This is a genomic window from Rhodococcus sp. IEGM 1406 (assembly GCF_030056745.1).
In the GTDB taxonomy this organism is placed as follows: domain Bacteria; phylum Actinomycetota; class Actinomycetes; order Mycobacteriales; family Mycobacteriaceae; genus Rhodococcus_F; species Rhodococcus_F erythropolis.
Genome location: NZ_JASHKO010000004.1, coordinates 115,344 through 230,686, shown reverse-complemented (window position 1 = coordinate 230,686; position 115,343 = coordinate 115,344). Strand labels below are relative to the sequence as shown.

General features: G+C 62.2%; 96 protein-coding genes and 1 pseudogene (2 of these 97 cut by a window edge). 52 read left to right on the top strand and 45 right to left on the bottom strand.

The window, feature by feature from the left end; genetic code table 11:
• On the top strand, nucleotides 1–963 hold the 3' portion of the coding sequence (locus tag QM596_RS19880; protein ID WP_019748863.1) for a DNA polymerase IV. 402 nt of this gene lie to the left of the window's left edge; only the last 963 of its 1,365 coding nucleotides appear in the window; its start codon lies off the left edge, out of view; its stop codon occupies nucleotides 961–963.
• A gap of 116 nt (nucleotides 964–1,079) precedes the next feature.
• Nucleotides 1,080–1,586: a WKL family lipoprotein gene (locus tag QM596_RS19875; protein ID WP_029255549.1), complete on the top strand. Its 507-nt coding sequence runs from the start codon at nucleotides 1,080–1,082 to the stop codon at nucleotides 1,584–1,586.
• Nucleotides 1,587–1,669: 83 nt separating this feature from the next.
• Here the strand turns inward: QM596_RS19875 and gad are convergent, their stop codons facing one another.
• From gad to QM596_RS19860, 3 genes are all read right to left on the bottom strand, one after another.
• Complete coding sequence (gad, locus tag QM596_RS19870) at nucleotides 1,670–3,061, bottom strand: glutamate decarboxylase (RefSeq protein WP_020969851.1); 1,392 nt, start codon at nucleotides 3,059–3,061, stop codon at nucleotides 1,670–1,672.
• A 142-nt stretch (nucleotides 3,062–3,203) separates the two neighbouring features.
• Nucleotides 3,204–3,968, bottom strand: a complete 765-nt coding sequence (locus QM596_RS19865; protein ID WP_020908065.1) for a sensor domain-containing protein — start codon at nucleotides 3,966–3,968, stop codon at nucleotides 3,204–3,206.
• Nucleotides 3,965–4,891: a hypothetical protein gene (locus tag QM596_RS19860; RefSeq protein WP_283309743.1), complete on the bottom strand. Its 927-nt coding sequence runs from the start codon at nucleotides 4,889–4,891 to the stop codon at nucleotides 3,965–3,967. The genes QM596_RS19865 and QM596_RS19860 overlap by 4 nt, the downstream gene beginning before the upstream one ends.
• 68 nt (nucleotides 4,892–4,959) lie before the next feature.
• Between QM596_RS19860 and lspA the strand changes: the two genes are divergently transcribed.
• The 5 genes from lspA (at nucleotide 4,960) to dnaE (ending at nucleotide 11,850) form a co-directional block, all read left to right on the top strand.
• Nucleotides 4,960–5,646, top strand: a complete 687-nt coding sequence (lspA, locus tag QM596_RS19855) for a signal peptidase II (protein WP_021344550.1) — start codon at nucleotides 4,960–4,962, stop codon at nucleotides 5,644–5,646.
• On the top strand, nucleotides 5,643–6,569 hold the full coding sequence (locus QM596_RS19850; protein ID WP_007733161.1) for an RluA family pseudouridine synthase: 927 nt from the start codon (nucleotides 5,643–5,645) through the stop codon (nucleotides 6,567–6,569). Before lspA ends, QM596_RS19850 begins: the two co-directional genes overlap by 4 nt.
• Entirely contained in the window at nucleotides 6,566–7,249 is a 684-nt protein-coding gene (locus QM596_RS19845) for a hypothetical protein (protein ID WP_211917651.1), read from the top strand. Before QM596_RS19850 ends, QM596_RS19845 begins: the two co-directional genes overlap by 4 nt.
• 26 nt (nucleotides 7,250–7,275) lie before the next feature.
• Entirely contained in the window at nucleotides 7,276–8,214 is a 939-nt protein-coding gene (rarD, locus tag QM596_RS19840) for an EamA family transporter RarD (RefSeq protein WP_283309930.1), read from the top strand.
• A gap of 99 nt (nucleotides 8,215–8,313) precedes the next feature.
• Nucleotides 8,314–11,850, top strand: a complete 3,537-nt coding sequence (gene dnaE, locus QM596_RS19835) for a DNA polymerase III subunit alpha (protein WP_003941755.1) — start codon at nucleotides 8,314–8,316, stop codon at nucleotides 11,848–11,850.
• Between the two features lie 95 nt (nucleotides 11,851–11,945).
• On the opposite strand, the gene QM596_RS19830 is transcribed toward dnaE, so the two are convergent.
• Entirely contained in the window at nucleotides 11,946–12,179 is a 234-nt protein-coding gene (locus tag QM596_RS19830; protein WP_047890072.1) for a hypothetical protein, read from the bottom strand.
• A gap of 220 nt (nucleotides 12,180–12,399) precedes the next feature.
• Between QM596_RS19830 and QM596_RS19825 the strand changes: the two genes are divergently transcribed.
• The 3 genes from QM596_RS19825 to ilvA all read left to right on the top strand — a co-directional run bounded on the left by QM596_RS19825 (nucleotide 12,400) and on the right by ilvA (nucleotide 16,161).
• Complete coding sequence (locus QM596_RS19825) at nucleotides 12,400–12,834, top strand: nitroreductase family deazaflavin-dependent oxidoreductase (RefSeq protein ID WP_019748853.1); 435 nt, start codon at nucleotides 12,400–12,402, stop codon at nucleotides 12,832–12,834.
• 116 nt (nucleotides 12,835–12,950) lie between these two features.
• On the top strand, nucleotides 12,951–14,726 hold the full coding sequence (locus tag QM596_RS19820) for a pyruvate dehydrogenase (RefSeq protein ID WP_047890071.1): 1,776 nt from the start codon (nucleotides 12,951–12,953) through the stop codon (nucleotides 14,724–14,726).
• A 79-nt stretch (nucleotides 14,727–14,805) separates the two neighbouring features.
• The gene (gene ilvA, locus QM596_RS19815) at nucleotides 14,806–16,161 is read left to right on the top strand and encodes a threonine ammonia-lyase IlvA (RefSeq protein ID WP_019748851.1); all 1,356 of its coding nucleotides are present in this window, start codon (nucleotides 14,806–14,808) and stop codon (nucleotides 16,159–16,161) included.
• Between the two features lie 13 nt (nucleotides 16,162–16,174).
• Here ilvA and QM596_RS19810 read toward each other — a convergent pair whose 3' ends face one another.
• Nucleotides 16,175–16,696: a TetR/AcrR family transcriptional regulator gene (locus tag QM596_RS19810; protein ID WP_019748850.1), complete on the bottom strand. Its 522-nt coding sequence runs from the start codon at nucleotides 16,694–16,696 to the stop codon at nucleotides 16,175–16,177.
• A 128-nt stretch (nucleotides 16,697–16,824) separates the two neighbouring features.
• Between QM596_RS19810 and QM596_RS19805 the strand changes: the two genes are divergently transcribed.
• Nucleotides 16,825–18,369, top strand: a complete 1,545-nt coding sequence (locus tag QM596_RS19805) for an MFS transporter (protein WP_019748849.1) — start codon at nucleotides 16,825–16,827, stop codon at nucleotides 18,367–18,369.
• Nucleotides 18,370–18,419: 50 nt separating this feature from the next.
• On the opposite strand, the gene treZ is transcribed toward QM596_RS19805, so the two are convergent.
• Nucleotides 18,420–20,141 (bottom strand): malto-oligosyltrehalose trehalohydrolase, encoded by a 1,722-nt coding sequence (gene treZ / locus QM596_RS19800; RefSeq protein ID WP_019748848.1) that lies wholly within the window; start codon nucleotides 20,139–20,141, stop codon nucleotides 18,420–18,422.
• A 69-nt stretch (nucleotides 20,142–20,210) separates the two neighbouring features.
• A complete protein-coding gene (locus tag QM596_RS19795) occupies nucleotides 20,211–21,572 on the bottom strand; it encodes an NAD(P)-binding domain-containing protein (protein ID WP_092763448.1) in 1,362 nt (453 codons plus the stop codon).
• Between the two features lie 95 nt (nucleotides 21,573–21,667).
• Between QM596_RS19795 and QM596_RS19790 the strand changes: the two genes are divergently transcribed.
• From QM596_RS19790 to QM596_RS19775, 4 genes are all read left to right on the top strand, one after another.
• Nucleotides 21,668–22,552, top strand: a complete 885-nt coding sequence (locus QM596_RS19790) for a helix-turn-helix domain-containing GNAT family N-acetyltransferase (RefSeq protein WP_029255542.1) — start codon at nucleotides 21,668–21,670, stop codon at nucleotides 22,550–22,552.
• 64 nt (nucleotides 22,553–22,616) lie between these two features.
• Nucleotides 22,617–23,003 carry an ArsR/SmtB family transcription factor gene (locus QM596_RS19785; RefSeq protein ID WP_021334076.1) on the top strand — a complete coding sequence of 129 codons (387 nt, stop codon included), beginning with the start codon at nucleotides 22,617–22,619 and terminating at the stop codon, nucleotides 23,001–23,003.
• Nucleotides 23,000–24,103 carry an ACR3 family arsenite efflux transporter gene (gene arsB / locus QM596_RS19780; protein WP_283309736.1) on the top strand — a complete coding sequence of 368 codons (1,104 nt, stop codon included), beginning with the start codon at nucleotides 23,000–23,002 and terminating at the stop codon, nucleotides 24,101–24,103. The genes QM596_RS19785 and arsB overlap by 4 nt, the downstream gene beginning before the upstream one ends.
• Nucleotides 24,100–24,513, top strand: a complete 414-nt coding sequence (locus tag QM596_RS19775; protein WP_019748843.1) for an arsenate reductase ArsC — start codon at nucleotides 24,100–24,102, stop codon at nucleotides 24,511–24,513. The genes arsB and QM596_RS19775 overlap by 4 nt, the downstream gene beginning before the upstream one ends.
• A 21-nt stretch (nucleotides 24,514–24,534) precedes the next feature.
• Here QM596_RS19775 and QM596_RS19770 read toward each other — a convergent pair whose 3' ends face one another.
• From QM596_RS19770 to QM596_RS19760, 3 genes are read right to left on the bottom strand one after another with little or no spacing between them, the layout of a single operon-like run.
• Nucleotides 24,535–24,666 (bottom strand): hypothetical protein, encoded by a 132-nt coding sequence (locus QM596_RS19770; RefSeq protein WP_007733137.1) that lies wholly within the window; start codon nucleotides 24,664–24,666, stop codon nucleotides 24,535–24,537.
• A complete protein-coding gene (locus tag QM596_RS19765; protein WP_019748842.1) occupies nucleotides 24,663–25,253 on the bottom strand; it encodes a TetR/AcrR family transcriptional regulator in 591 nt (196 codons plus the stop codon). The genes QM596_RS19770 and QM596_RS19765 overlap by 4 nt, the downstream gene beginning before the upstream one ends.
• A 40-nt stretch (nucleotides 25,254–25,293) precedes the next feature.
• Entirely contained in the window at nucleotides 25,294–27,306 is a 2,013-nt protein-coding gene (locus QM596_RS19760; protein ID WP_029255541.1) for an MFS transporter, read from the bottom strand.
• Nucleotides 27,307–27,484: 178 nt separating this feature from the next.
• Here QM596_RS19760 and QM596_RS19755 point away from each other — a divergent pair, with 178 nt between their 5' ends.
• Genes QM596_RS19755 through QM596_RS19745 form a run of 3 tightly spaced genes read left to right on the top strand, consistent with a single transcriptional unit; the run spans nucleotide 27,485 to nucleotide 28,774 of the window.
• The gene (locus tag QM596_RS19755) at nucleotides 27,485–27,679 is read left to right on the top strand and encodes a DUF1918 domain-containing protein (protein ID WP_003941743.1); all 195 of its coding nucleotides are present in this window, start codon (nucleotides 27,485–27,487) and stop codon (nucleotides 27,677–27,679) included.
• A 57-nt stretch (nucleotides 27,680–27,736) separates the two neighbouring features.
• Entirely contained in the window at nucleotides 27,737–28,360 is a 624-nt protein-coding gene (locus QM596_RS19750) for a TetR/AcrR family transcriptional regulator (protein WP_019748839.1), read from the top strand.
• A 57-nt stretch (nucleotides 28,361–28,417) separates the two neighbouring features.
• Nucleotides 28,418–28,774 carry a PLD nuclease N-terminal domain-containing protein gene (locus tag QM596_RS19745; protein WP_019748838.1) on the top strand — a complete coding sequence of 119 codons (357 nt, stop codon included), beginning with the start codon at nucleotides 28,418–28,420 and terminating at the stop codon, nucleotides 28,772–28,774.
• A 1-nt stretch (nucleotide 28,775) separates the two neighbouring features.
• On the opposite strand, the gene QM596_RS19740 is transcribed toward QM596_RS19745, so the two are convergent.
• Complete coding sequence (locus QM596_RS19740) at nucleotides 28,776–29,666, bottom strand: LysR family transcriptional regulator (protein ID WP_070386480.1); 891 nt, start codon at nucleotides 29,664–29,666, stop codon at nucleotides 28,776–28,778.
• 83 nt (nucleotides 29,667–29,749) lie between these two features.
• Here QM596_RS19740 and QM596_RS19735 point away from each other — a divergent pair, with 83 nt between their 5' ends.
• A complete protein-coding gene (locus QM596_RS19735) occupies nucleotides 29,750–30,634 on the top strand; it encodes an EamA family transporter (RefSeq protein ID WP_283309734.1) in 885 nt (294 codons plus the stop codon).
• Between the two features lie 34 nt (nucleotides 30,635–30,668).
• On the opposite strand, the gene QM596_RS19730 is transcribed toward QM596_RS19735, so the two are convergent.
• Entirely contained in the window at nucleotides 30,669–31,262 is a 594-nt protein-coding gene (locus tag QM596_RS19730) for a TetR/AcrR family transcriptional regulator (RefSeq protein ID WP_019748835.1), read from the bottom strand.
• A gap of 55 nt (nucleotides 31,263–31,317) precedes the next feature.
• Between QM596_RS19730 and QM596_RS19725 the strand changes: the two genes are divergently transcribed.
• Nucleotides 31,318–31,737: a PaaI family thioesterase gene (locus QM596_RS19725; protein WP_021333704.1), complete on the top strand. Its 420-nt coding sequence runs from the start codon at nucleotides 31,318–31,320 to the stop codon at nucleotides 31,735–31,737.
• Between the two features lie 6 nt (nucleotides 31,738–31,743).
• On the opposite strand, the gene QM596_RS19720 is transcribed toward QM596_RS19725, so the two are convergent.
• The 5 genes from QM596_RS19720 to QM596_RS19700 form a co-directional block, all read right to left on the bottom strand.
• Complete coding sequence (locus QM596_RS19720; protein WP_020908050.1) at nucleotides 31,744–32,673, bottom strand: NADP-dependent oxidoreductase; 930 nt, start codon at nucleotides 32,671–32,673, stop codon at nucleotides 31,744–31,746.
• Nucleotides 32,674–32,739: 66 nt separating this feature from the next.
• Nucleotides 32,740–33,552, bottom strand: coding sequence for a mycofactocin-coupled SDR family oxidoreductase (locus tag QM596_RS19715; RefSeq protein WP_021333703.1), 813 nt, complete (start codon nucleotides 33,550–33,552; stop codon nucleotides 32,740–32,742).
• Between the two features lie 94 nt (nucleotides 33,553–33,646).
• Nucleotides 33,647–36,004, bottom strand: coding sequence for a malto-oligosyltrehalose synthase (gene treY / locus QM596_RS19710; RefSeq protein WP_031331647.1), 2,358 nt, complete (start codon nucleotides 36,002–36,004; stop codon nucleotides 33,647–33,649).
• Between the two features lie 13 nt (nucleotides 36,005–36,017).
• On the bottom strand, nucleotides 36,018–38,357 hold the full coding sequence (gene glgX / locus QM596_RS19705; protein ID WP_020908048.1) for a glycogen debranching protein GlgX: 2,340 nt from the start codon (nucleotides 38,355–38,357) through the stop codon (nucleotides 36,018–36,020).
• Between the two features lie 57 nt (nucleotides 38,358–38,414).
• Nucleotides 38,415–39,707 (bottom strand): adenosylmethionine--8-amino-7-oxononanoate transaminase, encoded by a 1,293-nt coding sequence (locus QM596_RS19700; RefSeq protein WP_069146877.1) that lies wholly within the window; start codon nucleotides 39,705–39,707, stop codon nucleotides 38,415–38,417.
• A 38-nt stretch (nucleotides 39,708–39,745) separates the two neighbouring features.
• Here QM596_RS19700 and QM596_RS19695 point away from each other — a divergent pair, with 38 nt between their 5' ends.
• From QM596_RS19695 to QM596_RS19685, 3 genes are all read left to right on the top strand, one after another.
• On the top strand, nucleotides 39,746–40,891 hold the full coding sequence (locus tag QM596_RS19695; RefSeq protein WP_283309729.1) for an 8-amino-7-oxononanoate synthase: 1,146 nt from the start codon (nucleotides 39,746–39,748) through the stop codon (nucleotides 40,889–40,891).
• Nucleotides 40,888–41,571 (top strand): dethiobiotin synthase, encoded by a 684-nt coding sequence (gene bioD / locus QM596_RS19690; RefSeq protein WP_070386474.1) that lies wholly within the window; start codon nucleotides 40,888–40,890, stop codon nucleotides 41,569–41,571. The genes QM596_RS19695 and bioD overlap by 4 nt, the downstream gene beginning before the upstream one ends.
• A gap of 80 nt (nucleotides 41,572–41,651) precedes the next feature.
• Nucleotides 41,652–43,064, top strand: coding sequence for a GGDEF domain-containing protein (locus QM596_RS19685; protein WP_283309728.1), 1,413 nt, complete (start codon nucleotides 41,652–41,654; stop codon nucleotides 43,062–43,064).
• Nucleotides 43,065–43,123: 59 nt separating this feature from the next.
• Here QM596_RS19685 and QM596_RS19680 read toward each other — a convergent pair whose 3' ends face one another.
• The 7 genes from QM596_RS19680 to QM596_RS19650 all read right to left on the bottom strand — a co-directional run bounded on the left by QM596_RS19680 (nucleotide 43,124) and on the right by QM596_RS19650 (nucleotide 50,052).
• Nucleotides 43,124–44,506, bottom strand: coding sequence for a tripartite tricarboxylate transporter permease (locus tag QM596_RS19680; protein WP_003941745.1), 1,383 nt, complete (start codon nucleotides 44,504–44,506; stop codon nucleotides 43,124–43,126).
• Nucleotides 44,503–45,009, bottom strand: coding sequence for a hypothetical protein (locus QM596_RS19675; protein WP_141488847.1), 507 nt, complete (start codon nucleotides 45,007–45,009; stop codon nucleotides 44,503–44,505). The genes QM596_RS19680 and QM596_RS19675 overlap by 4 nt, the downstream gene beginning before the upstream one ends.
• A gap of 61 nt (nucleotides 45,010–45,070) precedes the next feature.
• Nucleotides 45,071–46,039, bottom strand: coding sequence for a hydroxymethylglutaryl-CoA lyase (locus tag QM596_RS19670; protein ID WP_080910802.1), 969 nt, complete (start codon nucleotides 46,037–46,039; stop codon nucleotides 45,071–45,073).
• 5 nt (nucleotides 46,040–46,044) lie between these two features.
• Nucleotides 46,045–47,334: a hydroxymethylglutaryl-CoA reductase, degradative gene (locus tag QM596_RS19665; protein ID WP_283309727.1), complete on the bottom strand. Its 1,290-nt coding sequence runs from the start codon at nucleotides 47,332–47,334 to the stop codon at nucleotides 46,045–46,047.
• A gap of 106 nt (nucleotides 47,335–47,440) precedes the next feature.
• The gene (locus tag QM596_RS19660; protein ID WP_283309726.1) at nucleotides 47,441–49,414 is read right to left on the bottom strand and encodes a helix-turn-helix domain-containing protein; all 1,974 of its coding nucleotides are present in this window, start codon (nucleotides 49,412–49,414) and stop codon (nucleotides 47,441–47,443) included.
• A 10-nt stretch (nucleotides 49,415–49,424) separates the two neighbouring features.
• Entirely contained in the window at nucleotides 49,425–49,940 is a 516-nt protein-coding gene (locus tag QM596_RS19655) for a tail fiber domain-containing protein (RefSeq protein WP_283309725.1), read from the bottom strand.
• The gene (locus QM596_RS19650; protein WP_021333694.1) at nucleotides 49,924–50,052 is read right to left on the bottom strand and encodes a hypothetical protein; all 129 of its coding nucleotides are present in this window, start codon (nucleotides 50,050–50,052) and stop codon (nucleotides 49,924–49,926) included. The genes QM596_RS19655 and QM596_RS19650 overlap by 17 nt, the downstream gene beginning before the upstream one ends.
• A gap of 288 nt (nucleotides 50,053–50,340) precedes the next feature.
• On the opposite strand from QM596_RS19650, the gene QM596_RS19645 reads away from it, so the two are divergent.
• A complete protein-coding gene (locus tag QM596_RS19645; RefSeq protein WP_176450600.1) occupies nucleotides 50,341–50,505 on the top strand; it encodes a hypothetical protein in 165 nt (54 codons plus the stop codon).
• Between the two features lie 5 nt (nucleotides 50,506–50,510).
• Here the strand turns inward: QM596_RS19645 and QM596_RS19640 are convergent, their stop codons facing one another.
• From QM596_RS19640 to QM596_RS19630, 3 genes are all read right to left on the bottom strand, one after another.
• On the bottom strand, nucleotides 50,511–50,885 hold the full coding sequence (locus QM596_RS19640; protein ID WP_019748818.1) for a VOC family protein: 375 nt from the start codon (nucleotides 50,883–50,885) through the stop codon (nucleotides 50,511–50,513).
• 29 nt (nucleotides 50,886–50,914) lie between these two features.
• Complete coding sequence (locus tag QM596_RS19635; RefSeq protein ID WP_283309724.1) at nucleotides 50,915–51,328, bottom strand: VOC family protein; 414 nt, start codon at nucleotides 51,326–51,328, stop codon at nucleotides 50,915–50,917.
• A 101-nt stretch (nucleotides 51,329–51,429) separates the two neighbouring features.
• Entirely contained in the window at nucleotides 51,430–52,002 is a 573-nt protein-coding gene (locus tag QM596_RS19630; protein WP_020908036.1) for a helix-turn-helix domain-containing protein, read from the bottom strand.
• A gap of 64 nt (nucleotides 52,003–52,066) precedes the next feature.
• On the opposite strand from QM596_RS19630, the gene QM596_RS19625 reads away from it, so the two are divergent.
• Nucleotides 52,067–52,762, top strand: a complete 696-nt coding sequence (locus QM596_RS19625) for an AzlC family ABC transporter permease (RefSeq protein ID WP_283309723.1) — start codon at nucleotides 52,067–52,069, stop codon at nucleotides 52,760–52,762.
• The gene (locus QM596_RS19620; protein ID WP_047890052.1) at nucleotides 52,759–53,079 is read left to right on the top strand and encodes an AzlD domain-containing protein; all 321 of its coding nucleotides are present in this window, start codon (nucleotides 52,759–52,761) and stop codon (nucleotides 53,077–53,079) included. Before QM596_RS19625 ends, QM596_RS19620 begins: the two co-directional genes overlap by 4 nt.
• Here QM596_RS19620 and QM596_RS19615 read toward each other — a convergent pair.
• Nucleotides 53,065–53,721 carry a TetR/AcrR family transcriptional regulator C-terminal domain-containing protein gene (locus tag QM596_RS19615; RefSeq protein ID WP_020908033.1) on the bottom strand — a complete coding sequence of 219 codons (657 nt, stop codon included), beginning with the start codon at nucleotides 53,719–53,721 and terminating at the stop codon, nucleotides 53,065–53,067. The genes QM596_RS19620 and QM596_RS19615 overlap by 15 nt on opposite strands.
• A gap of 164 nt (nucleotides 53,722–53,885) precedes the next feature.
• Here QM596_RS19615 and bioB point away from each other — a divergent pair, with 164 nt between their 5' ends.
• From bioB to QM596_RS19600, 3 genes are read left to right on the top strand one after another with little or no spacing between them, the layout of a single operon-like run.
• Complete coding sequence (bioB, locus tag QM596_RS19610; protein ID WP_024487821.1) at nucleotides 53,886–54,899, top strand: biotin synthase BioB; 1,014 nt, start codon at nucleotides 53,886–53,888, stop codon at nucleotides 54,897–54,899.
• A complete protein-coding gene (bsaP, locus tag QM596_RS19605) occupies nucleotides 54,896–55,120 on the top strand; it encodes a biotin synthase auxiliary protein BsaP (protein WP_019748812.1) in 225 nt (74 codons plus the stop codon). The genes bioB and bsaP overlap by 4 nt, the downstream gene beginning before the upstream one ends.
• Before the next feature lie 11 nt (nucleotides 55,121–55,131).
• Complete coding sequence (locus tag QM596_RS19600) at nucleotides 55,132–55,722, top strand: DUF2567 domain-containing protein (protein WP_019748811.1); 591 nt, start codon at nucleotides 55,132–55,134, stop codon at nucleotides 55,720–55,722.
• A gap of 28 nt (nucleotides 55,723–55,750) precedes the next feature.
• Here QM596_RS19600 and QM596_RS19595 read toward each other — a convergent pair whose 3' ends face one another.
• Complete coding sequence (locus QM596_RS19595) at nucleotides 55,751–56,581, bottom strand: SDR family NAD(P)-dependent oxidoreductase (protein WP_046378681.1); 831 nt, start codon at nucleotides 56,579–56,581, stop codon at nucleotides 55,751–55,753.
• Between the two features lie 83 nt (nucleotides 56,582–56,664).
• Between QM596_RS19595 and QM596_RS19590 the strand changes: the two genes are divergently transcribed.
• Together QM596_RS19590 and QM596_RS19585 are read left to right on the top strand one after the other, a co-directional pair.
• On the top strand, nucleotides 56,665–57,267 hold the full coding sequence (locus tag QM596_RS19590; protein WP_046378680.1) for a TetR/AcrR family transcriptional regulator: 603 nt from the start codon (nucleotides 56,665–56,667) through the stop codon (nucleotides 57,265–57,267).
• 110 nt (nucleotides 57,268–57,377) lie between these two features.
• The gene (locus tag QM596_RS19585; RefSeq protein ID WP_047890048.1) at nucleotides 57,378–57,710 is read left to right on the top strand and encodes an SDR family NAD(P)-dependent oxidoreductase; all 333 of its coding nucleotides are present in this window, start codon (nucleotides 57,378–57,380) and stop codon (nucleotides 57,708–57,710) included.
• A gap of 14 nt (nucleotides 57,711–57,724) precedes the next feature.
• Here the strand turns inward: QM596_RS19585 and QM596_RS19580 are convergent, their stop codons facing one another.
• A complete protein-coding gene (locus QM596_RS19580) occupies nucleotides 57,725–58,453 on the bottom strand; it encodes an NUDIX hydrolase (protein WP_007733069.1) in 729 nt (242 codons plus the stop codon).
• A 102-nt stretch (nucleotides 58,454–58,555) separates the two neighbouring features.
• On the opposite strand from QM596_RS19580, the gene nadA reads away from it, so the two are divergent.
• Genes nadA through nadC form a run of 3 tightly spaced genes read left to right on the top strand, consistent with a single transcriptional unit; the run spans nucleotide 58,556 to nucleotide 62,033 of the window.
• On the top strand, nucleotides 58,556–59,593 hold the full coding sequence (nadA, locus tag QM596_RS19575) for a quinolinate synthase NadA (protein ID WP_020908027.1): 1,038 nt from the start codon (nucleotides 58,556–58,558) through the stop codon (nucleotides 59,591–59,593).
• Nucleotides 59,590–61,161 (top strand): L-aspartate oxidase, encoded by a 1,572-nt coding sequence (locus QM596_RS19570; RefSeq protein WP_283309721.1) that lies wholly within the window; start codon nucleotides 59,590–59,592, stop codon nucleotides 61,159–61,161. Before nadA ends, QM596_RS19570 begins: the two co-directional genes overlap by 4 nt.
• Nucleotides 61,161–62,033, top strand: coding sequence for a carboxylating nicotinate-nucleotide diphosphorylase (nadC, locus tag QM596_RS19565; protein ID WP_003941805.1), 873 nt, complete (start codon nucleotides 61,161–61,163; stop codon nucleotides 62,031–62,033). Before QM596_RS19570 ends, nadC begins: the two co-directional genes overlap by 1 nt.
• 6 nt (nucleotides 62,034–62,039) lie before the next feature.
• Here nadC and QM596_RS19560 read toward each other — a convergent pair whose 3' ends face one another.
• Nucleotides 62,040–62,948 carry a LysR family transcriptional regulator gene (locus QM596_RS19560; RefSeq protein ID WP_283309719.1) on the bottom strand — a complete coding sequence of 303 codons (909 nt, stop codon included), beginning with the start codon at nucleotides 62,946–62,948 and terminating at the stop codon, nucleotides 62,040–62,042.
• Between the two features lie 71 nt (nucleotides 62,949–63,019).
• On the opposite strand from QM596_RS19560, the gene QM596_RS19555 reads away from it, so the two are divergent.
• The 6 genes from QM596_RS19555 (at nucleotide 63,020) to QM596_RS19530 (ending at nucleotide 70,383) form a co-directional block, all read left to right on the top strand.
• On the top strand, nucleotides 63,020–63,913 hold the full coding sequence (locus tag QM596_RS19555) for a dihydrodipicolinate synthase family protein (RefSeq protein WP_283309718.1): 894 nt from the start codon (nucleotides 63,020–63,022) through the stop codon (nucleotides 63,911–63,913).
• Nucleotides 63,914–63,961: 48 nt separating this feature from the next.
• On the top strand, nucleotides 63,962–65,263 hold the full coding sequence (locus QM596_RS19550) for an HNH endonuclease signature motif containing protein (RefSeq protein WP_283309717.1): 1,302 nt from the start codon (nucleotides 63,962–63,964) through the stop codon (nucleotides 65,261–65,263).
• 123 nt (nucleotides 65,264–65,386) lie between these two features.
• Nucleotides 65,387–65,899 carry a GNAT family N-acetyltransferase gene (locus tag QM596_RS19545; RefSeq protein ID WP_283309716.1) on the top strand — a complete coding sequence of 171 codons (513 nt, stop codon included), beginning with the start codon at nucleotides 65,387–65,389 and terminating at the stop codon, nucleotides 65,897–65,899.
• A gap of 93 nt (nucleotides 65,900–65,992) precedes the next feature.
• The gene (locus tag QM596_RS19540; protein WP_283309715.1) at nucleotides 65,993–68,017 is read left to right on the top strand and encodes an ArnT family glycosyltransferase; all 2,025 of its coding nucleotides are present in this window, start codon (nucleotides 65,993–65,995) and stop codon (nucleotides 68,015–68,017) included.
• Between the two features lie 34 nt (nucleotides 68,018–68,051).
• Nucleotides 68,052–69,305 carry a hypothetical protein gene (locus tag QM596_RS19535; protein WP_283309714.1) on the top strand — a complete coding sequence of 418 codons (1,254 nt, stop codon included), beginning with the start codon at nucleotides 68,052–68,054 and terminating at the stop codon, nucleotides 69,303–69,305.
• Nucleotides 69,306–69,879: 574 nt separating this feature from the next.
• The gene (locus tag QM596_RS19530) at nucleotides 69,880–70,383 is read left to right on the top strand and encodes a GbsR/MarR family transcriptional regulator (RefSeq protein WP_020908019.1); all 504 of its coding nucleotides are present in this window, start codon (nucleotides 69,880–69,882) and stop codon (nucleotides 70,381–70,383) included.
• Nucleotides 70,384–70,419: 36 nt separating this feature from the next.
• On the opposite strand, the gene QM596_RS19525 is transcribed toward QM596_RS19530, so the two are convergent.
• Both QM596_RS19525 and QM596_RS19520 read right to left on the bottom strand, forming a co-directional pair.
• Nucleotides 70,420–71,451 carry an iron-siderophore ABC transporter substrate-binding protein gene (locus tag QM596_RS19525; protein ID WP_283309713.1) on the bottom strand — a complete coding sequence of 344 codons (1,032 nt, stop codon included), beginning with the start codon at nucleotides 71,449–71,451 and terminating at the stop codon, nucleotides 70,420–70,422.
• A 182-nt stretch (nucleotides 71,452–71,633) separates the two neighbouring features.
• Nucleotides 71,634–73,493, bottom strand: a complete 1,860-nt coding sequence (locus QM596_RS19520) for a DUF4012 domain-containing protein (RefSeq protein ID WP_283309712.1) — start codon at nucleotides 73,491–73,493, stop codon at nucleotides 71,634–71,636.
• A gap of 192 nt (nucleotides 73,494–73,685) precedes the next feature.
• On the opposite strand from QM596_RS19520, the gene QM596_RS19515 reads away from it, so the two are divergent.
• From QM596_RS19515 to QM596_RS19495, 5 genes and pseudogenes are all read left to right on the top strand, one after another.
• Nucleotides 73,686–89,879, top strand: coding sequence for a non-ribosomal peptide synthetase (locus QM596_RS19515; RefSeq protein WP_283309711.1), 16,194 nt, complete (start codon nucleotides 73,686–73,688; stop codon nucleotides 89,877–89,879).
• 553 nt (nucleotides 89,880–90,432) lie between these two features.
• Nucleotides 90,433–90,672 carry a hypothetical protein gene (locus QM596_RS19510; RefSeq protein ID WP_113684146.1) on the top strand — a complete coding sequence of 80 codons (240 nt, stop codon included), beginning with the start codon at nucleotides 90,433–90,435 and terminating at the stop codon, nucleotides 90,670–90,672.
• The gene (locus tag QM596_RS19505; protein WP_162793452.1) at nucleotides 90,669–91,424 is read left to right on the top strand and encodes a hypothetical protein; all 756 of its coding nucleotides are present in this window, start codon (nucleotides 90,669–90,671) and stop codon (nucleotides 91,422–91,424) included. Before QM596_RS19510 ends, QM596_RS19505 begins: the two co-directional genes overlap by 4 nt.
• A gap of 1,161 nt (nucleotides 91,425–92,585) precedes the next feature.
• Nucleotides 92,586–93,659 (top strand): beta-ketoacyl-ACP synthase III, encoded by a 1,074-nt coding sequence (locus QM596_RS19500; RefSeq protein WP_195849595.1) that lies wholly within the window; start codon nucleotides 92,586–92,588, stop codon nucleotides 93,657–93,659.
• Nucleotides 93,660–94,614: 955 nt separating this feature from the next.
• Nucleotides 94,615–94,959, top strand: a pseudogene (locus tag QM596_RS19495) (diiron oxygenase); the annotation flags it as partial.
• Between the two features lie 669 nt (nucleotides 94,960–95,628).
• On the opposite strand, the gene QM596_RS19490 reads toward QM596_RS19495, so the two are convergent.
• From QM596_RS19490 to QM596_RS19455, 8 genes are all read right to left on the bottom strand, one after another.
• The gene (locus tag QM596_RS19490; protein ID WP_113684141.1) at nucleotides 95,629–95,985 is read right to left on the bottom strand and encodes a hypothetical protein; all 357 of its coding nucleotides are present in this window, start codon (nucleotides 95,983–95,985) and stop codon (nucleotides 95,629–95,631) included.
• Nucleotides 95,986–96,713: 728 nt separating this feature from the next.
• Nucleotides 96,714–97,448: an SDR family NAD(P)-dependent oxidoreductase gene (locus QM596_RS19485; protein WP_195849594.1), complete on the bottom strand. Its 735-nt coding sequence runs from the start codon at nucleotides 97,446–97,448 to the stop codon at nucleotides 96,714–96,716.
• Nucleotides 97,449–97,647: 199 nt separating this feature from the next.
• A complete protein-coding gene (locus QM596_RS19480; RefSeq protein ID WP_113684138.1) occupies nucleotides 97,648–98,880 on the bottom strand; it encodes a serine hydrolase domain-containing protein in 1,233 nt (410 codons plus the stop codon).
• A 52-nt stretch (nucleotides 98,881–98,932) separates the two neighbouring features.
• On the bottom strand, nucleotides 98,933–100,258 hold the full coding sequence (locus QM596_RS19475; RefSeq protein WP_113684137.1) for an MFS transporter: 1,326 nt from the start codon (nucleotides 100,256–100,258) through the stop codon (nucleotides 98,933–98,935).
• Nucleotides 100,259–100,428: 170 nt separating this feature from the next.
• Nucleotides 100,429–100,740: a DUF202 domain-containing protein gene (locus QM596_RS19470; RefSeq protein ID WP_113684136.1), complete on the bottom strand. Its 312-nt coding sequence runs from the start codon at nucleotides 100,738–100,740 to the stop codon at nucleotides 100,429–100,431.
• A complete protein-coding gene (locus QM596_RS19465) occupies nucleotides 100,737–101,066 on the bottom strand; it encodes a YidH family protein (RefSeq protein ID WP_230091163.1) in 330 nt (109 codons plus the stop codon). Before QM596_RS19465 ends, QM596_RS19470 begins: the two co-directional genes overlap by 4 nt.
• A 100-nt stretch (nucleotides 101,067–101,166) precedes the next feature.
• Nucleotides 101,167–102,357, bottom strand: a complete 1,191-nt coding sequence (locus tag QM596_RS19460; protein ID WP_113684134.1) for an acyl-CoA dehydrogenase family protein — start codon at nucleotides 102,355–102,357, stop codon at nucleotides 101,167–101,169.
• Nucleotides 102,358–102,369: 12 nt separating this feature from the next.
• A complete protein-coding gene (locus QM596_RS19455; RefSeq protein WP_283309710.1) occupies nucleotides 102,370–103,926 on the bottom strand; it encodes an AMP-binding protein in 1,557 nt (518 codons plus the stop codon).
• 115 nt (nucleotides 103,927–104,041) lie between these two features.
• Between QM596_RS19455 and QM596_RS19450 the strand changes: the two genes are divergently transcribed.
• On the top strand, nucleotides 104,042–104,650 hold the full coding sequence (locus tag QM596_RS19450; RefSeq protein ID WP_113684132.1) for a TetR/AcrR family transcriptional regulator: 609 nt from the start codon (nucleotides 104,042–104,044) through the stop codon (nucleotides 104,648–104,650).
• 1,510 nt (nucleotides 104,651–106,160) lie between these two features.
• Here QM596_RS19450 and QM596_RS29810 read toward each other — a convergent pair.
• Nucleotides 106,161–106,463 carry a peptidase inhibitor family I36 protein gene (locus tag QM596_RS29810; protein WP_378668758.1) on the bottom strand — a complete coding sequence of 101 codons (303 nt, stop codon included), beginning with the start codon at nucleotides 106,461–106,463 and terminating at the stop codon, nucleotides 106,161–106,163.
• Nucleotides 106,464–106,885: 422 nt separating this feature from the next.
• On the opposite strand from QM596_RS29810, the gene QM596_RS19445 reads away from it, so the two are divergent.
• Together QM596_RS19445 and QM596_RS19440 are read left to right on the top strand one after the other, a co-directional pair.
• Entirely contained in the window at nucleotides 106,886–107,281 is a 396-nt protein-coding gene (locus QM596_RS19445; RefSeq protein WP_113684130.1) for an AMIN-like domain-containing (lipo)protein, read from the top strand.
• 339 nt (nucleotides 107,282–107,620) lie between these two features.
• Nucleotides 107,621–108,352, top strand: coding sequence for an IS6 family transposase (locus QM596_RS19440; protein ID WP_283309709.1), 732 nt, complete (start codon nucleotides 107,621–107,623; stop codon nucleotides 108,350–108,352).
• Here the strand turns inward: QM596_RS19440 and QM596_RS19435 are convergent.
• The 3 genes from QM596_RS19435 to QM596_RS19425 are packed head-to-tail and all read right to left on the bottom strand — an operon-like array spanning nucleotide 108,338 to nucleotide 109,714.
• Nucleotides 108,338–108,607, bottom strand: coding sequence for an MBL fold metallo-hydrolase (locus tag QM596_RS19435; protein WP_349307325.1), 270 nt, complete (start codon nucleotides 108,605–108,607; stop codon nucleotides 108,338–108,340). The genes QM596_RS19440 and QM596_RS19435 overlap by 15 nt on opposite strands.
• The gene (locus tag QM596_RS19430; RefSeq protein WP_349307327.1) at nucleotides 108,492–109,001 is read right to left on the bottom strand and encodes a DUF5655 domain-containing protein; all 510 of its coding nucleotides are present in this window, start codon (nucleotides 108,999–109,001) and stop codon (nucleotides 108,492–108,494) included. Before QM596_RS19430 ends, QM596_RS19435 begins: the two co-directional genes overlap by 116 nt.
• A gap of 59 nt (nucleotides 109,002–109,060) precedes the next feature.
• Nucleotides 109,061–109,714, bottom strand: a complete 654-nt coding sequence (locus tag QM596_RS19425) for a GNAT family N-acetyltransferase (protein WP_211917609.1) — start codon at nucleotides 109,712–109,714, stop codon at nucleotides 109,061–109,063.
• 123 nt (nucleotides 109,715–109,837) lie between these two features.
• On the opposite strand from QM596_RS19425, the gene QM596_RS19420 reads away from it, so the two are divergent.
• From QM596_RS19420 to QM596_RS19405, 4 genes are all read left to right on the top strand, one after another.
• Nucleotides 109,838–111,235 (top strand): MFS transporter, encoded by a 1,398-nt coding sequence (locus QM596_RS19420; protein WP_283309706.1) that lies wholly within the window; start codon nucleotides 109,838–109,840, stop codon nucleotides 111,233–111,235.
• Nucleotides 111,232–112,806 carry a pyridoxal phosphate-dependent decarboxylase family protein gene (locus QM596_RS19415; RefSeq protein WP_198538458.1) on the top strand — a complete coding sequence of 525 codons (1,575 nt, stop codon included), beginning with the start codon at nucleotides 111,232–111,234 and terminating at the stop codon, nucleotides 112,804–112,806. The genes QM596_RS19420 and QM596_RS19415 overlap by 4 nt, the downstream gene beginning before the upstream one ends.
• A gap of 144 nt (nucleotides 112,807–112,950) precedes the next feature.
• On the top strand, nucleotides 112,951–114,282 hold the full coding sequence (locus tag QM596_RS19410) for a class I SAM-dependent methyltransferase (RefSeq protein ID WP_151530774.1): 1,332 nt from the start codon (nucleotides 112,951–112,953) through the stop codon (nucleotides 114,280–114,282).
• 20 nt (nucleotides 114,283–114,302) lie between these two features.
• A protein-coding gene (locus tag QM596_RS19405; RefSeq protein ID WP_133727458.1) for a lipase family protein crosses the window boundary here: on the top strand, nucleotides 114,303–115,343 show its 5' portion. 279 nt of this gene lie beyond the right edge of the window; the window shows 1,041 of its 1,320 coding nt (coding positions 1–1,041); the start codon lies at nucleotides 114,303–114,305; its stop codon lies beyond the right edge, outside the window.

Genomic DNA, 115,343 nt, shown 5'->3' with positions numbered 1-115,343 from the left:
GACCTGCGGGCGTTGATCAAAGCCGAGACCGGGTTGGTCGCCTCGATCGGTGCCGGCGCAGGTAAGCAGGTCGCCAAGATCGCGTCGGGACTGGCAAAGCCCGACGGCGTCGCAGTGATTCCTCCCGGGATGCAGCACGAGTTGCTCGATCCTCTTCCGGTGCGAAAGCTGTGGGGGATCGGTCCTGTTGCCGAGGAAAAGCTCAAGCGTCTCGGAATCGAAACCATCGGAGGGTTTGCCCGCACTCCCATAGCGGAGGTGGCGTCGATACTCGGAACCACTGTCGGACCGGGGTTGCATCGGCTCGCGCAGGGGATCGACGATCGGCCGGTCGCCGAGCGTGCCGAATCCAAGCAGATCAGCGCGGAATCCACGTTCGCCGCAGACATCGTCACGATGGCACAATTGCGCGCGGCCGTCGAAAGTAGTGGTCGCGCAGCATTTTCCAGGCTGGAGAAGGACGGAAGAGCAGCTCGCACCGTCGTACTGAAGCTCAAGAAGTCCGATATGAGCATTCTGACGCGATCCGTGACGTTGCCGTTTGCCACCATCGACCGCCAAATCCTTGTCGCGACTGCGCAGAAACAGGTCATCGACCCGCAGGAATTGGGGCCGATTCGCCTCGTCGGTGTGGGATTCGCCGGTTTGTCCACCGTTCGGCAAGGATCACTTTTTCCCGAGTTGGATCAGGATGTTCCCGGCTATCCGGTCGAGACTCTCACGGGCGCCCTCGATGAGGCCGAACTCGACGTTCCGGTGGCCGCACGCGTCCCTCAGCGCTACTGGCACCCTGGTTTGGACGTGAAGCATCCAGAATACGGACACGGTTGGGTGCAAGGCGCCGGGCACGGAGTGGTGACAGTTCGCTTCGAAACCCGTTCCAGCGGAACGGGAATAGCCAAAACCTTCGCCGAATCGGATGAGGTGCTCGAGGTAGCAGATGCGGTCGACAGCCTTCTCTGAGGATGTCCTTAGACTTTTTCCGCTTACCGTTGGGTAATGTTGTCGACGATCCTCGAGCAAGCACGATGTTCGACTGACGCTCGAATGTGAACACCCGAATGGATAGGACTGAGAAGTTGAAGCTTCAGAAGATGACCGTTGCAGCCGTGGCGATCGCAGCAGCCCTGACGATGACCGCTTGTGGCTCGGATGACAAGACCGACTCACCCACCACGACGTCCAAGAGTGCGACGGCCACCACCAGCACCACGGACGTTGCAGCTCCCGAGCTCCCGACGTCTGCTGAGCTCAACGGCAAGGTCGCCCAGGCACTCGACGAGACCGTTCCGGCCGCAGACAAGGTCAACCTCGTCCAGGGCGCCGAGCAGGATCCCGAGCTGATCAACCAGGTCGCCGCTGCCGCCAAGGCTGCCGGCGCGCAGGTCGAGATCCTCGACCCGGTCACCGACACGGGTAGCGAGACGGCCGCAGCTTCGCTGAACATCGTCGTCAACGGCCAGCCGCTGCAGCAGGGTCTGCAGGCTTCGTTCGTCTACGAGGACGGCGTCTGGAAGCTCTCGAAGACCACCGCTTGCCAGATCGTCGGCGTTGCAGGTCTCACCTCGCCTGCTTGCGCTGCTTGATCTCTGCGCAACACCTGAAACACCAGAGTGGCCGTCGACCCCCGAAAGGGAGTCGGCGGCCGCTCTTCATGCAGTGATCGTCGTCAGTGATGGAATCCCTCGGTGACGCGTGGCCGCGGCATCGGGCTGTCGAGTTCGTCGAGGAACGCGGTTTCCTCTTCGATGATGCGCAGCAGATTGGCTGCCAGGTCCATGCTCAGTCCGTTACGAACCACGATGCGCTGCACTGTCAGATCCGAGAGATCGTCCGGCATGGGATAGGCCGGCACCAACCAGCCCTTGCCCCGCAGTCGGTCCGACAGGTCGTACAGCGTCCAGTTGGACGTGTGGCCCTCGGCGAGGCGCCACGCGAAGACCGGGATGTCGGAACCGTCGTTCCACAATTCGAAGGCGTCGAGCTTCCCGATTCCTTCGGCGAGGAATTTCGCCACGTCCTGTGAGGACTGCTGGATCGCGCGATAGCCGTCGTGGCCGAGACGCAGGAACAAGTAGAACTGCAGGATCACCTGAGCGCCGGGCCGCGAGAAGTTCAGCGCGAAGGTCGGCATACTGCCGCCGAGGTAGCTCACCTTGAACACGAGGTCGTCGGGAAGTAGATCCTGCGACCGCCAGACCACCCAGCCGAGGCCGGGATAGACGAGTCCGTACTTGTGCGCCGAGGTGTTGATGGAGTGCACGCGCGGGAGCCGGAAATCCCATTCGAGTTCCGGCTGTAGGAACGGCGCGATCATTGCGCCGGAAGCGCCGTCGACGTGGATGGGAACGTCGAGTCCCGTCTTTTCCTGGATCGCGTCGAGTGCCTTCGAGATTTCCAGGACCGGCTCGTACATCCCGGTGTACGTGACACCCATGATCGCGATTACGCCGATCGTGTTCTCGTCGACGTACTTGTCCAGATCGTGACCGTCGAGGGTCCGGTGTTCCTCGCTGATCGGCACGTAGCGCGCCTCGACGTCCCAGTAGTTGCAGAATTTCTCCCAGCACACCTGGACGGCGGAACTCATGATGAGATTTGGTTTTTCGGTGGACTTCCCCGCGGCTTTTCGTGCGTGCTGCCAGCGTCGTTTCATCGCCAGGCCACCGAGCATGCACGCCTCGGACGAACCGATCGTCGAGGTACCGATTGCGTCCTTGGGGGAGGGCGAGTGCCAGAGGTCGGCAAGGATGCGCCAGCAATAGGTTTCGATCGCGGCGGTCTGTGGATACTCGTCCTTGTCGATCATGTTCTTGTCGAACGACTCGGTATACAGCTTGGTGGCGTGGTCGTCCATCCACGTGCTGACAAACGTCGCGAGATTGAGCCGCGCATTGCCGTCGAGCATCGTTTCGTCGTGGACGATCTGATAGGCGGTCTCGGGAAGCATGCCGTCGGGTTCGAGTGTGTACTTCGATGCAACCGAATCCTCGCCGGGCCTCGAGAAGATCGGATTGACGGCTACGTAATCGGTGTGATCTGACCTTCTGGGTTCCGGCATGAACTCTGGCTCCTCACATCAGTGTGTCGCGTTGGTCTGTTTCGTACCTACTCTCACCGTTCAGTGTGGACGGGCAGTTGTCAAAGGGTCTGTGGTCCCGAATCATTCGCGTAAGGCCGAGACGGGACTAATCCGCTCGTTGTCAGGGCGTTTGTGCGCGCAGGCGATCTGCGGCGGCCGACGCCATCGAGTGCAGAACATCGGGGGCGATCGGACTCGGCGCAGTTGCGGACACCTGGGTCAACGTGGTCCCGACTGCGGCCACGATCGCATCGGCGACCAAGGTGAAACCGCCACTCTCCGTGATGATTCGGAAAGCGAAAGACGCGTCGCCGACGTTCGGGTCCGACGCTCCGCCGACGCGATAGGTGATTGTCGTTCCGTCGGCATCGGTTCCCGAATATTCCGCGCACCCGGCCAGCGTGGTCTGAAGTTTCTCGAAAGCTGCTGCTGCCGCTGCGCCGTCGGCGTACGAAGCAGAGTCCTGATCGATGCTCGTGAAATCGGGGCCGGTGAACATGTCGGAGAGGTCGGCGACGGATCCGGCGGCCTGGGTGGCTATCGGTGCCAGAACCTGAGCGCAGACGGCGGGGTCGGTGCTCGACTTGTCCGCCTCCGAACTCTCCGGCGCCGGTGCGAGGCCGAGGTCGTCGACCGGGTCGGGAACTATGTCGAAGTCCGCAGGTAGTTCGGAGAGGGTGAGCGCGGCTCGCTGCAGCGCATCACGGTCGAGCGGTGCCCCGCTCAGCGGTGCGGCCGGAGCAGCTGTGAACGGCGCCAAGCCGACCTGTGGGGCGGAAACCTGCGTAGTTGTGTCAGCACTAGGAGAGTCGTCCGAGCCGCAACCGGTGACGACGAACAGTGCCGCCGTTGCTGTCAGGCCCAGTGCGAGCGACCGGCGTGTCACGATTCCCACCGAATGCTGTTGGAGATGGTCTGCCGGATCACCGAGGAGCTGTCCGGATCGCCGTACGCCTGGTCGCCGCCGACGGTCATCTGTCCGTCGATCGGCAAGGGGAGTGAGAGGTCGACGGTGAGGTTTCCGGAGCCGGCCATGACGTACTGATCGATGTTCAGCGTTCCGGCGTCACCGGCCAGGTTCCAGACCGGGCTCTGCGGGGTCTGCGATACGTCCACCGCGAGCGAAAGCCGATTGCCCTCCCGCGCGGTGAGCGTGACGGTGGTTGTCTGATCGAGCAGGATTTCACTGCTGACTTGTTGTCGAACCACCCAACCTGCGCCGACACCGACCGGAGCGTCGGGGAGTGCAACGGTCCGGTAGACCGCTTGGCCGAGCGCCTGTTCGATTGCAGCGCGGGCAGCATTGGCCGAGTTGGCGGACGGCTTCAACCGTAGGGCGGTGATGGCGCCCGAATCCGTGACCGACAATCCGGCCGCAGATCCGTCGGCCCCGCTCAGCGCTGCCTGCAGCGTTGCGTCCGGCGAGGTCATCGACGACAGCGTCAGATCCACGACAGCGGTGGGATCGTCAGCGGTCACGTTTGCCGAGAGCGGGATCGTGATCTCCGGCGAAGAGAAATCTTGTGCCGGCTGTTGATCGATCTGCTGACTCACGACCGCCTGGGTGACGAGCGTCGCCGTCTGCGTGGTGCCGACAGGCAAGTTCATGCGCAATACCTCGCGCGGTTCGCTTCCCGCATCGAGTACCTCGACGGTGGCGGCGGTCACCGGAACAGTGACTTCGCTCGGCGACGAGGTAGGTGTGGTGGGAGGTTGATCCGAGTCGCCGCAAGCGGTGAGAACGGTGGTGAGAGCGAGGGCAGCGAGGGCGAACGGAACTCGTCGGCCGGTCGTGGACAGCAGTGGCACGCGCTCCAGGCTAGCCGCAGTTGCAGAGTGCGTGACCCGGTGCGGTGAACATGAGGGATGATGGTTGCGTGAGTACAGACCACCCAGACCGAGATGTCAACGCGGAGGATCAGCCGATTACCGAAATCTCGAAGGCCGACGAGCCCGAAACCGTGAAACCGGAAGCCGTGAAATCGGAAGACGGTGACCTGGCGGTTGCGCCGGTCGCAAAGCCCCGCCGGCTGACCATGCTCATTGCCATCGCCGCCGTCATCCTGCTCTCGGACATTCTCACGAAGGTGTGGGCCGTCGCCGCGGTCAAGCCGGGGCAGCCGATCGAAATCATCGGTGACGTGGTCACATTCACGATGGTGCGCAATCCCGGTGCAGCGTTCTCGATGGCGACGTCGATGACGTGGATCCTCACCCTCGTCGCCATCGGTGTCGTCATCGGTGTGATCAAGATCGGTCGCACGCTCCGATCACCGTGGTGGGCGCTCGGTCTCGGCCTCGTTCTCGGCGGCGCGCTGGGTAACCTCGTCGACCGATTCTTCCGCTCTCCCGGAATCATGCGCGGACATGTGGTGGACTTCGTTTCCGTCGGTTGGTGGCCCGTGTTCAACATCGCGGATTCCGCGATCGTCTGTGGCGCGATCCTGCTCGTCGTACTGACTCTTTTCGGCTTCGAACCCAACGGTGAACGCCTGCGTGATCACAAGGCGGACGACAAGAAGCTCACCGAATCGAAGGCCGCAGCCGAGGGAGAAACCAAGTGAGGGAATCCCGTTCGATGCCCGTGCCCGACGGCCTCGACGCCATGCGGGTCGATGCCGGCCTCGCGCGCCTGCTCGGACTCTCGCGCACCGTGGTCGCGACACTCGCGGAAGAAGGCTCGGTACTCGTCGACGGTGTGGCCGTCGGCAAGTCCGATCGTCTGACCGCAGGATCGTGGCTCGAGGTTGTCCTGCCCGAACCGCCGCGGCCCCTGACCATCGAGGCGACACCGGTCGAGGGGATGGAGATCCTCTACGCCGACGACGACGTCGTTGCAGTCGACAAGCCCGTCGGAGTTGCCGCGCACGCCAGCGTCGGGTGGACGGGACCGACCGTCATCGGCGGACTTGCCGCGGCCGGTTTCCGTATCTCGACGTCCGGTGCCCACGAGCGTCAGGGCATCGTCCACCGTCTGGACGTCGGAACGTCGGGTGTCATGGTGGTTGCCACCTCCGAGCGCGCATACACGTTGCTCAAGCGCGCTTTCAAGCAGCGGACCATCGACAAGCGCTACCACGCTCTCGTGCAGGGACACCCCGACCCGAGCAGCGGAACCATCGACGCCCCCATCGGACGCCACCACGGGAACGACTGGCGGTTCACGGTCACGGCCGATGGCAAGCCCAGCGTCACGCACTACGACACCATCGAGGCGTTCCAGGCAGCGAGTCTGCTGGACGTGCACCTCGAAACCGGTCGCACGCACCAGATCCGTGTCCACTTCTCGGCGTTGCGCCATCCGTGCTGCGGCGACCTGACCTACGGCGCGGACCCCCGACTTGCCGAGAGGCTCGGTCTCGAACGCCAGTGGCTGCACGCAGTCTCGCTCGGCTTCGCCCACCCGGCGGACGGTCGCTGGGTCGAGATCAAGAGCAAGTACCCGAAGGACCTCGAACACGCACTCGAAGTTCTCCGGTCCTCATGACACCGCGCGGGCTTACCCCCGCGCTGGCCGTCGTCGCGGTGGTGGTCGGTGTGGCGGCGGTGGTGGGCGTGGGGTTCGCGAATCCCGTGCTGACCCCGCCGATCACGACGGACACTCTCGGTCCGGACAGTGGGGAAGCTGTGCCGGACTACCTCGACCGAGCGCGAGATTCTGTCGCGTCGGTCGATGGGCCGGTGTGGGCGTTGGTCTCGTTCACGAAGGCACTCACCGTCGACGAGGTCATCACGTCGACCAGCAGTGTTCAGGTGCCGGGCGCTGAGGTCTCGGGCGTTCGCGTGTCCAGGGTCATGTTCCGAGTTCCGATCGAGCGCGTCCAGACGCCGCTCATGTCCGTGCCCGTTCCCGACAACGACGAAGCAGTGCGCAGATCGCCCGGTGTTGCAGCCACGCGACTGATCTCGCTCGGCGGCGACACCGATCGTCAGCAACAGGTGGCGCTCGCGTCGGCGAAGCAATTGTCCGCCGGGTGCACCTGCGCGGTGGGCGTGCTGGTGCGAGCTACTCCCGAAGGACTGGACGCGATTACACGTGAGTCGAATGTCCGTGCAGTGGAAGCGTTGCCGTCCGACGCCTCGCCGTGGTTGGCGGCCGTCCGTCCCTTGCTGCCGGAGTACGTGGACGTCGTTGCTCCCGGCCCCGACGACGGCCCGGTCCCGTGAACTCCGGTTCCGCGAACTCCGGTTCCGTGAACAAGGACGAACGCGCTAGGTCCGGTTCGTCCTCGGGGATCTTCTACGGTGTGGCGGCGTTCCTGTTGTGGGGAACGTTCCCGGCATTCTTCGGACTACTCGACTTCGCCGATCCGGTCGAGATCCTTGCGCACCGAGTGGTGTGGACCCTTCTGTTGATGCTGATCGTGTTGGCCTTTGCCGGCCGCCTCGGATCGCTTCGCGGAATCAGCGCACGCACCTGGCTGCTGGTGACCGCGGCATCAGCGGCGATCGCGGTGAACTGGGGGACGTACATCTATGCCGTGGTGTCAGGCCGCGTCGTGGAGGCGGCCCTCGGGTACTTCATCAACCCGCTGGTCACCGTGCTGCTCGGCGTCGTGATCTTCCGCGAACGATTGCGCCGCGCTCAGATCGCCGCCCTCGTCCTCGCTGCAACGGCAGTTGTCGTGATCACGGTCGACTTCGGAAAACCGCCGATCGTCGCTTTGCTGCTCGCCGGTTCGTTTGCTACCTACGGGCTGGTCAAGAAGGTGGTTCCGCTCGACCCCCGAACCAGTTTGACTGCCGAGGGAGTCGTCGCCGCACCCTTCGCGGTCGGCTACCTCGTGTTTCTCGGCCTGACCGGGGCCGGTGCATTCATCAGCAGCGGCGCCGGACACAGCTTGATGCTGCTTGCCGCCGGCCCGGTCACCGCACTGCCACTGCTCCTGTTCGGCGTCGCCGCTCAGCGAGTTCCGTTGGCGACGATGGGCATGCTGCAGTACCTCACCCCGGCGCTGCAGATGGCGTGGGGTGTGGCCGTCATGCACGAGGACATGCCGGCCTCACGCTGGATCGGCTTCGTTCTGATCTGGGCTGCGCTGGTGATCTTCACGACAGATACCTTCGTCGCCAGTCGACGTTCGCGGCGTTCGATGAGGTCGAGCGTCGAACCTGAGGTTCCGGTCACGTGATCGGAGGCGGCACGCTGCGACTCCACGATGGCGGTCGCCGATCGTGTCGGCAACGCGGCATACACTCGATCTCGCTCCCAGACCTTCAGAGAGGCGCACGTGGCTGACTCGTTCGTACATCTTCACAATCACACCGAGTACTCGATGCTCGACGGTGCGGCCAAGGTCGGCGCCATGTTCGAGGAGGCCGCTCGTCTCGAAATGACCGCTGTCGGCATGACCGACCACGGAAACATGTACGGCGCCAGCCAGTTCTACAACGAGGCCAAGAGTGCCGGCATCAAGCCGATCATCGGCATCGAGGCGTACATCGCACCCGAGTCTCGCTTCAACACCAAACGAGTTCTCTGGGGAGATCGCAGCCAGAAGTCCGACGACGTCTCCGGTAGCGGTGCGTACACGCACATGACGATGGTGGCCGAGAACGCCACGGGGCTCCGAAACCTCTTCAAGCTGTCTTCTCTCGCGTCAATCGAGGGACAGCTCGGCAAGTGGCCTCGCATGGACGAGGAACTCATCGCGGCGCACGCCGAGGGCATCATCGCCACCACGGGCTGCCCGTCCGGTGAGATCCAGACGCGCCTTCGTCTCGGCCACGATCGCGAGGCTCTCGAAGCTGCCGCGAAGTGGCAGGAGATCTGGGGACCGGACAACTTCTTCCTCGAACTGATGGATCACGGTCTCTCGATCGAGCGCCGGGTGCGCGAGGGTCTGCTCGACATCGGCAAGCAACTCGGTATCCCGCCGCTTGCCACCAACGACTGCCACTACGTCACCAAGGACGCCGCCGAGAACCACGAGGCGCTGCTCTGTATCCAGACCGGCAAGACGCTGTCCGACCCCACGCGCTTCAAGTTCGACGGCGACGGCTACTACCTCAAGTCCGCTGCCGAGATGCGCGCCATCTGGGACAACGAAGTACCGGGGGCGTGCGACAACACCGTGGCCATCGGCGAGCGTGTGCAGTCGTACGAGGACGTGTGGGCGTTCCACGACCGCATGCCGATCTTCCCGGTCCCGGAGGGTCACACGCAGCAGACCTTCCTGCGCGCCGAGGTGATGCGCGGACTCGATCGCCGCTTCCCGAGCGGACCTCCGCAGGAGTACCTCGCCCGCGCCGACTACGAGATCGGCGTCATCAACGAAATGGGCTTCCCGGCCTACTTCCTGGTGGTCGGCGACCTGATCAACCACGCCAAGGACGTCGGAATCCGCGTCGGGCCCGGCCGTGGATCGGCTGCCGGTTCGTTGGTGGCCTACGCGATGGGTATCACCAACATCGACCCCATCCCGTACGGGTTGCTGTTCGAGCGATTCCTCAACCCCGAGCGTGTGTCCATGCCCGATATCGATATCGACTTCGATGATCGCCGTCGCGGTGAGATGGTTCGCTACGCGACGGACAAGTGGGGCAACGACAAGGTCGCCCAGGTCATCACCTTCGGCACCATCAAGACCAAGGCTGCCATCAAGGACTCGGCTCGTGTCCAGTTCGGCAAGCCGGGCTTTGCCATCGCCGATCAGATCACCAAGGCGCTCCCGCCGCCCATCATGGCCAAGGACATCTCGGTTTCCGGTATCACCGATCCGAAGCACGAGCGGTACAAGGAGGCAGTCGAGGTTCGAGCGCTCATCGACTCCAGCCCGGACGTCGCGAAGATCTACAAGACCGCGGTGGGTCTGGAAGGGCTGATCCGTAACGCCGGTGTGCACGCCTGCGCGGTCATCATGTCGTCCGAACCGCTCACCGACGCTATCCCGGTGTGGAAGCGCGCCCAGGACGGCGCCATCATCACCGGTTGGGACTACCCATCGTGTGAAGCTATCGGCCTGCTCAAGATGGACTTCCTCGGTCTGCGAAACCTCACGGTTATCGGCGACACGCTCGAGAACATCAAAGCCAACCGCGGCATCGACCTCGACCTCGACACTTTGCCGATGGACGATGCGGCAACATACGAACTGCTCGCCCGCGGCGACACTCTCGGTGTGTTCCAGCTCGACGGCGGCGGTATGCGCGAGTTGCTGAAACTGATGCAGCCCACCGGATTCGGCGACATCGTCGCCGCACTGGCGCTATATCGACCGGGACCGATGGGTGTGGACGCCCACATCTCGTACGCCAAGCGCAAGAACGCCTTGGAAGACGTCAAGCCGATTCACCCCGAGTTGGAGGAGCCGCTCGCGGAGATCCTCTCGGAGACGTACGGCCTGATCATCTACCAGGAGCAGATCATGCAACTGGCGCAGAAGGTGGCCGGTTACACCCTGGGTCAGGCCGACTTGCTGCGTCGCGCCATGGGTAAGAAGAAGCTGTCCGAGCTGGAAAAGGCCTACGCCGGCTTCCGGCAGGGCATGTTGGACAACAACTTCAGCGAAGCCGCCATCAAGGCGCTGTGGGACACGGTCCTTCCCTTCGCCGGGTACGCGTTCAACAAGTCGCACTCCGCCGGCTACGGACTCGTGTCGTACTGGACTGCGTACCTCAAGGCGAACTACCCGGCCGAGTACATGGCAGGTCTGCTGACCTCCGTCGGTGACGACAAGGACAAGTCCGCGATCTACCTCGCAGACTGCCGCAAGTTGGGCATCACAGTTCTCCCACCGGACGTCAACGAGTCACGCGTCGACTTCGCGACGGTCGGCGACGACATCCGTTTCGGTATGGGGTCGGTGCGCAACGTCGGCGCCAACGTCGTTGCCTCGATCATCAAGGCGCGCACCGAGAAATCGAAGTTCACCGATTTCTCCGACTATCTCGGCAAGATCGACGCGATGGCATGCAACAAGAAGGTCACCGAATCTCTCATCAAGGCCGGTGCCTTCGACTCGTTGGGTCACCCGCGCAAGGGCCTGATGTTGGTTCATGCCGACGCCATCGATTCCGTGATGAGCACCAAGAAGGCAGAGGCGATCGGACAGTTCGACCTCTTCGGCGGTGCCGAGGCGGACGAGTCGATCACCTCGGTGTTCGACGTCAAGATTCCTGACGAAGAGTGGGACTCCAAGCATCGCCTGGCGCTCGAACGAGAGATGCTGGGGCTATACGTTTCCGGTCACCCGCTCAACGGCGTCGAGCACATTCTTCGCCAGCAGTCCGACACGTCCATCGCCGCGATACTCGAAGGCGGCGTTCAGGACGGTGCCCAGGTAACTCTCGGCGGCATCATCGCCTCGGTGGACCGCCGGGTCAACAAGAACGGTCTGACCTGGTGCATCGTGCAGCTCGAAGATCTCGTGGGTGGAATCGAGGTGCTGTTCTTCCCACAGGCGTACGCGGTGTACGGAATGGACATCGCCGAGGATGCCATCGTGTTGGTCAAGGCTCGCGTCTCGATCCGAGACGATCGGATGTCGCTGATCGGCAACGACCTTGCGGTGCCTGATATTTCGGCGATCGGGGTCGCACGCCCCCTGTCGGTCTCACTGCCCCTTCGGCAATGCACCAAGGACAAGCTCAGTGCTCTCAAGCAGGTGCTGACGAGGCACCCCGGAACGTCCGACGTCCATGTCCGGCTGATCGGCGGAACCGAGATCAGCTTGTGGAAGGTCGACGACGTCCTTCGGGTCGAACCGTCCTCGGCGCTGATGGGCGACCTGAAGGCATTGCTCGGGCCGAGCTGTCTGACGGTCTGACCGCCGATCGAGCGGATCTGAACCGAACGAAGGGACCTTGCTGCATCAGCAGCAAGGTCCCTTCGTGGTTCGCGGGAGATCGGGGAGTGGGGTGATCAGGTGGTGCGTGAGTAGTACACGCGACGCGCCCACCAGGTGACCACGGCTGCTGTTGCGGCAGTCAGTACGGCTACCTGCATCGACTGGGTGACAGCTCCGGCGACCACGAACAGCACAAAACCGACCGCGAGAGCTTCGATCTTGTACAGCGGCCACCGAGTCCCGGCCAGATCGACGAAATGGTCGGACGCGGGGCGTGATTCGCGAGTGGAGATATCTGCGGTAGTCATCTCGTCCCTTTCTCGGTGCAGTCTGTTCTCGCTGCGGCCTGGTTAGCGATACGGCTGTTCGAAGCTGTGGTTTCAGAGTAACCAGAGATGAGAGTTCGGGCAAGCGAACTTTATTGATCGGCAGCTCACTTAATCGATCAACCAGGGGAGTGTGCCGACGACGGACCTGGTCGGTGTGGTTCGGTGGCCAAGGTGCTCGAGTGGGTGTTCACTGGTACACATGCCAATCACAGGTGAGTACGAACCCAGTCCAGCGTCGTGGGCCGCCGATCAGGTCGCACGCATCGAGAACTCCGGTGGCACCGAGGGAAACGACATGAACGGCATGCCCGTCGTCGTTCTCACGACCGTCGGGGCAAAGTCCGGCAAGGTCAGGAAGACGCCGCTGATGCGCGTCGAGCACGACGGCTCGTATGCCGTTGTGGCTTCGCTCGGTGGCGCTCCGAAGAATCCGGTTTGGTACTACAACGTCAAGGCCGATCCGCACGTCACGCTGCGTGACGCGACGCAGGTCTTCGACCTGGTTGCTCGTGAAGTCACCGGAGACGAGAAGGCGATCTGGTGGGAGCGCGCTGTCGCTGCGTACCCCGACTACGCCGATTATCAGACGAAGACCGATCGTGAGATCCCGGTGTTCGTGCTCGAACCCAAGTAACGCACTGCAGTCCTCACGAAACGGCAGTCCACAAGAAGCACTGCATAAACCACAAGCAAATCGTCACTCGCGGGGGTCGGCGATCCCGACTCCCGTGAGTGTGTCATGGAGGTCTGATGAGTCCGAAAACCGTTGCAGATCAATTGGTTCAGCAGCTCGTTGAGGCGGGTGTCAGTCGGATCTACGGAATTGTCGGTGACAGTCTCAATCCCATCGTCGATGCGGTACGTCGCACCGGTGGTTCCGAAAAGGGCGGAATCGACTGGATACACGTCCGTCATGAGGAAGCAGCTGCGTTTGCGGCCGCAGCGGATGCCCAGATCACCGGAAAACTCGCGGTGTGTGCCGGATCCTGCGGTCCCGGAAACCTTCACCTGATCAACGGCCTGTACGACGCTCATCGTTCGGGCGCCCCGGTCCTCGCGATCGCGTCACACATCCCCAGCGCCCAGATCGGAATGGGCTACTTTCAGGAAACGCATCCCGAGCGGATCTTCATCGAATGTTCGAGTTACACCGAACTCGTCAGCACGGCAGTCCAATCACCTCGCGTGGTGCAGTCGGCGATTCAGCATTCGGTGGCTCGAAACGGCGTCTCGGTGATCGTGCTTCCCGGGGACATCGCCGATTGTCCGGCAGAAGGCACCCCGCCGACGCTCGTCGAAACCCGAAGGCCGACAGTCGTTCCGGATGCCGGTGACGTCAAGGCGTTGGCAGATGTGATCAACGGCTCGCGTAAGGTTGCGATCTTCGCCGGCGCAGGCGTGCGAGACGCACGCGCCGAGGTGTTGGCGCTGGCCGAAACCGTCGGGGCTCCCATCGGGCATTCGCTGCGCGGCAAGGAATGGATCCAGTACGACAACCCGTACGACGTCGGGATGACGGGATTGCTCGGTTACGGTGCGGCGCACGACGGTATCCACGGCGCCGATCTCCTGCTCCTGATCGGTACGGACTTTCCTTACGACCAGTTCTTGCCCGATGACGTTCGTACCGCTCAGATCGACATCGCGGCCGAGCGGTTGGGGCGTCGAACCAGCCTGGACCTGGCGGTGCACGGTGACGTCGCGAGCACCTTGAGCGCACTGATTCCGCAGCTCGATCGAAAGACCGACCGCGGGTTCCTGGAGGATACGCTCGCAAAGCACAACACTCTGATGACCAAAGTGGTTGGTGCGTACACGGATCCGGTCAAGCAGCGCACACCCATTCATCCCGAGTATGCGGCCTCGATCCTCGACGATCTGGCGGCCGACGACGCAATCTTCACCGCCGACACCGGGATGTGCAACGTGTGGACGGCGCGCTATCTCAATCCGAACGGATCGAGACGCTTCATCTCCTCGGCGCTGCACGGATCCATGTCCAATGCGCTCCCACATGCGATGGGTGCGGCATGGTCGAGTCCGGGGCGTCAGGTCATCTCGGTGTCGGGCGACGGTGGATTGTCGATGCTGCTCGGTGAGTTGGTCACCGTCGCGATGTACAAGTTGCCGGTCAAGATCGTGGTGTTCAACAACTCGACGCTCGGAATGGTCAAGCTCGAGATGCTGGTCGACGGCCTTCCGGATTTCGGGGTCGACGTGCCCGCGGTCGACTACGCGGCGGTTGCTGCTGCGCTCGGTATCTTCTCGCGCCGAATCGAGAATCCCGCGGACATCGAAGCGGGCCTACGCGCCGCGCTCGATCACGACGGTCCGGCCTTGGTTGATCTGGTGACCGATCCGCTGGCATTGTCGTTGCCGCCCACCATCACCGGTGGTCAGATGAAGGGCTTCGCTTTGGCGATGTCGAAGATGGTGATGAACGGCGGCGTCGGCGAGGCTGTGCAGATGGCCAAGTCGAACCTGCGGAACGTGCCACGTCCCTCACAGTTGGATCCTCGCGGCTGACCTACCCGCCGCCCTGCCTCGCAGACCATGTGGGGCGGGGTGGTGGGAAGGTTGATCCCCGACGTGCGAAAATGGCGGAGTGTCTAACTCGCCCGATGTCGTAGTAACGAAGTCCACCGTCCCCGCGCTCGACGCGCAGGAGATCGACGCGGCCATCGAGCGAATTCAGCACGTCATTGCGGCGACACCCCTGCAGTACAGCGACCGTCTTTCGGCGTTGACCGGCGCGCACGTGTACCTCAAGCGCGAGGACCTCCAGGGCGTTCGTTCGTACAAGATTCGTGGCGCGTACAACCTGATCGCTCAGCTCAACGAGGCCGAGCGCGCGGCCGGCGTGGTGACTGCCAGTGCCGGTAACCATGCGCAGGGTGTTGCCTTCGCGTGCCGAACGATGCAGATCAAGGGTCGGATCTACGTTCCGGCAAATACCCCCAAGCAGAAGCGTGATCGCATCCGCGCCCACGGTGGAGCGTTTGTCGAACTGTTCATGATCGGTGAGACCTATGACGCCGCCGCTGCTGCGGCCGCGGAGGACGTAGCCGAAACCGGCGCAACCATGGTTCCCCCGTTCGACGACGTGCGCACCGCTGCGGGGCAAGGAACCATCGCAGCGGAGATTCTCACGCAACTGGACGCACCTCTCGACACGATCGTCGTGCCGGTCGGCGGCGGCGGTTGCATCGCGGGCATAGCCACCTATCTGCACGAGCGATCGCCCAAGACGTCGATCGTCGGGATCGAGCCGTCCGGCGCGGCGTCCATGACGGCCGCTCTCGTTGCCGGGGGCCCGGTGACTCTTCCCGACGTCGATCCATTTGTTGACGGGGCAGCGGTCAAGAGGATCGGCGATGTTCCCTACGAGGTCGTCTCACGTCTGGGTGCCGCCGTGGTGTCGCACGCGTCGTTGCCGCTCGTGGCTCGTCAACTTCAGACACGGTCCGGTTCGGGATCGTTTGTCGTCAATCAGATCGACGAGGGCGCTATCTGCACGGCGATGCTCGAGCTGTATCAGAGCGAGGGCATCATCGCCGAACCCGCGGGAGCGCTTTCCGTTGCGGCACTTCAGAATTTGACGTTCGAGCCGGGTTCGACCGTCGTGTGCCTGATTTCTGGTGGCAACAACGACGTCTCCCGTTACGGCGAAATCCTCGAGCGCTCGCTCGTTCACCTCGGGCTCAAGCACTACTTCCTGGTGGACTTTCCGCAGGAACCGGGAGCGCTCCGTCGCTTCCTCTCGGACGTGCTCGGGCCGGACGACGACATCGCGCTGTTCGAGTACGTCAAGCGAAACAATCGCGAGACGGGTGCCGCGTTGGTGGGTATCGAACTCGGTTCCGCCGACGGTTTGGCGGCCTTGCTCGAGCGAATGGAGCGCGCGCCGATGCAGTCCGAGAGGCTCGAGCCGGGAAGCCCGGCGTACCGCTATCTGACGTAAGGGACGCGCCCGGTCAGGGCCGCAGTCGCTCGACCACCTGTCGATGCAATTCGGGATCTGGCTGGGGGAGCCCGAGCATGGCCGCCAAGTACAGACCGTCGCCGACGAGTCGGATGATCTCGGCTTGTATGGGATCGGCGATCTCGGTCTGAAGGCCTTTGTCCCAGCTGCGCATCACGTGGGTAACGGCTTTCTGGATCTCGTCGTGTTGTCCGTCGACTGTTCTCAGTGCCGCGATGATCGACCGGAAGAGTGAGAGTTCTTCGCTTTCGTTCGCATCGGGGATCTGCAGATAGAACTCGGTGACCGTCGTACCGCCAGCTACGGCGTCTTCGAGTTGTTGATCCGAGCGTTCTCCGAGTCTGCGGACCATCGCCGCGAGGAGTGCTTCCTTGCTGGGGAAGTGATAGAGAAGTCCGCCCTTGGAAACCCCGGCTTCGGCGGCAACGCCTTCGAGCGTGACTTGGGCAACGCCGCTGACCAGCAGCAGCTTCTCCAGTGCGTCGAGAATTCGATCGCGAGTGTCGGCAGCCATGTGATGTGACCCTACCCGGAAATAACTTTACCGCTTGGACGGTTCACTGTTACCGTAGACCTACTGTACCGGCTGGACGGTTCAGTGAAATCTTTTCGAAAGAACTCAGAGAAAGTCGCAGGGGAGCAATGTCAGTGTCGGCAGATCAGACGTCTGCAATCAATCCCGACGAGGTTCGGGCGACAAAGCGTGACTGGGCGGGCTTGATAGTCCTTGCCTTTGCTGTGTTGCTCATCGCAGTCGACGGCACGGTGCTCGATCTTGCGCTTCCGTTCATCAGCGCCGACCTCGAGCCGAGCAGCACGCAGTTGCTGTGGATCATCGACGTCTATTCGTTCGTGCTCGCCGGTCTGCTCATCACCATGGGTACGCTCGGTGACCGGATCGGTAGGCGAAAACTGCTCCTGATCGGCGCAGTCGGCTTCGGTCTCGCCTCGATCATCGCCGCTCTTGCTGTCAGTCCCGAGATGCTCATTGCCGCCCGCGTGCTGCAGGGTATTTCCGGTGCAACGCTGATGCCGGCCACCCTCGGTCTGATCCGCACGATCTTCGTCAACCCGCGTCAGCGCACCGAGGCAATCGGTGTCTGGGGCGCGATGGCCGGTGGAGGTACAGCGGCAGGCCCTTTGGTCGGTGGTTGGTTGCTCGAGCACTTCTGGTGGGGTTCGGTCTTCTTGATCAACATCCCGGTCATGATCGCGCTGGTAGTACTCGGCCCGATCCTGATCCCGGAGTCGAAAGACCCCAACCCGGGTCGATTCGACCTCATCAGCGCTGGTCTGTCGATGGCGACCATGTTGCCGTTGGTGTACGCGGTCAAGGAATCCGTGGTGCACGGCGTCAGCATCACGTTGCTGGTGATCGGCCTTGTGGGTCTCGCCGCCGGCTACGTGTTCGTGCGTCGTCAGCGGATGCTGAAGGATCCGATGTTGGATCTGAAACTGTTTGCCAATGCGTCGTTTTCCACCGCCGTCATCACCAACCTGCTCTCGATCTTCGCGCTGGCCGGTGTCCTGTTCTTCGGCTCGCAGTACCTGCAGTTGGTGCTGGGTAACTCGGCGCTCGACGCCGGCCTGCTGATGCTCCCGGGTATGTTGCTCAGCGCATTCACCGCGGTTGCGGCGGCCTGGTTGATTCGCCGGTGGTCGGTGTCTCACGTGCTCAGTGCAGGCCTCGCGGTTGCCGGTATCGGTGCTGCGATGCTGCTCGCCCTCGGGGTGGACAGCGGCCCGTTGATGTTCGTGATCGGCTTCGGTCTGGCCGGTGCAGGTGTCGGTGTCGCACTGACCCTGACGTCGGATCTTGTGGTCAGTTCGGTGGAACCCGAGCGTGCCGGCGCTGCGTCCGCGGTGTCGGAGACTGCGTACGAACTCGGTATCGCGCTCGGTGTGGCGATCCTGGGCAGCGTGGTGATGGCGATCTTCCGCAAGGGAATCGACACGTCCATGCTCGAAGCAGATCAGGCGCACGCTGCGCAGGGCACCCTCGGCGGTGCGCTGCAGGAGGCGACGTACCTACCTGGTGAACTCGGTTCGGTGCTTGCCGATTCCGCGAAGGCGGCGTTTGTCGACGGTATGCACGTTGCCGCCGGTGCAACCGCTTTGGTTCTGTTCGTCAGTGCCGCATTGGTATTGCGGATGCTGCGGAGTACACCAGAGAACGCGAAGCGGTAACGCGTGTAACGGTAGAACGCGAAGCGCTAGCTCCTGCAGAATCCGGGTAGTCAGCTTTCGAGTACGACGAACGAGTGCCCAGGCACGACTGTTGCGGACGCGGTCTCGTCCTGTGTCGGCGGATCCCACCAGAGGATGGGGGTTCCGCCGGCTGGGACCGAGGCCGCGTCCGTTCCCAGATTGCACACGATCTGTAATGCGCCGCGGCGCAGGGTGATCCACTGGTCGTCCTCGTCGTAGTCGACGTGCAGGTGCCCCAGCCAGGGGTCGGTGATCTCGATTCGCTTCTTGCGCAGGGCAAGTAGATCGCGATAGCACGCCAGGACGCGAGCACATGTCTCGTCGGTTCGCTCGTCCCAGTCCAGTTTGGATCGCAGAAATGTCTGTGGATCTTGCGGATCCGGAATGTCGTCGCTGTTCCAGCCGTGTGCCGCGAACTCCGCCTTACGGCCCTTGGCGGTGGCCTCGCCGAGTTCCCGTTCCGGATGCGAGGTGAAGAACTGGAACGGAGTGGTGGCTCCCCATTCTTCGCCCATGAACAGCATCGGCGTGTACGGCGAGAGCAGGACCAGTGCTGCCTTGATTGCCAATTGTCCTGGCGTCAGATAGGCGCTCGGGCGGTCGCCGATCGCTCGGTTGCCGATCTGATCGTGGGTGCACGTGTATGCGAGCAGAGCGCTGGCGGGCTGATGCGTGATGTCGATCGGCCGGCCGTGAACCCGCCCACGGAATGAGGAATACGTTCCGGCGTGGAAGAACCCGCGCCGCAATGTACTTGCAAGGGATTCCAAGGATCCGAAGTCGGCGTAATAACCCTGGCGTTCGCCGGAGACGGCTGTGTGAATGGTGTGGTGGATGTCGTCGTCCCACTGCGCGTCCAAGCCGAACCCGCCGGCCGCTCGTGGCGTGATCAGAGTGGCGTCGTTGAGATCACTTTCGGCAATCAACGTGAGCGGTCGGCCCAGATGGGCCGACAGTGTTTCCGTTCGGACGGCGAGTTCCTCGAGGATGTGCGTTCCGGTGTGATCGACCAACGCGTGGACGGCGTCGAGGCGTAGACCGTCGATGTGGAAATCACGCATCCATCGCAGGGCATTCCCGATGATGTATTCGCGAACCTCGCCCGACTGCGGGCCTCCGATGTTGATCGTTCGGCCCCAGGTGTTCGCTCCATCGGCAATGTAGGGGCCGAACTTTTCGAGGTAGTTGCCCGACGGGCCCAGGTGGTTGTAGACCACGTCCAGGATCACGCCGAGTCCACGTTCGTGGGCTGCATTCACCAAGCGCTGTAACCCGTCCGGGCCACCGTAGATCTCGTGGACCGTGTACCAGAGCACACCGTCGTAGCCCCAGTTGTGAGTTCCGTTGAAACCGTTGACCGGCATGATCTCGACGAACCCGACGCCGAGGTCCACGAGGTGATCGAGACGCTCGATCGCGGCGTCGAAAGTTCCTTCGGGGGTGAACGTTCCGATGTGCAGTTCGTAGACCGACGATCCCGGGAGTTGCCGTCCGGTCCACTGAGAGTCGGTCCAGGACGCCTCGTCGAGCTGGTGCAGTTGGGAGAGAAGGTGCACGCCTTCGGGCTGGCGTGGTGACCGCGGATCCGGGAGTATTTGACCGTCGACGACAAAGCCGTAGCGAGCCTGGTTGTCGCAGTCGACCTCGCCTCGCCACCACCCGTCGTCGGTCCGCTCCATGTCGTGCGTGATGCCATCGACTTCGACCCGGACCGATTCCGGCGTTGGCGCCCAGACCTCGAAAGTATGCACACGATCAGCATGCCTTGTTCGGTCGGATGTGGCAGCCCGGCGGGGTGGATCCGTCGTCATGGACTGTTTCTATCCGCAGGTGTTGCCAGACGGCGCCGATAGCGTGATCAGTTCCGGAGTGGGTGCGCCGCAGCATCCGGCTTCGGTTTCCCCGGTGTCAGCTGCGTCTGCGTCAGCTTCGTCGAAAACACCTGCACCGCCGCAGACTCCGGTCTCCGGAAGGATCAGCTCGACGCGGGCTGCGGCGTCGTGATCGCCGGCGAGTTCGGCGGCGATGCTGCGAACCTGCTCGTAGCCGGTCATCGCCAGGAAGGTGGGTGCCCGGCCGTAGCTTTTCATTCCTGCCAAGTACACGCCTGGCTCCGGATGGCGAAGCTCCTTCGCGCCATGCGGGTACACCGTGCCGCACGAGTGGACGTTCGGGTCGATCAGTGGAGCCAACTCGACCGGTGCTTGTAAGACCGGGTCGAGGCCGAGTCGAATTTCCGAAAGCCAGGAAAGATCGGGGCGGAATCCGGTCAGCGTTATGACGTTGTCCACGTTCTCGATGCGATCACCGGCATCGGAGGCAAGTACGAGTTGTCCCGAAGGGGTTGTTGTCACCTCTGCGGTGCGGAAGCCGGTGACCACTCTCAGTAGTCCGTCCTCGACGGCCTTCTTTGCGCGCAGTCCCAGGGCGCCGCGCGCGGGCAGTTCGTCAGCTTCGCCGCCACCGAACGCTGAGCCGATGTTTCCTCGGCGGACCGCCCAGATGATGCGGGTGCTCGGAGCCTGCTCCGCCAACCCCGACAGCGCAACGATCGCCGTCAGCGCAGAGTGGCCGCTCCCCGCGATGACCGTGTGTTTTCCGGCAAACTGTGCACGCACAGCGGGATCGTCGAGATCAGGAACCCGGTACCTGATCGCAGTGCCCACAGCGCCCTCGCCGAGGGCGGGAAGACCTTCACCGCCGAGCGGGTTGGGAGTACCCCAGGTGCCGGATGCGTCGACAACCGCCTGGGCGAACACGCGGTCCTCGGTTCCGTCACGGCGGCGCAGATGAATCGAGAGGGGTTCGGTATCGCGGCCGGCGTCGACGACCAGGTCACGTCCGCGTCGGGCTACGCCGATCACTTCGGTGTCGAACTGGATGGCGTCGCCGAGTGCTGAGGCGAGTGGCCCGAGGTAGAGGTCGCGCCATTGCCGGCCGGTCGGGTACGTCTCAGCGGCGGGAGAGCGCCATCCATTCTGCTCGAGGAGTCGCTGCGCGGCGGGGGAGACGAGTTCGGACCACCGGGAGAACAGTCGCACGTGATTCCACTCGGAGATCGCAGCACCGGCTGTGCTTCCGCGCTCGAACACAAGGGGTGTCAGTCCGCGCTCGCGCAGATCTGCTGCGGCTGCCAGGCCGATCGGGCCGGCCCCGATCACGACAACGGGTAGGGGATTCATTTCGCACCTTTCATCGACGAGTATCGATCTATGCGGAACTGTATCGACAATCATCAATGTAGGCAACCATCGACAGCTGTCGATATAGTGGTTAGATGACATCGCTGCAGACTCCGACGGTGCGCGTCGGTGATTCGGACCCGGATCAGATTGGTTCTTCCGTCCTCGCGCAGGGCGATGCCGATACCTACGCGCAGTGGTTCGCCTGCCTTGCCGAGCCGATGCGCGTCCGATTGCTTCACCGGGTGGCGAGCGCGGTCGGTGGTATTACCGTCGGAGCGCTCGCCGAAGCGTTGGGGATCGGACAACCGACGGTGTCGCACCACCTGCGCAAGCTCGCCGATGTGGGTTTTCTGACCATGCGTAAGGAGGGGACGAGCACGGTCGTCGCGGTGAATCCGACGTGTTGCGTTGCCTTGCCGCAGGCGGCGGACGTGGTGATGGGAGTCCTTGCTCCGCGTCCTTGCTGTCCGAGTGATCTGCCCGACGATGTCTCTGTCCGGGCCATGATCGACGACGACTGGGATGCGGTTCGCCGTATTTACGGCGAGGGTATCGACACCCGAAATGCCACCTTTGCTACTGAGGTCCCCTCGCGTGAGCATCTCCACGAACGGTGGCTGTCGAAGCATCGGTGGGTCGCGACTATCGAGGGTGTTGTTGTCGGTTGGGCTGCGTTGAGTCCAGTTTCCGAGCGTGACTGCTACCGCGGGGTGGCGGAAAACTCCGTGTACGTCGCGGGCGGAATGCGTGGTCGGGGTGTCGGAAAGGCGTTGTTGCGCAAGCAAGTCATGGCCGCTGATGTCGACGACCTCTGGACACTGCAGACGTCGATATTCCCCGAGAATCGCGCCTCCATCTCGCTGCATCATTCGGCCGGGTTCAGAACTATCGGTCTCCGCGAGAAGATTGCCCAGCTCGACGGTGTGTGGCGTGACACCGTTCTGCTCGAACGACGTGCGGTGACCGCCGAGGGGTGAGTCCGGGATCCGGCCGACCGGGCACTCGATTGCGCGTTGATTCGATATCTGTCAATATCGAAGAATGTCGAATCAAGAGCCACCGGAGTCCGAGGCTTGCTGCACCCCGCTCGTCCGTGAACCGCTGACCGAGGATTGGGCCGGCGACCTGTCGCGGATGTTCAAAGCCCTCGGCGATCCGGTTCGCCTCCGCTTGCTCAGCTTGGTGGCAAGTCACGAGGGTGGTGAAGCCTGCGTCTGCGACATCTCCGACTCGTTCGATCTGTCTCAGCCGACTATCTCGCATCACCTAAAGGTGTTGCGTCAGGCCGGGTTGCTCGACTGTGAACGTCGCGGGACGTGGGTGTACTACTGGGTTATTCCGGCTGCGCTGCAACAGCTTTCCGCCGTTCTACTGGTTGAAGGTACGAGCGTGAGTGTCGCGGACGCGTGCGCAGAGGTCACCGCATGAGCAACACCGCTGCCACCACCGGACACCCCGCAGTCGTCGGAAAACTCTCCACCCTCGACCGCTATCTGGCGGTCTGGATCGGCGTGGCCATGGTCGTCGGCCTGCTGGTTGGACGCTGGATCCCGGGTGTGAACACTGCCCTGGACAAGGTGCAGATCGACGGCATCTCGTTACCGATCGCCCTCGGCCTGCTGATCATGATGTACCCGGTCCTGGCGAAGGTCCGCTACGACCGCCTCGACACAGTCACCGGGGACAAGAAACTCCTCGCCGGCTCCCTGTTCCTGAACTGGGTTCTCGGCCCGGCGCTGATGTTCGCCCTCGCCTGGCTGTTTCTGCCTGACCTGCCGGAATATCGAACCGGTTTGATCATCGTCGGTCTTGCTCGCTGTATCGCGATGGTGATCATCTGGAACGACCTGGCCTGCGGAGACCGCGAAGCCGCCGCGGTGCTGGTCGCCATCAATTCGGTGTTCCAGGTGATCATGTTCGCCGTGCTCGGTTGGTTCTACCTCTCGGTCCTGCCCGGGTGGCTCGGCCTCGAACAGACCACCATCGACACCTCGCCCTGGCAGATCGCGAAATCGGTCCTGATCTTCCTCGGTATCCCGCTGCTGGCAGGTTTTCTGTCCCGCTTCTTCGGCGAACGCGCCAAAGGCCGCGACTGGTACGACACCAAGTTCATCCCCAAGATCAGCCCCTGGGCGCTCTACGGTCTGCTGTTCACCATCGTCGTGCTCTTCTCGATGCAGGGCGAACAGATCACCTCCCAGCCTTGGGATGTCGTCCGGATCGCGTTGCCGCTGCTGGCGTACTTCGCGCTCATGTGGGGCGGAGGCTACATCCTCGGCGCCGCAATCGGATTGGGCTATGAACGCACGACGACCCTGGCGTTCACCGCCGCGGGCAACAACTTCGAACTCGCGATCGCCGTAGCCATCGCCACCTACGGCGCCACCTCGGGGCAAGCTCTTGCCGGTGTTGTCGGCCCGCTGATCGAGGTACCGGTGCTCGTCGGGCTGGTCTATGTCTCCCTTGCTCTACGCAAACGCTTTGCAGTCGAAGAGGTTTCATCCAGTCGAGAAAGAGCGAGGTCATGAGCAAACCATCGGTGTTGTTCGTCTGCGTCCACAATGCCGGCCGATCTCAGATGGCCGCGGGATTCCTGAGCCATCTCGCAGGCGACGCCATCGAGGTCCGTTCCGCCGGATCCGCACCCGCCGAGACCGTCAATTCGGCAGCGGTCGAGGCGATGGCAGAGCGCGGTATCGATATCTCAGCTCGGTCTCCGAAGATCCTCACCGTTGACGCCGTCCAGGATTCGGATGTCGTGATCACGATGGGCTGCGGCGACACGTGCCCGATCTTCCCCGGCAAGAGCTACCGAGACTGGGTTCTCGACGATCCGGCCGGACAGGGCCTCGAAGCGGTTCGCCCGATCCGTGACGAAATCGAGCGTCGCGTTCAAGCCTTGATCGCTGAACTCACCACTGCCGCGAAGTCTCCCTGACCGATCGGGGAATCGACAGGATCATTCGCCCGCGGGCTCGATGTGTTCGGCACCGAGGACCGAGAGTCGGTATTCCTGTGCGTCCTGCTCGGTTTCGAAATCTTTCTCTTCGAGGAGATTTCGATCGGCGTCGAGGTATCGGTAGGTAGTCATTCCTCCACCGTGCCACTGATGTCCGATTCGTGCTCGGATACCGGTTCGATTTCGTCGACGACTGTTTGAATCAGACTTCCGTAGCGCCGGATCAGGTCCTTCGACGACAACGAATCCTCACCGAGGAGTTCGAGCGTCCGCATGCCGGTGGCAAGTCCGAGCAACAGTGAGACGACGACCTGACTGCGAACCAAACCGGGCTCGGTGTCGCCGATGCGTCGCGCGATCCCGTGAACGTATCGTTCCTTGATCTCTGCCCGGGCGGCGTCCGGATCTGGCGCCTCGTGAACGTGTACTGCGAGCATTGCCCACGGATCGGTTTCGTCGGATTCTCTACGAGCGACAAGTTTCTCGACCAGTTGACAGCCGATGTTTCCGGTGGCGTCGGCATTCGGATCCTCGTCCATCGGAGGTGCGGACGGGATCGCAGCCGAATACAACCGAGCTTTGCTGCCGTAGATCTTCATGACCAGGGCAGGGGAGTAACCGGCCGCGACCGCGATGTCCTTGATGGTCGTCGATGCGTAACCTCGTTCCGCGAACAAGGCTTTTGCTGCTGTGAGGATGCTGGCTTCACCGCTGCTCATGCCGCTCGCCTCGGTACCCGATCGCCATGCGTTTGGTTGCTCATACTGTCGTCAACGGCTCGGCATCGACGGGTACGTCGAAGTCGACGACGGTGGACTGCGCGATGACCGCTATCTGACGAGCCAATGTGCCGTGTCCACTCTCGGTCAGCGCGGTCAGGATGTACCGGCCGGATGTCGGGAGTGCGATTCCGTAGTGCCCGGTTCCGTCGGTGACGGTGGATGCGACGAATTCGCCGGTCGGTTTCGTGAGTGTGACGACGGTTCCCGAGGTTGTTCGGCCGTCGACTCCGACCTTGCCGGAGATGGTGAGGCGGTCACCGAGTTCGACGGTGTGCGTCGATTGCGCGCTGTCGAAAGCGATCACCTGCGACCGAGGGGACCAGCCGTCGGCACTCGTCACCACCAAGTACCGTCCGGGCCGGGGTAGTGCGAGGGAGAAGTTGCCCTCGTTGTCGGCGCGACTCCAGTCGATCGGTCGCCCCTCCATATCCATCACGGTGACAACAGCCTGCCGGATCGGTCGGCTGTCGGCTCGGACCACACGACCGGCAACCACAATTTCCGTTTCGGACACGGCGGCGTCGGGAAGCTCGAACCCTTCCGGGGTCACCGGGCGAAGCGCCGTTTCCGGTTTTGCGCCGCGGCGAGGAATGAACGCAGCGGCAGCGGCAGCAGCCACGGCGGCGAGGGCGGCCAGCCAGAAGATGTTCTTGAAGGCGTCGATCGACGGAAGGCCCTCGCCCGGCCCGGACGGGATGACCATCGAGGTGAGCATGGCGGCAACCACTGCGCTGGATGTGGACGTACCGACTGAGCGGAGCAGCGAATTGAGGCCGTTTGCGGACGCGGTTTCGGTGATCGGAACCGATCGCATGATCAGCATCGGCATCGCGGAGTAGGCGATTGCAGTTCCGATGCTGACCACCGCCGCGCTGATGATGATCAGTGCTATCGAGCCGGTCAGGAACACGCGCGCGATGTAGGCGAGCGCGAGCACAGTGCCGCCGACGATCAGGGTGATCTTGGCTCCGAATCGCTTCGTGATGTTCGCGGAGACGGGAGCGAAGAAGACCATCGCGAGGCCTGCCGGAATCATGCACAGTCCGGCCGCCATCACTCCCAGTTCGAAGCCGTAGCCGGAGATCTTCGGCATCTGGAGTTGCTGAGTGGTGGAGAGGTTGTTCGCATACATCGAGAAGCCGACGAGGATCGAGGCGACGTTGGTCAGCAGAACGGGCCGCTTGGCCGACGTTCGCAAGTCGACCATCGGCTGGGTGACCCGGAGTTCGTATGGGAACCACAGTGCGAGCGTCACGATTCCTATGACGAACATGAGCAATGTCAGTTCGCTCGTCCATCCCCAACGAGCCCCCTTGGAGATGGCGAGGAGGATCGCCGTGAGTGCTGTCGAGAGCATGACCGCGCCGAGGAAGTCGAATTTGCCGCGGGTGCGAACACTCGATTCCGGGACGACGGCGGCTACCGCGATGATCAACAGGACGCCCACGATTGCCGAGAGCCAGAAGATGGCGGGCCAGCCTAGATGCTCGAAGATCAACCCGGACAGGGGGAGCCCGAGTGCGCTGCCGATTCCGAGAGTGGCACTCATCAAGGCTGTTGCCGACGCCACCTTCTCCTTGGGCAGTTCGTCGCGCATGATGCTGATTCCGACGGGGATCATCGAGATCGCGAAACCCTGGAGACCACGTCCGATCAGCAGGGCGACAAAGTTGCCGCCGATCGCCGCGACCAGTGATCCGACCACGATCATCGTCATCGAGATCAGCATCATGCGTCGTTTTCCGAACATGTCCGCCAGGCGGGAGACGATCGGAGTGGCGACGGCGCTCGTGAGGAGTGTGACGGTGACGAGCCAGGAGGCGTCGTCAGCGCTGACGCCGAGGATTTTCGGGAAATCGGGCAACAACGGAATGACCATCGTTTGCTGCAGCGCGACCACGGTGCCGGAAAGACAGAGAATTGCGGTGATGAGCCGACTTGAACGGCGAGTGGTCGGAGACGAGTGCAATGCCAAGAGAGGGTCCTTCACGCGGCGGTGGTGAACGGGAATTTACCCATGAGTGAACCACTGTTCACCCCTCGCTGTCACCTTCGGTGAATATGCGATTCCTCACGACGGCAACCTGCCCAGGGTTTCCAAGTCGGTATCGCGGGAACAACGTCAGTGGTTGGTCTGCGCCCGCGCGAGCGGGCAGCGAGGAGGAGTGATGCATGCCGAAGTGGGTGACCGTCTCCATGTCCAGGGGCGCGTGGTTGGGCAGGCGGAGGTAACTGCCGAGGTCCTCGAAGTCCACGGGGAGGACGGAGGGCCGCCCTATTTGGTCAGGTACGACAACGGGCACGAGGCGTTGGTGTTTCCCGGTAGCGACGGCTGGATAGATCACCCCGGAAAAGGCTCCTGAACTGCACGATTCTTTCCATGCATGGCCGTTGCATCGAATGCGGCTAAAGTGTGCGCAATGGAGGGCAGACGCCAGTACCACTCCCGCGTGCGTGAAGCCTCCGCACAGCGAACGCGTGAACTCATTCGTGATGCGGCGACGACCTTGTTTGTCCGAGACGGATACGTCAGTGCCACCGTCAAACAGATTGCCGACTCGGCCGGCGTCGCCAACCGGACGGTGTTCACAGCCTTCCCGGGCGGGAAGCTCGAGATCTTCGAAGCGGCCCTCGCCGCGGCGCTCGATGCCGACGAGGTTCCACTCGGCGCGCCGAACCTGGCCTCGGACCCCGATGACGTTCGCCGGATCGTCTCCCAGATCGTGGCACAGGGCATCGGACTGCTCGAACGTGCCGGCGCTCTGATGATGGTCGCGGTCGAATCGTCAGGTGCGGATGCCGACATGCGGCGACTGTCCGAGGAATCGTCGGATCAGTCGGCCGTCAATGCGATGTCGATAGCCGAGGGTCTGTCCGAGCATGGATTGTTGAGGCCCGAGATTTCGCTCGAGAAAGCCGCGGGCATACTTGCCGCTTTCGTCTCGCCTCAGCTTCATCAGCAATTGCGTCGGGTCAGTGGATGGGATGTCGATGCATACCGAGGATGGCTCGAGTTCAACATTCGCCAGAATCTAATGTACTAATCGGTCTGTTTTCGTTAGCATGGCGAGGGTTTTTTATTCTCGGGAGGAATCGCCAGCGTGCCCTATGCCTTGTTCGGCCTCATCACGATGTTGCTGTGGATTTTCTGCATCGTCGACGCCATCACGAGAGATGACGCCTACATCCAGTACCTACCCAAGGTCGTCTGGATTCTGATCATCATCTTCCTTCCCACCTTGGGGTCCGTTCTGTGGCTGGTGGTCGGGCGCGGACAGAACGCGCCCCGCGGTTACGTCGGCCCAACCGGTTACGGCGAATACGAGCGTCCGGGACGCGCCGTTGCGCAGGATCCGGCGGCGGACGAAGCATTCTTGCGTCAGTGCCGCGAGCGGGCGGAAGAGCAGCGTCGAATTGCCAAGCAGCAGCGCCGCGACGGCGACGCTGATCGGATTTGAGTTATCGGTAGGCCGTGAGACGGTCCAGCACGAGCCGAAGCGGCGGCCACGACGATCGGCCGCGACGCGTCACCGCATAGGCGGTGAGGATGACAGGCGGATCGGTCAGCGGCACGACGCGTACGCCTTCGCGGGTTTTGCGTTCGAGTGGCATCAGCCCCACGCCGTAACCACTGAGGATCAAGAGTTCGACCAAGTCGAGACTGTCGATCTGGTGAGTGATCCGAGGGGTGAATCCAGCCAGTGACGCGAGGGTTCGCACGGCCCGCTCGTCGGCTGTGTTTCGTGAGTTCACTATCCATGGTGTGTCTGCGAAGGCGCGGAGATCGATCCCGGATTTCGTGGACTCGTCGGGCGTGTGGGCGTTGTCGGGAACGCATAATCCCCACGGCGTCGACCAGAGCGGTAGTGCTTCGAGTAACGAGCTCGGGGATGCGGGGGCGAGGTTGTAGTCGTACGTCAGCGCGAGGTCCAGGTCATCTCGTTCGAGTAGGGCAAAAGCCTCGGCCGGTTCGTACTCGCAGATCACCACGTCTACCTGTGGATGGCTGTGTTGCAGGCTCAGGGCGACGGGGAGCATCGCGGTTCTGACGGCAGTAGCGAATCCGCCGACTCTCAATGTCCCCTCCGGTTCGGCGGTCGGATCGAGGTCCAGGCGAGCTGCATCCACGGCTGCCAGGATGGTGACGGCATGATCGGCGAGTCGTTGACCGGCAGGTGTGAGGCGAACGCGTCGGCCTTCCGGTTCGATCAATGCAGTACCGGTTTCCGCGGTCAAAGCCGCGAGCTGTTGGGACACTGTCGATGTCGTGAGGTTGTGAGCTTCGGCGACCGCGCGCATGGAACCCAAGCGGGAGAGTTCGAGGAGGAGATGGAGTCGACGGGTTTCCATCGTTCGATCATTCACTAATCGTGAACATAATGTAGGTCAAAATCGCGTGGACACGAACGGTTGGCGTCCCGTTCAATTCAGCTATGGATACGAAAGCGCGGGCCGGAGTGGGCCTGGCTGTTCTGGCGATGTTGTGCGTGCAGCTCGGGCTCGCCGTGTCGGTGGGTCTGATCGATCAGCTCGGAGCAGACGGAGCAGCGTGGATACGTCTCGCCTGGGCGGGCATCATTCTTCTGATCATCGTCAGGCCCCGTCCCTCCGCGTTCACTCGCAAAGCGTTTCTGGCCTGCGTGGTCCTGGGTGTGGTCACCGCCGGCATGACGCTGTTGTTCATGGCGGCCGTCGAGCGTCTTCCTCTGGGAACGGCAAGCGCGCTGGAGTTCTTGGGTCCGCTGACGGTTGCTTTGCTCCGGGGGCGTGGCCGCGTTCTGTGGCCGGTTCTGGCAGGCGTGGGCGTAGTCCTTCTCACCGAACCGTGGGCAGGGACAGTCGATCTGGTCGGTGTGGCGTACGCACTTGGCGCGGCGCTCTGCTGGGCGATGTACATACTGCTCACCCAGCGGGTCGGCGACGAGGTTGCCGGTATCAACGGGCTGGCGGTGTCGATGGCGGTTGCCGGGTTGGCCGCGACAATTGCCGTGGGCCACTCGGCCATTGGGCGGCTGACCCCGCACCTGGTTCTCGTGGGCCTCGGACTTGCGATCTTGCTGCCCGTCGTGCCGTTCGTTCTGGAGATGGTCTCGCTGCGGCGGCTGTCGACGGCAGCATTCGGCACGCTGATGAGTCTCGAACCCGCATTCGCGCAGCTCATCGGTCTTGTTGTGCTGCAACAGGTTCCGAGTGTTCTGGCAGTGGCAGGTATCGCATGCGTCGTCGTCGCGGGGATCGGCGCGACCCGCGGTGGTGGCGGGAAGCCGGCAGGCCCACCCTCCGATTCCGAGCGAACGTACCTTTCGGCGCCTTCATGAGACCGAGAGTGCCGTTCGCTCAGGGTGTGTCGGCTCAGTGCACGGCTGCCGCAGCGATTGCTCCGGCGAACACGTCGGCGACCTCGCCGAGGGAATCGAGGATCGGCTGACCTGATCGTTCGACGCGAGCCCGCACCAGCGAACCCTCGAGTGCGGACACTGCCAGGACGGCAAGCCGTTCCGCTCGAGTGCGTGCGACACCGGACTCGATCAGTGAGTCGCGCAGTAGCGAAGTCCACTGTCGGTAGACCGCCTGTCCTGCGGCTGTCACGCTCTCCGAATCGGGGGCAAGTTCCAACAACACCGTCGTGATCGGCGAGCCTTCGTGGAAGTCCGAATCGCTCACCCATCCAGCGAGCAACCGCGCATACTCGCGCAGCAGTGCTCCGGCGTCCGGGTGGTTGTCGGCGAGTTCGGTCAGAGTGTCGGTGACCAACTGCCCGCCGACGCGGACGACCTCTTCGCCGATCTGCTCTTTGCCGCCGGGAAAGTAGTGGTAGAGCGAACCTTTCGGGGCGCCACTCGACTTGAGGATCTCGTTGAGCCCCGTAGCCGCATACCCCTGGCGGCGAAACAGATCGGCTGCAGCTCGTACCAGTGCTTCGCGGTGTTTCGGGGGAGTCGCCACGAGTTGGAGCTTAAACACCCCAGCGATCCACCACAATCTATGTAGACTGGTCTACATGGAAAATTCGGAAATGCTGGAACAGTTGCGCGCAGTCAACGCCTCGGCGGCCTTCAACCGGTGGGCCGGATTCGAAGTGACGGAGGCCGAACCAGGACATGTCTGCCTGCGGCTCGAATGGCGTGAGGATCTTGGCCAGTACTCGGGACACTTGCACGCTGCGCTTGTGGCGGGACTTATCGACACTGCGTGCGGATTTGCTGCCTTTACACAGGTTGGTGTCGTGGCGGCGTCCAACTGCGCGGTCAATTTCGTGAGCCCGGGAGTAGGAACGGCATTCGTCGCCACGGCACGCTCGGTCAAGGCTGGGCGCAAGCAGGTGTTCGTCACTGCCGAGGTACATGCCGAACGCGAAGGCGAATCCGTGCTCGTCGCGTTCGGCACTACCCTCTTGGTTCCACTCGCCGTTCAGGCTTAGGGAACCTCAGGGAATGAGGATGAACTTCCCGGCGGGATGAGAACTCTGCAACTCGGTGTGAGCGAGTGCGACGTCTGCGAGCGGGAAGGTCTTGGCGATCTTCACGGTGAGGTGTCCGGACCCGGCTTGTTCGACCAGTTCGGAGCGAGCCTTCAAACGTGCTTCGGCACTTGCCGGATTGCCTCCGCCGACAGACGCGAAGCCGTCGGTCTGGGCGCGTCCGAACGCGACGATGGTGACGATACGGCTCTTGTCGGTGACCAACGCCAGAGATGTATCGACGGCTTCGTCAGTTCCGGCGGTGTCGAAAGCGGCGTCGACACCGTTCGGTGCGAGTTCACGAACGCGGGCTTCGAGGCCCTCGCCGTAGAGCACCGGCGTGGCGCCGAGCGAGCGCACGTAGTCCTGATTCGATGCTCCCGCAGTGCCGATCACGGTGGCACCGCGTGCTGCGGCGAGCTGAACCGCAATAGCGCCGACGCCACCGGACGCGCCGTGGATGAGGACGGTGTCCCCGGAGCCGACGCGAATGGTGTCGAGGGCGTCGACTGCAGTTCCGCCGACGAGAAGGAGTCCGGCCGCCTGTTCCCAGCTGATGCCGGCGGGCTTCGCGGTGATCGAGGAGACCGGAACGACTACCTGTTCGGCGTAAAGACCGTTGCCGGGGCTGACGATCACCTCGTCGCCGACTGCAACACCGGTAACGCCGTCGCCGACCGCCGAGACGACGCCCGCTGCCTCGCCGCCGAGGCGGATCGGAAGTTTCTCGGGATCAGTGCCGAAAGCACCGCTGTAGAGCTTGAAGTCGAAGGGATTGACGCCGATCGCCTTCACGTCGACCAGGACTTCACCTGATTTCGGCGCCGGTAAATCGATGTCCACCAGCTCCAGGACCTCGGGCGTGCCGTACGTCTGCGCTACAACAGTTTTGGTCATGTCTCGCGCAACCGTCCTCGGGGAAGCGATATTCCCCGAGGACGGGAAAAACTCGAGAAGATTCGATCAGCGGATCAGGGTCCCCAGATCGAGCGGCATCGCGATGCCGGTGATGTGATGGGCCTCGTCGGAACCGAGGAACGCGACGGCTGCGGCGATGTCCTCCGGCTGGCTGACCGGGTCTGGCAAGGTCTGCATGAAGATCGGACCGAGGGTGTGAGCGTTGGCGTCGATGAGCGGCCGCATGTCCGTCATCTGCATTCCGGTTTCCACGCCGTGCGGGTGGATGGTGTTGACCCGAATGTTGTACTGCCCCAATTCCGAGGCCATCGTCTTGGCCAGACCGGTGATGCCGTGTTTGCTCGCGACGTAGTGGCCGAGGAAGGGGAGCCCACGCAGGCCGGCGACGGAGCTGGTGAAGATGATCGAGCCACCGGCGCCTTGCTTGATCAGGTGCGGGATCGCTGCCTTGGCGGTGTGAAAGACGCCGGTCAGGTTGACGTCGAGCGTTTCCTGCCACTGCTCGGGCGTGATTTCCCAGGACATGTTGGCAGAACAGATTCCGGCGTTCGCGACGACGACGTCGAGGCGCCCCAGTTCGTCGATGCCGGCATCGAGCGCCGCGGACAGCGCAGAGAAGTCGCGGACGTCGGTCTTGGTAGCGACAATTCGTCGGTCCAGAGCCTTGACCAGTTCGACTGTCTCGGCCAGGTCGTCTTCGGTGGCGCCGGCGTAAGACGTGGATTCGAATTGAACACACGCGTCGACGGCGATGATGTCTGCGCCCTCTTCTGCCAGCCGGACAGCTTCCGCCCGCCCCTGACCGCGGGCTGCTCCGGTGATGAAGGCAACTTTTCCGGTGTATCGATTGGCAGTCATGCTCAAACCTCCGAATAGTGGTGACGATCTGCTCTTCGGAAGTTAGCGCGACGAAGTTCTTTTCGGGGGTGAATGTCCAGTCAGCGGAAACCGCTCAGCACACCCTGGTCAACAGGGCACATGGTCCGTCGGCGAAGACATCGCGCGCATCTGCGGACGTGACGGGTTGTCCGCTCAGCGCGTCGACCCATTCGCCTTCGGGAAGGTCGATTCGGGTGTCTCGCCAGCCGTGCGCCGATAGGCCGAGCGAATGTCGCGTCGCAAGAGCAACGACCATGGGCGGATCACCTGCCGGGCCGCGCGAGAAGCCGACCAGATGACCGGATCCGGAACCTGAAGCGAAGATGGGCCGGTACTCACCGTGATCGAACCACGAGGGGTTCTCCCGCCGCAGTGTCAGTGCCGTGCGAACGAGGTGCAACTTTGCGGTTCCTGTCGCGTCGATCGGCGCGGCGCCGGATTCGAGCAGCGATCGCCTCGTTCCGTAGTCGATAACGCGCCGGTTGTCCGGGTCGACCAGCGAGTCCTCCCACAGCTCCGTGCCCTGGTAGACGTCGGGAACGCCGGGCCCGAGGAGTTGGAGCAGCTTTTGGCCCAGAGAGTCCGCCCAGCCGTGACGCGCGATCCGGCCGACGAATTCGCTGACCGAATCAGCGACAGGTCCGTCGATCACCTCGTCGATCCAGCGGTGCACTGCCGACTCGAAGCCGACGTCCGGATCGTTCCAGGAAGTCCTGGCGCCGGACTCGCGGACGGCCTTTTCTGCGTAGGCGTGTAAACGCTCGCGCAGCTCTGGAACCGAGGCTGCGGAGCGGCCGTCCGCCGGCCACACGCCGATGATGTTCTGCCACAAAAACAATCCGGTCAGCGGATCAGGGCTGGGGCAGACGTTTTCCCACTCGCGAATCAGCCGGGACCACAGGGTCGGCACCTGAGACACAACACCGATCCGTGCCCGCACGTCCTCGCCGCGTTTGGTGTCGTGAGTGGACAGACTCGTCATCGCCCGCGGCCACCGCTTCGCTCGGTCCGCGTTGTGGAGATGGAATTCGGCGACGGAGACGGCAAGTGATGCCGGGTTGCCGCCGACTTCCTGACGTGAGACCAGTCGCGCCGTCCGATAGAAGAGTCGATCTTCGACGGACTTCGCCATGACGGCGCCGCACACCTGCTGGAAGCGAACCGCCGCTTCACCGCCGTTCACCAGGGATTGCGCCAGCACGTTGAACGCCGCTTCATGCCCAGGCGCCAGTTCGTGCATGTCGCCGACGATACGAGCGGCCAAACCGGCGAGCGGACTGTAGTCGGATCGATAGACCGGCATCCGAGCGATCGCGACGACAACTGCGTCGTTCAGTTCGGTCTCACTGCAACGACTTCCGGTTTCGCGTCGGATTGCGCGCACGAGTCTGCGAACCTCGGGTGCAAGGTCACCGCGCCCGGTGTCGCGTTTGAACTGACGTTCGGTGTGATGCAACCACGTACTGTCCCCGTCGTCGCCGGTCAGATCTGCGGAGAGTTCGGTCAATTCGAGTTCGGCGGCGGGATCGACGAAAATGCCGCCCAGTTGATTGAGTGCGTCGTATCCGGTGGTGCCGTCGATCGGGAGCAGAGGATCGAGTGGTTCCGTATGGCCGAGGATCTTTTCGATCACGAGCCACTGATCTGGTCCGATCAGTTCCCGCAGGCGCCCCAGATACTCCGCCGGATCGGCGAGTCCGTCCGGGTGATCGATGCGAACGCCGTCGATCAGTCCTTCATCGACCCACGACTTCAATTGCCGATGGCAGAGTTCGAAGACTTTGGGGTCCTCTTGGCGCAGTGCAGCGAGTTCGTTGACGGCAAAGAACCGTCGGTAGTTGATGATTCCGGCGTTCCACGGTACGAGTCGGTACGACTGCCTGGAGTGGACCTCCTGTGGAGATCCGAATTCGGTGCCGGAGGCGACAGGGAAGCGGTGCTCGTAGAACGCGAGAAGTGTTTCCTCACCATCCTTCTCGACAGTCAGTGCGTCGAGATCGTCCTGGCTGCCCAGCACCGGGAGCGAGAGTTTGCCGTTGGCTCCGTTGTCCTCGGCCCAATCGATGTCGAAGAAATCCGCGTACTCCGACGACTGCCCGTGCGTGAGAACGTCCCACCACCAAGCATTTTCGCGAGGTTTGGCGACACCGACATGGTTGGGGACCAGATCGACGATCAGGCCCATCCCACGTGATCGAACCGCGCGCGATAGCTCCACCAAAGCCTCGCGGCCACCAAGTCCTTCGGACACGGTCGTCGGATCGGTGACGTCGTAGCCGTGCGTCGACCCGGACGTCGCAGTGAGGATGGGGGAGAGATAAAGATGTGAGACCCCCAATGCCTCGAAGTAGTCCACCTGTGCGGCCGCATCACGAAGAGTGAATGCATCCGGTCGCAACTGCAGTCGGTAGGTGCTGGTTATCGGGGCCATGTGCACGTCTCCCTCAGGCGGTTCTGCGAAGTACCGTCAATGCTCGCGCTTTTACATCCAATGTTGTTCCGGCCTTGATCACGGTATCGCTCTCACCAGTGGGGACCGAGGTGTCGAGTACGACGGTCCACTCCGACGCGTAGTCCGCGTTGGGGGTGGAGAATTCGAGATCTTCGTAGTGAGCGTTGAAACACAGGAGGAACGAATCTCCCGTGACACGCTCGCCGCGGTAGTTCGGTTCCGGGATCGCGTCGCCGTTGAGAAAGACGGCCAACGACTTACCGAAACCGCTGTCCCAGTCGGCCGGAGTCATCTCCTCGCCCGACGGCGTGAGCCAGGCGATGTCTCGGCCCTGATCGCCACTTCGAATGGGTCGGCCCTCGAAGAATCGACGACGCCGGAAGACCGGGTTCTTGGCGCGCAAGGCAATTGCGCGCTTGGTGAACTCGACGAGGTCCGCATTGGTTTCCGCGAGAGTCCAATCCATCCATGACAGTTCCGAATCCTGGCAGTAAACGTTGTTATTACCCTGCTGAGTTCGGCCCATCTCGTCGCCGTGAGCAAGCATCGGGGTGCCCTGGCTGAGCATCAGCGTAGCCAGGATGTTTCGGCTCTGACGTCCACGCAGTTCGAGGATTTCGGGGTCGTCTGTGGGGCCTTCGACGCCGCAGTTCCAGGATCGGTTGTGCGATTCGCCGTCGTTGTTGTTCTCGCCGTTGGCTTCGTTGTGCTTCTCGTTGTACGAGACGAGGTCGTGCAGGGTGAAACCGTCGTGGGCGATGACAAAATTGATGCTCGCGCCGGGGCGACGTCCGGTCGCCTCGTAGAGATCAGAGGATCCGGTGAGGCGGGAAGCGAACTCGCCCAGCGTTGCCGGCTCACCACGCCAGTAGTCGCGGACGGTATCGCGGTACTTGCCGTTCCATTCGGTCCACAGGCCTGGGAAGTTGCCGACCTGGTAACCGCCTTCGCCGACGTCCCACGGTTCGGCGATCAGTTTCACCTGACTGACGATCGGATCCTGTTGCACCAGATCGAAGAAGGCGGAAAGGCGGTCCACGTCGTGCAGTTCACGGGCGAGTGTCGAGGCCAGGTCGAAGCGGAAACCGTCGACATGCATTTCGGTGACCCAGTACCGCAGCGAGTCCATGATCAATTGCAGGGTGTGCGGATGACGGGCATTGAGGCTGTTGCCCGTTCCGGTGTAGTCCATGTAGTGCGCTTCGTCGCCGTCGACCAGTCGGTAGTAGGCGGCGTTGTCGATTCCGCGGAAGCTGATGGTCGGCCCCATGTGGTTGCCCTCGGCGGTGTGGTTGTAGACCACGTCGAGGATCACCTCGATACCCGCCTGGTGGAAACTGCGCACCATTGCCTTGAATTCCGCCACGGCCGCATCGGGTTTGGCGGCCGAGGAGTAGTCGGTGTGCGGAGCAAGAAAGCCGAAGGTGTTGTAGCCCCAGTAGTTTCGCAGTCCCTGATCGAGCAGCACCTGGTCGTGCATGAACTGATGGACCGGCATCAGTTCGATCGCCGTGACACCCAGATTGGTGAGGTGCTCGATGATCACCGGATGCGCGAGTCCGGCGTAAGTGCCGCGCAATTCCTCCGGAACTCCGGGGTGCGTCGCGGTCATACCCTTGACGTGCGCTTCGTAGATGACCGTCTCGTGGTACGGACGCTTCGGCGAGCGGTCGGATGCCCAGTCGAAGAACGGATTGATGACGACGGTCGACATCGTGTGACCGAGCGAATCATGTTGGGGGAAAGGGATGGTAGCGGGTTCGTCGACGAGCGGTTCGGGATCGAAGGGTTCTGGGTCGAGGCTCTCGTCCGATTCCTGATCGTCCGTGGGTGACTCGTCTTCGAGGCCCACCTCGCCCGATTCGGCCTCCGAACTCGTTTCGTCGGTGGCTTCTTCCGGCTCCACGGCAGGAGTTTCGTCGTCTCCAGCAGGTTCGGGGTCCGCCGCCGACTCGACGTCGTACGAGAACAGTGAACGATCTCCGTCGAAGTCTCCGTCGAACGCTTTTCCGTACGGGTCCAGCAGGAGTTTGCTCGGATCGCAGCGCAGACCTGCAGCCGGATCGTACGGCCCGTGCACGCGGTAGCCGTATCGCTGGCCGGGGGACACGGACGGAAGGTACGCATGCCAGACGTAACCGTCGACCTCGTCCATCCGAATGCGGGTTTCGGTGCCGTCCTTGGCGATCAGGCACAGTTCGACGGCTTCGGCGACCTCGGAGAAGAGCGAGAAATTGGTCCCCGCGCCGTCGTAGGTGGCACCGAGTGGGTACGCACTGCCAGGCCATACCGGGATGGGAGTGGCTGAGGGCGCGCTCGGCGGTTGATCCATGAATCAGACCCTATCGGGTGCAGCCGATCGAATCTTGTCGACTGTCTACGCCGCTGATCACCGTTTCGCCTGGCTGCGGGCGGTTGCAAGCATTCCGGCTGTGATCTGTTCCACCTCCGCGTCCGAACACAGGTACGGAGGCATCGCGTACACCAGGTTGCGGAACGGTCGAAGCCAGACCCCGGCGTCGACGGCCGCATCGGTTGCGCTCTGCATCTCGACCGGCTGCTCGAGCTCGATCACCCCGATTCCGCCTTTGACTCGAACGTCCACCACCCCGGAAATTGTGACGGCTTCGGCGAGGCCGCGAGTGAGGCCACGTTCGAGGGTTGCGACGTCACGCCGCCAGTCCATTGCGAGCAGAAGTTCGGTCGACGCGACCGCGACAGCGCACGCGAGTGGATTGCCCATGAAGGTGGGGCCGTGCATCAGTCCGCCGCCCTCGCCGGCAGTGATGGTCTCTGCGATCTCCGTGGTGCACAGCGTTGCCGCCAGACTCATGTACCCGCCGGTCAGTGCCTTGCCGACGCACATGACGTCGGGACTGACGCCGGCATGATCGGCGGCGAACAGTTCACCGGTGCGTCCGAATCCGGTCGCGATCTCGTCGAAGACCAGGAGGACTTGGTATTTGTCGCAGAGGTTACGGAGGTCGATCAGGTATGCGGGGTCGTGGAAACGCATTCCGCCGGCGCCTTGGACTACCGGTTCGACGATCACCGCGGCCAACTCGTCGTGATGCTCGGCCAGCAGCGTTTCCAACTCCTGCACGTATTCGGGGAGATAGTCCGCCGGGGGAGTCTGCGCGAAGACCTGAGGGCGAAGGACGTCGGTCCAGAGAGAGTGCATGCCGCCGTCGGGGTCGCAGACGCTCATGGGGGTGAATGTGTCGCCGTGATATCCACCGCGCCAGGTCATCAAACGATTCTTCGACGGTTTTCCGAGGCTCCGCCAGTACTGCAGGCACATCTTGACTGCTACTTCGACGGCCACCGAACCGGAGTCGGAGAGGAACACCTTGTCGAGGTGAGGTGGTGTGATGTCGACGAGCAGTCGCCCGAGGCGAGCGGCGGGTTCGTGCGTCAGTCCGCCGAACATGACATGACTCATCTTGCCCAGCTGCCGTGCAGCAGCAGTGTCGAGCACGGGATTGCGGTATCCGTGAATGGCGGCCCACCACGAGCTCATTCCGTCGACCAATCGGCGGCCGTCGGAGAGCGTGAGGGTAGCCCCCTGGGCAGAGTCGACGATCAGCGGACGAGTCGACGCGGGAAATGATCCGTACGGATGCCAGAGGACATCGGCATCGATGGCGGAGACGTCATGGGGATCAAGTCCGGTTGTGAGCACGGATGCACCCTAACCATTGAGTTGAACGGTGTTCAAGTATGGTCGGAAAAGTGAACACCTCGCTGAATTGGCTCACTGCCGTCGAAGCGGACCGTAGGGCCGCTGGACTGCGCCGCGAACTCCGTCCTCGCACGGTCGACTCCCCGTTGATCGACCTGGCGTCGAACGATTACCTCGGACTCGTGCGGCACCCCGACGTGATCGAGGGTGCAACGGCGGCTCTGCGTCGTTGGGGCGCGGGCGCCACGGGTTCGCGTCTGGTCACCGGCACCACCACCGAACACGAACTGCTCGAAGTCGAACTGGCCGAGTTCGTCGGGGCGGACTCCGGACTGGTCTTCTCTTCCGGCTACACAGCCAATCTCGGCGCGGTGACGGCGCTCTCGGGTCCCGGATCGTTGATCGTCTCCGATGCGGGATCGCATGCCTCACTCGTGGATGCCTGCCGCCTGTCACGTGCCCGGGTTGCGGTAGCTCCGCATTCGGACGTGAGCTTTCTCGCCGACACGTTGCGCAGCAGAGTGGAAGAGCGAGCGCTGGTCGTCACGGATTCGGTCTTCAGCGCCGACGGCGACCTCGCGCCGCTGCGGGAGATGCATCAGGTGTGCCGCGAGTACGGGGCGATCCTGCTGGTCGACGAGGCGCATGGCATCGGTGTGCGCGGTGCCGGTGGACGTGGACTCGTCCACGAGTCGGGCCTGGCGGGTGAACCTGACGTCGTCGTGACGGCAACGCTGTCCAAGTCGCTCGCCAGCCAGGGCGGAGTTGTACTCGGCGACAACAAGATTCGCGCGCATCTCATCGACGCGGCACGAACGTTCATCTTCGACACCGGTCTCGCTCCCGCCGCTGTCGGCGCGGCCAGAGCTGCACTCGCCGTACTCCAGCGCGAGCCGACGCGAGCGCTCGACGTCCTGGCCCGGGCATCCGAACTCGCCGACGTCACCGGCGCACCGTCGCCTGAATCTGCTGTCGTCTCGGTCGTTCTCGGCGATCCGCAACGGGCGTTCGATGCCGGGTCGGCGTGCCGGGACCAGGGGTTGCATGTCGGTTGCTTCCGCCCGCCGTCCGTTCCGGAAGGAACGTCACGGCTGCGTCTGACCGCACGAGCGACGCTGTCCGCATCCGAGATGGAGCAGATCGCTCTCGTACTGCGCGACGTCTTGGCCGGTGCCCGAGCATGAGCGTTCTCCTGGTGACCGGAACGTCGACCGACGTCGGAAAAACAGTGGTGACAGCCGCATTGGCATCGGTGGCCTTGCAGTCGGGCAAGTCGGTTGCAGTGCTCAAACCGGCCCAGACCGGCGTCGACGTGGACGGTGCGGGTGATCTGGCCGAGATCGAGCGTCTGACCGGTGGCGGCGTGACGCTGGTCGAGTTGGCGCGGTATCCCGAACCTTTGGCGCCGGATACTGCTGCCCGTCGAAGTGGTCTCCCGTTGTTGGAGCTCGACGACGTAGTCCGAGTTGCTCGCGACCTGGACACCACCCACGACTTGACCCTGATCGAAGGTGCCGGCGGCTTGTTGGTTCGGTTGGGGGTGGACGGGTTCACCGCGCGCGATCTCGCCGCAGCTCTGGCAGCACCGGTAGTGCTGGTGGTTGCGTCCGGCCTGGGCACGCTAAATCACACCGCTCTGACCGTGGAAGCGCTGGGTGCATCCGGTGTGGAATGCGCCGGGTTGGTGATCGGTTCGTGGCCGCAGGAACCGGACCTCGCCGAGAGATGCAATCGCGAGGATCTTGTCTCGGTCAGTGGTGTTCCCCTTCTCGGGTTGATGCCTGCGGGAAGTGGCAGCGAGAGTGTCCAAGAGTTTGCTCAGACCGCTTGGGGCGCGCTCGGTAAGTCTCCTTTGGCCAACTGACGCCGTAACATCCGATTTGTCTGCATCGATAGCCAAGGCACAGTGGGGCGAATTGTGAGTAGGTCAGCCGAATGTAGGTGGTGAGCACGGTCGAAAAGTCGTTGTCGTCATCGGCCGTACGTCGCGCACTGCTTGTCGGCGTAGTCGTCTTCGCCTCGTGCCTGGTCGGAATTCTGAGCCGCCTACCGGGCACGCTTGCTGTCTTCTGGCCGGCCAATGCGCTGCTTCTCGGGATTCTCTTTCGATCGCCGCGCTCGGCCACACCGCTCACCTGGATCTGCGCTGCAGCCGGCTACGTTGGAGCCGACCTCATCACGGGCGGGGCGTGGGAGTCCACGGTGTGGCTCAACGCGGCCAACATCGTCGGTGTTGCGAGTGGCTTTTACGCCTTCCGCTGGGTGGGCGGCGACGATCGTCGACTGACCAGTATTCAGTCCGTCGGCTATCTCGTGTCGATGACTGTCGTGGCCGCGTCGATGGCGGCGCTCGTGGGCGGAATCGCGAACCGCGTGCTGTTCGGCGGGCAGTGGTGGGACGGCTGGTTGCTCTGGTTCTCGAGTGAGTTCGTCAACTACATGACCATCGTCCCGTTGGTGCTGAGTTTCCCTTCGCTTCGGCGGGTGGATCGAGACCCGAAAGCTGTTGCCACACTTCTGCGTCGATCAGTTGTTCCGACAGCGCTGCTGGCCATCTGCATCATCTTGGAGTGGGTGATCGGCGGCGCCGGAGCGATCGCGTTTGCCATGCCGGCGCTGGTGACTGCCGCTTTGCTCACCAATGTCTTTGTCACGTCGGTGCTCACCGCCGCATCAACTGCCTGGACGTTGGTACTGACGGCCGACGGGCATCTCGGATTGTCCAGCGAAGGCGTCTCGCCCGTCAGTGCGTCCGTCCAGATCGGATTGTCGTTGCTGGCGGTAGCGCCGATCGCGGTGGCGTGTGTGATCCTCGAGCGCCGCCGCGCGCTCGAGGCACTCACACAGGCCGTCACCCACGACGATCTCACCGGTGCGTTGCGCCGGGACGAGTTCTTGCGGCGAGGCGGCAGCGTGACGGGTGCGCCCGATCCGCGTCGCCACTCTGGTCGTCCGGTGAGCGTCCTGATGATGGATCTGGATCACTTCAAGATGGTGAACGACAACCTCAGTCATCGCGCCGGCGATACCGCGTTGGTGAGTTTTGCCGATCAGGTGCGGCGGAACCTCGATGACAAGCATCTCTTCGCCCGGTTGGGCGGTGAGGAGTTCGTCGTACTGATGGCCGGCGTCGATCTCGAGGGTGCGACCGAAACGGCCGAGATGATTCGACGCGCACAAGCGGAGAATTCGTCGGCGGTGTTGGGTGAACTCGGGCCGACGGTCAGCATCGGCGTCGCACGTTCACCCCACGGCGACGCAGACCTGACGCAATTGGTCGATTGCGCCGACGAGGCGTTGTACCGAGCGAAGAAGCTGGACCGGAATCGAACCGTGGCGCTCACGGTCGGTAGCTGAAGAAACACGTGCGGACCCGCATTCTTGCGGGTCCGCACGTGTTGGTGGAATCCAGCGAATCAGAACAGATTGATCAGGGCAGGAACACTGAACAGCGCCACGTAGTAACCCATGAACAGAACACCGCCGTGAATCTTGAACAGGCGCCCGAGAAGGCCACCGACCAGGCCGACCGTCACGGTGATCAGAAGCCCGAGGATGCCGCCCTCCCAGATGCTGATGACCACAACCAGTCCCGTGAACACCGCGATCACAGCTTCGTGACTGATGTGCTTGACCACCGCTGACGCAGCGCGGTACGCGTAGTTCATGGCAAACGGGTACGCGATGACCGTTGCCGTGACCACTGCGAGCAGTCCGTAGAGCAGGAACTCCCACTGCGTCAGGTACGTGGAGAGATTGTTGATCACTCCGGTTTCCTGATTGGTCTCGAAGACCGGCGGAGCGTTGAACAGAGGGGCCGCGGGACCTGCTGCCAGCGGGCTGAGCGGAAGGCCGAAGGCCACGAGAGGGATGAGGGTTTCCGCGATGTAAGTGGATTCCGTCGTACCGTTCTTTGCCGAGACCATGGTGGTCAGTCGGTGATAGCCGTTCTTGATCCGCGCACCTACCAGCTCACCCATCAGAACTGTCATGGCGACGGGGCTGAAAACGAACGTTGCGCTCGACACCGTGGAAGCGGCTGCGGTGTAACCGATCTGCTTGCGATCGAGGACCTTCAGAGGATTGGGGAAGTATCCCTTCCATCCTTTGATGTCCGGGGCCAGTGCGACGGTCTTGGGTTCGCTGCGTTCCATGTCCTTGCGGCTCGACGGCCCCAGGGTCAGCGCGAGGTCGGCGATCAGCGGCCCGACCGCAATGGCCAGGAAGTAGCTGATGTTCAGCGACACATCGTAATTCGACGTCAACGCGCGGGCACCGAGGATCAAGATGACAAACGGAACGAGGGCGACCACCCCGGCCCAGCGGCCTGGTGAGGCGTAGGCGATGCCGATGGCGGCGACCAGGAACAGCCACGGTGCGATCGACTGAACGGTGTCGGCGAACGGCGCGAGGATGGTCGCGAACAGGACGGCAACCGGCACGGCGACGAACGCCGAGATCACTGCTCCCGAGATCGCCTTGCGGAGTGCGATGTGCGGGATGCCGAGTGAGCGCATCATCTGCGCTTCCGGCAAGAGCGGAATCGCCATCGTGTCGCCGGGAATGCCCAGCAGCATCGTCGGCACCGCATGCGTCATGTGTTTGGCGATCGCACCGGAGAGGAAGAACGTGAAGACTGCCGCCGGGGGAGCGCCGAGCAGAATCACGAGCAGAGTCAGCGGTGCGATGGTGGCGGTCTCGTCTGTGCCGGAGATCAATCCGATGAACGTGAACGCGACAGCACCGATGATGCCGAAGAGAACGGCGATGAGAATTTCGTTGGTCAGAACCGAACTCATGCGCGCCCACCGCCCTTCGGCGGGTTCGAGGGCGATGTCTTCGAGGCCTGTGCGTGCTCGGCCTCGGCAGCGGCGAAGTGGTCGTACAGACCGAGTTCGCGAAGTTCCTGTCGACTCTGCTCCGGAATGTCGGCGAGAGTGCCCAGACCCTGCCGCTGCTCACTCATCGTCGTGATGACACCGTCGATCGACTCCGCGTCGGCGGCGGCCAAGGCGACTATCCGCTTCGGCTTGATGAAGACTCCGCAGACGACGCCGGCGAGCAGGCAGGCCGCGATCCCGACCAGCAGGCTGTACGCCTGGGCCAACGACGGTTCGCTGACGACCCGTTCGAACAGCGACTGGGCCGCAAGCAGAGCCGAGGCGCCCACGACACTGCCGACTGCGACGGAGATCGCGAGGTGTCGACCGTTGACAGTGTCGCCCCAGACTTCGAGGTATGTCTGCTGATCGGTCGGCGCGGTTGTGGTGGTCGGCGTCGTTGCCGACTGCGGTGGTGACATCAGTCTTCTCCAGTGTCATGCATGGCAGGGGGTCGTACAGGGAGGGGCTTGCGTGCGAGTGTCAGGTACGTGCTGCGCGGAGGGCGGTGACGACTCGGGACGGACTCGAGTGTCCGATCTGTTCGGCCATCCAACTACTTGTGTCGGTAAGGGAATCCAGGTCGATGCCGGTGTCGATCCCGAGGCCGTGGAGCATCCACACCAGGTCCTCGGTGGCGAGATTCCCGGTCGCGCCCTTGGCGTACGGGCACCGTCCGAGACCACCTGCTGAACTGTCGAATTCGGATACTCCAGCGGTCAACGACGCATAGACGTTCGACAGCGCCTGGCCGTAGGTGTCGTGAAAGTGCATGGCGATCTGCGATGTGGGGATGCCACGTTCTCGGAGGGCGTCGAGTAAGGCGAGCACATGGCCAGGTGTGCCGACGCCGATGGTGTCGCCGAGTGAGAGTGACGTGACACCGCTGTCGACCAGGGTCTTCGCGATGTCGGCGACACGTTCGACGGGCACAGTGCCTTCCCAAGGGTCGCCGAAGCACATCGAGATGTAGCCGCGGACGGGAAGTCCCAGAGCTCTTGCGGCGGCAGTGACCTCGGTGGCCGCGGCTATAGCGCCGTCTACCGTCGAGTTGAGGTTTCGTTTAGCAAATTCCTCTGTAGCGCTGACGAATACTGCAACTTCGCGCGCTCCGGCGGCAACGGCCCGCTCGAGACCCTTGCGGTTCGGGACAAGAACGACCGTACGTACCGAGTCCGGCAGGTGCAGCCGATCCATCAATTCTTCCGCGTCCGCGAGTTGCGGGATCCATCGAGGTGAGACGAAGCTCGTCAATTCGACAGTGCGGGAACCGGCCGCGACGAGGCGTTCGATGAACTGGGCTTTCGTCTCGGTCGGGATCACCGCCGTCTCTGCTTGAAGTCCGTCGCGTGGCCCGACTTCGTAGATCCGGACCGAGGTCGGTAGTCCCGGCGCCGGCACTCGATGAGGCGCCGGCTTCCACACTGGTGATCCTGCAACTGTTTCGGTCATTGTCGTCAGTTTCCGCCGCGGATCTCGGCGAGAACCTTCTCGGCATGTTCGACGCGAATGCTCTTGTCCGCGATCAGGCGTGCGACCACGGCGTCGATCTCGCTCTTCTGCGCTCCGGCGGTGGCAGCGATGTTGCGGGCGTGCAGTCCCATGTGTCCGCGTTGGACACCTTCACTGGCCAGAACGCGGACAGCGGCCAGGTTCTGCGCCAGACCGACTGCCAGGATGATGCCGGCGAGTTCCTCGGCGCTCTCGACGCCGAGCATCTTGATTGCGGCCTGCGCTACGGGGTGCACTTTGGTGGCCCCGCCGACGAGGCCGACCGGCATGGGCAGCTCGAGGGTGCCGACGATGTTTCCGTCGGCATTCTTCTCGAAATGCGAGAGCGAGGAGTAGATTCCGTCGGCGTTGACTGCATGGGAGTGGCATCCGGCTTCGACTGCGCGCGTGTCATTTCCGGTAGCCAGCACTACGGCGCTGATGCCGTTCATGATGCCCTTGTTGTGCGTCGCGGCGCGGTAGGGATCCAGCTCCGCCAAGCGCGCGGCATGGATCAGGTTGTCCACAACCTCTGCGCCGCCGATCAATTCGGCGTCGAACACGGCGCGCACGCGCGTCAGCCGCAGATCGGCCTTGTTGGTGAGAATGCGCAGGACGACGTGTCCGCCGCCGATCTCGGCGACTCGATCCGCGATTGCCTCGGCCATCGTGTTGACGGCGTTGGCGCCCATGGCATCTCGTACGTTGACATGAAGATGGAGGACCACGTAGGTGGCCTTGTCCGAAGGAACGATGCGAACCGAAATGTCCTTCACACCACCGCCGACGCTGACCAACTTCGGGTCCTGCTCGTTGGCGAGTGCAATGATTTCCTCGCGAGCCTCGAGGAGTCGGATTCGGGCGGCCGCCGGATCCACGACGTCGACGAGTTGTATCTGGGCCTGCATGATCGGCGGGGTGCTCGAGACGTGAAAGCCGCCGAGTCCGCGTGCGATGCGGGCAGCGTTACTCGCGGCTGCGACTACCGACGGCTCCTCGGTGGCGAGAGGGATCAGGTAGTCCGTGCCGTTGATCGTGAAGTTGGTGGCGACGCCGACCGGGATGCCGATGACGCCGACTACGTTCTCGACCATGCGATCGGCCTGATCGATGGTGAGACCGTCGGCAGCGTCGTAGACCGCGATGTCTGCTTCGGTCAGGTCCGTCTGGCGGACGATCTCGGCGCGCCGTGCGGCGACATCGTAGGACCGGAAATTGGCGATACGGCTATTGATAGACCGGCTGTTGATTGACACGGGGGGTGGTCCTCCTGAAGTGATTCTGTGCTCCGCTTCACAGTAGGGAGGGTGATGGCTGCCAGGCCACGTGCTCAGGGCACATCGATCGGTCGAAATTGTAGTGTCATGCACCACCGTCTTTGTCGACGGTCTCACCCCCGGCCTCTTCGGCGCCCACTTGCCGAAGCTCGTCGAGCCTCGTCGCCATGGACACCCGAAAGAAGTTCTCGTCTTCACGCCACGAGTGACCGAGGAGCGTGCGGATGCGCTCGAGACGCTGAATGACGGTGTTCGGGTGATAGTTGAGGGCGCGGGCAGCCTTGGTCGGGCTTCCTTCGTTGCGCACGAGGGCGCGCAGGGTCGCAGTGAGATCGGTGTCCTTGTCGCGATCGTAGGCGAGTACCGGGCCGATCACGTCATCGATGAACTGATGAAGTGATTCCGGATTTTCGCCGAACAGAACGGTGTACGGCAGATACGACGCCGTCGTGACCGCGCCGTCGGTCTTGCCCAACGCCGAGAGCAGGCGAGCAGTACGCAGGGCAGAGGTGAAGCGCGCCGGGAGGTCTTCGGGACGCTCCGCCGTTGCCGGCGCAATCACCACGGCGTGAGGTCCCACCGAACCGGTGATCTGGCGGTGAACGACGGTGGCCGCGGCTGCCGGGTTCCCCGAGCGCGAGACCACCGCGATCAATCCGGCGTGCTGCGACGCCAAAGCCCCGACCGGCAAACTCTGCCCGATTGCGCGGAGCGCAGCGGTGCGGAGTTCCGGAGCAACCGACACCACGAGGACGGTATCGAGTTCGCCGAGGGAGATGCCGAGGTTGCGGGTCCGACGTTCGAGATCGCGCCTGCGCTCGGGCGCAGTGCTCAACAGATCGGCGACCAGTTCGTCACGTGCGCGCCGATCCGCTGCTGCCGCCGCCGTGTGTTGCAACACGAGGATCGCAGTAACCTGAGCGGCCCGTTCCACGGTCCTGAGTTCGACAGGTCCGATCGGCGCGTCCGAACGATTCAGCAAGATGGCCCCGAGGAATGATTCGCCGGCGGTGATGGCGCTGACGAGTTGGATCACGGTTTCACTGTCATCGGCGACAAACGTGCATCGGCCGCTTCGGCGACTCTGGTCGATGGCCTCGGACACGGCGCGAGGTAGAGACAACGGCACCGTCGTGATCTGCTCGCCCGAGGATTTGACCAGAGGGCGTAGCTCACTGTCGACCACGACGGTGCCGCGCTCGAGTGCGCTGCTGAGGGTTCGTGCAACCTGGGCGTATCCGCCGCCACGGAGAACGGCGTGGATCAGATCCTGGTGGACGATGTTCGACTTGTCGCGCGCGGACACGTGCTCCCGCAGTTCGTCGAGTGCTCGCCCGGTCTCGGCGGCGGATTCCTCGGCGAGGTCGAGCGCCCGCGCGGTTTGCAGGACCACCGAGGCATGATCCGCCAGCGCCGAGAGCAGGGCTATCTGATCGGCAGTAAATCGTCGTTCCCGGCGGTCGGCGGCAAACAGGACTCCGAGGATCTGGCCGTCCGAGAGCATCGGCACGCCGAGAATCGCCACCAGACCTTCGGCGACTATCGCGGCGTCGACCACCTCGTCGTGACGCGACTGCGTGTAGTCGCTGTAGTTCTGAACCCATTGGGCTGCTCGAGATTCGGCAATCGCACTGACCAGTCCCGCGCCGGCAGGAACCTGCAAATGCTGTAGCTCCGGCGAGACGGCGCCTGCTGTCTTTCGAACATTCAGATCTCTGGTGACCACATCGAACTCGGAGAGGTACGTGACGTCGGTGCCCATGATGTCGTGTGCTCGGTTGACGAGTCGCTGGAGCAGAGTGTCCACGTCGCGAACTTGCGCGAGTTCACGCGCACTCGAGTAGAGGACCGCCAATTCGTTCTCGCGACGGCGCAGTCGGCGGAATTCCGACCGACTGGCCCGGATGCGGGCCGCGGTCTGCGTGATCTCCGTTGCGCCGAGGCCGAATTCGGAAAGTACCTGCTCGACATGTTCGTCACCGACGGAGTCGGACGTCACGTCGAACAGCGCGGCAATCTCGTTGGGTTCCGAGTCGGAGTCTGAATCAGGGGCGGTCACACCGAACAAACTACAGACCTGCGGACCTACCGAACTCGTCGAGCGGCGGGGATGTGTGACTGTTGTTGACTTCTAATGCATTTCGATCCGTACCCGCGCCTCCCTGTTCTTCGTGCAGTCTGTCCATGTCCTTCTCGAGCGCGCTGACCTTTGTCTCGAGGGCGAGAACTTTGCGGTTCAATGCTTGGATGCTCGCCATGCAGACGCCGTTTGCATCGACGGCCGAGATCCGACGGGTGTTGGATCCCAGGCCGAAGACTGCGGCAAAATCCTGTGCCATCGGTCCGAGATGACGGATCGACTTGTGGTCGAAACCGTAACTCCACGTGCTGATTCGGAGAGCCGTCAACCGGTCGAGCACGTCCTGGGCGCTGGTGGGAACGGCTGCGTCTGTGTCCACGCCGCGGCGACGTGTGGCGTGCGAGAGCACCCACTGCGCGGGGTGGCGCATCGCCGCGTTGACCCGAGTGCTGACCCGAGTGTCCAAATAGTCAGTGCGCTCGCCCTCGTCAGGCGGTGAGGTCACGTCGCGCAGTTTTGACGGTCTTGTCGCTCAGCAGAATTCCCGCTCCCGCGCCCAGTAGTCCGAGGCCGATTCCGACAGCAGCGCTGCCGAGGCCCAAAGCAATTCCCAACATGATTCCTCCAAAAATTGTGCGGTGAATTGAGGGGCCAGGTGTCCGACGAAAGTGCTGCCGACCTGCTCCGCGCTCATCTTTCACATTGCTCCGCCGTGCGGGCGATGACAACCCGTCTGGACCGAATTTCTCGTGGAAAACACAGGCGTGCAACACTGGGTCAAGAACTGCTGGGTCATCGGCGCCTTGTCGGCGCCGTACGGGCGGCAGTAATCAAGTAGCCATCGACCGATCTCTAACGCAGGTTTATCTGCGCGCGGCAACGATGACCAGGCAAAAGGGTGGCATGTGAACGAATCGAGCAATGGCTTGTTTTCCGACCTCAGCGCGTCGGAGCCCGTTGTCGACGCAAAAAGCGCCGAGCAACTGGCGGCCGAGCGTGAAACTGCGGAAGCAGAACGCTCGAACACCGACACCGCTGAACAGCGGCAGTCACAGCTGTTCAGCGGTTAAGCGCGTCAGGACTCCTTGATTACCGACAGAACATTGCCGGCTGGATCGGTGAACCACGCGATGTCGGGGCCGTTGCCACGCATGATGCCTCGCGCATCCTGGGGGAATCCGTCGTATTTCAGAAACTCCACGCCACGTGCGGTCAGTTGATCGACGGTTGTGTCGATGTCGTCGACGACGAAGTTGAGAATCGTGTACGTCGCCGCTTCGTGATTCGGTTTGGGATAGACGAGGATTTCGGTTCCGCCGGCAAGATGTAGCCGAATCAGCCCCATGTCTTCATCGGTCACTTTCAGCCCGAGTATTTCGCCGTAGAACTTCTTTGCAGCATCGATGTCTGTCACCGAAAATCCGCTGAATGCTTTGGTGTCCGCAAGCATGACTGTCTCCGTTCCTAGCTGTTGTCGGACTAGGTGGGTATGGAATCCGTCATTCCGGATTCCATGTCGGCCCTGGCTTCCTCGCTGAACTCGATGATCTGAACGTAGTTTCCGTCGGGGTCGATCGCGGTGGCGAACAAACTGCCCCCGCGGACTTCGAGCGGAGCGTGCCAGTTTCCGCCGAGTGCGTCGATGCGCTGTGCGATCGACCGGGCGTCGTCGGTCTCGACGTTGAGGAACATGCGACCCGGCTGGGGGTTTGTCTCACCGACGTCGTCGCGTCTGTCGAGCATTACGTAGAAACCGTTGAAGTCGAGGACGTCGTAGCCAGGGTCACCGGGAGTCCGGTCGACCTTCGGGGCGAACGCCTCGGCGTACCAGTCGCGCAAGCGTTCGGGGTTGGTGCTCGAGAGCAAAATGCTGCTGATGCTGGATCCGGACATGGGTCCTCCTGCTGTCGGTCGTTACTGTCGTCGGCAATCGAGGCTCTGGCCAGATCACCTCCCAGATACAGACTTCCCGCAGCGGCGAAACTCATCGCGGCTCAGATGTGTTCCGACACCATGATCGCCGTCGTCCCTGGTTCGAGCGCCCGAAAGATGTGCTCCTCGTCGCCGGGATAAGCGAGATAGTCGCCCGGGCCGAGCTCGATCGGATCTGCAGTGGGCCCGACCTCCGCTCGCCCGGTGCCGATCACAACGTGTTCGGTGGTGCCGCGCGCATGCGGAGTCGAAATACGCGGCTCGCCCGGTTCGGCGACTATGCGATACAGATCGCGTCGTGCGTTCGGTGGGCTCGGCGCCAAGAGCGTCGCGATGTACGACGCGTTTGCCGACGCAATTGCGGGACCTTCTCCAGCTCGAATCAATTGAACGGTCTGTGCCTGCGAGTCGACGAGTTGTGAGAACGGCACACCCAACGCGTTGCCGAGTGCCCACAGTGTTTCGAGGCTCGGGTTCCCGAGGCCGGATTCGAGTTGGGAGAGTGTGGATTTGGCGATGTCGGCGCGCCGCGCCACCTCCGAGAGGCTCAAGCCTGCTCGGGCACGTTCGCGTTTGAGTGCGACGGCGACCAGTTTCTGAGGAGTCTCCGCTGTGTCCGTTTCATTACTGGTCATCGTTCGATTCTCCGATCGGTCGTTCTACTTGACGAACGGTGTCACTTCGTTCAACATAGAATACATGCGTTCTTTATGGCGAACAGTTGATCGAGACACGGTTCGGGTGAGCGTGCTGATCTGGCTCTCCGTGGCCATCGTCGGTGTGTCCTACGGTGTGACGGCAGGATCGGCTGGATTCTCGTTGTGGCAGCTTTCGGCGTTGGCTGTACTCGTTCTGGGAGCGTCTTCGGAGTTCTTGTTCATCGGAATCATCGCAGCCGGAGGCAGTGCCACCGCTGCTGTTGTGGCGGGCTTGTTGATCAACTCACGTAACTTCGCCTACGGGATGTCCGCAGGATCATTTCTCGGCCGGGGTCGCTACAAAGATTCAGGCTGGCGCAGTATGGTCGGCGCGCACCTGGTCAACGACGAAAGCGTCGCGGTCGCCATGGCGCAGGGATCGGTGGAGCGTAAGCGTGCGGCTTTTTGGTTCTGTGGAATCGGGATCGCGGTGTCGTGGCCGATCGGAGCGCTGCTGGGCGGGTTGCTCGGCAGCGTCGTCCGAGACCCCGGCGTGTTGGGATTGGATGCCGCGTTTCCGGCTGTCATTCTGGCCCTTGTCTTGCCTGCGCTGAAGGAAAAGGTGACGCTGCTTGCCGCCCTGATCGGTGCAGCAGTCGCGGTGGCCACGTCGCCGTTCCTGCCGCCCGGTACCGCGCCGCTCGTAGCGCTGCTGAGTATCGCGGTGACGATACCGTTCCGGGAGAAGGTTCGATGAACACCGCGTCGGTCTGGATCGGTATTGTCGTGTTCGCTTGCGGCTCTTACGCTTTGCGGGCAAGTGGCGTTCTGCTCCGCGCTCGGGTGAAGCTTTCGAGCTTTGCCGAGAAAACCCTCGATCGTGCTGTCGTGGTGCTGCTGCTTGCAGTGGTTGCGACATCGACGATCTTCATCGGGCATGACGTTGCAGGGCCGGCGCGGATGCTCGGCGTGGTGGCCGGAGGCATCTGCGCCTGGTTCAAGGCGCCGTTGGTACTAGTGGTGATTGCCGCGGCCGGCACTACTGCATTACTACGGCTGTCAGGGGTGTCGTAGAGCCGATTCGGTGCGCGTTGAATGTGTGGTCGAATTCAGGCGAGTGCGGATGCCGTCGATGAACAGGTCCAGGCCGAACTGGAAGCGCACTGTCGGATCGCCGTCGAGGAGGTCCTCGTCGGAACCGCCGCCGATCACCTCGGGGGAGTCGGGGGAAATGGGTGCTCGGGTAAGTGCCCCCATTTCTTCCATCTGCGCTCGGGACTGCTCGTCGACGGTGTGGCCGAGCACGTAGTACAGCAGGGCGTACGCCGCGAGTTGGGCATGCTCGCGTGATAGCCCGGATTCTTCGCCGGCGTGTACGAAGTGCTCGCGCACCTTGCTGCTTGTCATCCGCGAGGCGAAGGTGGCACTGACCAACTCGGCGCCGTCGCGGTGCGCCAGCAGGGCAGACCGAAGTCTGTGTGCCAGTTCGGAATACGCGTCTTGCCATGTCTCTGCGTCTACGGGAGTGTCGAGGTCTTCGAGGATCTTGTCGACGACCGCACCGAGCAAGGTCTGCTTGTTCGGGAAGTGCCAGTACAGGGCGCCGGGTTGGACACCCAGTGACGTTGCGAGCCTGCGCATCGTGAGGTCGGCAAGTCCGAACTCGTCGAGTATCGCCATGGCGCCGTCCAGCACGTCGCCGCGTCGCAACTGCACTTGTTGTTCCCCTCGTTTCGTCCCGCTGTGGACCGCTCGCGATCGGATGTCGATCGGACCCGCCTTTGACAGTATTCCACCACGTCTCTAACGTGAACACCGTTCAACTTGTACGGTGTTCAATTTTGCTGGTTTCGAAGGAGACGTCTGTGACCCCGCCCCCGATTAGCACGGCCCCTGCGACGGTCGACATCCTCGACCAGGCGCGCGAGCAAGTTCTCGAAAGAGGAGTTGGCCTGACCGAAAGCCAGGTGCTCGACGTACTCCGACTCGACGACGACAGGCTCGAAGACCTGCTGGCTCTCGCCCACGATGTGCGTATGAAATGGTGTGGACCGGAGGTCGAGGTCGAGGGCATCATCAGCCTCAAGACGGGCGGTTGCCCCGAGGACTGCCATTTCTGCTCGCAGTCCGGACTCTTCCAGTCGCCGGTTCGCGCGGCCTGGTTGGACATCCCGAGCCTGGTGGAAGCTGCCAAGCAGACTGCGAAGTCGGGCGCTACCGAGTTCTGCATCGTGGCCGCCGTCCGCGGACCTGACGCCCGGTTGCTCGCTCAGGTGGCCGCAGGTATCGAGGCGATCCGCAATGAAGTCGACATCCAGATCGCCTGCTCGCTCGGCATGCTGACCCAGGAACAGGTCGACCAACTGGCCGCCATGGGTGTGCACCGGTACAACCACAACTTGGAGACCTCGAAGTCGCACTTCCCGAACGTCGTGACCACACACTCGTGGGAAGAGCGGTGGAACACGCTTCGGATGGTTCGCGAAGCAGGCATGGAAGTGTGCTGCGGCGGAATCCTCGGTATGGGTGAATCATTGGAGCAGCGTGCAGAATTTGCCGCGAACTTGGCTGAACTCGAGCCGGACGAGGTCCCGCTCAACTTCCTCAATCCGCGTCCCGGCACCCCTTTCGGGGATCTGGATGTGCTGCCCGCCAGCGAGGCGCTCAAGTCCGTGGCGGCATTCCGTCTCGCGCTGCCCCGCACGATCCTGCGCTTCGCGGGTGGACGCGAGATCACTCTCGGCGATCTGGGTGCCAAGCAGGGCATCCTCGGCGGAATCAACGCCGTCATCGTCGGCAACTACCTGACCACCCTCGGGCGTCCCGCCGAGAAGGATCTGGATTTGTTGGTGGATCTGCAGATGCCGATCAAAGCACTGAACGACACTCTGTGAGCACTCCGGTGACCGAGGAGCGGTACAACCCGTTCACCGGGCGTCGGATCGTCGACGGTGTCGACGATCCGACGCCGACTGCGGCGTCGATGGGGCTAGAGCCGCCTCGCTTCTGCGAGCAGTGCGGGCGCCGCATGATCGTTCAGGTCAGCCCTGACGGATGGTGGGCGAAATGCTCCCGACACGGTGTCGTCGACTCGATCGACGCCGCCCGCAGGTAGCGTCACTCTGTGTGATCTCTCTTCGGCAGACTCGTCTGCGCACCGCGATCGTGATCGCCGCAACCACTGCGGGCGTGAGCGTGCTCGTCGGTGTGGTGTGGGCGTTCTTGGCTCCGGCCGAGCATCTGTTGGTGGTGTCCGAGGGGCGCGGCGTCGCGTTGACGGGTGAGAGCCTCCATCAGTTCGACGCGAGTGCTGTGTTCATCTGGCTGGCACTGATCGTCGGTGTGCTGTCGGCAGTAGCGGCGTGGTTGGCGCGTCTGAGTCGAGGCCCGTATGCCCTGGGCGGGTTGATAGTCGGCTCGGCGGCAGGTGCCGGACTGATGGCACTCGTGGGTTCGGGCGTGACAAAACTGCGTTTCCCCACCGCCGACAATCCGGCGGTCGGGGAGATCATCGCGCGCGCACCGAACATCGGCACGTTGCTTGTGCTTCTGTTTCAGCCGCTCGCGGCGTGCGTCGTGACTTTGGTTCTGGCAGTGCTCAATCCGTACGACGACCTCGGTGTGGGGGACCACCCGGAATCTGGGGATCCGGAATCCGGGGATCCGGCCACCGAGGCCGAACAGACCGACGACGAGGTCCAGCCGAAACTCCCGTAGCCGTTGCTTCTATACAGCCGACGCTTCTCTATACCGCCGACGTCGACGGGCGGTTCGCTGCGGACTTCATTCGCACGTCACCCAACAGTCGACCCGAAATCAACGCTCCCAACCGGCGGGTTGCGAAGCGAGTGCTGATCGAGGACACCCAATTCGGCAAACCTGATACGACTGTCGGCGGTGCGTTGCGTCGATCCAGTGCCCGGAAAGCTGTATCCACCACCTGAGTTGCTGTCTGCATGCGCCCGACCGCAGCATCTTCGGAGCCGACGACGTCGAAGAACTCGGTTCGTGTCGGGCCGGGGCACACCGCCAATACGGTCAATCCGCTGCCGCGAGCTTCTGCCCAGAGTGCTTCGGTGAAGTTGAGTACAAAAGCCTTGGACGCGCCGTAGACGGCCATGCCAGGGGTCGGCTGGAACGACGCCGTGCTCGCGATGTTGACGAGCGCTCCGCGTCCGCCCAGGAGATCAGGCAGGAAGGTGTGCGTCAGTTCGACCAGTGTGGCGATGTTGAGCTGAATTTCGGACGTGACGCGCTCGAGATCTTCGTCCACGAATGCTCCGTGTGTTCCGAAACCGGCGTTGTTGATCAGCGAGGTGACGGTGATGCCACGGTTTCTCAGCTCCTGGTGCAGTGTTGCGCCGACGCCGGGCGCCGCCAGGTCGGCAGGCAGAACTGTGACTGTGATGCCGTGGGCGACGCGGAGTTCGGTAGCGAGGGCTTCGAGGCGATCTGCCCGCCTGGCGACGAGAACCAGATTTGCACCGCGAGCGGCGAAGCGGTGAGCGAATTCCACTCCGAGCCCAGCGCTGGCTCCGGTGATGAGGACGGTGGTTCCGGCTACGTCGATGGCCATGGTGGCTCCTTCGGTTCGGGTGATCCCAAATGTAGGCACTGACACCATAGTTGTCAATGACAACATTTTGATATGGTGCCACCATGCCCGCCCACGAACAGCCGTACCACCACGGCAGCCTGCGACAGGAACTCCTGGCGTCGGCTGAAGCGACCCTCGAGCGAGATGGCGTCGACAAGTTGTCGCTGCGGCAGCTTGCGCGCGAGGCGGGCGTGAGTCACGCGGCCCCTGGCAAGCATTTTCGCGACCGTCAGGCTTTGCTCGACGCCTTGGCTGAAAGCGGATTCCATCGGATGACCGGTGCGCTCGAGCGAGCAGTTTCGGAGGCGCCGCCGACCGCGAGAGCCCGGTTCTCCTCGCTCGCCAACGCCTATGTGGATTTTGCGCTCGAGCATCCGGGCCTGTTGTCTCTGATGTACAGCAACAAGCATGCACCCGGTGCGGCCGAGACTGTCGTGAACGCGGGGCACGCGACGATGGACCTGACCGTTCGGCTCGTATCGGAAGCGCAGGCTGCGGGTGACATTGCCGCCGGCGATCCGGAAAGTATTGCGCTGGTTGCCTTTGCGACGTTCCATGGCGTCGCGACGCTGGCCGCGGGCGGAATGTTGGGCGACGTGCCGGTCGGCGATGTGGTGAACGCGGCCTCGACGGTCTTCTGGGCGGGATTGTCTCGATCTGCCTGATGTGTGGGGCGCGGAATCCCCAGAGTTCTCACAGAACCGACACAAGGGAGCCACAAGATTGCGGACTTACATGGGAGTCAAGAAGTTTGATTCCGAGTGGAGGTTTCGCAATGAGCGTTTCTGAGATCGCCCCGAACAGGGGAGTTGTACTTGTCACGGACATCGGATTCGAGCACGGTGCGCGTATCGCCACCGAGTTTCTCGACGCCGGTTGGAGCGTGGCGGTCACCGCGCGGACGGTGACAGAATTGGTGCGCATCATGGCGGGAAAACCGACCCATCGCTTCTTTGCGATAGTCGCTGATCCGACGGATCGTTGGCAGGCCGATCGGATTCTCGATCGGGTGACGACGCGGTTCGGCGCAATCAATCGGGTCATCGATCCGGCCGGCGCGGTGAACTCGGCGTGGCTGCAACGCGGAAGTTTCGAAGCCGTTGCCTGAGAACCTGATCGACGTCAGCTCGGGGGACGCAGTGCCGCGAACTCGTCGGTGACTCGCAAGGTGGAGTCGGTGAAGCGGTACAGGGCCGGTGGGCGTCCGCCCGACTTGCCGGACGGTGCGGTGTTGCCGGTGGGAGTCAGTACGCCTCGGCGACCCAGTACGCGTTGCAAGTTGGTTGCGTCGACTTGGTAACCGAGTGCAGCGCAGTAGATTTCGCGCAGTGTCGACATCGCGAACTCTTCGGGAGCCAGCCCGAATGCGATGTTGGTGTAGGAGAGTTTTGCAGCCAGTCGATTACGCGCGTGCCGTACGACGGTTCCGTGGTCGAACGACATCTCCGGCAGCTTCGAAACGGGGTGCCAGGCCGTGTCGGGTGGAAGTTGTGGGTCGGCGCTGAGGGGAACGAGTCCGAGGAAGGTCGACGCGATGCGGCGCGGGCCCGGCACTCGTTGTGGATCACTGAAGACGGAGAGTTGCTCGAGGTGGGCGACCTTTCGTAGGTCGACCTTCTCGGCGAGGAGTCGTCGAGCGGAGGTCGTCAGGTCCTCGTCGTCGCGCAAAGTGCCCCCGGGCAGTGACCATGTGCCTTTCTGTGGGTTGAGTGCGCGCTGCCACAGCAGCACGGCCAACTCTTCACGCCCTTGTGGGCAGTGATCGCCGTCACCTGCGGCGATGCTCGCGGGGAAGGTGCGAACTTGGAACACCGCTGCAAGCACTTCGTGGGTGGTGTTACTATTGGGCACGTTTTCGATCCTAAGTCGAAAACCTCGAATACGGAAATCCGGGCCAGCCCGTCCGGATTTGAACTGGGTGACGAGCCCGGGTTCACGGTGAAGGAGAACGCCATGACGACCACGACGTTATGGGAGGGATCGGCCTCGCAGATTCACGACGGCCCCGGCGGATACAACGGAGTCGAAGCGACCCCCGAGTGGGCCGCTGAGATCAAACGTCTGGCTCGCGAACGGGGCGCGACGATTCTTGCGCACAACTACCAGCTGCCTGCGATTCAGGACGTCGCCGATCATGTCGGCGACTCCCTGGCGCTTTCGCGAATCGCTGCCGAGGCGCCCGAGGACACGATTGTCTTCTGTGGTGTGCACTTCATGGCCGAGACCGCGAAGATCCTGTCGCCGTCCAAGACCGTGCTGATCCCGGACGAGCGAGCCGGCTGCTCTCTGGCCGACTCGATCAATGCCGAGCAGCTTCGTGAGTGGAAGGCCGACAACCCGAACGCCCTCGTCGTGTCCTATGTCAACACCACGGCCGAGGTCAAGGGTCTCACCGACATCTGCTGCACGTCGTCCAATGCCGTCGACGTGGTCAACTCGATTGATCCCGACCGGGAAGTTCTCTTCCTCCCGGACCAGTTCCTCGGAGCTCACGTCAAGCGCGTCACAGGCCGCACCAACATGCAGATCTGGGCCGGTGAATGCCACGTCCACGCGGGTATCAACGGTGACGAGTTGACGGCGAAGTCCAAGGCTCACCCCGATGCCGAGCTTTTTGTGCACCCTGAATGTGGTTGCGCTACTTCGGCTCTGTACCTCGCCGGTGAAGGCGCGGTCCCCGCGGACAAGGTCAAGATCCTCTCCACCGGCGGAATGCTCGACGCTGCCCGCGTCACCAAGAGCAAGCAGGTTCTGGTCGCCACCGAGATCGGGATGCTGCACCAGTTGCGCAAGGCAGCGCCCGACGTCGATTTCCAGGCCGTCAACGACCGCGCGTCGTGCCCGTACATGAAGATGATCACGCCTGCCGCGTTGCTTCGCTGCCTTCTCGAGGGCAAGGACGAGGTCCACGTCGATCTCGAGATGGCCAAGCGTGCACAGAAATCGGTGCAGCGCATGATCGAGATCGGTAATCCGGGCGGCGGCGAGTGACCAGCCCTGCCGGGCGTTTCGCCTGGGAGGCTCATGCCGACCTGGTCGTCGTGGGAGGCGGTGTCGCGGGCCTCACCGCTGCGCGCACCGCTTCTCTGCGGGGGCTGAAAGTACTCACGGTCAGCAAGGGTGGTCCGACGGACACCTCGACTCAGTACGCGCAGGGCGGCATCGCAGTCGTCGACGATCTGAATACGGATTCCGTCGAGTCGCACGTTGCGGATACGTGTGAGGCCGGCGTCGGCTTGTGCGACGAGGAAGCCGTCTATTCCATCGTCGAAGCTGGTCACGACGCAGTTGCGGCGCTGGCCGCGTTGGGTGCGGTCTTCGATCGCGGGCGAGACGGCGAGGTGTCGCGCACCCGCGAGGGTGGGCACAGCACGCGTCGGATCATCCATGCGGGCGGCGACGCCACGGGCGCGGAAGTGCAGCGAGCTCTCAACGCTGCCGGCCTCCCCGTTCTGTTCGGTGCAGCGGCAGTTCAGGTGGTGACCAACCGGCGCGGGGTGTGTGGACTCATCGTCTCCTCGCCGGAAGGGCTCGGAGTGATCCATGCGCCCGCGGTACTGCTCGCTACCGGTGGACTCGGTCAGCTGTATGCCTGCAGTACAAATCCGCCCGGTGCAACTGCCGACGGAATCGCGTTGGCGCTCGAAGCAGGTGCGGCAATTGCGGATCTGGAATTCGTTCAGTTCCATCCGACGGTCCTCTTCACTCCGGGTGGAGTAGGTCGCCGGCCCTTGATCAGTGAGGCGGTCCGCGGCGAAGGTGCGATTCTTGTCGACACCAACGGCGATTCGGTCACCGCAGGTGTTCATCCGCTGGGTGATCTCGCCCCGCGTGACGTGGTCTCGCGCGCAATCGCAGCACGCCTACGAGATCTCGGCACCGATCACGTCTACCTGGACGCCCGCAAGCTCGACGGCTTCGATTCGCGGTTCCCGACCATCACCGCATCCTGTCTCGAAGCGGGCATCGATCCACGCACCCAACTCATTCCGGTCGCTCCGGCCGCGCACTACTCGTGCGGTGGAGTCGCCACCGACGTCCATGGACGAACGGGAGTGCCTGGACTCTACGCAGCCGGCGAAGTGGCTCGCACGGGATTGCACGGCGCGAATCGTCTTGCGTCCAACAGCCTTCTCGAGGGTTTGGTGGTCGGGGAGCGTGCCGGAATCGCAGCTGCCGAGCGTCGCGAGGTTCATGCCGAAGTGGTCAACGTGGTGCGCAAGCTGATGCCGATCCTCCCACGAGAGACTGTGCAGTCCGTCATGACAGCACACGCGTCGGTGGTTCGCGACGGAGGCGGTCTCCTGACTGCGCGAGCCGCGCTTGCCGACGCCGATCAGACAGTGGCGGTGGCTGCTGGGGACCTCGAAGACGCGGCGCTCACACTGACCGCGACAGCGTTGGTCGATGTAGCCGTGGCACGAACCGAGAGCCGAGGCTGTCACACCCGCACCGACTATCCTGAAACAGATCCGAATCAGCGTCGCAGCACTCGGATCAAGATGAGTGCCGATGGAGCGCTCGAAATACCAGACATGTTGTTGACAGGAGTTCATTGATGACCGAGCAGAAGATCCTGCCCGCGCCGCTCGACCGTGACGAACTGCTCACGTTGGTCAGGCTCGCTCTGGACGAGGATCTGCGCTATGGCCCCGATATCACTTCCACCGCAACGGTTCCCGCCGATGCAGTCGCGAAGGCCTCGGTCGTCTCACGCTCCTCGGGTACTGTCGCCGGCATCGACGTCGGACTGCTTGTTCTCGACGAGGTGATCGGCGCGGGTAACTACGAGGTCGTTGATCGGGTGGCCGACGGAACTCGGGTTGCGCCAGGTCAATCGGTGCTCACCGTCGTCGCGCCCACCCGCGGCCTTCTCACCGCAGAGCGGACGATGCTCAACCTCGTCTGCCATCTCTCGGGAATCGCCACGGCGACGTCACAGTGGGTCGACGCCATCGCCGGCACTCATGCCAAAGTGCGGGACAGCCGAAAGACACTGCCCGGACTACGTTCTCTGCAGAAATATGCAGTCCACGTGGGCGGAGGCGTCAACCACCGCATGGGATTGGGTGACGCGGCGTTGATCAAGGACAACCACGTTGCCGCTGCCGGTTCGGTGGTCGCAGCACTTCGTGCGGTCCGTGAGCTCGCCCCGGACATCGAGTGCGAAGTTGAGGTCGACAACCTCACTCAGCTCGACCAGGTGCTGGCAGAAAACGTGGAACTTGTTCTGCTGGACAACTTCCCGCTGTGGCAGACGCAGATCGCGGTCCAACGCCGAGACGCTGTTGCCCCCGAAACCAAGCTCGAGTCATCCGGTGGTCTCACCATCGACGTTGCCGCAGAGTACGCCCGAACCGGCGTCGACTACCTCGCTGTAGGTGCCTTGACGCACTCGGTGACAGTGCTCGACCTCGGGCTCGACATGTAGGTGCCGCTATTGCTCGGCGTCCAGCATTTGCGGGACGGCCGAGCGAAGCGCGCTTGTCACGGTTGCGACCGCCGGGTGAGCGTCGGAGCCCGCTCGGTGTGCAATCTTGGTCCTTCGTCGAATGGGCATCGGCGTCAGGCGCACTCCGAGTGGCGGATGGATTGCTCCGAGTTCCGGGACCAGCGAAACGCCCTGCCCTGCAGCGACGAGGGCGAGAACGGTGGCGAACTCGTCGATGTGGTGTCGCACTTTCGGGGTGAACCCGGCCGCTTGGCACGCGCGAATGGTCATTGCATGACAAGCAGTTCCGGGGATCGCAGTAATCCAGTGCTGCTCCACGCAGTCGGTCAGCGCGGTAATGGTGCTGTCGGGATCTGTAGCGGTGTCGTTCGACGCCAGATAGACCGATTCGCTGCACAGAGGCAACGCTGTCAGGCCCGGTTCGCTGGGACGAGGGACGAAGTCGTAGTCGTGAATCAACGCCAAGTCCAGATTCCCAGCTCGTAGGGCGTCGGCGACGTCCGCTGGGTCGATCTCCGAAACCATCGGTTCCAACCCGGGATGCTCGCGAGAGAGGGCGATCAATGCCGGCGGGAGGATCGCCCGTGCGGCGGTCGGGAACATTCCGATGCGCAGCGGCCCCGCCAGTCCACGACGCGCGTCGACCAATTCGCCCGACGCCTGTTCCAGGCGTTGCAGGATGACTTCGGCATGACGTGCGAGGTTCTCACCGGCCGGCGTGAGGCGGACGCGACGGCCTGTTCGTTCCAGCAGCGGCACGCCGGCTTCACGTTCGAGGACGGCCAATTGCTGCGACACCGCGGAGGGACTGAACGACAGCGCCTCGGCAACGGCAACGATGGTTCCGCGCAGCGCTAGTTCGCGCAATAGCTTCAGTCGACGAACATCGAGCATCAGCTCAGCTTACGCTCGACGATGGAAATGCGAACTAGACCTACAAGGTCTGTTCGGTGAGGCTGAGTTCTATGACTACGACTCGAGTTGACCTGGCCGGAATCCATGTACCACTGATCACGCCCTTCGAGAGCGACGGTCGTATTGCAACCGACGCACTCGAACAGCTTGCGCACCAGGTCCTCTCCGAAGGTGCGGTCGGACTCGTTGCACTGGGGACTACAGCGGAAACCGCAACCCTCACCGAGCAGGAGAGAGTGACCGTTCTGGATATCTGTGCGAGCGTGTGCCGTGCGAGAGGTGCGACGTTGATCGTGGGCGCGGGTAGCAACGACACGGCGGGCAGTGCGCAGGCGCTCGGGAGGCTGACTCGGTGGCCTGACGTCTCGGCGGCCTTGGTGCCGGTTCCCTCCTTCACGAGGCCGTCGAAAGCCGGTGTGGTGGCGCATTTCGCGCATCTGCAGTCGTCGAGCCCCGTGCCGCTGATCGTCTATCACGTGCCGTACCGAACTGCGTGCGATCTGGACAGCGGCACTTTGCGGGAGCTGGGTGCTTTGCCCGGGGTTGTTGGTGTGAAGTATGCCGCGGGCGGTATCGACGCAGCTGCCGTCGAACTCTTCGCGGATCTTCCGGACGACTTCGCCGTGCTGGCGGGGGATGATCTGTTTCTCGCGCCGCTTCTGGCCTTGGGTGCGTCAGGCGGAATCTTGGCGTCCGCTCATCTGTCGACCGCCGAGTTCGTGCGCCTGGTGAAGGCTTGGGACAGTGGAGATGTGGACAGTGTTCGCGATCTTGGACGACGGTTGTCGACGCTGTCAGGAGCTCTCTTTTCCGAATCGAACCCGACTGTCATCAAAGGCGTGTTGCATGCATTGGGGCAGATTCCGACTCCCCATGTGCGACTGCCGTTGCTACCTGCGAGTGACGAATCGGTAGCGCGGGCGCTCGAGGTCTACCACTCTTGACTCGAACGGGTGTTCGAGTATTGTTGGGGGTGGGGATCGGGGGATTCAATGAGTGTCTTGTTGTCGGATGTGGTGTCGGGTTCGGCGGTGGGGTTGCGCGGACGTCTGTGGCGGTTGTCTGCTTCTGAGTTGCGTGCTGCTGCGGTGTCGGCGAGTGCGGAGATTCTTCGTCTCGAGGCTGTTCGTGTGGCGGTGGTGGACGAACTCTCGATGCGTCCTGATGATCAGGTGATTGCGAGCCGCGGGGTGGGTTGCTGGTTGGCGGCGAACACGATGCTGCAGGTTCGGGACGGGAAGAAGATCGCCGCGTTGGGTGCGGCGCTTCGGCCCTTTCCGGCGGTGGCTGCCCGCTTTGATGTCGGGGATTGCTCGTTCGAGCACGCGGTGTTGATCGTGGCGTTCTGCGAGTCACCGCCGAAGGGGATGCCGGAGGAAGCGCTACCGAAGTGCATCGATTTGTTGTTGGCTGCTGCTTCGGGCGTGGAGTCGACGACGACGAAGGTGCGGAGTGTTATCGCGACTTTGGAGCGAGTGTTCGAGTCCGATGAGATTCCGCCCGCCGAGGATGTGGATCGGAATGAGTTGCGGATCGCGTCGACGTTGAATGGTCGGGTGGTGGTGCGCGGTGATTTCGATGCTCTCACCGGGGAAATGTTGTTGTCGGCGTTGTCGAATCTGACGATGCCGACCCCGGCACCGGATGGAACTCCGGATTCTCGGTCGGCGGCGAAACGCACGGCGGATGGGTTCACCGAACTGATCCGCCGTTACCTGGACTGCGCCAAAACCGGTGTCGATGGTGGCCAGCGTCCGCATGTGAACGTGCACATCAACGCCCGCGACCTGGCGGAGCATCGGGATTGCGCCGCACCCTCGCCCGATGGTGTTGGAGTGGCTGTGTCGGATCTCGATGTCGGGCACATGCCGTGGCTCGGACCACTGTCCGTGTCGCAGACCAGACTCCTCGGCTGCGATTGTTTCCTCTCCACTGTCCTGCTCGACGACCACGGCGCACCGTTGGATGCGAAACCCGGAAAGCGATTAGTGTCCGCGGAGCAGCGAGTGGCGTTGATCGCCCGAGACAAGGGGTGCGCGTTCCCGGGCTGCGCGTGCGTGCCCGCGTGGACGGATGCGCACCATATTCGGCACTGGGCCAACGGCGGCCCGACGGTGATGAACAACCTTGTCCTGCTGTGCCGTTCACATCACCGGCTGATGCACCGCAAGTCCGGGTTCGTCGGGAAATGGGTGATCCGCATCGGCGTCGACAACAAACCGTGGTTCATCCCGCCGCCCTCGATCGACCCGCAGCAGCACCCGCGATCGGCGAACACCACATTCAAAACCTGACTGAGTGGTGAGACCCGTTCAGATACACAACTTCACGTCGATAGGCTTCAACTCGGAGATACATCCGGGTTGGGGCCTGGAGGCCGTGTTGTTGTGAACGGCTGCAGATATGGGGGAGGTCATATGGTTGTGGACGTTGTGCAAGCGGTCGAGAGCGATGGGCCGGAGATTCTGGCGCTGCGGCACGCGGCAGAAGACTGGTTGGCAGAACGCGGAATCATCCAGTGGCGCCCACGCGAAGTGTCTGTCGAGCAGGTCGGGGAGCAGATTTCGAGAGGGGAGTTCTTTGTTGCGCGAGACCGGGCGCAGTTAAGGATTGTCGGCGCCCTGCGGTTGATCTGGTCAGACCCCGTGGTCTGGCCCGATTCGAACGAGCCTGCCGGCTACGTGCACGGATTGGTTATCGATCGAGAATTTTCGGGCACCTCGTTGGGCGAACGCTTACTCGTCTGGGCCCATCGACGGTCCGCGGGGGAGGGCGCGCAGTACTTGCGGCTCGATTGTGTCGAAACGAACGTGCGGTTGCGCCGCTACTACCGAGACGCGGGTTTCGCCGAGGTAGGGCGTCGTGACTTCGGAGATGTTGTCTACAACGGTTGGTTCAGCGTCGTGCTGTTCGAGCGTTCCCTGACCTGATTCATTCACAGCAACTTTCCAGCCGGCTCCCAGTGCCGCCGGGGTTGAAAGCGCGATCGTTGGCAGGACATTAACTCGTGAAGGGACTTCCTGATGACCGCCGTTCTGCATCCGGCCCCGCCTCAGCGGCCGGCACCAACTGCCCATCGAGCCGAGCCCTCGCCGTCGTGGTTCCGCACTCGCCGTACAGGATTGGCGCTGACGATCCTGTTGGCAGCAACGGCGGTCTTGTATTTGTGGAATTTGACCGCGAGTGGCTACGCCAACACCTTCTACGCTGCGGCAGCGCAGGCCGGCTCCCAGAATTGGAAAGCGTGGTTCTTCGGTTCCCTCGATACCTCGAATTTCATCACTGTCGACAAACCGCCCGCTTCATTGTGGGTCATGGGTCTGTCCGGACGAATCTTCGGATTTTCGAGTGCCAGCCTTCTTGTTCCGCAGGCGTTGATGGGCGTCGGATCGGTTGCGCTCGTGTATGCGGCCGTCAAACGAGTGGCGACGCCGGCTGCGGGTCTTGTGGCGGGAGCTGTGTTGGCAGCTACGCCCGCTGCCGCCCTGATGTTCAAGTTCGACAATCCCGATGCATTGCTTGTTCTGCTCATGACTCTCGCCGGCTACTTCGTGATTCGCGCCATGTGCACGGCGGTGGGTCGACGAGCCGCAATGTGGGTGGCGCTCGCCGGAGTCGCGCTGGGCTTCGCTTTTCTCACCAAGATGTTGCAAGGGCTGATGGTGTTGCCTGCATTTGGTGCCGCGTATTTGATTGCCGGACAGGTGCGCTTGCGGACTCGCCTGTTCCACCTGGTGATCGGTACTGCGTCCGTTGTCATATCGGCTGGGTGGTGGGTGTTGGCAGTGTGGCTGTGGCCCGCTGATTCTCGCCCGTACATCGGCGGATCGACCAACAACAGCGTCATGGACTTGGTACTGGGATACAACGGATTGGGTCGACTTTTCGGGAACACCGGTGGCGGAATGTCCGGTGGTAGTAGTGGAATGGCTGGTGGCAGTGCAGGTTCCAGCTTTGGGGGAAGTGCCGGACTCGATCGGCTGTTCGGCAGCGAGATGGGTATCCAGATTTCCTGGCTGATTCCTGCGGCACTGATCGCGTTGGTGTTCGGACTCCTCGCCCGTGGGCGTGCACCGCGCACAGATCTTCTCCGTGCGTCGTTGATCCTGTGGGGTGGTTGGTTTCTCGTTACCGGCCTGATCTTCAGCTACATGTCCGGAACGATCCACCCCTATTACACAGTTGCGCTGGCGCCTGCTGTTGCGGGGATGATCGGCGTCGGTGGATACGCCCTGTGGTTGGTGCGTGCCCGCTCGATCGGACGCTGCGGCTTGGCGGCGATGATGCTGGCCGCAGGAATTTGGAGCTGGGTGTTGTTGCACCGCAATGCCGAATGGCTGCCGATGCTGAAGTGGATTCTGTTGGCGGGCACTGTCGTCGGCGCGATCCTCGTTCTGGTGGGAGCCAAGGGTCGATTTCGCAAGCTCGCTGTCGCTGGATTGATCATCGGTTCGTTGGCAGGGATAACCGGTTCGGCGTCTTACGCGATTGCCACTGCCGCAACAGCGCATGGTGGGTCCATCCCGACGGCAGGACCAACCGGCGCCGTGTCCGACTCGGGAATGGGCGGGGGAGGAGGCATGGGTGGGGGCCAAGGGCAGGGAGACGGTGAGGCTCTGCCGAACTCTGATGTCGCGAGCAGTAATCCGACGGCGAGTGGGCCAGGAACAACGAGTGGGCCAGGAACAAGCAGTGGTAGCGAAAGTACTTCCGAGTTGACGGCAATGTTGGTCAATGCGGGCACCACGTGGTCGGCCGCGACCAACGGATCGCAAAGCGCAGCAACCTACGAGTTGACCAGCGATACTGCGGTGATGGCGATCGGCGGTTGGAGTTCTGATCCCGCACCGACGCTGGACCAGTTCATCGCGTACGTGGCAGACGGCGAGGTCCACTACTACATCGCCAGTGGCCAGGGCGGAAGCCCGAAAGACAGCCAAGGCGGGGACAGTACGTCGAGCGCTATTCAGGAATGGGTCGAAGCGAATTTCTCGTCGACAACGGTGGGAAATTCCACGATCTACGACCTCAGCGGGTATGTCGGATAGCGACGTAGTTGTTGTCGTAGGCAATGATCGAGAAATGTCTGGGCGCACCGCACACGAGTCGAACCGTCGCCGCGAGCAATGGACCTGGCGCGACGGGCTGGTGATCGTCTCGATCGTCGCATTGGGAACTGTTGTCGCAGCGGTGACGAACGAGGGCACGGGCACGTCGATTCCCGGCTGCGAGTCGATGGAATCGCCAGGTCCGCCGGTGCGCATCAACTACGGTTTTACCGGTGAGCCCGGTTATGACGACCCGGACTATCCATGGTTCTCGGGACCGAAGGCCACCGCCATGAGCGACGCACTACTCGAATCGTTGCCTTCCGATGTCGACGTTGCATTTGCGAGTCCATCGAAATCGCTCGAGTTTGCGCCGATCCAGAATTACCGGGGCGTTTCGTTTCCCGACGGGGTCGACCCGATCGAGTTCAGCGGTTCGACGTCGGCGAAGGGAACCTTGACTCGCGTCGGGCGGACTGCGGATATCTCGGTTCAGGTTCGTGCATGGGATCAGCCGGTGCCACCGTGCCTGGAGGGGCTGGTGGATCGGCGGGAGTATCTCGCGAACGGAACAGTGCTCGATATCTCAGATTTCGAGGACAGAGCAGATTTCGAAGACAAAGACGGTTCGGAAGTCGGGGGCGAGCGCGGTGTAGTCGCGTATCTCGGTGACGGATCCAGAGTTGTTGCGAGCATCGACACGTCGACCGGCACTTCGACGGATACTGGTCCGCTTTTGACGATGGACGAACTGATCGCGGTCGCGACAGCGCCCGGGCTCGCTGTGACTGAGCCGGTCCCAGACTCGACGCCGCCACCGATGGCATCCTGCTACACCGATTCCGTGAATGCCGGTCCACCTGCGACGCGCATGAATATCGGCCGACTGAATCAGTTGCTCGATGCACGTTGGAAGGATCTCGGCGCGGAAGAGGTCACTTTGGAACGCCCGCTCGGTTCGCTGGTTCCGGATGACTACGGACGGGGAGGGGCGTGCGAACGAATCGTCGTCTCGACATCGGACGGCCGCGGTGATGTCGAAATATCGATTGGTACGGCCGTCCCGGAACCAGGCGCGATCCTGAAATTGCCCAACGCCACCACGGTGACTCGCCTGGTCGATCCCGATGGCTCGGGCGATGACACGGTCCGGGTTGTTCACCCCTCCGGCGAAACAGTAGTGGTGACCCAGTTCGTGACATCGGCTGGCTTCACATCGGCGTCGCCTTTGACGATCGAACAGCTCGAGTTCATCGCAACGACTCCAGGATTGTTGATTTCGCGGTAGTAGTGGACGCGTCTCGGTTACCGTGTCGCGAATGGCAGCGGAAATTGGTCGGTGGCGTCTGTTGATTTGCGTAGTAGGCATGGCTTCCTCGATCGGGCTCGTGGGATGCACAGTCGATTTGGAGCAATCGTCACCCTCGCGGGAGACACCAGTCGGTGGTCTTTCTGCAGGTTCAGAGTGCCCAGGCGACCCCATTGTGGAGGCGGCATTGGCTGACGCACTGCGCTCACGAGCATCCGAGTTACCTACTGGATTGACGGTCGGCGGCGGGTCGTTCGATAGTGAATCGCGAAATGTCCGCCTCGATCTTTGCGTCGTGGATACCGACCCGCGCGACTCGGCTTCGTTGACCGCCCGGGCCATTCAGGCTTCGCCTCTTGGTGATTCGGTGAGCTCGATGGTCGTCCAAGTCCGCGAGACGAATGGGTCGGCGACGACGGTGACGTGTGCCGACTTCACAGCGCACGACTTCTCGGGCGAACCTGCGGCGACGCGGAATGCGTGGGTGTAGGCATCAGCTGGCAGAATCGGAAGTCAATGTTCTTGTTGTCGAGTGACCTCGGAGGCTCAACGAATGGGCGATGCCAGCCCTGCTCGCGGTGACGACTTCTCCACGTGGTTCATTGACCAGTTCTCCGTGTACTGGCAGTCCGGTGGTGGAGCTCGCATCGAGGGACGCATTGCGGGCTATTTGTTGATCAGCGAGTCGCCAGGGGTCAGTGCCGAAGAGTTGGCGCAGGCACTGGGCGCCAGTCGCGGATCGGTGTCGACTTACATTCGCCGGTTGATCGACCGGGGGTTCGTCAAGCTCACGCGCAAGCCTCGGGATCGGACTCACTACTACGTCATGGATTCCGACGTGTGGGGCGGATTCCTCGAAACAGAGCACGTGTATCTCGAGAATCAACGCAAACTCGCGACTGAAGCACTGCAGTACGCAAATCCCAACGGCCCCGCCTACATTCGTGTCCTCAACATGCGCGATTACATGGGGTGGATCATCGACAATCGAATGTTGAGTAGCGAGTGGATGCGATTCAAAGCCCAACGCGACGGCAAGAAGCCCGCATCCGAATAGGACGCGGGCTTCTCGATCGCGCGATGCTGATCTACATCACTTGTTCAGCTTTGCGATTGCCTCGTCGATCATCGGCACGTAGCGCTCGAGCGACCAGGGCACGGTCAGCGGGTTGATCATCGAGGAACCGGTGACGAAGGGCTGCTCGGTCGGAGCGATGACAGTTCCCCGAGTCACAGCGGGGATGGCCTGGTAGGCCGGCTGCGCTTCGATCTCGGCCCGATTGGCCGGGTCCGAGTAGAAGGTGAAGAGCAGGTCGGACTTGTCGAGGAGGTTTGCGTTCTCGAGGCCGATGACGGCGGAGTCTGTTCCTTCAGATTCCGTCAAGGTGTAGACGACGGGATCCACCTGCAAGCCGAGTGCGCGGACCATGGCCACGCGCTGCTCTTCGGCGAAGAAGACGCCGAGGGTTCCTGGGCCCGTGTTGTAGATGAAGGAGAAGCTGACGTCGGCGTAGTTCGGATGTGCTGCAGTCGATTCCGCGAACTGCGACTTGATCTTGTCGATTTCGGCTGTCGCCTTCTCGGATTCGCCCATGGCTTTGCCGATGACGTTGATTTGCTCTTCCCACGTGATGGTCCACGGGCTCTCGGCGTAGGCGACGGTCGGCGCAAACGCGTTGAGTGAGTCGAACTGCTGCTGGGTGATGCCGGACCAGGGGGCGAGGATCAGGTCGGGCTCGAGCGCGATGATCGCTTCGATGTTGAGGTCGGTGCCGCCGGTGAACTGCTCTGGCAGTTCGCCACCCTGCTTCGTGACCGCTTCGTGCACCCACGGCAGATATCCGGTGTCGTCGCTGCCCCATGCGTACTTTTCGACGCCGACGGGGATCGTGCCGAGCGCGATCACGGTCTCCGCCGACCCCATGCCGAGGGTCACGATCCGCTCAGGCTTTTCGGTGATGACGGCTTTTCCGAGCGCACTTTCGATAGTGACGGTTTCGAAGTCGCTGCTGCTTGATTCGGTTGCAGTGTCGTTGTTACTGCATCCGCCGATTACCAGGGCGGCAATGACCAATCCACTCAGCGCCACAGTTCGGCGAAGTGAGCGCACACGGGCGTATCGCATGGGGAACCTTCCGTTGTCGATGCGCCGAGGAGTGAGACTCCGACGGATCGCAGCCGACGGCCGGTTCCAGGCGCGTCAGGAAGCATAGGCTAGCCTTCATCAAAGTTTCAAATCTGTTGAAAGTTCACTAGCCCGGCAAACGACGACATGCCAGGGGCCTCGTCGACGTTTGCCGGTCAGGCTCAGCAGCTAGGAACGTCGACGGTAATCTTCGGGTCGTCGACAAGCGGCTGGACCGGTACGCGAGCTTCGCCCTCGGCTGTGGGCTCGGTCAGATCGAACTTCAGCTCAACGGTCTTCCCTCGCGGAATGACGGCCCTTGTCATGAATGCCGGGTGACCCTGTTCGGTTCCGTTGACGGCAAACGAAATCTGCCCGCCCACGGAGACGGCGTCGAGTTTGGCGCCGGCTGTCGCCAGTAGGGTGACTGCAGCCACATTGGTGCCATTGGGCAGTCGTCCGGGGTTGTCGACGATCCCGCTGACATATTCGGTCAGTTCGGTGTCAGGTGCGTCGTTGGTCAGTCGAACAGTGACGGTTGTCTTTCGGGTGTCGCCCGTGCAGGGTTTGGCCGTGTAGTCGATTTCTCGTGTGAGGTAGTAATCGAGCTTGTTGCCGGCTTGGTTGTTGATCACCACACCGGCGTACGGAGCGGCATCATCGGGAAGGGTGTGCCCGAGGACGGTGTCGGCGAGAACCGATTGTTCGTCGGGGTGAGAGCTCCACACGGCGATTCTGCCCTCGCTGACGCCCTTGCCCAGAGCTTCCAGCAGTGCGCTCGGCGACTTGATGTTCCCGGTCATCTTCTCCACGACACGAGCTGCGATTGTCTGCAGATACTGCTTTCGTGCCTTGTTGTCGGAAGGGAAGCGAGCGTACGCAGTCGACTCGGTCAGTTCCACGACGTTGTCGGCGGTGACCGACTCTCCGTCGGGCATCTTGATCGGTCCTACCGCTTCGAGGATGTAACTCAGGGCGATCGGATCGGTCGCTATCGCACCGTCGACCATCTCACCCCCGGACTCCTGTGACCACAGGGACTGCCAGATCTGCGCTGCGTAGGGAAAGTGCGAGCTGAGGTTGCTGTTGCGAGAATCGGTGGTCGGGCGACTGTTTCCGTACAGCTGGTTGAAGTCAGGACCAAGGTCTATCGGTTGATTGTCCAGTGTTAGTTCGGAGTTGGGGGAGAGCGTGTCCACCCGAGCGGCGCCGTTGTCGACTCGGACGATGCCGTATCCACCCAACAGACCGCCGGTTCCTCGGGCTTCGGCATTGGTCTGGAAACCGATGAAGTAATTGCGCGGTCCGTCGGTGCCGAGCATCGCCGGTGCGATGCGCGCCGCGGTGGCGGTGTTCGTCAGGAGGGTAGCCAGTTCGCTTGTCTGCGACTGCAATTCTGCTCTGGCATCGTTAACTCGGCCCAGGTACTTCGATTCGCGAACTTCCTGTGCCTGCGACGACAGCAATTCCGCGGCGATAGCTGTTTCGGCCAATTTCGGTTCCGCTTCGCGTAACGGTGCGAGTGCCAAGCGTCCACCAGGCTGGACCAATTCCGTTGGTGCGAGTGAAGTTCCGACAGTGACAGCGGGACCGAGAACGTCACGCGTGAGTCCCTGAACGACCTCGGTCATCTGACGCGTCGTGTCGAAGGGCGACCCGATGACCGGAATTGCGGCGGCGATGTTCCAGGGGAGTGAATGGGTGTTGTCGTACGCTGCGGATGCATTTCGATCGGCTTCCGCCGCGGCGGACTCTGCGACCCCGGTATCCCCGGCCAGAAGTGCACTCTTCGCCGATTGTGCATGGTCGCGAGCTGCTTCAAGGTTGTCTTTCGCCTCGTATGCCGTGTACCCGAGCCAGGCCACGAAACCGCCCACCACCAGTGCCGTTCCCGTGATTGCGAGTGCAGTTCGACGGCCTCCCGGCAGTGTGACCGTCCTCTTCGTTTCGCGCTCCGGGCCCCTCGGTGGGATGGTGTTGGAGCCGCTCGGTTCAGCCCCGGAATCGTCGTCGGACTTTGGTCCCACCGTGTCGTTGTTCATCCGCTGAAGCTCCTGACGTTTGAGTGCGTGAAAGCTGCGTCGACATGTCTAGCAGTGTTGGCCCAGTGGTGAAAACTTAGACGAGACAGTAGGGTTCGGTTCGGCCGTTCGTGGTGTTCGCTCCCATGGATTCACGTGATCAGCCATCGAATGTTCGTGAAAAACAAGGCTGGTGAAATGTGAGGTGACGGGTTGAGTGCTTTTCCGTTGTCTCGGGCTCAGCTCGCGCTGTGGTTTGCGCAGCAACTGAGTCCGTCAACTCCGTTCGTGGTGGCTCAGTACGTGGAGCTACGAGGGCCGGTTGACGTCGACGCTCTGATCGAGGCAACGAACACGGCATGTCATGAATTGGAGTCGCCGTTCGTTCGCCTCGTCGCCACTGATGCCGAGCCGGCGCAAATTGTCGATCACTCGATCGTCGACGATCTCGCATACCTCGACTTACGCAGCGACGACGACCCGGTTCAGCGCGCGAACGAGTGGATGACAGCGGAATACTCACGGCCACTTGACGTGATGTCTGACCGCCTGATCTCGGCGACTTTGCTTCATCTGGCAGACGATCACTATTTCTGGTACTCGCACGCCCATCATCTCGTGCTCGACGGACATGCGGCGATGACACTCACCGCGCGGGTGGCCGAGCGCTATTCGCATCTGGTTCATGGCAAGACGCTGACTCCGTTCGGTGGTGTCGGGGTCCGTGCACTGCATGACCTCGACGTCGACTACCGATCCTCGTCGCGGTATCGATCGGACAAGCAGTACTGGACGGAGATGTCCGAAGGCCTGCCCCGCCCGGTTCGCCTCGCCGACGGCGCCGGCCGGACGTCCATGCCGCAGCGCATGATGGTGCGGACACTGAATCCAACTCTTGCAAAACAGCTTTCGGATGTCGCGACCGAGTGGACTACGTCCGAGGTGGCGGTCCTCGTCGGTGCATTCGCGTCCTATCTCGGTCGCATGACTGATTCCGATGACGTAGTCCTCAGCTTGCCGGTGTCCGGCCGCACCACGGCGACGTCGAAACGTTCAGGTGGGATGCTGTCCAACATCGTGCCTGTTCGTGCGCAACTCGAACGGGATCTGTCGCCACAAGAACTGGTGCGTCAGATCTCGGTTCAGATGACCGGTGCACTACGCCACCAGCGATTCCGCTACGAGGACATGGGCTTCCAGGAGGGGCAGGGCGGATCCCGTGAGGCGGCGGGCCCGGCCGTGAACGTCATGATGTTTCACGAAGCGATTCGGCTCGGCGACGTCGTCGGCGAATTTCACGTCCTCACATCCGGACCCACCGAAGATCTGTTCTTCAGCATTTATCCGTCGATCGCGGGGGAGAAGGTTCGCCTGTCCTTCGAAGCCAATCCACGCCTGTACAGCGAACGTGACCTGGCGATGCATCATCGTCAGTTCGTTCGGTTTCTCGAGGGATTCCTCGACTCGGCAACCCGTGCGCTCGGTGACCTCCGCATCCTCTCGACGGACGAAGCGAAGGATCTGGTCCCCGCGTTAGGTCCGCGGACGGACGGATTCGCGACGCTCGATTCGGTCGTCAGAGGCGGGGCAGGGCAGGGGAGCGCCGTCGCGATCCGCGAGCAAGGTGTGGACGTCACTTACGACCAGCTCGGCGCTCGCGCGGATGCACTGTGCGCCTTGCTCGTGGAGAACGGCGTCGGACGAGGTGACGTCGTCGGGATCCTCACCGAGCGCTCGGCCGATTCCGTAGTTGCATTTCATGCAGTAGTGCGGGCTGGTGCTGTCCTTCTTTTCGTGGATCCTCAAACACCCTCCGAGCGTGTCGCTTTCATCCTCGACGACGCCGACGTGTCCGTTGTGGTCGGTGGCGAACTCGTGAACGTGCCGGCTTGGGTCTGCGTCGTCGACCCCAGGGAAGACGAGACCGTCGATGGGCCGATCGATCGAGGCGCGGGGACCGGTTCGTCTTCAGGCGACGTGTCCCTGGACGACACCGCCTACGTGGTCTACACGTCGGGGTCGACCGGACGGCCGAAGGGCGTCGCGGTCACGCACCGAGGTATCTCACCGTTGCTGCGTTCTCACGCCAGGCGACTGAACATCGATAGTTCCTCCCGCGTCGCGCTCCTGGCAGCTACCTCGTTCGACGTGGCGATCCTCGAGATTCTGCTTGCTCACGGCTGCGGCGCGACCGCCGTGATCGTTCCTCCCGGATTGATCGGCGGAGTGGACCTCGAAGACTATCTGCGGCTCGAGGGTGTCACGCACCTGATCTCGACACCATCGGTTCCGCTGACGATGGATCCTCGGAAACTGCCGGATCTTCGGGTGTTGAACGTCGGTGGCGAGCGACCGCCGGTGGCGCTCGTGGATGTGTGGTCGAGTCATGTCGAAATCGTGAATTCGTACGGACCCAGTGAAGCGACCGTCGCGGCATTCATGAGCGAGCCACTCGAGCCTGGCGGTGATACTCCGATCGGGCGTCCGATCGACGGCGTTACCGCTGTGGTGTTGGATTCGTGGTTGCGTCCGACTCCGGTCGGCGCCGTCGGCGAGCTGTACGTGATGGGACCAGGACTGGCGCGCGGGTACCTTTCCCCGACGCTGACCTCGGAGCGTTTCGTAGCGGCGCCCTTTGGTGCCACTGGTGCCGGCGAGCGCATGTACCGCACCGGGGACGTCGTGCGATGGAACGATGCCGGTCAGCTCGAGTTCTTGGGCCGCTCTGATCAACAAGTCAAGATCCGTGGAGTACGCGTCGAACTGGGCGAGATCGAGGCTGTGCTCCTGTCGACTCCCGGTGTTGCGCAAGCAGCGGTGGTCGAGCGATCCGGGTCGCTTGCGGCGTACGTGACTGCGGCCGAAGGTGAGGACGGCACTGCTCATCTATTGAGTCAGAAGGCGGTCCACGAACATCTGGCTTCACTACTTCCACGTTCCATGCTTCCGGGTTCGGTGACGATTCTGGCAGCGTTGCCCGTCACGAGCCATGGAAAGACAGACCGTTCGGCGCTTCCTGAACCGACATGGTCCGCGGTCGCCGAGCAGAACTCGACCGTGCACCGTCCGATCGAGTACGACGAGGAATTGATTGCCTCGGTGATGGCCGAGGTCCTGGGCGTCGGAGTTCTCGGACCGCACTCCGACTTGTTCGCCTGGGGCGGTAGTTCCCTCGACGCCGTGTATGTTGCCGCGCGCGTGAGTTCTGCACTCGGTAGACGAGTTGGTGTCAGGGACGTGTTCGGCGCCCCGACTCCGGCGCGTCTGGCCCAGAAGATTCGTGAGGACCGGGCGGAATGGGTGGTGGAGCCTGAGCGCATTTCGGACGAGGTCACCGTCGAAATCGCTCCGGCGCAACAACGTCTATGGCTACTCAACCGTCGCGATCCCCAGTCGTCGGCGTACAACATTGCGTTCGAGGTCGCGTTCAGTGGTGCACTGGATACAGAGGCGATGAGGGCGGCGGTAGCCGACCTGACCGATCGCCATCTCGTCTTGCGTACCGTGTTCTCGTTCGAACAGAATCACGACACGTGGCCGATCCAGGTTGCGACTGCGACTCCGGTGACTCTGATCGAGGTTCCGTCCGAGGATTACGAGGCTGCGTCAGCGGATTTGGTTGCGGCAGGTTTCGACCTGGAGACCGATGCGCCGCTTCGTTTGATCCTCACCTCCGGCAGCGATGCCGACCACCGCTTGACCGTGGTTGCGCATCACATAGCCTTGGACGGCCTTTCGTTCGCCACGATCGTTTCTGACCTGATCTCCGCGTACGACGCTCGCGCCGACGGACGGTCGCCGATCTGGCCTTCGCCCGCGCTCGACTACCGCGACTATTCCGCTTGGCACAGAACCATTCTCGGTGATCCTGCAGATCCACAGAGCTTGGCAGGTCGCCAGCTGGAATTCTGGTCCGACGCACTCGCCGGCGTTGATCCGACTCTTGCTCTTCCCGTGGACAGATCCCGCCGGCCGGACCAACCGTCGTCGGCTCGGGACGTGACTTTCGAATTGCCCTCGCCCGTCCACGCGGCGCTCAACGAGATCGCTCGAGCGCATCACTGCACAACCTTCATGGTGTTGCACGCCTGCCTTGCGATTGCGCTGAGCAAGATCACCGGTGCGTCCGATGTGGTCATCGGAACCCCGACGTCCGGCCGAACACACCCTTCGTTCGACGGCGCCGTCGGTATGTTCGTCGGGACCGTGGCGCTGCGAACGCTCCTTCGCGGCGGAGACACCTTCGGTGAGTTCTTGAGTCGGGTACGCGAGGCTGACGTGGCAGCTTTGTCCAATGCCGACGTCCCGTTCGACTGGGTGGTCGACCGCGCGGTCGGTGGGGCCGCAGGCGACAAGAATTCCTTCCTCAGAGTGGTTCTCGCTGTCGATCCGGTAGCACCGGATTCCGAGATCGCGGTGGGAACTTTGACGGCCCACGGCACTCCGCTACCTCCCGCGCACCCTCGCTTCGACCTCGAAGTGACTGTGCGCGAAGATCGTACGATTGACGGCGACGCAAGCGGTATTCGCGGCACTTTCCGATATGCCGCCGATCTGTTCGATGCGGGCACCGTGCAGAGCTGGGTCGAGCGACTGCGTCGAGTATGTGACTCGATTACCGAGAACTCGTCAATCATGCTGCGCGACATCGATGTTCTCAGCGTTGCGGAGCGCGAAGAATTGCTGGCTTGGGTGCCGGGTCCTTCGATTGTCGCGCAGTCGCTGCCCGACCTCTTCGGGGCCGTCGCAGCCCGGCATCCGAATGCAATCGCGGTGTCGAGTGGCGATACTCGCGTCACCTATGAAGAGGTGCGAGTTCGTTCGGAGGGCCTTGCCGCCGTCTTGATCGATCGAGGAATTGGAGTCGGGGATCGCGTGGCGGTCGCCCTGCCTCGATCGGTCGACCTCGTCGTAGCCATCATCGCCGTCGTTCGCGCGGGCGCTGCGTACGTCCCGATCGACTTGCAGTATCCCGACGCTCGCATCCACTACGTACTTGCCGATGCAGGCCCGAAAGCGATTGTGTCGACGGACGAATCAGCTGGGCGGTTCGTTGGGTACGAGCAAGCTGTCGTCCTCGTCAACGAGACGACTGAAGCGACGGCCGGTTGGCCTGTTCCACAGTCGGACGCCGCCGCCTACGTGATCTACACGTCCGGATCGACCGGAGCGCCCAAAGGTGTGGTGGTGACTCAGGACAACGTGTTGGCTCTGCTGGCCTCGACTCGCGAGATCTTCGACTTCGGCGACGAAGACGTGTGGTCGATGTTTCATTCGCACGCATTCGACTTCTCGGTCTGGGAGATGTGGGGTGCGTTGACTACTGGCGGATCCCTGGTGATCGTAGACGGTGACGTCGCGCGCTCTCCCGAAAGATTCGCGGATCTGATTGTGCGGGAGAAAGTCACCGTTCTGAATCAGACCCCGGCCGCCTTCTATGCGTTGGGGGAAGTTACGCAGGAAATGCTGCTTCCGCTCCGGACGATTGTTTTCGGCGGCGATCGCCTCGACGTCGGGCGCGTGCAGGGTTGGTTCGATCGGCACCCGGACGTGCGGGGTGTCAATATGTTCGGAATCACCGAAACCACGGTCCATGTAACCAATTTCGATCTCATCTCCGGTAACGAGACTGTCTCGCCGATCGGGTCCCCACTACCAGGGTTTCGCAGCTACGTGCTCGACGCGTCGTTGAAGCCCGTCCCGCCGGGATCTGTCGGCGAACTGTACGTGGCCGGTCCGCAGGTGGCCGAAGGCTACTTGGGTCAACCAGGGATGACGTCTTCCCGATTTGTGTCTGAACCCGGATTCGAAGGATCGCGGATGTACCGCAGCGGCGATCTGGTCCGTCGGCGAGCCGGTCGACTCGAATATGTTCGCCGCGCCGACGGTCAGATGGCCCTGCGCGGTTACCGCGTCGAACCGGGCGAGGTCGAATCCGCGCTGTTGGCTCACACGTCGGTGGAGCAGGCCACGGTGGTGGTGAGAGAACTCGACAGTGGGCCGACTTTGGTCGGTTACATCACCCCTGAGAACGGACACGACCTCGACGGTGTGTTGCGGACTGCTCGTTCGTTGTTGCCCGCACATATGGTCCCGTCGGCATTGATGCCGCTTGCGTCATTGCCGGTCACGATCAACGGCAAGATCGACCGAGCATCACTGCCGGACCCGACGTCGCAAGTGCAGCCGTCTCGGCAGTCGCGAGACTTCTTCGCTCAGACAGTTGCAGCCATTCTGAGCGATTTGATGGAAGTTCCGCATATAGATCCGGTCCGGAATCTCTTCGATCAAGGGGCCAATTCCTTGATCGCCACCCGTCTCTCGTCGCGCCTGAACTCCGCTTTGGGCTGCAACCTCGACGTCCGCGATGTGTTCGAGCACCCATTCGTCGATCAGCTCGCCGGCATCGCTGCCGCCCGAATCGGCACGGGGCAAGCGTCTCCGTTGTCTTTGGTACCTCGTCTGTCTTTGGTACCTCGCCCAGGCACTGCGGAGGTGCAGCTGTCGGCTCCCCAACACCGAATGTGGATTCTGAATCAGTTGGATACAGAGTCCTCCGGCTACAACATCCCGATCTTGTTACGCCTGACGGGTGAATTGGACGTAGCTGCAGCCGAACTGGCAATTCGCGACCTGATCGATCGCCATCGCACTCTGCGGACCGTATACCCGGTTGTCGGCGAGCGTCCGGTTCAGACGGTGCTCGACGCCGAGGACGCGATGCCGCTGTTTCATCCCGAGGCGCTCGCCGGCGACGACGCCGAGAATCGTGTTGCAGAACTGGTGGGTTCGGGCTTCGATGTCACCGTGGATCCGCCCGTACGTGCGGCACTTCTCCAGCTTTCGCCTGACGAGTACATCCTGGCTGTTGTTGTCCATCACATTGCCGCCGATGCTCGATCGCTCGAATTGTTGGTACGTGACTTCACGGCGGCGTACATCGCTCGCTCGGCGCAGCAAGCTCCGACGTGGTCGCCGCTCGCGCTCGAATACTCCGATTACAGCGCATGGCAACGGGAATCGGGGATTCCCGAGACGGTATCCAGCTACTGGAAGCAGGCTCTCGAAGGCCTTCCCGAGCAGGTGACGCTACCCCTGGACCGTCCGCGTTCGACGTCCGCCCGCGCGTCGAGTTGCCGGGTAGAGATCTCGGGTTCGGTACGGACGGGCCTTCAAGCACTCGCACGATCGAACAACGCAACCATGTTCATGGTTGTCCACGCTGCACTCGCGGCGCTGCTGGCGAGGTACAACGACAGCAATGACGTAGCTGTCGGCACTGTTGTGTCCGGACGCGTCACACCTGAACTCGACGAGCTGGTCGGCATGTTTGCCGGCACGATTGTTCTTCGGACCGAAGTCGATCCGTCGAAGTCGTTCGGCCGGTTGGTCGAGCAGGTTCGTCAGCGAGACGTAGCGGCGTTCGCGCACGCAGAGATGCCCTTCGAATCGCTGGTTGATCTGATCGACCCACCGCGATCGCGTTCGCGACATCCGTTGTTCCAGGTGGCGCTCTCGTTCCAGACAACTCATTCCGCCGCGTGGTCCATACCGGGGTTGTCCGTCACTCAGATCTCGCCCGATGTCAGGCAAGCAAATTTCGATCTGCAGCTCAACGTCACGGACGAGGGGATCGGGGGTGGTCTCGGTCTCGAATTCGTTTACAACGCTGATCTATTCGATGATCTGACGGTATCGAGCTTTGCGGGTCGGTTCGAGCACCTCCTGAATCAAGTGTCTGTCGACCCCAATGTCGCGGTAGGGCGAATCGACCTGTTGACGAGTGCGGAGCGAGCTCTTCTCGTCCCCGCACACGGCGCGGTCGACCGGCCCGATGCATCTCGGTGTTCCGGTACGACGCTTGCCTCGATGCTGCGATACGGCGTCGAATTCGCTCCGGACGCCGTGGCGGTCGAAGTTGAGGGCAACACACTCACTTACCGAGACCTCGATGCACAGTCGGACGTCGCAGCCGACGAGTTGCGTTCCGGGGGAGTCGGAGTGGACCACGTCGTTGCCTGGACTGCCGATCGGACCATAGCGTCGATCGTGCGATTGTGGGCGATCGCGAAGGTCGGTGCAGCTCCGGCATTGGTGGACCCGGAACAGCCGCAGGCGCGAGTACGCGATGTCCTCGAAGCGCTGGGCGACGGCGCGGTCTGCGGCCTCGACGCCGGTGGTGAGCAGGACGCAGACTGGGCCCGACGTCATTCCGAGAACCTTGCGGCCTACGTAGTTTTCACGTCAGGAACGACTGGAACACCGAAGGCCGTGGTGGTGACCAACGGCGGGCTCGGCGTGATCGCCGAAGACCTGCCCCGTCGATTCTCGGCTGGTCCGGGTTCGCGCGTATTCCATCGCGGAGCGCCAGGGTTCGACATGACGTTGCTCGAGGTGCTCATCGCGAGTGCGTCCGGGGCGACGCTCGTTCTGGCGAAGGACGACCAACTGTTCGGCTCGGGACTTGCATCAGCACTGAGGCGCGAGCGAATTACTCATCTGTGCGCCACACCTACTGTCGTCGCCTCGATCGGCGATCCGTCGCTGCCGGACCTTGCAACGGTGATGTTCGGGGGCGAGCGACTCGGCGGTGCGTTGGCGAAGCGCTGGCAAGCCGGACGCAGAGTGATCAACGGATACGGACCTGCCGAGTCCGCGATGTATTCGCTTGCTACCGAACCACTGTCGATCGAACAACTGTCAGCTGACACTCACGACGGATCCGTCGGGTATCCACTGGCCGGGGTCGACGCCGTCGTGCTCGATGATCGACTCGAACCGGTGCCGCCGGGAGTCGCCGGCGAACTGTATCTCTCCGGTCGAATGCTCGCGCGCGGTTACGCCGGCCAACCGGCCCGAACCGCGGAACGATTCGTGGCAACCAGTTCAGGAGCCCGGATGTACCGGACCGGCGATCTGGTGATATGGAAGCCGGAAAGCCCCAAATCTGAAGGCAATATGTACAGCCTGCATTATCTCGGGCGAACCGACGTGCAGGTGAAGGTCAACGGTGTCCGGATCGAACCGGGTGAGATCGAGGCAGTCATTCAGTCTGTCGCGAACGTCGATTTCTGCGTCGCCGGGGTTCGGTCGGCCCAGGGTGGAAGTCCTCTGTTGGTCGCCTACGTGCGAAGCTCGGATGCCGAAAGAGTTGACACGGGTCAACTTCGCGCCGCTGTCGCAGAAGTCCTTCCGACGTACATGGTTCCGCATGTCATCGTCGAAATCGAGGGTGAGCTTCCGATGCGGAACGGCAAGGTCGACTTCGCCCGTCTCCCCGCGCCGACACTGGATGTTTCCCGTGCACAGGGGCCGGCCACCGCCACAGAACGCCTTGTTGCCGAAGCTTTTACTTCGGTGCTCGGCGGGAATGAGGACGACTGCGACGCAGACTTCTTCTCCCTCGGCGGCAACTCGCTGTCGGCCGCGGAGGTTACCTCGCTCTTGAGTAGTTCCCTTGGGCTGGTTGTTCCGCTCCGGACCGTATTCGAGCATCCAACAGTTGCGGCGTTGGCGGCCCGGATCGATTCGCTCGAGCAGAGTGGCCCGGCGACCGATGTTGTCAGACTGGAACCGCGCCGCGACCCAACGCCCGCACCTCTGTCACGGAACCAGCGTGCGATGTGGGTACTGAACCAGCGGAACACGTCGAGCGGTGCGTACAACCTGCCGATCTGCATCGAGATCGACGGTGAACTCGACGTGCCCGCGCTGCGTCACGCAGCGACGGATCTTGTCGGCCGTCATGACGTCCTCAGAACCCGGTATCCGGGCACTCCACCGGTTCAGGTCGTGGATCCTCCGACCTCCCTGACAATGGAAACGCGACTGGTCGCCGACATCGAGGTCGAGGTGCTGCTGCGAGAGTTCGGCTCGCGCGGTTTCGATGTAGCGGCAGACCTACCGGTGCGCTGGATGCTGCTCCAGGTGTCACCGGTCAGGCACGTTCTGGCAGTGAGCTTTCATCACATCGCAGTCGACGGGGTGTCGATGCGAACGGTGGTCGGCGACCTGCTGACCGCTTACGGCAAGCGACGAGCTGGACTGGATCCGCAATGGTCTCCGCTGCCGATCCAGTACGGGGATTTTGCCGCGTGGGAGGCAGCACGTGACGTTTCCCCTGTCGTCGAGGAGTTCTGGCGCCGAACGCTGGACGGTGTGACATCTGTGTCGCCGCTGACGGTGGATCACTCTGATGGCGGGCCGGATTCCGTAGCGCAGCGAGTGAACTTCGTGATTCCAGCCGTCATCACCTCGGCACTGCAGGCGCGAGCCGATCGATTGAAGGTCTCGCTGTTTGCGGTAGTTCATGCGGCGTTGTCCGTGGTGCTTGCCAAGCTGAGTGGAAATCCCGATGTCGTGATCGCGACAGCTGTCGACGGACGGCGTACGCCTGAGCTCGACGGCGTGGTCGGCATGTTCGTGGATACGGTGCCTCTTCGCCTTCGGATCGACGGGGACGTGCCGGTCGACCTTCTGTTGGGTGCAGCTTTCGATGCGGATGTGGCAGCATTCGAAAATAGCTCTGTTCCTGCCGAATTGGTTGGTGAGCTGCTCGGCGGACGAACTCCCCAGATTGCGCTGGGTCTGCAGAACTTCGCGATCCCTGCCGTGGAGGTGGCCGGTCTCACGATCGAGGCTCGCGAAATCGAGACCGCGACAACGAAGTTCCCCATGTACGTCTCGCTCGCACCCGCTGTCGACGGATCATTGACCGGAGCGCTCATCTATGCCGCGAGCGCGTTCGATCCTTCGAGCGCCGACGCGGTTGCTCGACAACTGTCGAGAGTGCTCACCTCGATGGCCGAGGATGTGCCAGTACTCGTTTCGGATCTCGCGGTGGGCGCGGCGCCCAGTTGGACTGCTGTCGAGGTCGATTCGTCCCGGACACTGACCCAGATCTTCGCCGCCACAGCGGCGCAATTCCCTGACAACATTGCTCTCGACGACGGACAGCGCACGGTGACGTATGCCGAACTCGACTCTGCCTCGGATGCCCAAGCCTGGGAACTGGTGGCTCGGGGCGCAGGACCGGGTGCCGTGTACGAGATTCCGGCGGTACGGACTATCGCGTACCTGGTCCGAATGTTGGCGATCTCGAAAACGGGCGCGGCATTCGTGCCGATCGACCCCGACCTGCCGCCGGCACGGCTGAAGCAGCTGCGCACAGTGCTCTCCGACCGCAGCCCCGTTCCCGGTCGGCAGTATCCGGATTCAGTCGCGTACGTCGTTCACACGTCCGGGTCGACTGGTGAACCGAAAGGCGTTGCAGTCACCCACCGAGGTCTGGGCCTTCTTACCGACGACGCAATCCGGAAGTACGGCGTGACTTCGGACTCGGTTGTGCTGCACGGTTACAAACCGACGTTCGATGCGGCGATTCTCGAGATGATGTTGGCGATCGGCGCCGGGGCTACCTTGGCGGTCGCTCCTCGGGAGGCTTTCGGCGGAAGGGCACTCGAAGAGTTTGTCGCAGAACGCGGCGTCACTCACATGTTGTCCACTCCGGCCGTACTCGACACCATGGCTCCGGAGTGGTTCGACTCGTTGGAGGTGGTTGCAGTCGGTGGCGATGTGCTCTCACCTTCCACCGCGCGTGCGTGGAGTCGCCGCGCGCGAATGCTCAATGCGTACGGACCGACGGAATGCACGGTGGTCACGACGGTCGCCGAGGTGGATCATCGGGTCACCATCGGAGTTCCGCTCGCCGGAATCGGTGCAGAGGTACTGGATACGCGACTGCGTCCGGTGCCGTGGGCCGGGATCGGTGAGTTGTACGTCAGCGGGCCCGGGCTTGCGATGGGCTATGCCGGAGATCCCGCCGGCACCGCCAGCTCGTTCGTCGCAGCACCAGGTGGACGCCGCCGTTATCGGACCGGTGATCTGGTTCACCGCCGCACCGATGACACGCTCGGATTCGTCGGACGCTCCGACCGTCAGATGAGCGTGCGAGGAATCCGTGTCGAGCCCGCCGAAATCGAATCAGCTCTGCGTCGATGCACGGGTGTCGAGGCTGCGGCGGTTGTCCTCGTCGACGAGATCGCCGTTGCGTGCGCGGTTGGCGATGGTGTGGAGGCGGATCAGCTGACAATCGAGTTGGCCGCGATGTTGCCTGCGTATCTGATGCCCGGCCGCGTGGTCGTATTGGAGTCGATCCCGCTGACGACGAACGGAAAACTGGACGCAGATGCGTTGCGGCGCCATGTGTTCGAGAGCCAGGCGCCCGATGCAGCAGTGACGGTTTCGGAGGAACTCGTCACCGCTGTGATGTCGGAACACGTGTCCGGAAGTTTCGGCGCTCTGCACAACCTGTTCGAATCAGGTGGTGATTCGTTGGCCGCGGCAGCGGTGGCAGGTCGACTTGCCTCGATCTTCGCGCGGGACGTGCCTGTTCGCGCCGTCTTCGACAATCCGTCGCCGCGAGCGATGTCTCAGTGGCTGTCGGCGAGCGCGTCCGATGGCAAGCGCCGCGAACTGATTCGACGTGATCCCGGCATGCCGGCCCCGCTGGCGCCCTCGCAACAACGACTTTGGCTGATCAATCAGCTTCAGCCGGAATCGACTGCGTACAATCTGACGTTTGCAGCGGTCCTGGCAGACGACATCGATCGTTCGGTCTTGAGTAGCGCCCTCGGTGACGTCGTCGATCACCATGCCGTGTTGCGAACTGTGTTTGTTCCGGGTGAACTCGGTCCACAACAGGTTGAAATAGACTCTGTTGCAGTCGATCTCACCGCTGAGTGCGTTGACGATATCCGTGCGAGCGCTTCGGCCTTCGCGACTGTGCCGTTCGATCTCGAACGAGATGTTCCGTTCCGTGTGCGTGTGTTCACCGAAAATGCAGGAGCCGATTCTGCAGGATTGACTGTCCTGGTACTGGTTGTTCACCACATCGCAATCGACGGTGCGTCGATGGGCCCGATCCTTGCCGATTTCGCGGCAGCCTTCGAGGCGAGGGTGCTCGGAAGGGAATGGGATCGCTCCGCTGAGGGGATCAGCTACGGCGACTACAGTCTCTGGGCGAGAGAGAGCTTGGGCGATCCGGAGGATCTTCTCAGCGTGGCGCATCGGCAACTCGACTACTGGTCGAACGCACTTGGTGGCGTCGAGGATGTGTTGGCTCTACCCGTCGACAACCCCCGGAGTCCGGTGTCTTCACGATCCGACGAGATGGTGACGGAAGTCCTCGACGGCGCCACCTACGACGCGTTGTCGGCGTTGGCTCGTTCGCATGGCGTCACGGTATTCATGGTTGTCCACAGCGTGATTGCCGTGCTGCTCGCTCGCGAGTGCGTCACAGACGACGTCGTGGTGGGAGCAGCTGTGAGTCTGCGGAACGATCCGGCGCTGCTGAGCGTGGCCGGCATGATGGTGGGTACTGTCGCATTGCGCACGAGGATCAACTCCTCCGACCGCTTCGCTGCTGTCCTGGACGAGGTTCGCCGTGTCGATCTGGAAGCAATGGCGAACGCGGACGTCTCGTTCGACGATGTAGTTGCGAAGGTCGATCCGCCGCGCAGGATGAACGAGCATCCCCTGTTCACGGTCATGCTGGCATATCGGCGAGCGCTCGACGTGCCGCAGATCGACGGCATCACCGTCTTCGACATCGACAAGGCAGGGTCGTCGACCGGTTACGACTTGACGTGGGACCTGGTCGACACCGGTGACAGTCTGACGATTCGATTGCTGTATGCCACAGACAGATTCCGCGCGTCGACGGCGGAACTGTTCATGCAGCGGGTGACACGTATCGCCGAAGCAGTGACAGGTGAACCCGAGATCGTGGTCGGGGAGATCGAATTGCTGTCCGGTCTCGAACGCTCGGCGCTGACGGCTGCGAATCCTCGACACGTCGAACCGCTGACGATTGCGGACATTTTCGAACGCGCGCTGCGGCAGGCACCCGACGGCATCGCGCTGGAATTGAACGGCAGGCGCTGGACCTATCGCGACCTGCACGAGGAGTCGTCGCACTGGACTCGCGAGTTGGTGGTCCGAGGAATCGGACCCGATGACGTGGTGGCCGTTGCGCTCGGTCGCGGGCATCTGTGGATCGTTGCGCTGTGGGCGGTAGCGCGGGCAGGCGCAGCGTGGCTGTCGCTCGATCCGGCGCTGCCGACAGCGCGCCGACAGACGATGGTCGAGGAGTGCGGTTCGGTTGTCGGTTTGACAGCGCGAGGTGCATCCGAGAGTTTGCCGGACTCCGTCGAGTGGGTGGCGATGGATGAATCCTGCACTGCTGGTGGGGCTGTCGAGGTATCGGCAACGCCGGCTCATCCCGACAACCTCGCCTACGTCATCTACACGTCGGGTTCCACGGGAAGACCCAAGGGTGTCGAGGTTTCACACCGCGGCATCATGAACGTCTACACCGCGCACGCCGAGATCGCCGAGCTCGATCGTGGCCCCCGAGTCCTGCAATTGGCGTCGTCGACCTTCGACGCGTCGGTGATCGAGATTCTTCTGGCGGCGGCAGGGTGTGGAACGTTGATTCTGGCTCCTGACTTCGTCTACGGGGGAGAGGAACTCACGAATCTGCTGATCGCTGCCGACGTCACACATCTGATCGTGACGCCAACGGTCCTGGCCACAGTCGATCCGGATGCAGTGCAACCGTTGATCGTCGAATCGATGGGGGAGCCGCTCTCTGCCCGCCTTGCGTCGGCGTGGTCACCCCGACATCGCATCGTCAACGGATACGGACCAACCGAATCAACGATCGCGGCATCGATTTCCGCGCGGATCACTGACGGGGACGTCACTGTCGGCACCCCGGTACCTGGCACGACGGCGTTTGTTCTCGATCAGAGGCTCCGACCGGTTCCGGATGGCGTTGCGGGAGAACTATTCCTCGCCGGCGAGAATGTGGCACGGGGGTACGTCACCGCCCCGGGTCTGACTGCCGAGCGTTTTGTTGCCAATCCTTATGCGGTGGGAACTCGGATGTATCGCACGGGTGACCTCGTGCGTCGTAGGCGTCACGACCGAGCGCTCGAGTACCTGGGGCGCAACGACGCACAGGTGAAGGTGCGGGGTGTCCGCGTGGAACCGGCGGAGGTCGACGTGGCTCTGTCAAGCCATGGAGCAGTGATCTTCTCGGTTACCGTCGTCTCTGACGACGGGCACGGATCCGCTGAACTCCGGTCGTACGTAACGCTGGCGGAAAACGGTTCGGTGACGGAATCGGAGCTTCGCGGGTTTGTCTCCGGCCTGCTGCCGAAGCACCTGCTGCCTTCTTCGGTGACGGTGATGGGAGTGGTCCCGTTGCTCGCTTCGGGGAAGATAGACGTAGCGGCACTTCCTGCTCCTTCGCCGCAGGTAGGGTCGAGTGTGGATCGACCCGTCTCGGATACCGAACGTCAAGTGGCACAGGCATTCGAGGGCGTGACCGGCGCGAAATCGGTGGGCCGCTACGACGACTTCTTCGAGCTCGGCGGGACATCCATGGGTGCAGTTCGAGTGGCTTCGCGCTTGCGTGAGACCCTGAACAGGGATTTCCCGGTTCAATGGATTTTCACCGATCGAACTGTGGCGGAGCTTGCCTCTCGGATGGATCTCGTTCATACCGACGTCGTGGAGGGTGATTCGTTCCATTCGGATCCGCTGGACACGATCGTCATGTTGGGCGGCAATCCTGATGACGTAAGGCCGCCGTTGTTCTGTGTGCATCCGGTCAGCGGAATTGCCTGGTGCTACGTCGGACTCGTCGGTCAGCTCGGAGGTCGACGGGTGTACGGCATCCAGGCAACGGGTGCAGGTGAGCTACCCGGCACGGTGGCGGAGTTGGCGTCGGGGTATGTCGATGCCGTACGGAATGTGCAGCCGTCGGGTGAATACCATCTACTGGGTTGGTCTGCCGGTGGAACGATCGCGCTCGAGATGGCGAGCCAACTCGAAGAGACGGGCGATCTGGTCGGTTCGGTTGTCATGCTCGACGCGCTGTTGCCGGAGATGATGCCATCGGTACAAGCGGCTCCGAAACCTTCCGAACTGTTTGCACAGATCGGACTAGCTGAGGTTGAAACTGAAACTGCAGCATTGACTTTCGTAGACGTTGCGGCAGAGATCCGAAGGCAGACCGGTATGGATTTCCTTTCCGATACGGTTCTCGAATCCGTGGTGGGGCGGGTTGAAAAACTGTCGCGAATCGTTCGGGACCACACGCCGCGGCGCTATTTCGGTTCAGTGGAATTGTTTGTGGCGCAGCATGATCTGCCTGAACATCGTCACCTGGTCGAAAAATGGTCCCAACTGGTGGGGCCGCTGCGGCCGTACTTGGTCGACTGCTCTCACGCGGAAATGTCGAGCATGGAGGCTTTGGCGAGTGTTGCGAAAGTCCTCGTCGACAATCCTCAAGGCGTCGAATCCGAGGCGGGGGAGAGCAATCATGCTGGGGTGCAGTAGATCTGCGGTGCCGGGACTTTGGTCCGGAGTTGTCACACCCGGGGTCCCCATGCTTCCGTTCCACAAGTAGAACCCGTAGCATTTTCCTTGTGGCAGTAAGCCATTCAGAAACTATCTCCGGAGGATCGTATGTTGGGTTCCCTTTTTTCCATCAGCTCTGAAATCGGTGTCCCGTCCGTTGATGCGCTCTTCGAGGCTGCTCGGACCATCATCGGCGCGATCTTCGGCCTGAGCTGACACGTCGCAGCGACCTTCCCCCGCGGTGAAGAAAGTCCCTGTTCTCCGATAAGGAGAACAGGGACTTTCGTGCAGCGTGCCGGTGAGTGGTTGCGTGGCGGCGAGTTAGTGTCCTACCGGCCGTTCTGTAGATACGCGATGGCTATCAGCGATCCGACTTCGTCGTTCACGTCCTCGGTGCTGGTGAGCCCGATCTTGTGAGTCGACTGCCCGGGAGCTTTGGCCGGCACCAGAAGTTCGGAACCGGGGGCCTCGACAAAACGTAGTCCGAGGTCGACACGGGCTTTGGTGGCCGCTGACGCTCGCGGCTGCGGTCGTGGTGTTGTTCGGTCTGTGGGGATCGATCGACACGAGCTGTGACGGACCCGCGGAACGAGACATGGCCGGTGGCGGATGGCTGGTGATCGCGACGTTGTCCGTGTGGTCCGGGGTCTTTGTCGTGTGCGCGCTTCGCCTCCGCACCGGAACTGGGGCCGTGCTCGCGGTGCTGTCGGTGGTGTTGTCGACCGTTGTCGTGGTCAACATGCTCGCCACAGCTTCGAGCCTGTGCTGGTGAGTGTCGAATCCTGGACGCAGCGCCGTAGACATAAACGCCGGGTGGCGCGGGGCGGTAACGAATGGGGGGAAACCGGCGACACGGTGTGCACACGTATCAATCCCGGCGGGCTGGAGGTCTCGATGTTCACGTTCACAGGGCGCGGAGTCCTGGTGTGCGCAGCTGTTGCCCTCACCGCTCTCGTGGCGGGTTGCTCGTTGGACTCGCCCGCCGGCGCCCCCGCAACCTCGATCACCACGGTCGCCCCGTCGGATGGGACAGGCCCACCTCCCTCGGAGTCGGATGCTGCTACCGTCGATGGCGGTTCGGGCCGGCCGCCGATCGAAACCGCCCCCGAGGCCGCGTCACTGCCGCTCTCGGCATTCGTGGAGGGGTCGGGATACTCGTTCGGCACCCCGAGTAGCCAAATTCAGTGTCGGGTGTCCAGTTCGACGTTGGCGTGCCAGACACGAGGTCGGCCGCACACGGTGATGACCGACAGTTTGTGCAAGATCCGTCTTGGTGACGAACAGGGCAGAGCGGATCTGTTCGGGTATCTGGAGGGCGGGACGCTCCCGTGTGCGACCGTCACGCAGGGCGAGGTCTACGTATCGCCGCACACTCTGGGATACGGGCAGCGGGTGACTTTCGAACTCACCCAGGGCATCGCCGTCACCTGCGGATCGGCGACTGACGGACTCACCTGTACCGACACCGACCCTTCCAACGGAGCCGGGTTCTTCCTGTCGGTCGATTCGTTCACGCAACTCTGAGGGTCGGCATGCGGTCGAGGGAATCAGGAGTTCGAGTGCTGAAAATGCCCAACCCGCACACCGCGGTCGGACCGCAGAACCGACAGGGGTTACCGACATCTGCGTGTGAGCGTGCACGGCGAACGATGGACGAGCCCACTTGGCGGCTAGTGACCGGGCTCGTTGTGTTGGCTCGGAGGTATTCTTAACTGGTGTTCTGCCAGTTTAGGCGTCGCGGAAGTTCCCGCTCGGATCCGTTGGCACCGGAAGCGAACGTACTGTTTTTTCAGTCGCAACAGTGGCGCTGCCCCGATCGGTGCGCCAACGCCGCCGATCAAGGAATTGAGGCAAGGACCCTGATCGTCATGATGGATGTCACGGATTCTCAGAACGCGCTTCTGGTACAACATGGTCTTCGGCGTCGTGAGACCACAGAATTCTTCATGGACTCAGGAAGAACTAGCTCAGATCGAACCGTTGCCACAGCATGGCTGTGAAACTGAAATGACTGCACTCGACTCCGTCCATCGCAATAATCGGCACCGCGATACCTGGTCAGAGGCACTCTCTTTCGTTCGGAAATCGACGGCATGAATCCTCTGCCCTGGGTCGTCCAGGCGGAACATCTCAATTCTTTCCCGGCTCGTAGTGTGCGGAGTCATGTTCGCTTCATCGCAACAGGCGGCGTCGGCATGTGTAAATTTCAACTCGGTGCATTGCGAGATTTCTACGACATACTGCGCGAATTCGATTCGGTGCTGGAATACAACCCACAGGTGCGCCCGCTCCCCGGTTTTTGCTTCGATGGAGGCTTCAGGTTGGTAACCCGAGCGTCTGCCGATCGCAACCTCGTCATTCGGATGAACGAATTCACAATCCCGCAGGAATTGGGCGCAGAGCTGTGGGCGATACCTGGGCGCATGCCTGCGTTCATGCGGTAGGGGCGGCACATCCGCTGTAAACGCCCGGGTCAAGCATTCCACAAGCGTTGTCTCCGGGCTGTTCTCAACCGTGCGGTGGTTCGCGGGTTGGCAATTCGAATAATTTAGCGGCGCTTCATATCCAGGCGACACCATACAAGGTCGGATTGCCCACTGGAAGAGCTATCAGCGCGATTTTGTGCCCCTAACAAGAGGGCATTGGCGGCGCGTGCGTTTGTGTGGGCTGTTTGGTTCATGTTAGATGCAGGGGACGTGGACTGTCAGGTCCCCCGGAGAGGATTCCGTGCTCATTTCCACAGCACCTTCCGTTACTCATACGGCCCTCTTGGGGCTGGGCGTTTACCGGCCCCGACGGAGTGTCCCCAATTCCGAAATCGTCGATCGTATCGACTCTTCCGACGAATGGATCCGCACCCGGTCGGGAATTGCAGCGCGCGGGTGGGCGGAACCGGACGAAACCATCGTGGCGATGAGCGTCAGCGCCGCTCGCAGCGCACTCGCCGCGGCCGGAATCGCCGCCGAACAGATCGATGCAGTCGTACTCGCGACATCGTCGCAAATGGTGCTCGGCCCCTCCGCGGGCGCGGTCGTGGCGACGGAACTCGGATTGCACGACACCGCAGCGTTCGACGTCTCAGCTGGGTGCGCGGGCTTTTGCTACGCGCTCGGCAACGCCGCAGCCCTCGTCCGCGCGGGTCAGGCACGCCATGTTCTGGTGATCGGCGTGGAACGGCTTTCCGATCTGCTCGATCCGACCGACCGTACCTGTGCGTTCATTTTCGCGGACGGGGCTGGAGCAGTCGTGGTCGGTCCGTCCGAGTCCGAAGGTATCGGTCCGGTCGCATGGGGTTCGGATGGAAGCCAGACGTCTGCAATCAAGCAGGACAAGGACTTCACCCAGTATTTCGCCGAGGTCGCTGCGGCCGAGCAATCCGGCGAACGCAGTGAACGACCGTACATCCGAATGAACGGCCAGGCTGTATTTCGCTGGGCAATAACCTTTTTGGAGAAGGCCTGCCGCGACGCACTGGACAAAGCTGGAATCACGGCCCACGACCTCGACGCGTTCGTTCCACACCAAGCCAACAGTCGCATCACCGACGCGCTCGTACGAACGCTGGGACTGCCCGACACCGTCGCAGTTGCCCGCGACATCACCGAAAGCGGAAATACCAGCGCAGCATCGATTCCGATGGCCATGGAACAACTTCTCCGTTCCGGCGAGGCCCGACACGGAGACACGGCGCTGCTGCTCGGATTCGGTGCCGGCCTGGCTTATGCAGGACAAGTTGTCCATCTCCCACCTCTGGCATAACCCAACCGATTCGAATGATTCGGTTCAATGACCGATCGAGATGCGCTCCAGGGGCTGGCGAAGTGTGCCCCGTTCGTGGGCTTCGAGGGCGATCCGAGATAGTTTGCAGTGGAACGGTATTCGTCTTGCATGGTCAGCCAGAAGCCGAAACTCGCTCCGGAAGCTATGGTGTGGGCTCGCGGTTGGTAACGGTTCCAATCGCCCGTCATCCGAATCCAAGGGACTGTTTTAGGGTGGAGATGCCGGGTGGAACAAAGAGCCCGGCGCAATAAGTGGGTCTCCGCGATGTGTGCTCAACACGGGGACGTCTCACCTCATGGAGTCCCTGACCGGCATCGGCCGGTGGGGGCTCCACTGAGAACGTACGCCGTATTGATGTGTGTGCAGGTCACGGAAAATGTGTGCTTCCGTTGCCCTTCTTTGCACGATGCTGCCGGAGGTGTTGCGCAGAACGTGCGAGATACCCGCTCACGTGCATGATCTCGATGCTCGTTCCGCCTTTGCGGCTGGCGTTGTCACGGCTTGGAGTACGCGCCACTGGTGTCCGGGGCAACCTGCGCGAGGCGACTCCATTTTCGAACTGACATTGCGTTGTGGTTGTAGGAACGGTTGTTCGTCGATCATGATGGGAACATTGGTTCGTGCAAGAGTTCGAGGTGGCTCGGCGCGGGATGACTTCCGGCGGCTCCGTGTGCGTTCGCTCTCGGAATTGGCTGCCGTCCGCGCGTCCGGCGCCGCGCCATCATGATTGTCGTGTCCTACTGACCGCCGTAACATGCACTGCACCAATTGTTTTGCTCCATTTGTCCGAATGTATCGGTGCAGTTCAACGCTTTTGGGAGTAAGTGCATTCTCCTCACCTGCGGTTCGGAAGTGAATTCCTGTGAAATGTGGTTTCGTTGCGGTGGTTTCTGTGCTGATGGCTCGAAACCTGGCTTTAATCGATCCGGATGTCGTGATTTCGATTCGCATCCCGCTGATGTCACGCCCGAACCGGTTCGTCCTCTCGCTGCTGTTCCCGATCGTCATGCGCATTCTCTGTGACGCCATCGTCATCCCGCCGAAGTCCTTCTGGAAGCAGTTCGACATCCCGAAGTCCGTGAAGAAGGACCTGTTCTGGGATCTGCCCGAGTCGCGCCAGACCCTGCGCAACTACTTCGGTGACGTCCGCATGCTGGCCACCGACACCGGCCTGATGAACCGTGCCTCGCGCCTGGTGTGGAAGGCCTGCAAGATGGACGGCCGCGCATCGCGCTTCCGTAGCGAACCTCACCGCAGCTCGCACAACGCTGCTGCCTAGCATTGGGGCGGCGCTTCTCCCTGGCGGTTGCGTTACAGGATCGCCTTAATTCCCTCGTCTACCAGCAGGTGTCGCGTCGTGGCGATTTTGGCGCGTGGCGGCCGGTTGCCCAACATTTGTTTCGTCGCACTCGGGCGCGAACCTCCTCTCAGCTAGCCGCATCTTTGGGCGAGAGGGTCGAGTGACTGCAATTCGTCGAAGTGGGCTTCGCCGCTTCGGGGAGCGTGTCGCCGAAGTGATCGTGGAACTGGTCGTTGATGCCGTCGTATCGCAGTTGCGTTGATCGTATGTTCTGCTCGCAGGATCGTCCCGAGGCAGGGAAGTCCATGCGCTGCAACGTGACGCCTACGACGTGTGCCAGAACCCCCGACGTCGAACATCATCGCCGCGGCCTTGTGCTGAAATTCCTCGTCAACCGTTTGGCAGAAGAACCCTTCGGCCTGACCTCGGCGGAGCTGGCGTCACTGAATCCTAGATTGTTTGCATGGCAACGTAACTCGTATTCGACCGTGTGTACTGTGCAGAAACGGAGCGAGCCGGGGCCTGTGGTTGACACGCCCCTAGGCTGATACCACGGCAATTTTGTTCTCGATCTATCAATGCCACTTCCAAAGGTCGGCAATGAACCGGGATAGTTTCTGGACTATGTCGCGTCAGTGCGTTCGGGCTTCACATCTTCGATCGACCGGCTAGGACAGTCAGGGAGCGATGCGCTTCCTGGCGGATCGCGGGGTTCGGATCGTTGTGTTCGATGCCGGTCAGCAGCGTATTGATCGCCTCGTTGTTGAAGCTTTGGAAGCAGCGAATGAGCTTCCATCTGAGGAGTTCGTCGTCCTGGGCCCGCGGGTAGAGGGCACGCAGCGCCCGTGAGGCGATTCCCCGCCATCGACGTCGAGGCGAGTCGCTCCGGATTCGTTCGAGTGCGTTCCGTGTGTCCCTGAGCTTCTTTCTCGACACGACGAGGAGGACGCCGAGGGCAACGATCGCGGCGAGCTCAACTACGGCTGCGATTATCCACATGGTCACGCGTCTATTCTGACCTCGATTTCATGGTCAGTTACGGGCCGCCCATGCCGACGACAGTGAGGGTCGTCCTGATTGCCGAGGGAAAGGTTCGTCCTGTGTCGCCTCTTTTCCAGTCACACAATGTTCGGGTTACGGCAATCGCCGCCGAGGACCTGGTAACGCTGACGTGCCGTAACGCCACGGCACGTGCCGGTCCAATGCCCGCACACTTGCCACATGGTCACAGATGGACAGAGGAGGGTAAAGACGAATTCATGTGGGCGATCGAAGCTGTGCCCAAGGTCGCGGTGTTCGATCTTTTGGCGATCTCCCGCTACGCGTGGTCGGTTGCGTTGGGTGATAGGGGGTTTGAGCCAACTGCTGCCTCTCAAAAGTCCATACCACTGCAGGATTGGAATAGGGGCCGGCGGCGAAGCCTATTCAGCGGCGAACAGCAGGTAGCCGCCTCGCGTGGCCGCTCGGCTTATTGTGCGTGAGTGAGGAATTGTGGGCCGGGACGTATACCCCGATCAAACTTGAATCTCGGCGTCGGCTGGGGTCGTTGCCGAATGCCTGGTGAGTTGGTTAGGCCGTCCAGCGGCCCGATAGGCACAGACCTAGCGACAGTCCCCCTCCACTGAGGTCGGGCCTCTGCCCGAAGCCCCAATGATGGTGGGGGAATCACTCGGTTTCGTGCATCCCGTTGGGTACGTTTGCTTGGTTGTTCCGAGGGCGCCGGATAGCGGTGTTCACAGAGACATGCCTCCGTCGACGGGGATGATCGCCCCGGTGGTCCAATTGTCTTCGAGGGCTAGGCGTGCGATCCAGATCGCGGCTTCTTCGGGGGTGCCGGCGCGTCGAAGTGGGAGTGTGGCTGTTCGGGTGTCGAGGAGCTCGTTCTCTTGTGCTTCGGTCATGCCGGCGTTGCGGAACAGTGATGTTCGAATGGGGCCTGGCGCGATGGCGTTGACGCGTATGCCGTCGGGGCCTAGTTCGAGGGCCCAGCATCGTGTGAGTTGGGCAAGTGCGGCTTTCGAGGCTGCGTAGTGCGAGTTGCTGGCTGTGGGTTTGAGTGCCACGGTGCTGGCGACATTGACGATGGAACCGCGTGATGAGCGTAGAGCGGGTAGGAAGGCTTGCACGACGAGGGTGGGTCCGATGATGTTGAGGTCGTGGAGTTTTCGGATCTGTTCGGTGGTTGTTTCTTCGAGGGAGGTATAGAGATAGGCGCCGGCGCAGTTGACGACGAAGTCGATTCCCTGGTGGTGGGAGATTGCTTCGGCAGCGGCGGTGCTCACGTGAGATTCGTCGGTGATGTCGACAACGTGGGTGCGCACGTGTTCGTCGGTGGGAAGGGTGGCGAGCGTGTGTTCGTTCTTGTCCCATGCTTCGACTGTTGCGCCGAGTTGGCGGAGCTGGGTGACGGTGGCCCGTCCTAGTCCTGAGCCTGCGCCGGTGACGATTCCGATCTGGGGGGTGTGCATTACACGCTCATTTCTATTCTGCATGAGTGATTTGGTGTGGGGTCGTGTAATGATATGCGTTCGCCCAAATAGGTCAGGTTTTCGCCCGGCGCTTTGTTTCTGGTATGCATGGGATGTTCGGAGTCGTTGCGGCTCAATAATGTTCAGTGCGCTGAACTCGTCGTGCCGCTCCGGGTGAGGTTGAGCATTGTTAGGGCTACTACTCTTCGGCCTGCGAAGTTTGGTTGGAGGGGGCCAGCTCACGCGGGCTCGACGTCAGGTGAGTGCCGACCTGAATGAACGCGGGTACGAAGTCCGGGGTGCCTGTCGCGGGGGAGAGGATGTGCGCTCCGAAATGAGCGACGACCAATTCCAGGTTGCGCGAGATCAAAAGTCTCTGGCCGTGGATTCCGCTTGCCATAAACGATCCGAACGGGTCGTTGAGGATCCACCAGTAGTCGTGGTAGCTCATCGTCGGGGGAGAGTCGACAGGTGCGCGCGGGCTTCTGACTTCCGAGGGATAACCTGCGGGTACGTCTGCGGTCAGGGATCGCGCGATGCTGGGTGGGATCACCTGACGATCGCTAACGGCGCCGTCACAGCGGATCATCTCACCTACTTTGGCTACGTCTCGAAGGGTTGCGCTGAAACCGCCGGCCGCCATTTCTGTTCCGGATGAGTCGACGATGTAGAACGCATCTTCCTCGGCTCCGATCCGAGACCAGACCAGTTCGCTAAGAAGTTCGGCGAGAGAAGTCCCGGTCACGCGGCGCAATACTTCGCCTACCGTCTCGACATTGCCATTCTCATAGCGGAATTCGGTGCCTGTCGGGCCTGCGGTTCGTGCGGTGGCGAGGTGCTCGAGGATGGTCTCCGGGCCGCGATAATTCGCAGGGCGCAGGTTCGGGGCGACAACGGCCCAGAATCGGCTGGCTTCGACGGTGCGATAGAACTTTCGGTCACTGTAGGTCACATCGGTGCCCATGTGTAACAGGTCTTGAATCTTGCTGTCTCCGAACGCAGTTCCTGTCAACTCGGGAATGAACTTCGATGCAACGTCGTCGCGGCTGAACAGTCCTTGTGCTTCGACGAGTGCGGCCATCAAACCAACGTAGGACTTCGCCATCGAAGCATTCAGGTGCGGTTCATGGGCTTTGCATCCGTGCAGGTAGCTCTCGTACACGAGGCGGCCGCGATGCACGACGGCGATGCCGTCGCTGTGCGCGCCCGCCAGGAAGTCGGACAACGACTGCTCCGGTTGATTCGGAAGGTTCAGAGGGATGCCGGACAAGTCGGTGTAGTCGGTCGGCAGGGTCCATGTGGGTCCGTCGCCACGCCACACGCGGCGGGTCGGTAGCATCTCTCGGATCGTCGTGGCCTGTTGGCGTACGTCGGCCGGGTCGGTGAATCCGCGGGCCCAGCGAAGGTCGTCCATCGCGATGGTTCGTGTCATCAAAGGTCCTCTTCTGAGTTGATTTGTCGAGTTTCGTGCGGTGGGGGCGAAATCACCTGACCTCGGAATGCGCATTCTGGTCGTGGAGAGACGTGACTGCGGTCAGCAAGGCCACGCTGTCGCGGGCGTACGGCCGATACAGGGCGCCCGAAGCGACCCCGTTGAGGGTCGTCAGGACGACGGTGACGATGAAGAGCGCACCCTGCAATCCCATTCTGTCACCGAGGATTCCGACGAGGAAGGCGTAACCGGCGTACGCGAGTGCTTCGACGGTTGAGAGCGATACTGCGAAGGCGAGTGCTCGTAGTTCCGGGCGGACCACCGCCATGATGATCGGCCGGTTGACCACAGGTACCTGACCTTGAAGGACGCCGACGATCGCGAACATGACGGCGTAAGCCCCAATGCTGTTCCAGGAGATCTGTGTAGCGACTAATGCGGCAAGGGCAAATCCGAGTTGGCTGGCCTGCAGCATGAGGATGCGTCCGCTGCGCGGTCGCATGACATGGACGGCATCGTTGACTCGCCCTCCGACGAAAGTGCCCACGAGGTAACCGATTGCGAAGGGCGGCGCGATGATCGATGCCGTAGTGGTAGTAAATCCATGCTCCTCGACGAGAAAGACGATACTGAAGCTCATGATGACGTTCTGGCCGGAGAAGATGCGTTGGATCAGAATGTATCGGTATGTCTTGATGGCGAGGAGCTCTCGTATACCTTCACGCCAGAATCGGGTTTTGGTCTCGAGATCCTCGCTGGTCGTCTGCGGGTGTGTATCGGAGGATTCAGGATCGTCGAGGAAAATCAGGATCAGCACCCCGATGATGATGCAGATCGCGCCGGTGATGATGTAGCCGTAGCGCCACCCGTCTTCGAAGCGCGCTAACAGTCCGAATACGGGAGCGGTCGCGCCGGTGATGACGGCGACACCTCCGTACATCAATCCGGTTGCGCGACCACGGCGCGCGTCTTCGTACAAATCGCCGAGTATGGACAATGCGATCGAGCCGGCTCCGGCGAAACCTGCAGCACCGATTGCATACAGAACGAGAAACTGAGTGAAGCTGCCGGACAGGCCGGCCAGGATCACCCAGGCGCCCCAGAATCCTGAACAGACGGCAAGTACCGACTTGCGAGAATATCGGCGGGCCAGGAACGCCCAGGGAATTGCGGTGAACACCCCGACTGCTTTCGATACGGCGACGATCGTGCCGAGTGCAGCTGACGAGAGCCCCATTGCCTCGCGCATCAGCGGGAACATCACGGACGTCACGCTGCTCTCGGCGTTGTCCATTGCCGTAGAGCCGGTCAGGAGAGCGAGGTTCTTTCCTCGCCGACCGCGCTGAAACTGGGTAGGCGACGCAATTTCTGTGGTCATTGTTCCTCCGGAGGATGCGCTCGCTGCCTATTCGCAAGTTCGGCGTGCGCGCAGAATGATGTGCACTGAGTCACATAGATTAATATTGGCGAGACTATACATAAATAGACATGATGTCTAGAGGTGGTCGACGCATCTTCCCGCCGTCGATTCAGGAATGACTAAGTTCCTCACCAGGCGCTCACCGCCGCGCATCCCCCGGCAAACGCAACACTCATGGCGACAACGGAGAGCAGCAGGTGGGGGAACGTGCGCGAATCCTCGGCGTCGAGCACGGTGCGTCGACGGCGCACGACGATGCCCGCCGCGATGCCGGTTGTCGTGAGCATCAGTACGACGAAGAGTGCCCACCCTGGGATCGACGGATCCAGAGCGATCTCACGGCCGGCGATCACTGTGACCGTCAGCGAGGTGAGGGCGGTGCGTCGCCAGGCGAGCACGGTTCGCTCGGGCTGCAATCCAGGAGGCTCGCTGTCCGTCACAGCACGGTCATTCCTACGCTCAGACCCGCAACGAGACACACCCCGCCCACGAGAAGCGGGATCATCGGCGATTTGGGTAAGGGATGATCACGCCGCATCGCGGTCTGAGTGGCTTTCCAGTGCCGGAGCGCGCCGATCGCTATCACCGACGCCACCACGGTGCACACGACTCCGAGCATTCTGTGCATGTTGTCGTCCTTTTCGGGTACGTAGAACTGGCCGACTGCGACGCCGCCGGCCAGCAACCCCAACGCCGTTCGGATCCATGCGAGAAATGTTCGCTCGTTCGCAAGACTGAATCTGTAGTCCGGTTCGTGCTCGATCACGGTGGTTGCCTCTGAAACGTCGAGTGCCCGCCCGGTCGTCACATCGAGCGTGAGACGACCTGACGGGCACGGATTGGACACGAATGTGGGTGAATGATGTTCAGGTGGTGAGTAATTGGTGGGCGATGCCGTTCTTCTGGATCTCTGATGATCCGGTGAGGATTCGGAACATGCGCAGACGTTGAAACAGCGATTCGATCTCCGAACCGCGTATGACGCCAGACTTGCCGTGGATCTGAACTGCATGGTCAGCGATGGTGAAGGCCTTCTCTGCAACGAACAGTTTGCACATGAAGGCTTCGATCCGCGGACGTGCACCGGTGTCGAGTGCGGCGAGTGCGTCATAGGTCATCGACCGCGCGGCGTAGTAATCGGTCGCCATGTCGGCGAGTTTGTGTTGGATGGACTGCAACATCGCAAGAGGAGCGCCCTGCACCTGGCGAGTCTTGCTGTACTCCAACGACAATTCCAGCGCTCGGCGGGCTCCGCCGAGCGCGGTCGGGCAGTGCAGGAGCCGATTGACCGTCACTCGTCCCAGCCCGATCCGCAAGCCCTCGCCGACATTTCCGAGGAGCTGTTCCGGACCTACGTAGCAGTCGTCGAGGATGATGTCCGCTTCGATGTGCTGGCCGGACATCGGGACATCACCTTCGGCCACGACGCAGCCAGGAGCGTCCAGGTCGACCAGGAAGGCCGAGTACGAATCCGGACCGTCGCCGTCGCTGCTGGATGCCATCTTGGCGATCAGGACCGAGAAATCGGCGAACGGGCCGGCGGAGGAGAACACCTTGTGGCCGTTCAGGCGCCATCCGGCGCCGTCCGGGGTTGCGGTGGTGAGCATGCCGCGAACGTCGGAACCGGCGTCGTTCTCGGTGAGGGAGAAGCAGCATGCCTTCTCGCCGCGCAGCACTGGCAGCAAGTACTTTTCCATCTGGTGTTCGGTGGCGTATTGGAAGATCGATCCAGCTCGGAGCGGGCCGCCCATGTCTCCGAGTACCGACGTAGAGAGGACCCGCGGCGATGCGCCGACCTCTTCCTTGAGCGCGGCGAGTTCGGTAAAGGTGAGGTTCTGGCCGCCGAGTTCGGTGGGAAGATGGATGCCGTAGAAGCCGAGTTCGCGGCTGCGCTTCCATACTGGCTCGAGCGTCTCGCGGGTGTAGTGGGATTCCTGGGTGAGTCCCAATCCTGCTTCGTACGCGGCGAGTTCGCCGTCGAGATACTCGCGCAGACGCTCGACGAGTGATTGAAGTTTGGGATTGTCGTCGTAGGTAGGGGTGAGAGCGAATGACATGTCTATTTCCTGTCAGTTGACGTGACGGTCAGCAGTGGCCCAATAGGTTGCGCGAACGGCGCGACGATCGATCTTGCCGTTTCGGTTGACAGGCAACGAATCTGCGAAGTCGACCGAACGTGGCTTCTTCATGCTTGCCAGACGAGTCGCGCAGTGGTCGATCAATTCAGTTGCTGTGGTCTGACTTCCACTCCGACGTACGACAATCGCTTTGACCGCCTCGCCCCACTTAGGGTCGGGGACTCCGACGACGCAGACTTCGGAAACGGCCGGATGTTCGTAGAGTGCGGCCTCTACCTCGCTGCAGTAGATGTTGAATCCGCCCGAGATGATCATGTCCTTCTTGCGGTCGACGATGAAGAGGTAGCCGTCCTTACGGAAGTAGCCCACGTCGCCCGTGTGAACCCAGCCGTTCCGGAACGTCTCGGCGGACAGCTCGGGTTCGCGGAAGTACTCACGTACGCAGTCCGGGCCTCTGACGACGATCTCGCCGATCATGCCCGCCGCGACCTGTTCACCGTTGTCGTCGACCACGCGGACATCGGTGTCGTAGGCAGGTCGTCCGCACGAGAGAAGAAGGTCGGGGTCGGAATCGATGCCGCGCACAATGTCGTCGGCAGTCAAAACAGTGACGACGCTCGTTGTTTCGCCGAGTCCGTAGCCCTGAATGACGATGGGACCGAACAGTTTCACCGCGTCACGCAGTCGTTGCGGAGAGACGGGTGCGCCGCCCACCCCGATGCAGCGCAGCGAACTCAAATCGATACCGGTAACCGACGGATGATCCATCAGCAGGTTGAGCATCGTCGGGACTACCAATGTGGTGCTGATGCGCTCGCGTTCGATGGTCCGCAAGAAGGACTGGGTATTCCAGGACCGAAGAACCACGACGGTTGCACCTCGTGCAAACATTCCGAGCATCACCATCCCGGATGCGTGTGTGATCGGGCCGGGGGCGAGGTAGCGATCGCCCACTGACGGGGCGCCTTCAGGACTCATCAATCGCTTGCGCAGATTGGCCAAGCGGTTGCCCTGACTCTGGATCGCAGCTTTGAGCTTTCCGGTGGACCCGGAGGTGTAGTTGAGAACTGCTGGGGCGTCGATGTCGACGTCCATCTCGACGTTGTCTTCGCTGCCCGTAGCCAGCAGTCCGTGATAGCTGTCCGCGCCGGGAGTCGAAGTGCTGTAGTCGAACACCTGGCAGTTCAGCCCGGCGTCGGCGACGACTTTCAGTGCCATACCGGCGTGGGCGGCGTCGACGAACAGAACACGGACATCGGCGTCGGCGAGGATATGCGCGAGTTCGTCCGTGCCCAGTCGTGCGTTGATCGGTACCCGGACGAACCCTCCCTTGCACAAGGCCATTTCGGTCACGACGAGTTCCCCGCAGTTTCCGGCGAAGGTGCCGATCATGTGTCCCGGCCGTGCGCCGGCAAGTGCGAGAGCGGACGCGAGACGGTTTGCAGCCGTGTCGAGTTCGCTGTATGTCCACCGATCGTCGCCGCAGACAAGGGCTTCGATATCCGGATGGAAACTGGCGCTTCGGGCGAGATAGGTACCGAGGTTCATGAACTCTCCAAGAAAATTCGACATCACGAATGTTATTGGACAGTGTGTCTATATTCAATCGCCCTGTCAATGTTGGACTATGCTGCCTACAACAGTTGCGAAGGAAGGGAAGCCAGTGCCTCCAGAAGACAGACGTGTTCGGCGTACCCGACGATTGCTGCGGGACGCGCTGGTGTCCCTGGTTCTGGAACGCGGATATGCAGGGATCACCGTCGAGGACATCACAGACCGCGCGGATCTGGGTCGGGCAACCTTCTACAGCCACTACACCGACAAGGATGACCTGCTCGGGCAGGTAGTTTCCGATTTGAGCGCGGACCTGCACGAGCGACTCGGTCCACTCGTACCCGCCTCCTCGGTCGGCTTCACCGGCAAGCCGGTACTCGAGATGTTTCGACATGCGGCGGAGGAACGCGACGTCTACCGCGTGATATTGCGCGGGGAGGGGGACGGTAAGGCGCTGCGAAAATTCATCGAGGACCGCAGTGCCGCAGCGGTACAGATATTCTCCGCGCGGGCGGAAGCGCTCGGAGTGACCCCGCGAATCGACATCGAAGTTCTCTCCCGGGCGTGGGTGGGAGAACAGATCGCAGTCATGCAATGGTGGCTCGAATCCGACCCACCGCCGCTGACCCCGGAAGAGGTCACCGAGATGCTGCTCGAACTTTCGCTGCGAGGACGCTACTGGTCCTCGGGCTTCGACGGCGAGTTGAAATCCGAATAGCTGTTCCCACCTGTGCGTTGCGGCGGCGAGCTCACCGCGAATCGCCTCGGCGTGCTCACCGACCTGCGGCGTCTACAGTCGAAAAGTGTTGAATCCCAAGCTGAACTGCGCCGGGAATCTCTACTGGGGCAAGCTTTCGTCATCGTCGTTCGAAACCCTCGCTGATCAGGTCGCGAGCGATGACAGGGGGATCGCTCACAGTTGGTCTGCGTCGGTGAGCGCCGGTGTGCAACGATTCCTGTCCGCTTTCGGGCGCATCTCCCCGCACTTTCGCCCGCGTCGTAATCGGATGACGTCAGCGATCACTGCACCGAAAGAGCCCTCCTATTCAGGTGTGGGATCAGGTCGCCGAAAAGTCCCGCGCTGTCTGAACGGCTGCTCCGTGTGATGGCCTGCTGGACTCGAAAGCTGTTGCACTCCAATTAACTTGACTATGCCCGGCGAACAGCGCCACCGGCCCTGACGCTCGACTAGGCGGTGCTGCTTTACTTGGTGATCGGCTACATGCTCGTCACAGTTGCACCTTCGCCCCGCTGAGGTGAATTGTAACTCGGCACTCGAAGTGTGTGCCCCCTAAGGCCTCCCTGGGGGCATACATATTTCGGTCGGGCTCCAACTGACTCGATTGGATTCGAGTCGGGTTACCTCATCGCCGGATTGGACAATCTCAGCGCGGTACCTTTGCTGCAGGACAGTGCAGGTCCACGATGGAGTGACGTACACGATCGTTAAGCGTGTTGTGCCGGTGCGGTTTTTGCCTTGATCCTCCCTGTCGCATGTGGAGTTTCGACGAGATCCGGTATCGGGGATGCTCGCCCGAAATCGTGGCGGCTGTAAAGCGGGTGGGCCGCAAACGGTAAATGAGGTGGGGCTCAGCACTCGTCAAGTACCCGCGCGCTGCCTCGACCCTATGTGCCGGCGGTGTCGCGCAAACCCCGCCCAGCGAAATCGATATGGCGACTCTACGGTCTAACCACGAATGTTCGTATTTGGCCCATGAATCGACTCGAATCGGTGTGATCGGGCGACCCGGCGAAATTGTCGACCACTCAGATCAAACATGAAGTATCGCAACCTAATTATTCATCGATCGAGATTCGGCTAACTTCAAAACTTGCCGCGCCGGAGCAGGAACTAGTCAACCTCGACACCACCAGTTCCACCACCGCTGGAGCCCGAGGTCGACCACCAGCTCATGAACAGCTGCACGGTCTGCCATCACGGCAACAGACCAGAAGGCGCTAGCAGGATGTCCGCCGGTTACGCGCTGTGGTCGACCATGGACGAGTCTTCCAAAGAAGATGAAGAAGCCGCTGGTGTGGTCCGGCACTAGTCGCTTCGTCATGTTCGCAAACTTGCCGCGCTGGCATGGGTCACGCAGCTGACCCGTCCGATGATCTCGGTAGTTGCATTTCTATTGACGCCTCGGCGGTCATCGACGAATGTGTGTCGCACGGCGGGGATGTCTTGGTTACACTTGGGTGACGTAAATATGTTGTGCCCCCTGTATTTATCGGCAAACGGAGCACCATCCTACCGATTGGGCGGAGAACCCTAGGTTAGGATTGGTCCCGCCTGGCCAGACGGTTGTGTGCCCCCCGGTGCAGTTGGGTCCCGACCAGAAATCCATTGCTTTGCCAGACCCGTTGACTGCGGAGCTGACGGAGATCACGGTGGTTCCGCAGAAGGCGTTCGGATTGGGGTTGAACATTCGGTACGAGCCTGTGTAGTTCGTGCCCGACCACGTGCAGACTGTGTTTCCGCCACAGGTTGGGGCAGCTGATGCTGCGGGGGCATTCCATCCGATAGTCATGGCGGCAGCTAGGGCCGTCATTGTGAGGTACCGCATCGCTGTTCTCATGTTTCCACCTTCGGTGTGATTTGGACGATTTACGCAAAGCAAACTGTCCTGTTTTGTATTTGGGGCAAGTATCGTTGAATATGCGCCTCGATGACCGTCAGGGTTAACAGAAGACGCGCCAACGGGATTGGGGCGATGATCTGTTTGAGAATTTGATATAGCGTTCGAGTACGAAGCTTGGTAAGTACACCGGATGTTTCGTTGCCGTCATTGCGTTGTCGTCGTGCGGTGAACCTTCAGTTCCGCCGATCTCCTCGGCTTCCTCGACTGCATCGGATTCGCTGCGGTGTTGTGCCGGTGTGCCGCAAGCAGGGGCGTTGGTTGCTGGGGAACCCATTCCCGCCCCGCCCACGAACGGTCCCGATGACACTTCATTGCTGACACTGACGTCGATCGATCTCAACCAATCGGAGGTCGGCGAGGAGGTTATCTATCAGTTTCAAGGTGCTGGCCGCATCGCCTGGTCCCTGCGCCCGGTTTCCGAGGCGATTGCATACGGCGGACGAGGGGCGCAGTCAGTCTCTGGAAACGCCATCATTCAAGTTGATTTGGCCGAAGTGAAGGTTTCGGGTCCTGCTGATGGTGATCTGCAGCGACACGCTGCTAACGCCGTCGGCAATGTTGTCGAGGTGATCGAGATGCCTCAATTCGACAGGGTTTCTCAATCATTTATCGGAGTACGCACCAGCGTGACTCGTGTCGACGTGAGCGAGCGGACAACCTCGGATGGCGCCCAGTTGGTCGTGGCTTTGGTCGACGAAACACATTGATATGGAACATAATATCCTGAGCTGAGATCAGTGGAAATCGGTGGATCGAGGGACTGAGGCGTCCCTAACCGGGGACTGGAACTCTGCGACTGGTTGCCGTGGAAAGTGTTCGAGCGCGAAACTGTGCATGCATATCTACCCGCTTCGTCGTCGGAGAATGGCCTCGATCGACATCCTCGTCGAGGAGATGAGGTCTCGGCACGGCAATCAATTTTCGGTGGTAGGACACAGTTCGTAATCGTTGCAGGCAAGCAGGATCGGACGGATGACGCATTGGCTTGTCGCCGTCTCTCGGGCATTGTCAACTTAACTGGGCCGTCAGTCAGGGATGATCGTCGAATGAGCTTTGGGGACGAGACACGGGTGGATTCGACGCGGTCGCCGTACAAACGACACCGCTATCCCGCGGAGACCGTCGCCCACTGCGTGTGGCTGTACTACCGGTTCACCTTGAGCTTGCGAGACGTCGAGGAGGTGATGCTCGCCCGCGGCATCGTGGTCTCGCACGAGACGATCCGTACATGGTGCGCGAAGTTAGGGCCCGAATATGCGCGTGGCCTGCGCCGACGTGCTCCCGAACCCGGCGATAAATGGTTCCTGGACGAGGTGTTCGTCAAGATCGGCGGTATCCGGAAGTACCTGTGGCGGGCGGTCGATCAGAGCGGCAATGTCCTCGACGTCCTGGTTCAGTCACGACGCAACGCGAAGGCTGCGAAACGCTTCTTCGGCAAGCTGATGCGCAAGCAGGGGCGGGTACCGAGGGTGCTGGTGACCGATAAGCTCGCCAGCTACGTTGTGGCGCACCGGGAGTTGATGCCATCGGTGGAACATCGGCGCTCGAAGTACCTCAACAACCGGGACGAGAACTCGCACCAACCCACCAGACAGCGAGAACACGCGATGACGGGCTTCCGCTCATCCGGTGCGGCTCAACGGTTTCTGGCGGTATTCAGCGCGATCTCCCCGCACTTCCGGCCCGGCCGACACAAGCTCACCGCGAGCGATTACCGCTCCGAAATGACCACCCGATTCGCCACCTGGAACGACGTCACAAATTCACCGGTCGTTTGAACCGGGTTCCCACCAACAGAATACAGCTTGGCTGAAGGCTGTTGATCCCCAGTCACGTTCAGTTAAGTTGACAAAGCCGCGCTGGGTGGCCCATCTGACGTGATGGACGTGCAGGTGTGAGAGGACGACGGTGGAGACGTCATCCGGGGTGAAGCCGGTGTTGGTGAATTCTGTGAACCAAGAGGGGTCCAGATGGTCGAATTGGCTGCGGTTGCGGGGTTTTCCGGATCCGACGCAGCCGTCGATCAGGATCACTTCGTTCTCGGTGACCACCAGAAAAGCTAATGGCAGCAAATTGGCGAGCGCGAACAAAGGGCGTGTATGTTCCGCGGCCTTCGACTCGAACATCGGTTCCGAGCTCTTCGATCAGACGTCGGGCTGCATCGAAGATGGGTCGCAGTGCTACCTTCGGGCCGCTGTACTGCTGGTCGATGTATTGCTCGACGGTCGGCTCCACCCATCCGGACTGTTTGGCTGTCTCGAATGCAATTGCCCACTGCGAGTTCTGCGGTACACCGTGCTCTGCTTTCAGCCACTTGCGGACTTCGTTCTGATCGAGCGGGTCGACCCCCGACGTGCGTACAGCCTCAACCCATTCTTCGAGAGTGCGTCCGGTACGGTCGCGCATGGACGAGGTGACTGCGGCCATCATGTCGGAGGGTTCCATGCGTCTGTTCTACCGGTTGCCGCTGTGCACGTGTAGCTCGCTCAGTCGATGCCCAGCATCTCCTTGAGCGCGTCTGCGCCGGTCACTTCGACGGGGTACGGCGGTGCGACAAAATCTTCGCGCCTGAGGGTGAAGAGTCGACGCACGGTCATTCGGCCGTCGGCAGCCAACTCCTCTACTGTGCCGTCGGCGCGGTACCCGACTTTGGTCGACACCGTAATCGAGGCGGGGTTGTCCGTGAACGCCGACGACACGACGCTGCGTGCGCCCAAAGAGTCGAATGCGAATGCGCAGATTGCCTGTCGGGCAAGAGTGCCGATGCCCCGGCCTTGGAACCCGCGCCCGATCCACGAGCCGGTTTCACCGGTACGACTTTTGGGAAAGTCCGTCGCGGCGAACGCCTGGCAGCCGACAATTTCTCCGTCGACGACAATGGCTGTTTCGAATTTCCAGTCGGCCGTGGTCATCGCTCCGCGGACCGACCAGTGGTATTGGATGAATCTTCGCGACACTTCTTCGGGAGTGCCCACCGTCCAGGGGACGAGAAACGGCATCTGTTCGGCAGGGTGAATGCCGGCTCGGACCAGCGCAGCGAGTTCGGGGAAATGGTCGTCGCGCACAGGGACCAAGGTGATGCGCCCACACGTGATCGTGACTCCGTACGGAGGCCAGATCTCTGTCAGTGGATCAACCATCGTCTTCAGGCTTTCGTTCGTGTGCGAATCGGGTCACAGTCTGGCATGCCCGGCCCGTCCGAGTGAGCGACTTCTGGTCATCGAGATTCTTTTGCCCTCGCGGTATGGAGACGTGACATTAGTGTGTGGACGGTGACTACAGACAAACCGGTACGTCTTCGTGAAGGTAGATCGCCTGACAGGCTTTCGCGTGGTGTGGTGGCCGGATACGCAGCGGGAAGTGTCGGCACGGGTGGATTCGGCGTGCTTCCAGGTCTGGTACTGGCGTACTACCTGACCGATACGCTCGGCGTGGCCGCGGCGCTCGCGTCGCTTGTAGTCATTGTCCCGAAAATCGCCGACGTCCTGATCGATCCGCTGATCGGGTCGATCAGCGATCGAAGCTCTCATCGAACTGGTACGCGAGTGCCACTCATGCTTGCAGGCGCTCTGGGACTGCCGTTGCTCTTCATTCTCACGTTCTCAGCCCCCGTGTCTGCGGGCCCCGGAGTCGGGGCGTTGTGGGTGCTCGTCTTCTTCCTGCTCGCGGCGATTGCGTACAGCCTCTTTCAGGTTCCATATATCGCGTTGCCGACCGAGTTGACCGGCGATTACCACGAACGCACTCGTTTGGTATCGGTTCGAATTGCGGTGTTGGCCCTGACAATTCTGGTCATCGGCGCTGGTGGACCGGAACTTCGCGACGCTGCCGGGGGCGGAGCACGCGGTTATCTGGTCATGGCCATCGGGGTGTCGGCGCTGATGTGTGGGGCAATGATCTGGGCAGTTCGCGGAGCGGCGCGCCACACGGTGACTCACGCGGACGCGCCGGTCGGCTCGTTGCTCTCGCAGTACCGGGACGGGTTCGACGCGATACGACGTACCCGCGCGTTCCGATTGCTGGTCATCGTCTTCGTGCTCCAAGCACTTGCCACCGCTGTGATGTTGGCGGGTGCGCAATATCTGGCGACCTATGTGATGGGCAGCGAAGGCGCGCTCACCGGTCTGTTCGTTGCACTCGTCGGACCAGCTCTCGTCGTCATGCCGCTGTGGTATCGGTTCTCGCATCGGTACGGAAAGCTTCGCGGCTACGTCGTGTCCTCGGTTCTGTTTGTCGTCGCGACGGCGTTGTTGACCCTTGCGGCTGTCAACGCCGGTTCGTGGATCTACGGTGCAGTCGCCCTTGCCGGCGTCGGATATGCCGGCATGCAGGTGTTCCCGTTGGCGATGCTTCCTGACGTCATCGAGGACGACGCGCGAATCGGTGGACGCCAACGTGGTGGTTCGCTCAGTGGTATCTGGACAGCCTCGGAAACCGCAGGCCTTGCTCTGGGGCCCGCGGTGTTCTTGGGTGTACTCGCGGTGACCGGCTTCGTTTCGAAAACTGCGGGCGAGACTGTCGTGCAACCGGAATCAGCGCTGACCGGGATAGCCCTTGGCTTCTCGGTCGTGCCGGCGATCCTGGTTGCGATCAGCCTGGTCGTATTGCGGAATTACCGCACTGAACAAGAATCCACTCACGAGAACGTAGGTGAACGATGAGTTCCACTCAGGCCGAGGAACTTCAGGGCAAGATCGTCGAGAGCACGAACCTCGAGAAGAGGGCGGCCGACATCTTGACTCGGCTGCGTTCGCTTCGTGAGCAGGACGCCCCGACGCACGGAGGCCGGGTTCTGTCGTACGTGTACGACAGCGGTCTCGCAGCCCTCGACGAGTTGGCAGCGGACGCAGCTCGATTGGTTCAGCCGGTCAACGGTCTCGACCCGACGGTGTTCCCGTCCACGGCGGTGATGGAGCGTGAGTTGGTTGCGTTCGCTCGCGAGTTCCTCCATGGAGCTTCAGACCCAGCCGCAGATACCGATACAGACACAGACACAGACACCGGAGGAGTAGTCGTCGGAAATGTCACCAGCGGCGGAACGGAGAGTTGTGTGTTGGCCGTCAAGGCAGCTCGCGACTTCCGCGGGCTCCCGCCGGGTGAGGGTTCGCTGGTTCTTCCGACCACCGCGCACGCCGCTTTCCACAAGGCAGCGCACCTACTCGGACTGGAACTCATCCTGGTACCCGTAGATCCCACGTCGGGGCGCGTGGGCGCACAAGATATTGCGACGGCAGTTCGGAAGGACACGGTTCTGATCGTCGTCTCGGCGCCCAATTACCCGTTCGCGGCGCTCGACCCGATCGCCGACGTCGCGGAAGTTGCTCGTGCACATTCGATTCCATTACATGTCGACGCCTGCATCGGCGGGCTTGCGTTGCCGTGGTGGGGTGATCTGCCGCCCTGGGATTTCCAGGTGCCCGGTGTCACCAGCATGTCGGTCGACTTCCACAAGTACGGATACTCACCCAAGGGCGTCTCGGTCTTGCTGCACCGTGGGCGTGACCTGCATCGCAAGCAGTATTTCGGGCTCACGGACTGGCCGGGGTATCCGGTTGTCAATCCCACTCTTCTCGGTTCCAAATCCGTTGCTGCACTGGCCGGAGCGTGGGCGATTTCGCAAGTTCTCGGGCAATCCGGGTACGCCGAACTGGTGTCCCGGGCGCAGCGGGCCACCCGAGCGCTGATCGAAACGGTCCAGAGCATCGACGGGCTTCGCGTCGTGGGCTCGCCGGTGGGGCCGCTGTTCGCGGTCGCCACCGATGGTTCGGTGCCCCTCGAACGTCGAGTCGATCCGCATCGCTGGGTCAGCGCTGTCGGTGCCCGCGGCTTCGTCCTTCAAGGGCAGCCGGCGTCGACGCAACCTGACGGAACTGTATTGCCTCGAACAACCCACCTCACCGTCACCCCGGTGACCGAGTCGGTGCTCGGCGAGTTGACCAATGCGCTCGTCCTCGGTGCCGACGACGTTCGCGGCTTGGCGGCAGCCGAGGCGCCGCCGGCACTGGCAGAGTTGGCCGGAGCATTCGAACGTGGCGATGTCACCGTCGCCGATGTTCTTGCGTTGCCAAGTGACGCTGTCGCGGCAGCTTTGAGGTCGGCGGGGCTGGATCCTCGGGGTTCTGCTGATTCTCCCTTGGACATGGCGGCCGTCCTCGCGGCAGTGGAATCGCTGCCACGTGAGGTGACTAAGAGACTGCTGGTGGAATTCCTCGCCGGGCTGGTGGAGCCCTGACACCGCTATGAATACCGAAACCTCGATAAATACCGAAACTGCTGTGAACACTGCCCAAAACTCGGACAAATGGCGCGAAAGATTCGCGAATCGGGCGTAAGTTTTCTGTCATCGGCTAACCATCTTTGTCGGAGGGGTTGATCTGTGACTGGTGCCGCGACCAAAATTTTGACGGTTTTCGAGGAAGTGATCGGGGTTCCGCTTCCGGTTCGCGTGCGATGTTGGGACGGTTCGGAGGCAGGTCCGCCGGACGCCGCTGCGCGGGTACATTTCCGGAATCGGCGTGCCCTACGTCGAGTCCTGTACTCTCCCAACGAATTGGGGCTGGCGAGGGCATACGTGTCCGGCGATCTGGACGTAGACGGCGATATCTTTGCGCTCCTCGATGTCCCGGATCTGGTCACGCGGCTCGGTGAGAATCGTTTGTCGGCGTTGCCGTTGCGCTCGCTGGTGCGCGCCGCCGGTACTTTCGCCGGCTTGGGGGCGGTGGGTCCACCGCCATCGCCTCCGTCGATCGAGATGCGTCGTAAGCGAGGCAAGCGGCACAGTAAATCACGCGATTCGGCCACGGTCTCCCATCACTACGACGTCGGGAACCGCTTCTACGAAATGTTTCTCGGGCCGAGCATGGTCTATTCGTGCGGGTACTGGCCGGAAGGGGTCGAATCCCTCGAAGCTGCTCAGTACGCGAAGCTGGATCTGATTTGCCGCAAGCTCGATCTGAAGCCGGGAATGCGACTGCTCGACGTCGGTTGTGGCTGGGGATCGATGGCACTGCACGCTGCCCAGAACTACGGCGTCGACGTCGTCGGAGTGTCACTGAGCAACGAGCAGGTCGAGTACGCCAAGGGACGAGTTGCCGACGCGGGTTTGGCCGATCGTATCGAGATTCGGGTGCAGGACTATCGCGACGTCGACGACGGCCCGTACGACGCGATTTCGAGCATCGGCATGTCCGAGCATGTGGGCCTGGCCAATTTGCCGGTGTACACGGCAAAACTCTTCGACCTGCTCGCGCCGCAGGGTCGTCTGCTCAATCACGCCATCGCGGCGGTGAAGTCTTTGTCGGACAACGTCGATGACGGACGCAGTTTCATCGACAGGTACATCTTCCCGGACGGTGAGATCCTTCCGCTGAGCAAAACCATTGATGCGCTCGAACTTTCAGGTTTCGAGACGCGTGACAGCGAGGCGTTGCGCGAGCATTACGCCTTGACACTGCGCGCGTGGGTACAGAATCTTCGCGAGAACTGGGACGCATCGGTCCTACAGGTCGGTGCTCCCCGCGTGCGTACCTGGTTGCTGTATCTCGCTGCCAGTGCCCTGGGTTTCGAGGAGCCGCACAGGCTTACGATTCATCAGGTCCTGGCCGTGAAACCAGGGGATCGGGGGGCCAGTGGCATGGCCCGCTCGCGTAGCAGTTGGTATCGATCGATTGAAGTCCCGCAGATCGAAACCGGTCCGCGCGTCGACTGAGGCCTATACGTTGGATTTCCATGAGCACCCGGAAGGTTGTCCTCGCGGCACTGAAGGTTTCGGCCGTTGCGGTATCGGCGCTGTTGTCGACCTCGCTACTGTTCACACCGATATCGAACGCCGAACCTGTGAACGATTTCTACGACGCGATTCCGGGCGACGTCGGTGATCCGGGCTCGGTGATTCGGACGGAACCGCTGCCGCTGGCCGGTGCCGTCGGCGGAGTGCCTGGTGTGGGGACCCGGATCGTGTATTCGAGTACCGACACCCACGGATCCAATGTTGCTGTGTCGGGCTCGTACCTGGAGCCGGCTGCCCCGTGGTCAGGCGCGGGCCCGCGCCCGACGGTCGTGATCGGTCCGGGCACGCAGGGCCAAGGTGATCAGTGCGCGCCGTCGAGGATGTTCCCCACTGCCGGTCAACTCCGCCTGGCGGAACCCGGGAATCCGTCGAACTACGGTGCCGGTGTGGACAGTGTCGGTGTCAACTACGAGTCCGCATTTGCTTTCGCATTCCTAGCCCAGGGCGTTCGCGTGTTTGTCACCGACTACATCGGACTCGGAACACCCGGTATCCATACCTACGTCAATCGCGCCGAGGAAGCCCACGCGATGTTGGACGGTGCACGCGCTGCCCGAGCCTTGGCGAAGGCAGGAGAGGACGATCCGATAGCGCTGTGGGGCCATTCGCAGGGCGGCGGCGCCACTGCCGCTGCAACCGAACTGGCACCCGAATACGCGCCTGAGTTGAATCTGGTCGGGAGTTACGCGAGCGCGCCCCCGGCAGACCTGGCAAGCGTTCTGCGTCATATCGACGGTACCGGCCTGATGGCCGCGATCGGCTACACGATCAACGGCGTCCTCGACCGATATCCCGCCGCCCGAGAGCCGATCGAATCTCGACTCAACGACTACGGCCGGTCCGTGCTCGCCGACGTCGCCGGGCAATGCCTCATCGATTCCCGAACCAAGTACGGGAAGCAGTCGACGGCGTCGTGGACCACGGACGGCCGGCCACTTGCCGACGTGGTGGAATCGGTACCGGAGATCCAGCAGGTGATC

What these genes read in the sequence shown, in the direction of transcription:
- gad (WP_020969851.1), bottom strand. Translation starts at nt 3,061, where the DNA reads ATGCCGGAACCCAGAAGGTCAGATCACACCGATTACGTAGCCGTCAAT.
- QM596_RS19845 (WP_211917651.1), top strand. Translation starts at nt 6,566, where the DNA reads ATGACACCGCGCGGGCTTACCCCCGCGCTGGCCGTCGTCGCGGTGGTG.
- QM596_RS19830 (WP_047890072.1), bottom strand. Translation starts at nt 12,179, where the DNA reads ATGACTACCGCAGATATCTCCACTCGCGAATCACGCCCCGCGTCCGAC.
- QM596_RS19825 (WP_019748853.1), top strand. Translation starts at nt 12,400, where the DNA reads ATGCCAATCACAGGTGAGTACGAACCCAGTCCAGCGTCGTGGGCCGCC.
- QM596_RS19820 (WP_047890071.1), top strand. Translation starts at nt 12,951, where the DNA reads ATGAGTCCGAAAACCGTTGCAGATCAATTGGTTCAGCAGCTCGTTGAG.
- QM596_RS19810 (WP_019748850.1), bottom strand. Translation starts at nt 16,696, where the DNA reads ATGGCTGCCGACACTCGCGATCGAATTCTCGACGCACTGGAGAAGCTG.
- QM596_RS19805 (WP_019748849.1), top strand. Translation starts at nt 16,825, where the DNA reads ATGTCAGTGTCGGCAGATCAGACGTCTGCAATCAATCCCGACGAGGTT.
- QM596_RS19795 (WP_092763448.1), bottom strand. Translation starts at nt 21,572, where the DNA reads ATGAATCCCCTACCCGTTGTCGTGATCGGGGCCGGCCCGATCGGCCTG.
- QM596_RS19790 (WP_029255542.1), top strand. Translation starts at nt 21,668, where the DNA reads ATGACATCGCTGCAGACTCCGACGGTGCGCGTCGGTGATTCGGACCCG.
- QM596_RS19785 (WP_021334076.1), top strand. Translation starts at nt 22,617, where the DNA reads ATGTCGAATCAAGAGCCACCGGAGTCCGAGGCTTGCTGCACCCCGCTC.
- arsB (WP_283309736.1), top strand. Translation starts at nt 23,000, where the DNA reads ATGAGCAACACCGCTGCCACCACCGGACACCCCGCAGTCGTCGGAAAA.
- QM596_RS19775 (WP_019748843.1), top strand. Translation starts at nt 24,100, where the DNA reads ATGAGCAAACCATCGGTGTTGTTCGTCTGCGTCCACAATGCCGGCCGA.
- QM596_RS19770 (WP_007733137.1), bottom strand. Translation starts at nt 24,666, where the DNA reads ATGACTACCTACCGATACCTCGACGCCGATCGAAATCTCCTCGAAGAG.
- QM596_RS19765 (WP_019748842.1), bottom strand. Translation starts at nt 25,253, where the DNA reads ATGAGCAGCGGTGAAGCCAGCATCCTCACAGCAGCAAAAGCCTTGTTC.
- QM596_RS19755 (WP_003941743.1), top strand. Translation starts at nt 27,485, where the DNA reads ATGCATGCCGAAGTGGGTGACCGTCTCCATGTCCAGGGGCGCGTGGTT.
- QM596_RS19750 (WP_019748839.1), top strand. Translation starts at nt 27,737, where the DNA reads ATGGAGGGCAGACGCCAGTACCACTCCCGCGTGCGTGAAGCCTCCGCA.
- QM596_RS19740 (WP_070386480.1), bottom strand. Translation starts at nt 29,666, where the DNA reads ATGGAAACCCGTCGACTCCATCTCCTCCTCGAACTCTCCCGCTTGGGT.
- QM596_RS19735 (WP_283309734.1), top strand. Translation starts at nt 29,750, where the DNA reads ATGGATACGAAAGCGCGGGCCGGAGTGGGCCTGGCTGTTCTGGCGATG.
- QM596_RS19725 (WP_021333704.1), top strand. Translation starts at nt 31,318, where the DNA reads ATGGAAAATTCGGAAATGCTGGAACAGTTGCGCGCAGTCAACGCCTCG.
- QM596_RS19720 (WP_020908050.1), bottom strand. Translation starts at nt 32,673, where the DNA reads ATGACCAAAACTGTTGTAGCGCAGACGTACGGCACGCCCGAGGTCCTG.
- QM596_RS19715 (WP_021333703.1), bottom strand. Translation starts at nt 33,552, where the DNA reads ATGACTGCCAATCGATACACCGGAAAAGTTGCCTTCATCACCGGAGCA.
- treY (WP_031331647.1), bottom strand. Translation starts at nt 36,004, where the DNA reads ATGGCCCCGATAACCAGCACCTACCGACTGCAGTTGCGACCGGATGCA.
- glgX (WP_020908048.1), bottom strand. Translation starts at nt 38,357, where the DNA reads ATGGATCAACCGCCGAGCGCGCCCTCAGCCACTCCCATCCCGGTATGG.
- QM596_RS19695 (WP_283309729.1), top strand. Translation starts at nt 39,746, where the DNA reads ATGGTCGGAAAAGTGAACACCTCGCTGAATTGGCTCACTGCCGTCGAA.
- bioD (WP_070386474.1), top strand. Translation starts at nt 40,888, where the DNA reads ATGAGCGTTCTCCTGGTGACCGGAACGTCGACCGACGTCGGAAAAACA.
- QM596_RS19680 (WP_003941745.1), bottom strand. Translation starts at nt 44,506, where the DNA reads ATGAGTTCGGTTCTGACCAACGAAATTCTCATCGCCGTTCTCTTCGGC.
- QM596_RS19675 (WP_141488847.1), bottom strand. Translation starts at nt 45,009, where the DNA reads ATGTCACCACCGCAGTCGGCAACGACGCCGACCACCACAACCGCGCCG.
- QM596_RS19670 (WP_080910802.1), bottom strand. Translation starts at nt 46,039, where the DNA reads ATGACCGAAACAGTTGCAGGATCACCAGTGTGGAAGCCGGCGCCTCAT.
- QM596_RS19650 (WP_021333694.1), bottom strand. Translation starts at nt 50,052, where the DNA reads ATGTTGGGAATTGCTTTGGGCCTCGGCAGCGCTGCTGTCGGAATCGGC.
- QM596_RS19640 (WP_019748818.1), bottom strand. Translation starts at nt 50,885, where the DNA reads ATGCTTGCGGACACCAAAGCATTCAGCGGATTTTCGGTGACAGACATC.
- QM596_RS19635 (WP_283309724.1), bottom strand. Translation starts at nt 51,328, where the DNA reads ATGTCCGGATCCAGCATCAGCAGCATTTTGCTCTCGAGCACCAACCCC.
- QM596_RS19630 (WP_020908036.1), bottom strand. Translation starts at nt 52,002, where the DNA reads ATGACCAGTAATGAAACGGACACAGCGGAGACTCCTCAGAAACTGGTC.
- QM596_RS19625 (WP_283309723.1), top strand. Translation starts at nt 52,067, where the DNA reads ATGCGTTCTTTATGGCGAACAGTTGATCGAGACACGGTTCGGGTGAGC.
- QM596_RS19620 (WP_047890052.1), top strand. Translation starts at nt 52,759, where the DNA reads ATGAACACCGCGTCGGTCTGGATCGGTATTGTCGTGTTCGCTTGCGGC.
- QM596_RS19595 (WP_046378681.1), bottom strand. Translation starts at nt 56,581, where the DNA reads ATGGCCATCGACGTAGCCGGAACCACCGTCCTCATCACCGGAGCCAGC.
- QM596_RS19590 (WP_046378680.1), top strand. Translation starts at nt 56,665, where the DNA reads ATGCCCGCCCACGAACAGCCGTACCACCACGGCAGCCTGCGACAGGAA.
- QM596_RS19585 (WP_047890048.1), top strand. Translation starts at nt 57,378, where the DNA reads ATGAGCGTTTCTGAGATCGCCCCGAACAGGGGAGTTGTACTTGTCACG.
- nadA (WP_020908027.1), top strand. Translation starts at nt 58,556, where the DNA reads ATGACGACCACGACGTTATGGGAGGGATCGGCCTCGCAGATTCACGAC.
- nadC (WP_003941805.1), top strand. Translation starts at nt 61,161, where the DNA reads ATGACCGAGCAGAAGATCCTGCCCGCGCCGCTCGACCGTGACGAACTG.
- QM596_RS19560 (WP_283309719.1), bottom strand. Translation starts at nt 62,948, where the DNA reads ATGCTCGATGTTCGTCGACTGAAGCTATTGCGCGAACTAGCGCTGCGC.
- QM596_RS19555 (WP_283309718.1), top strand. Translation starts at nt 63,020, where the DNA reads ATGACTACGACTCGAGTTGACCTGGCCGGAATCCATGTACCACTGATC.
- QM596_RS19550 (WP_283309717.1), top strand. Translation starts at nt 63,962, where the DNA reads ATGAGTGTCTTGTTGTCGGATGTGGTGTCGGGTTCGGCGGTGGGGTTG.
- QM596_RS19545 (WP_283309716.1), top strand. Translation starts at nt 65,387, where the DNA reads ATGGTTGTGGACGTTGTGCAAGCGGTCGAGAGCGATGGGCCGGAGATT.
- QM596_RS19540 (WP_283309715.1), top strand. Translation starts at nt 65,993, where the DNA reads ATGACCGCCGTTCTGCATCCGGCCCCGCCTCAGCGGCCGGCACCAACT.
- QM596_RS19535 (WP_283309714.1), top strand. Translation starts at nt 68,052, where the DNA reads ATGTCTGGGCGCACCGCACACGAGTCGAACCGTCGCCGCGAGCAATGG.
- QM596_RS19530 (WP_020908019.1), top strand. Translation starts at nt 69,880, where the DNA reads ATGGGCGATGCCAGCCCTGCTCGCGGTGACGACTTCTCCACGTGGTTC.
- QM596_RS19525 (WP_283309713.1), bottom strand. Translation starts at nt 71,451, where the DNA reads ATGCGATACGCCCGTGTGCGCTCACTTCGCCGAACTGTGGCGCTGAGT.
- QM596_RS19520 (WP_283309712.1), bottom strand. Translation starts at nt 73,493, where the DNA reads ATGAACAACGACACGGTGGGACCAAAGTCCGACGACGATTCCGGGGCT.
- QM596_RS19500 (WP_195849595.1), top strand. Translation starts at nt 92,586, where the DNA reads ATGCAGGGGACGTGGACTGTCAGGTCCCCCGGAGAGGATTCCGTGCTC.
- QM596_RS19485 (WP_195849594.1), bottom strand. Translation starts at nt 97,448, where the DNA reads ATGCACACCCCCCAGATCGGAATCGTCACCGGCGCAGGCTCAGGACTA.
- QM596_RS19480 (WP_113684138.1), bottom strand. Translation starts at nt 98,880, where the DNA reads ATGACACGAACCATCGCGATGGACGACCTTCGCTGGGCCCGCGGATTC.
- QM596_RS19475 (WP_113684137.1), bottom strand. Translation starts at nt 100,258, where the DNA reads ATGACCACAGAAATTGCGTCGCCTACCCAGTTTCAGCGCGGTCGGCGA.
- QM596_RS19460 (WP_113684134.1), bottom strand. Translation starts at nt 102,357, where the DNA reads ATGTCATTCGCTCTCACCCCTACCTACGACGACAATCCCAAACTTCAA.
- QM596_RS19455 (WP_283309710.1), bottom strand. Translation starts at nt 103,926, where the DNA reads ATGAACCTCGGTACCTATCTCGCCCGAAGCGCCAGTTTCCATCCGGAT.
- QM596_RS29810 (WP_378668758.1), bottom strand. Translation starts at nt 106,463, where the DNA reads ATGACTATCGGATGGAATGCCCCCGCAGCATCAGCTGCCCCAACCTGT.
- QM596_RS19440 (WP_283309709.1), top strand. Translation starts at nt 107,621, where the DNA reads ATGAGCTTTGGGGACGAGACACGGGTGGATTCGACGCGGTCGCCGTAC.
- QM596_RS19430 (WP_349307327.1), bottom strand. Translation starts at nt 109,001, where the DNA reads ATGGCCGCAGTCACCTCGTCCATGCGCGACCGTACCGGACGCACTCTC.
- QM596_RS19425 (WP_211917609.1), bottom strand. Translation starts at nt 109,714, where the DNA reads ATGGTTGATCCACTGACAGAGATCTGGCCTCCGTACGGAGTCACGATC.
- QM596_RS19415 (WP_198538458.1), top strand. Translation starts at nt 111,232, where the DNA reads ATGAGTTCCACTCAGGCCGAGGAACTTCAGGGCAAGATCGTCGAGAGC.